The following is a 115,343-nucleotide window of genomic DNA, read 5'->3' as shown; positions in this document are numbered from 1 at the left end:
CCGTACCTTCTGGCAATGGAATTATCTCTCGAGCATTGTCGGCTCGACAGGTCCGGACCCGGAATGGAACATCACGGCGAGCGAGGTACGGCAGGTGCTCGAGGAAGAGAAGCTCCAGGGAGCCCCCACCGGAAATGGCAACGGGCTGGCCAAGGAAACCGGCAACGGGCTTTCCAGGAAGCGTGCGACCCAGGTGCGTACCGCCCTGGGCGAACTCCATCTCGCCATGAACGAGCCAGGGAAGGCCAGCCTCGAGCTCGAGCAAGCGGCCCTACTCGTGGACGACAGACCCTGCTTCAAGGCCATCTATTGGGATTGGGAGATAGCCCTCCAGGCCGAACAGCAAGCCCAACAGACACCGGAGGCCACGCACGGTTCGCAAAGGAAGCCGCTCCAACGGGCATTGACAGCGTGCCCGGAGCTCCAGGAAGGCTCCTGGAAGAAAGCGAGCGAATGCCGCACAGGGACTCAAGTCGCGCAGCGTCGTCCCACACCGGACGCTCAGGCTCCCTAGGCCGCTGTTGGCGCCTATCGGCTGTTCAGCTTGCGCACGAGCGCTTCGCCATCCCCCGGCGAAAGCTCGAGTAGCTCGAGTGCGTGACTATACTGGCTCCCGCCCACGTGGGTCTGGCCTGTGATCAGGAAGTAGCGAGAGTCATTTCCACTGAAGGCCAGGCGGGTATTGATTGCGACCCCCCCAGCCAGAAAGGATGCCCATTCCAATCGAATGGCGCGTCCACCGGAGGGAACGCTAAAACTGGAATGCTCGGTCCCCCACCCTGCTGTACATCCGGTCGAAGCTCGGTGACAGCGTGACCGGCGCATCTTCCGCCAGATCCAGGGTGCGCCACAAGGGGCAGGGTCCTGATGACCTGGAACAAACGCTCGACGGAGTGGCCGACGACGTGCGGAAACACCACTTCCTCAATCTGGCGTAGCCTCTCCTCCCATGCCTCTCGCGTCCAGTGAGCCCGCGCTGCTCAATGCCTCTGAGATCGCCCGTCTGCTCGCCATTGCCCGGGAAGGGGAATACGACCTTCGCATCCGGGCGCTCAGACTTATCGTGCGCCTTCCTATCGCGCAGGACGCCTGGCGCGAGCTGTCCCTCCTGCTGATGGACCGCGTCTCCCGACTCGCACTCGCGGAGCGTTCCTACCTCCTGCCTTCCATCGAGTTCCAGGAAGCCCTCAAGGTGCTGACCATTGCGCCCCTTCCCGAGACAAAGCAGTTCCTTCGGGAGTTGAAGGAGCAGGGCTCCGATCCCCAGCGAGAGGTGGTACGCAACGCGGAGGAAGTGACTCACCACGCGGAATCGACGCGGCTGGCCTCGCCGTCCGAGCAGCCGCGGCCCGTGGTCAACGAGGAACACCGCGCTCGCGCCGATGCGCTCGCCGAGCCGTGGCTGAATCCAGACTTTGTGCCACCCTTCCCGGACGCGGCCACATTCGGCTTGCTCCGAGCCGTCTCCCCTCCAGTAGCCCGCCGGCTCGCCAGCTCCCTGTTCGTCGCGTTGAGCCCTGGTGGCACCTCCCGGGGAGGTTGGGAGAGCAACGCACTCGTCGTGTGGATCTCGGAGCTCCAGTCCGAGTTCTCTCCGGATGTTGCGCAGCTGTTCGAAGCCTACTGCTCTCAGCAAAATCCCGACATCCGTCAGCAGCTTGTCTGGGCCATCTCGCGCGCTCCTCTCCGCGACATCCTGCTCCGACCCGGAGGGCAGGAAGGCGGGGTGCTGATCCCCTTCCTGGAGCAGGTCCTTTCTCTCACAGCCAAGGCCTCACCGCCCCTTGCGTCCCTGCCCACGCTGAACCCGCCAGGTGTGTTCCGTCTCTTTCATTCGCAGCGCGTGGGAGGTACCGACGCGGGGGATGCAGCGGTCAGGGTCGTGATTCCAGAGGCCGACGCCGCGCGGCCGATGCTGGTGGGTCTGGCAGGGCCATCACGCGTTGCTCGGGGGAGCAAGTTCACGGTGCGCTTCGTGGCCTTGGTGGAGGGACTGAAGGCAGAGCTTCGGAAGATCCTGGCGGGGAGCAGCCCGCGCGCACGCCCCCCGCTGAATCCCCAGGCAGGTGCGTGGCAACCCGGAACAACCGTGCAGCTTCACCTCTCGGGACCGTACCTCAAGGTCAGCCCCGCGCGACCCTGGAAGGACGCGTTCATCTGGAATGGGTCCTACGAAATCCTCGACTTCGAGGTCGAGGTCGACAAGACCGCCCCCATGGAGGCAATCACGGACCTCCAGTGTGACGTCTCCGTGATGGGGGTACGTGTCGCGGTGGTTCGCATGGGCATCCTGCTCTCTGGCGAAGCGGCGCCCTCACCGCGGCCCTGGGCCCTCTTCTCCGCGCCGTTCAGCAAGTCCTTTGCCTCCTATGCCCCAGAGAACAAGAACGACGTCTCATTGATTGCCTCCAGGCTCAAGGACCAGACGGGGATGGAGCTGTTCATGGACTGCGTGGACCTGCACGCGGGCTCGCGATGGAGGGACCAGCGCCTCGCGGCCATTCGGGCCTGCCCGCAGTTCGTACTCTTCTGGTCCTCCCATGCGTGCCAATCACCGTGGGTGACTTGGGAGTGGCGCACCGCGCTCGAGGTGAAACGGGATGTCATCCTCGGCGCACAGCTCTTGGAGCCCGTGCACTTCGCGCCCCTTCCTGATGAGCTTGTGCACCTGCGCTTCGATGACTCGCTCCTGCACCGCGATGACTTCCTCTTGAAGCTTCGCCATTGAAGCAGGCGGGGCGCGTAGGCGCTGTTGAGGGTGTGCATTCCAGCCCCTCCCCCTCAACAGCGCCCTTAGCTGATGCGTCGTTATGTATGCGGGAAGCCCATGGTCTTCGCTTACAGTGAACACACTCCTGGGTTGAATAGGAATCACATCAAGAAAGGCATTTTGCGAAAGCCGCTGAGCTCCTTTGAGACCCGGGGACTCCCCACCCAACCCCGACCGAGGGCCGGCCCCTCCAACGGCTCGGTGGAGGAGTCCCCTACACTCACAGTGCGTGTCCATGCCGTCTGAGGGCTTGCGCGGCCACCGGGGCTGTCGTCATTCTCACGCCTTCATGTCCGCCGCTCCCACCACCCTGCTCCGACTCACGAGGCTCTGCGCGTCCCTCGCGCTGCTGGGCCTCGCCCTCGGTCCGGCTGCACCTGCCAGTGCGTCGCCCAAGTCCCCCGAAGCCTCCCCGTCCTCCTTCGATGTCCGTCCGCCCGCCCGCTGGGTGCGGACGATCTCCATCGAGGCGCGGGACGAGCGCCCCACGGAGGGGGCTCAGGGCGGAGTGCGCTACCCGCTCGTGGATCTCCAGACGCGCGTGAGCACCCGGACGCAGGAGCGCTACAGCCATTACACGCGGCAGGTCCTCAACGAGGGTGGAATCAGCGAGGCCGCGGAGATCTCCGTGAGCTTCGATCCCTCCTTCGAGCGGCTGACCTTCCATGGGGTGTGGCTGCACCGCGGGGGTGAGCGCCTCGACGTGTTCGAGCCCGCGGCGGTCAAGGTCATCCAGCAGGAGCACGAGCTGGAGCAGCGGCTCTACAATGGCACGCTCTCCGCCCTCCTCTTCGTGCGGGACGTGCGCGTGGGCGACACGCTCGAGTACGCCTTTACGGTCGAGGGACGCAATCCCGTGTTCGGGGACCACTTCATCGGCGGGTTCTACACGCGCCGCGGCGTGCCGGTGGGGCACATGTACCAGCGGCTGCTGTGGCCCAAGGGGCGCACGCTGTATGTGAAGAATCACGGCACGGACCTCCAGCCCACCGTGAAGGACTCGGGAGAGGAGCGCGAGTACGTCTGGGAGCAGCGCGACGTGCCGGCGATCGACTTCGATGACGCCCTGCCGTCCTGGTACGACCCCTGGCCGTCCATCCAGCTCAGCGAGTACGCGAGCTGGCGGGACGTGGCGCGCTGGGCGGTTCCCCTCTACCAGACGCCCTCGCCCCTGCCGCCGGCGCTGGCGAAGGAAGTGGACCGGCTGCGCTCCGAGCACGCCACCCCGTCCGCGCGCCTGCTGGCCGCGCTGCGCTTCGTCCAGGACCACGTGCGCTACCTGGGCCTCGAGTTGGGGCCCAACTCGCACCGCCCCCATGCGCCCGAGGAGGTGCTCGCGCAGCGCTTTGGCGACTGCAAGGACAAGTCCCTGCTGCTCGTCACGCTGCTGCGAGGCCTGGGCATCGAGGCGCACCCCGCCCTGGTGAACACGGAGCTACAGCGCACGTTGGACACGCGGCTGCCCTCGCCTGGTGCGTTCGATCACGTCATCGTCCAGGTGCGGCTGGACGGCGAGGAATACTGGATGGACCCCACCGCCACGCTGGAGCGGGGCCCCCTCTCCGAGCAGCGCGCCCAGCCCTATGGCCGGGCCCTGATCATCGACGAGTCCACGGAAGCGTTGACATCCATTCCCGCCCCCGAGGCGCCTGAGCCCACGATGGAGCAGGAGGAGCACTACGTCGAAGGCTCGGGCGAGAGCGGAATGGGGACGGCCCTCACCGTGCGGACGACCTGGAGGGGACAGCAGGCCAACAGCATGCGCCGCATGCTCGCCACCACAGGCCTGAAGGACCTCGAGCGCGAGTCGCTCAACTACTACGCCCGTGAGGATCCGGAGATTCGCACCACGGCGCCACTGCAGGTGATGGATGACCCGGAGCACAACGTGCTGACCCTGGTGGAGAGCTACGCCATCAACGACTTCTGGAAGGGGGGAACGCGGAACTTCTCCGGCTCGAGCCTGGCGACGTACCTGAAACGGCCGCGCATTGCCCGGCGCACCATGCCACTGGCCGTCACGCATCCCGTCCACGTGTTCCACCGGGTGCGCTTCGAGATGAACAGGTCGATCTCCCTCCATGACGCCACCCAGGGAGAGGTGGACGGCCCCGCGGGCCACTTCGAGTACGAGTACCAACTCCAGGAAGGGGGCCGGCTGTTGCTGCTGGACTACCGCTACCGGAGCCTGGCGGACGCGGTGGAGCCAGCCCAGCTCACCGAGCACCTCAACACGCTCGACAAGATAGACGCGGACCTCGGCTTCTATGTAACGCGCGCGGGCGGTGACCGGGACATGGGAGCGATGGCGGCGTTTCTCTGGCCCTGGCTCGTGGGTGGACTGGGCGTGGGCGCGCTCTTCATCTTCCTGGGCAGCAACCCCCGCGGCAAGCTGGCGGAGCTGCAAGCGTGGAGGCGCAAACGGGCGTTCTCGCGCAAGTTCGCGTCGGGGGCTGGGGAGAGTCCCTCGCAGGCCATCGTGCTCGCCTCCGAGGCGGAGGTGCCCTCAGAGGCCGCACGGCTGCGCTGTGAGTGCGGTGCCAGTGGCGCGGCCGAGCCCCACCCGCCTCGCACCGAGGAGCTCATCCTGGGCGAGCAGCCCCTCGTGGTGGCGAAGTGGACGTGCGTCCGGTGTGGCCGGGCACGCCATGCCTACTTCGCGAAAGCAGGCTCGCGCGCGGCCTGACTGCATCACGTCGGCGCGGAAACCCGCACGACAAAGGGAATCGGCTTCACCCATTTGAGCGGCTCGATGGAAGGGTGCAGCACCGTCCCGTTAGCGACGCGAGCTGGAATGTTGAGCCAGAATGACACCAGCTCGTGCTCACAACCTGTGCCAGCGCACAGCTCGCAGCCGGCACCAAGAGTGCGCAAGCCGATGGAATGCATTGCGGACCTCTTCTTCGGTTCAGTCAATAGAGTTCCAACGCAGTGGCCCCGAACCCGCGAATGGAGCAAGCGATGACGGAAATGAACATTGATCAGGTAGTCGCTCAGCTTCGGACACTGGGCGTACGCCCCGGCGGTGTGCTGCTCGTCCACACGTCGTTCAGGGCGGTGCGGCCCATCGAAGGCGGCCCGCTGGGGCTGATTGAGGCACTGAGGTCCGCGCTCGGGGAGCAGGGCACACTGGTCATGCCGACGATGACCGACGGCGAGACGGTCTTCGACCCCGCGTCGACACCGACGTGCGACATGGGCATCACCGCCGAGCTGTTCTGGAGACAGCCGGGTGTACGGCGCAGCACGCATCCGGGTGGCTCATTCGCGGCGGTGGGTCCGATGGCCGAGCGCATCTGCGCACCCCAGCCCCTGTCGCCCCCGCACGGCCCGGACAGCCCGGTGGGCCGCGTACACGACCTCGGCGGACAGGTGTTGCTCCTCGGCGTGGGTCACAGCGAGAACACGACGTTGCACCTGGCGGAGGCCATCGCGGGCGTCCCCTACTCCGTCGAACATCCCTGCGTCGTCGAGGTGGACGGTGCCGTACGAACCGTGATGATCCCCGAGACCGACCATTGCTGCCGCGGCTTCAACCTGCTCGACGCGCCGCTGCGCGCGCGCGCGTTGCAGCGCGAGGGCCTCGTGGGCCACGCCCAGGCGCGGCTGTGCGATTCGCGGGAGATCGTCGCCACGGCGGTCGAGTTGCTCGCGTCAGCGCCGCTCGTGTTCCTGTGTGCGCCGGAGAAGCACTGCGAGGAGTGTGACACAGCGCGCGCCAGCGTCGGCTCGCGCTAACCCCAGGCGCACAGGCTACTTCCTTGATTGTGTAATCAAGACGCCTGTGCCTTCTTGATGACGAGCAGCGCCGCATGAGCCGCTGAACCCATCAGTGAGTCCCTGAGTTCCAACAGGGGCGGGAATGATACACGGCGCACTGACATGAACATGAGAAGGTGTATGAGAGGATGAGAGGGAGGAGGTCAAAGGACCTCAGTTTTACTCTCTCTCGCTTTCCAGGAAAGCAATCCCGGTCGCGAGCAGCGGAGCAGTACCCCAGACACGCCGCACCGCGCAAAAAGACATACATCAGCCCATCTGTTTATATTCATTGACGAGCCGCAGCAATTGCGAGAAATTCATACTCGTCGTGGCAGGCGGTTCTGTCGGAGCTCATCACGTCGGGCGAGCGTCCGCACGAACAGGCCAGTGCAGAGATTCCTTCTCCACTTCCTGTTTTCCCCCTCGTACCAAAAGCGTGTCATTCACTGCCGCGCCTGCCACAGGAGAAACAAACACCGATGTCTCAAACACCGATGTCTAGAAAAATCCTTGTCACGGGGGCGAGCGGCCTGCTGGGGAGCCATGTGTTGGCGGTGCTCAGCGCAAAGAATGATGTGGTCGGCTGGACCCACAGCTCGGACCGTGCCCCTCTGCATCGGCTCGATGCGACCAATGCCCGGCAGGTCGATCAGTTCTTCCGTACCCACAAGCCAGAGATCTGCGTGCACTGCATCGCGAGCCCCGACGTGCTGGCGTGCGAACGAGACCCGGACATGGCGGACCGGTTGAATGCGCAGACCACGGAACATGTCGCGAGGGCCTGCACAGAGTCTGGAGCGAAGCTCGTCTACATCTCCACGGAGTACGTGTTCGACGGCACCGCGGTGGATGGGTACACCGAAGACAGCCAGCCCCGGCCGCTGCAAACCTATGGAAGAACCAAGCTGCGTGGGGAGGAGCACGCCGCCCAGGTGCCCCACCACCTGACGGTCCGCCTTCCCGTCCTCTATGGAGGGCCGGTCCAGGACCGCAAGCCGACATGGATCGAGTCACTGCTCCGCTCGCTGGAGCAAGGCGTGCCCGTGGAGCTCGACGACCACTTCGAGCGACAGCCGACCTGGTCATACGACGTAGCCACGGTGCTGGCCCGCGCCATCGATCAGGACCTCGAGGGCATTCTCCACGTGGCCACCCAGGAAGGCCTCACGAAATTCGCCTGGGGGGTGAAGCTGGCGGAGGCGGCGGGCTTGCCGTCCTCGCTGGTGCGTCCCTCCACCGCACCGCCCGAGAGCTCGGGACCGCGGAAGCCCGCTCGCCCCTGGTTGCATACACACCGCTTGCAGCAGCTGGGAATCCCCCCACCCCCCGGCGTCTCGGAACGTGTCGCCGCTTATCTCCGATCGCTCGGGAGAGAAAGGAAGGTGCAGACATCCTGAACATTTCGGACACGAACTAACGCTGGTCCCCCGGGGCCACCCGTGCCCCACTGTTTTGCATTGGCGAAGGGAGATTTACTTGGAAGTCATCGTGCGCAACACCATGTGCCCGCGACACCCGGACACCCACATCTGCGTGGTGGATCGCATGCGCGAGGCAGTCCTGAATGGCGCCATCAACCGAATCACAATCCTCTCAGAAGAGAAAGAGGCAGGAGCCTGCGAATGCGCTTCGTGGCCGGGGATGGTGAAACAGACAGCACCCGAGAACGAAGAAGAGCGCTCTCGAACACTTGCCGAGGCGCTGCGCTGTGGCGTCGGCAATGTCCTGATCTTCGACTGCGCCTGCAGCATTCGGCCGGAGGTCCTGCAGACCTTCGCCAACCTCACCACCGCCACCGTGCTGGTGGCTGACCCGGTGGAGGGCGGTAGGTCGGCGAAGGCCGCGGCCGGCCAGGAAGACCGCCCCACCCTGCTGTTGGACGGCCTCGGAACCAACCTCGCCGGTGGTTACCTCGGGGCGCTCCTCCTGACGAGCGAGGAGCGGCCGGATCTGTGCGCCGCCCTCGAGGAGAGCGACTTCCTGATCTCCTGGCATGGAGCGCTCGCCCGCTTGTCACGCCGCATCCGACTGCGAAGCGCCGTATTCTCCCGCGACATCCACGGGAATGAAACCGTCATCGAGAGCAGGCTGGCTGGCGGCTCCTATGCCCGCACGTACCTGAGGCTGCACACCGCGTCCGGACGCCGTACCGTTCGCAAGGAGGCGATGGGCGCCGGCCGCGGCAAGCTGACCGAGGAAATCCGCTGGCTGTCCGGCCTGGAAGGCCCAGCGAGCCAACACTTTCCGGAAGTGGTCGACTCCCGCATCGAGCCGTACGGCGTCTCGATGGACCTCGCGTACCACCATCTCCCCACGCTGCGCCGGCTCATCCTCTCCGGAGAGATCGACGAGGCAGAAGCGGCGAGGTGGGCGTGCCGGGTACTCGCCGCGCTCAAGCGCGACATCCACCCCAGCGGCCAGCGGCCCGCGCCCGTGGATTACGTGTGGCGCACCCATCTGCGCCGCATCGAGGAGAGACTCGCGGAGACCGCGAACGCACTTCCGGAGCGGCAGGCGCTGTGGACCGCCGACAAGGTGCGAGTGAACGGGGTGTGGCTGAGAAACGTCCACGAGCTCGTCTCTGCCCTGGCGCGCGACCAGCGGGCGCTCCGCATCCTGACGCCCAAATGGCTGGTGCGTACCCATGGAGACCCGCACTTCGACAACATCCTGATCGACAGGAACAACTACCGCTTCTTCCTGATCGACCCCCGCGGGAATGACGGCTACGACGTGGCGTATGATCTGGGAAAGATCTGGCACTCCGTCAACTCCATGTACGACCTGATTCACGATGGACACGTGCGGGTCGAGGCGCAGGGAGACGAGATCAACTACACCTTCACCGCACCGCGGATGGTGTCGTTCTATCGCAGGGTGAGGGAGCGCGTACGCACCTGGCTCTCCGCCACCGGGTGGAGCCAGGGCGATCCCTACTGGATGCTCAAGGTGCGGCTGGCGGAGGCCGCCCACATGTGCAGCGTCATGCCCTTTCACATTGCCCGGGATTCCCAAGACACGGTCGCGATCGCCTGCTACGCACGCGGGCTTGAGCTGATCAACAGCCTCTACGCGGATCTGATGTCAGCCCCTGATCCGGTGGACCCGTGGACCGAAAGAAAGGATGCAGCCGAATGCGTGTAGTGCATTGTGCGGACGTGGTGCCCGGTCACCGCCCGGATGGGCGGGTGGTTCTGCCCCTGCTCGACCTACCGGTGAACGTTCCGGTGAACCAGACGGCCATTCTGTTCGTCGAGCACCCCGCGCACTTCACCGAAGGAAGACATCACCACCAGTCGCTCCACGAGATCTTCTACTTCCTCGATGCGGCCGACTATTGGGTCAATGGCCAGCTGATCCACCTTCAGCCCGGTGACCTGCTCGTGCTGGAACCCAATGACGTGCACGGCGCGATGCCGGTGCCCCACAAGGTGCGACTGATTGTCTTTCACGTACCGAAGGTGCCCGGCGACAAGGTCGATGCACCCGTCGGAGCGCGTGTGGCCAGCTGACCGGCCAGCGCCCTGGACTCGACCGGGGCGCTGGCGTAGCGTTCGTGACGAGCCTTCGCGATACTCTGAAAGAACGTCATGGCCCCACATCGCGAGTCGCTCGGTGACACCATGAGCCACGCGCGCATCAGCCTCTGCCACGTCTTTGTACTCGTCGAGTCCGGCGCTCCAGAGGCCGCCAAGCTGGAACAAGCGGGCCTGCGTGAGAGCTTCCGGCGCGTCCATCCGGGCCAGGGCACTACCAACGTCTGCTATTGCTTCGACAACGCGTACCTGGAGTTGCTGTGGGCTGTGGACGGGACGGACCTGGCGAGTCCCGCCGTCGCCCCGACTCGACTGGCCGAGCGTGCGGCCTGGCGAAGTACCGGTGCCAACCCCTTCGGCATCGCCTTGCGCACCGAGCCGCCCGAAGCCCCATTGCCCTTCGCCACCTGGGACTACCAGGCCCCCTTTCTCCCTTCGGGACGGACGATCCCCGTTGCTCATGCCAGCAAGGATCCGCGCCAGCCCTTCCTGTTCCGCTCCCCCGGCAGTGCCCGGCCCGATCAGTGGACGGATGGCCGGGCGGGCGAGCGGCAGCGAGGTGCTGGATTGTCTGAGATTGTCGCCTTGCACCTCATGCTCCCACCCGGTCTGGAGCCGGCAGCGGAGCTGCGACAGCTGGAGCAGGCGGGGCTTCTCACCTTGGGGACTGGAGAAGAGGGGCCCCGCATGCTCCTGACGCTCTCAGGCCTCACGGGCGGCCCGCCGAAGCGCTTGTCCCTGCCAGACTTCGGCTGGTCTGTCCCCTCATGTCCATGAGGTTGCTGATGCTTCGGTGCAGAGACAGTAGGCACCCGGCAGTGGAGCTCAGGCGCTGCCCTCGTAGAAGCGCCGCATGAGAAGGGAGTGTTCCGTTGGTAGGCGCACGCGGGCCCCTCGCCCTGCATTCTTCCTATTGGTAGTAGATCTCGTCACCCGTCGGGTACTCCCTCGGGGCAGGGGTCTCTCCCGGGTGTGGAGCGCCTTGCTCCACCGGCAGCTCCAGCTTCTTCCACGCGGTCATCCCGCCGAGCAGGTTGGACACGTTCTGGAATCCGTGACGCAGCAGGATACTGGTGGCCAGTCCCGCCCTGTATCCGACGCCGCACGTCACCGCCACCGGTACCTCCGGGCGCAGTCCCAGCCCGGGCAGGAGCTCCTCCAGCTGACCCACGTAGGCGTGGTGCGCGCCCGGGATGTGGCCTGACTCGAACTCGGAGATGTCGCGCACGTCCAGCAGTTGGTAGCGCGCGGCGTGCTCGTGGAGCTCGTTGGGCGTCAGGGTGGCATTGCGCTCGATAGGCAACCCCGTATTGCGCCAGGCGCCGAAGCCACCAGCGAGAATTCCCTCCACCCGATCGATGCCGATGCGGGCCAGCGAGAGCACCGCCTGCTCGGGCTCCACTCCCTCGGGCATCACCAGGAAGATCGGGGTGCCAAGGTCGGCCACCCAGCCACCAAAGGTGGGCAGCCCCTTCATCCAGATGTTCAGCGAGCCGGGGATGTGGCCCCCGGCGAAGGCCTCGGGCTCGCGTGCGTCGATGATGAGCCCGTCCCGCGAGGCCTCCTGGAAGGCCCGGGGGAGCAGCGGGGGCACGGTGCGTGGATCCCGGTCGAGCGGGAAGCCGCCTCGCAGGTTGAGCTCCTCCATGCGCGAGAAGTAGGGCGGCCGGGGGAGGCGCTCGCGCAGCTTGTGCGCGATGAAGTCGTCGCGGCCCAGGACGAAGACGGGGTTGCGGTGGCGCTCGATGCCGAGCGTGGTCAGCGCCCGGTCGTCGATGTGGCTGCCGCACATCGAGCCCGCTCCATGTGCCGGGAAGACGAGCGCCTGGTCTCCCAACGGCAGGATTTCTCGGTGCAGCGAGTCATACAGGAGCGCGGCGTTCTCGTAGGTGCGCTCGGGGTCCGACAGGTCGGTGCGCCCGGTCTCTCCGGCGAAGAGCGCGTCGCCGGTGAAGACACCCCAGGCGTGCTTGGGGTGACTGTCGAGGAAGACAGCCCAGCTGAAGCTCTCGGGGGTGTGGCCCGGGGTGTGGAGGGCGAGCAGGGAGAGGTGGCCGAGCTGGAGCCGCTCGCGCTCGCCCATCTGGAGGTCGACGTAGCCGGTGATGGGGTGCTTGCCCGCAACGATCCGGGCACCGGAGAGGTTGGCGAGCGAGGTCGTCCCCAGGACGAAGTCCTCCTGCCGGTGCGTCATGAGCACGTAGCGCAGGCGCAGGCCCTGGGAGTGGAGAACCTCGAGGTAGACGTCGAGGTCGCGCCGTGGATCCACCACGAGTGCCTCGCCGCCGTCGCCGAGCACGTAGGAGACGTGGGCGAGCCCGGGTGTCTGGATGGCCTGGAAGAACATGGACGTGGACCTCCTCGTTTCAGGGTGAGGTCCACGTCCATGGAAGAGGAGAGGTTCCGGGCCGAGGCCCGCTCCGCTCGCCAGCCCCTCGGGGACACGGTTCAGGGCGTGCTCGTCGCTCGCGGCGCTACGGTCGCCAGGAGGAGACGGCGTCCCTGTTGAGGCAGGAGGTTCAGGAGCAGGTGCCACAGTCCGCCGCGCAGCTGTCACGCGTCGTCCCACTGCCGCACTGCTCGGTCCACTGGCACACCCCGTCCCCGCACCGGTACACCTCCTCGGGCCGCAGCCGCGTGGTGATGGGCAGGTACTGGCGTCCGTTCAGCGTGCAGCTCGTGTAGTACGGCTGGGTGCCCTGTCGCGTACACAGGCTCTCGCACGAGCCGACGTACGCCACCGGCGCGCACGCGGATTCGGTGGTGCTGGACATCAGGGCGCAGGCGCGCGGCGAGCTCTCCGTGTCATCCAGGCTGCGGCTGTCCGCGCCCACGAAGAGGCCCTCACCCGTGAAGAGATTGCCGAAGAAGCACCCCTCGAGCCGTGAGTACGTCTCCAGCTCCTCCTGGCTGTAGTCGATCTCCACCCCCGCCGAGTTCTTCCCCAACACGGACAGCGGAACGCTCACCCCGTACTTGTTCACGTGCGCCAACAGGCACGCCGTCATCACCTGCTGCTCCGCCTCCGTCGCCGCCGTGCCCCCCGCCCACCCCGGCGTGAGGCCCAGCAGCCCCTCCCAGGTGTAGATATGCGCCGTGGTCGGGTCCGTGTAGGTGATGCTCTGGCCCTTCTGCACGCCACAGCGCACCACGTACTGCATCAGCGTGTCGTTCTGCGCTGGGTCACCCTGGAACCATGTCGTGAAAGCGGCCGTGTTCACCCCGTTCGTGGAGAGCCCGTTCGTCGAGAGCCCGTTCGTCGAAAGCCCATTCGTCGAGAGCCCATTCGTCGAGAGCCCGTTGTTCGTGGAGATGCCGTCGATCTCCTGGATCTGGCTGGCGAGGGCCGGCGGCTCGTGGAACTCCTGCGCGGGCCCGCAGCCCACCGCCAGCACCTGCGCCGCCAGCAGCAACTCCAGGGTTCCCTTCCATTGAATCTTCTTCATGAGTTTGTACCCCCCTGCCTTCGTGAATACGTGTTGAGGTTACTCCACCGGCCTGGGCGCACGCGTTCTCCCTCAGGAGGCGTGACGGCGCCGTGACCGGACTGGCGACCGCGCGTGCGCCGGAGGCAAGGGATGGTTCTCGTGCCAGGGGTAGGTGGCCGTATCGTTGGCGAACTTCCAGCGGTTCTCAACCGTCAGGCGAGCTCATCGAGCCGTACCCAGCGGCGCTCGCGCATCGAGCGCTGGATCGCCTCCTGCTGGCGCTCGACCGCCCAAGCCTGGGCGAAGTTGGGCCGCGCCTTGACCTTGCCCTCGATAGCCCGCGCCATGGCGTTCATCGATAGCGACATGGGGTGCGCGGGCTGGATTTCCGCCTCGGAATCGAGGCCGACCTCGGGCGTGCGCAGCAGCCGCTCGGGAATCTCGACACGGCGGAGGCCCGTCTCTCCGAGCCGGCCGGAGTGGAGGGTCGTGTCGCGGCTGGTGGGGAAGGAAGGCGCCTGCGCGACCAGCCGGCCCTTCGAGCCGAACACGTCGAGCAGCCAGCCAGAACCGAGCGTCGCATTCCACGAGATCTGGCACTGGATGACGAGCCCGCTCTTGAAGCGCAGCAGCATCGAGGCGAAGTCGTTGGTCTCGACCTTGAGAACGGTCTCGCCATCGGCCGAGCGCCATTCGGGCAGCAGCTGGCCGTCGTGGGCGACCAGCTCCTCCACCTCGCCGAACATGTAAGCCAGCATGTGCAGCGCATGGCTGCCAAGGTTGCGCACCGCCGAGACGCCGTGCCCCTTCTCCGCGAACCAGTTGTACGGGAACTGCGGGTTGAGGATGTTGTAGAGGGACATGTTGAAGAGGCAGGTGCCGCCGAAGGGCTGACCCAGCGCGCCGTCGTCAAGCATCTCCTTCATCAACTGGTGGGCGGGCACCCACTCGGAGAAGGCGTCGCCCACGCCCACCAGCCCACTCCCAGCCCAGGCCTCGTTGATCGCGCGCGCCCCCCCGAAGCTGGCCGCGTGGGGAATGGCGTTGTAGACGTGCTTGCCATTCTTCAGGCAGGAGAGGACCATCGCCTCGCGGATGCTCGGGCGCGTGCCGCAATCGATGATGTCAATGTCTGGGTCGGCCGCCATTGCCTGCGCGTCCCAGAAGGCGCGAGGGATGTTGCAGCGTTTGGCGGCCTCCTCGGCCGTCTCCTTGCGCGAGGTGCAGACCGCGACGACCTCGATGCCCGGCACCGCGCGACGGGCGGCTCCGTCCCCGCTCGGGGCCAGAGGCACACCCCCGTTTTCCCTCTGAAAATGAGGCGCCCATCTGTCCGGGCGAGTCCAGGCGCATCCGTTCCGCTTGGTCCTTTTTTGGTCCCCTTCGACCTCTGCGGGGCCAGAGCAGTGAGGCATTCTGATTATGAATTGATTCAATAAAATCAAAACTCCATATTGCTATGAGGCACCGCTGGAACGAGCACAGGCCCAAGGAGGCCTCAGCTTCGCTCGCTTAACCCGCGCCCCGCGTCCTGGCGCCATAAGCTCCTGAGCTTCGGATGCCGACCTTGGGCAAGGACGGCCACAGCATCCACAGTGGATCTTTCTCCGGGACGAGGTTACTAATCCCACGAGGTTACTTCCGAAGTGACCTCGTAGTATTAATGCTGTCCCAACTCCCTGTCCCAGGCAGCCAACTGTACGGCCACCGCGTATTTGTCGGCGCTGGAGAAATCCTCGAACTTCTCCAGGGGAAGCGCGGAGAGGCGCTCGTGCAGGAAGTCCGGGTCGCTGAGCACCTCGTGGTGCTTCAAGTCGTTGTCCCCCTCCACCAGGACGGGAATCACCCGGAGCACGGCCTCCTCGCAATCCTCGCGGGTAGCGCGAGACATGCGCTCCACCGTCAGGGCCAGGTGCTCGCGGACCGAGGCCGGGCCTCCGGGGCACCAGGCCTCCAGGGTCTTGCCGTAGATATCCTCCATGAGTTCTTCCAGCGTGTACTTCCTACCGGGCCAGAACGCGTAGCGGGGGCCCTGGAGCACATCCCAGAAGCGGAGCACCGAAGCGAGCCGGTTCGCCACACGCTCCGCGCTCCGCGGCGGGGACGGAGACACGGTATATTCCAGGGCGCCCCACGGGGTGCCCAGGCAGAAGGACTCGAAGGCGTCCCTCATGCGTTGACGCTCCTCCTTCGGGACGCCTCCATTCAAGTCCATGAAGACGTCGCCGAACATGTGCATCCACCAACGCGTGCGGCCCAAGTCGAATTCGGCCGCTGAGTGCATCACCAGCACCTCGCCGGGCGGCACCTGGCGCATCTGCCGGGGATGGGTAAAGGCACCGGTCTTGAGGTACTCCCGGGCCCACCAGCGTCCCTCGGCTCTCGCCTTGCGGCGGATGGCGGCGGTGGTGCCGTAGAGCCACGCTGGAAACTCAAGCACAGAGGGTTGTCCCGGGGTCATGGCTTTTCGCCCTACCACAGCGGTCAGACGCTCCTCAAGCGCCGGGCACTTCGCGCGCTCCGAGGGCGGCAGGCGCCTCGCGCCCGCTCAGCGGTAGTCCACTGGCAGGTAGACCTGGCCCTGGAAGCCCTTGGGGCGTTCGCCCCCTTCATAGGCGGCCCAGATCGCCTGCTCGGCCAACTCACCGCGCTGTTCTATTTCTTCCCTGGGCAACTCCTCTGCCTTCTGGGCCGCCCGCTCCTTCCAGGAAGCATTGGGCTTCTTGCGCCGGTAGCTCCAGCGGTACAGCGTCACTCCGGGCTCTGGCGTTCGCCAGGACAACGGCCAGAGTGCTCCCCCGTTCTCGAATTCGAGGAAGAGCGACCCCTCGAAGCCGGTGCCTCCCACGAGCTTCTTGTCAGGCTCGGCAACCTCATTGAGTGCCGCCAGGTAGCGCCCCGCCTCTTTTCTCCCTATCTCGCGTGACTTCTCATTGTCCGGCTTGAGCTCGAACAGCACGAGGAGGCGGGTATCAGTGATGTCCGGGCGCAAGCGCCTCACGAACCCAGGAAGACGCTCGGGGTCCCCCAACTCCCCCTTCTCCACAATTCTGTAGAGGTCGACGGTGTTGAGAAAGACGACGCTGGTGGGATGCTGCACGCTGTATGCTCTGCCAATGGCCTCATGTGCGACCTTGCCAAGAAAAGCGCTCCAGGGCTCACTGGAGTCCGGCTTACGGCCAGGGATCGTGGAGGAGGGCGGCTCCGCCTGGGCTGCGAGGGCCGTCACGAGCACCAGGATAAGACCCGCCAGCCTCCAGGTGCTCCTCGTCCTGGTTCCACCTTTGTTCATGTCCAACATGCTCCTCCCAGTGCAGGGCAAGGTTGGAGAAGGGACCATGAAGGGCTGACATGCCGATGACGACCGTATGCTTCGTCATGGGAGGCGGCGGGAATCGAACCCGCGCCGGGCGGTGCGAAGCATCTAGCAGAATCGCGCCCTTACTTCGCAACCGCCCGGAATAATTCGGAGTCGTTATCCCGCCGCGTCCCGTGTCGTCCTGTCCTGACCCATTCCGTTCCGCAGGCTCCTGCGACATACGTGCAACATGGCGGCTCCCTTCGCCTCGGGTCTTGGAGGAAGCCAGGACCCTGCGGGCTTCAAAGCTGGTTCGCTCCCAATCCACTAGGAGCAGCTCCCGGAGAGCCCGCCCCCGCATCGCCACGTTCGCGCCGATGGTGGCCAAGTTCACCAAGTGCTCAAGTGTCAGGACGGCCTTGTTCTCAAGCAGGCTCAGAATCACCGTATCTGTTCGCCGTCCCACGTCCCACCCGAACTACGAGCCGATAGGCTGCCGTTTCAGGTTAAGCCACCTTGGGGCTAATGACGCTTACAGCGATCAAGGACATCGCCGACATCATTGCCGACATCATCACGGCACTTGCGGCCATTGTGGCCGGCGCGTTCGCGTACTACCGCTTTGTCAAAGGCCGGGTGTTTCATCCTCGGCTCACGCTCAGCGCGCAGGCGCGCCAATTTCGCATTGGCGCAGCCGATTATCTGTTGACGACGATTGAAGCCTCGAACGTTGGCCAATCGAGAATCGACCTCAGTGATGCAACACTTAGAGTGTGCTCGCTGGAGGGGCACGCTGGCATAGGCACGGTGAGCGAGCCGCAACGCGGGCCGGTATACACGTCCCGGGTGCTCCTCGCAGAATCTTGGATAGAGTCGGGAAAACCGCTGAGAGAACAAAGCCTCCTGACGTTGCCGTCGGGTCATGACGCTCCCGTTCTGATCAATCTTCGAGTGGTGGCTCAGGGGGTGTCATTTACGGCGACGGCCATAGCTGAACCGGTGCAGAGCAAGGGAGGACAACGTGCATAGCACCGCTTACGAGTTGCAAGGGTTGACGATTGCTTCGCGGTTGTGTCCGCCGTCTTCACGATCGCGATCGATGCGGCTGGAACCTGAGTCGGTGGAGGAGAGCCAAATCCTCGATCTCGAACGCCAGATCGGGGAGGCGCGCCGCACCGGCACGCCGGTGGACGCGCTCATCGAACAACGGAACCGCATCTACAAGTCGTGGATCGAGCGACTCAAGAGAGAGAAAGACCAGGCGCCAACACAGACGGACCGAGTGCTACTCGAGAGGCAACTTGAGCGCGCGATCCGAGATTACGGAAGCAGCCGCTTCGCCGCGCGCTCACCGTGCGGGCATCAGTCGCGAGGAGGGGCGGCTCGGGTGGCACGACCTACGCACACCTACGCCAGCCACCTTGTGATGCAGGGCGTTCCGCTCAAGGTCATTCAAAAGTTGATGGGACACGTCACCATCGAGATGACGGAGCGCTACGCCCACTTGAGCCCGGATACGCGCAGAGAGGCGGTCGGGGTGCTCGACCTGCCTCTTGCGCCCGCATGCGACGTATATGCAACACGGATGGAGGAATCCGCTAACCACCCGTGATCACGGCGTAAAAAAGTGGAGGCGGCGGGAATCGAACCCGCCGCCGGAAGCATCCGGCTAGAGACAGCGGTGAGGATAGAACCAACGAAGGAGCGCACGCCGCGAGTAGACGGGGCCGGGCTGCTGCGCTTCCCCAGGCTCTGGCGACGCGCGAAAACGCCCACGCCGAAGGCTCGGCGTGGGCGCTGGCCTGCCTGCTCCTACTGCGCGAGCCCGATCTGCTTCATGTACGACTGGTTGTCCCAGAACAGGTACTCCTCGACCATGACGCCGTCCTTCCAGCGGCCCACCGTATTCATGGTCAGTTTGAACGGCTTGCCCGTCGGGGCGATGCTCGAACCATCGGGGAGCGGCATGGGCTGGGTGAAGGTGCCTTCCATTTCTCCGATGACGCTCGTCCACTCGCCGGTGCCGAACTTGATGGGGTGCACCAGGATGCGCGTGTCCGGGGCGTACACGAACATCGCTTTCAAATCCTGGATGTGGACGTCGATGCCCTGCGTCTGATGCCCGTCAGGCCAGTGGACGATGACATCCTTCGAGTGGCTGTGGTGGAGCTGGTCCCACTTCTGGTGGGTGAACACGTCGAAGTCGAGCGCATCGAACGTGGCGATGTGCTCACTCACCTGTCGCTCGTTCTCCTGATACCGCTCCAGCTCCTGTTCCGGGCTCGTGCAAGCCATGGCACCCATCAGCGCCAGGGTGGCCAACGCGGTGCAGATAGACATGCGGGACTTCCCCTGCGTTTCGTTCGTCTTCATGGTCTTTCCTCTTCGGTGGGAGCACGACCTCGGGCGCTGTCCCTCCGTCGCGCTGTTCGAAGAGCAAGATGCCGTTGTTGCTTCGGTGCAACTAGGCGTCTTGGAAGCACAGCACTGTTGCTCAATTGGAACAGCGAAAAAGCGAGGGGACGGACATGGGACCGTTGGTCAGAGGACTCACTCACTCATCCATGGGCTGGCGAGAGGGGGCGAAGAAGCGAGCGAGTCTCTCGCCGACCCAGGCCGGATTGTCCTCGGCGAAGGTATGGCCGCTCTGGGGGACGAGCTCCGCTTCGACATTCTCCGCGACCTGGAGCACGCAGCCGAGTGTCTGGGCCTGCGGGATGCCCTGGTCGCCGTTCAGCACCAGCACGGGCATCTTCAGCTTGGAGCAGAAGGCCGCGCGGTTCTCCCTGCCATCCTCGACCATCGTCTCGTAGTGCTTGAAGCCGGCGCGCATGCCACCCGGCGCGAGGTAGTACGGAAGGAAGAGATTCACCGCCACGTCCGCCGCGTCCTTCGACGTGGACGCCCATTTCATCCAGGGTAGCAGGTAGGCCACTTCCTTCCCGGCTGTCAGCATCTCGGCAACATCGACCTGGGCGTGGAAGCCGAAGTGCCAATAGCCGCCCGTTGCCGGATTCATCAGCTCATCGAGGCCGAAGCCGGGGATCAGAGACTCGGCGAGGATCAGCCGGCGGACCTCGTCAGGATGGCGGGACGCGTAGGCATAGGCGACCATCGTGCCGATGTCGGTGCCAACCAGGTTGATGGTGTCGAAGCCGAGCGACTGGACGATCTGCCGCACGTCCTCGGCGACGTTGACCTTCGAGTAACCGGTCTCGGTCTTGTCGGAATCGCCGAGGCCACGAAGGTCGGGGGCGATCACGGTGAAGCCAGCCACGGCGAGCAGGGGCATCAGCTTGCGCCACGAGGCCCAGGTGTACGGGTACCCATGCACGAGCACGAGGGCCGGGCCCTTGCCGCCCATCACATAGTGGATCCGGGTGCCGTTCACGTCGGCGTAGCGATGCGTGAACCCGTTGAGGCCTTTCACCGGGCTATCTGCCTGTGGAGCGGCCGGCTCCATTCCGTTTGTCGTTGGATGGGTGTTCATGCTGCCTCCATGGGGGGGTAATCCGTCAGGCCGGTTTCGCCCGGCGCGTAGAAGGTCTGTGGGTTGGGCTTGTTCAGCGGGGCGCGTCTGGCGAAGCGCTTCGGCAGGTCCGGATTGGCGAGGAACAGCCGGCCATAGGCGACCGCGTCCAAGGTGCCCTGGGCGATCGCCTCTTCGCCCTTCTCGCGGTCGAACTCACCCGCCCCGATCAGCCGGCCCGCGTAGTGCGACCGGATCCACTCCAGCGGGATTCCCGGTCCAGACCCATGGGCGAGATCCTGCGCGGTGACACGGGTCACATCGACCCAGGCGAGACCGAGTGGACGGAGCCGCTCGAGAAGATAGGCGAAGGTCTCCTCAACCCGCGGATCCGGGCTCCCCGCGACGGTGGCGCTGGGCGAGAACCTGATTCCAACGCGCTCGGCACCGTAGACGTCCGAGACCGCCGCGAGGATTTCCAGCGTCAAGCGTGTGCGGTTCTCGAGGCTCCCCCCGTAGCTGTCCTCACGACCGTTGGTTCCAGCCCGGAGGAAGCGATCGAGGAGGAAGCCATTTCCGTTGTGGATCTCGATGGCATCGAAGCCCGCTTCCCGGGAGGCCCGTGCGCCGTTGACGTACCCCTTCACGATGCCGGCGATTTCGGATGTCGTGAGCTCAGCCGGTGTGATCGCTTCCATCATGGCCCAGCCGGGTGGCCGTCCCTTGGCTTCGTCTTCCTTGCGTTCGCGCCCGGTGTGCCAGAGCTGGGCGGCGATCAGGCCGCCCGCGTCGTGCACGGCCTCGACCACCTTGCGCCAGCCATTGACCTGTCTGGCGGTGAAGAGACCGGGCAGTGGTGGGAAGCCAGCGCCGTAGGGAGCGACGGCGGTGGACTCCGTGATGATCAGCCCCGCGCTGGCCCTCTGGGCGTAATACCTCGCGACGAAGTCCGGGGGAGCCAGGTCCGCGTCCGCTCGCACGCGGGACATGGGGGACATGATCACCCGGTTGCTCAAGGTCAGAGCGCCAAGGGTGACTGGAGTCAGGAGTCTGTCTTGATGATGGATCGGGACCATTCCGGGTTCCTGTTGCTGGGTTCGTGTTGCAATCATTTCTATGTAGAGCCCCGGGGCGTTCCAACTGGAAGCGCGGTTGCCAGGCGTGGACATGGTGTTCCAGTTCTGGAACGCTCGAGGCCATGTTCGACCTGGACCTGACCGATCTGCGTGCATTCGCGCGCATCGCCGACTTGAAGAGTGTCTCGGCTGCCGCGCGAGCGTTGAATATGCCTAAGTCGTCTGTCAGCCGTTCACTCGCCCGGCTGGAGGCCGTCGTGGGCACCGCGCTGGTGGAACGCTCCAACCGCCATTTGCGGCTCACGGAAGCGGGCGCGCTGCTGTATCCACATGCATTGCGGATCATGAACGACGTTGACGAGGCCGAGACCGCGCTGGGGGGCTTCGTCGGCGTACCGCGTGGCACTCTGCGGGTGAGCGCGCCGCTTGCGTACGCCCATACCTTTATCGCGCCGATGCTGCCGGCGTTTCTCGCGAGCTACCCCGAGCTCCGGGTGGTGCTCGACCTCAACCATCGCAACGTCGATATGGTCGCCCAGGAAATCGATGTGGTGGTCCGTATGGGTCCACTCGTCGATTCCGGACTTGTCGCGCGCCGTCTACCGCCGCTGGAGATATGGCTTTGCGCCAGCCCCTCCTATCTCGAGGCGCGAGGGACGCCCACCTCGGTCGCGGACCTGGCGGCTCACGACTTCATCGACAGGATCGACGGGACGACGGAGTGGACGTTCGATACGCCCGGCCGTGGAAAAGAGCATGTTTCCATCTACCCGCGTGTGGTTTCCCCGGAGCCCACGGTAGGGTTGGTGATGCTGATGGGCGGAGCGGGCATTGGCAGGCTACCGCGCTTCATGGCCGAGAAGGCGATTGCCGCGGGTGAGCTGGTGCGCGTGCTCCCCGCGACGAGACCGGGCACGACCGAGGTCAACGCCCTGTATCCGAGCCACCGAAGCCTCTCGGCCAAGGTGCGCGTCTTCATCGACGCGCTCGCGGCCCACCTCGGGGGCAAGAAGCCTCGAGGATGAGGTGTCAGTCGTGGCTTCTGGGGCTCCGCACCGTGACGTCTGGATACACGGGGGTGAACACGGGCACGGATACCCTCACCCCGTCCCTCTCCCAGAGGGCGAGGGGAGATTGCTCCCACATGTCCTCCACGGATTTGTTCACCACTTGCCAGCGGCGGGGGCTCCCAGCACACTGACTCCCGTCAGTGGGGGCGCCAGGGCCGGGCGCACACTCGCCTGGAGGCCGTCGTGAGGCGCTGGAATGGTTGGGGACTCGCTGCCGTCAGCTACCCGCTGCCGGATGCCACCGCGGCTGTCCTCGCGGAACGTATCGGGCCCGGGACTCCGCCCCGAGATGCCTCGCTCGCCGAGGTGCTCTCCTCCGTCCCTCCCTCTCGCCTCCCCCCCCACCCGCTCGTCTCCACCGAGCCCGAGGTCCGTCTCCGCCACGCTCGCGGTCAGAGCTTCCCCGACCTCATCGTCCTGCGCAGCGGCCGCGTCCCCGCCTTCCCCGATGGGGTCGCCTTTCCTCGCGATGCTGAAGAAGTACGCGCGCTGTTCTCCTACGCTCGCGACGCAGGCGCCCGCCTCATCCCCTACGGCGGTGGCACCAGCGTCGTCGGCCACGTCAACGTCGCTCCCGGTGACGCCCCCATCCTCACCGTCTCCCTCGAGCGCCTCCAGCAGCTCCACTCGCTCTCCGCGGAGGACCGGCTCGCCACCTTCGGCGCCGGCGTGAGCGGCCCCCGGCTCGAGGACGCCCTGCGAGCCCGCGGCTACACGCTCGGGCACTTCCCCCAGTCCTTCGAGCTGTCCACGCTCGGTGGATGGATCGTCACCCGCTCGCGCGGGCAGCAGTCTCTCGGCTACGGGCGCATCGAGAACCTCTTCGTCGGAGGACGACTCGAGTCCCCCGCCGGCACCGTGGTGCTCCCCTCCTTCCCCGCCAGCGCCACCGGGCCGGACCTGCGTGAGTTCGTCCTCGGCTCCGAGGGACGCATGGGCATCCTCACCGAGGCCACGGTGCGCATCTCCCCGTTGCCCGAGCGCGAGGAGTTCCACGCCCTCTTCTTCCCCGACTGGGAGTGCGCCCGCACCGCCGTGCGCGAGCTGGTGCAGAGCGGCACGCCCCTGTCCATGCTGCGCCTGAGCACGCCCCAGGAGACGGCCATCAACCTGGCCCTGTCCGGCCACCCGCGCATGGTGCGGGTGCTGTCCGGTTCCCTCTCCCTGCTTGGCGTTGGCTCGGACGGCTGCATGCTCGTGCTCGGCGTGTCCGGGAGCCGGCGCACCGTGGAGTCCGCGCAGCACACCGCCATGGGCCTCGCGGGCCGGCACGGCGGGGTGCGCGTACCCCTGCTGGGACAGAAGTGGCTGAAAGGCCGCTTCCGCGCCCCCTACCTGCGCAACGCCGCCTGGGAGCGCGGCTGGGGCGTGGACACCGTGGAGACGGCCACCTCCTGGAGCAACGTGCCCCGCCTGCTCGCCGCCGTCGAGGACGCCCTGCGCGGAGCCCTCGTGGACCAGGGCGAGCGGGTACTTGTCTTCACCCACCTGTCACACGTGTACGCGACCGGCTCCAACCTCTACACCACGTTCATCTTCCGCTTGGGGAAGGATGCCGAAGAGACCCATGCACGCTGGCTCGCGCTCAAAACAGCCGCCAGCCGCGCCATGGCCGCCCACGGCGGAACCATCAGCCATCAACACGGCGTGGGCACGGACCACCGGCCCTGGTTGGAAGCGGAGAAGGGCGCACTCGGCCTCTCCGCCATCCGGCAGATGTTGGGAACATTCGATCCATCGGGCCTGCTCAATCCGGGCAAGCTCGTCTGAGACTGGCAGTCGGGGGGAGTCGTCACACCATGTCCGCATTCACTGAACGAGAGACGCTCTGGGGAGCGCTGGCAGCGCCCTGGGATTTGATCATCATCGGAGGCGGCATCACCGGCGCCTCCGTGCTGCGCGAGGCCACCCGCGCCGGCTTGAAGGCCCTGCTCGTCGAGCAGCGCGACTTCGCCTGGGGCACCTCGAGCCGCTCCAGCAAGCTCGTCCACGGAGGCCTGCGCTACCTCGCCAACGGCGATGTGCCCCTGGTCCGCCAGTCCATCCGCGAGCGCCAGCGGCTCCTGGCCGAGGGCAACGGACTGGTGCAGCCCCTCGACTTCATGCTCGCCAGTCACCCCCGCGAGGGCGGCAAGCACTGGCAGGGCCGCGCCGGTATCTTCGTGTACGAGCTGCTCACCGGCCGCTGGCCTCGCGGCAACCACGCTACCGCCCAGCTGCGCGAGCTGGAGCCCTCGCTCGTGCAGGAGGAAGGACTCATCGGTGTGCCCTATGACGAGGCCTGGGTCGATGACGCGCGGCTCGTGCTGCGCATCCTCCGCGAGGGAGTGGCCGCGGGAGGCTCCGCGCTCAACCACGTGCGCGTCACCGGCCTGCTCCGCGAAGACGGCCGCGTCACGGGCGTCGAGCTGATGGACACTGTCGGGCAGCGCTCCGCCACCGTCCGCGCCCGCGCCGTCGTCAATGCCACGGGCGTATGGGCGGACTCGGTGCGCGCGCACCTGTCCGCGGCCCCCAAGCTGCGCCCCCTGCGCGGCAGCCATCTCGTCTTCTCGTCCCAGCGCTTCCCCCTCGCCCACGGCATCAGCTTCCGGCACCCGCGCGGTGACCGCTTCGTGTGCGTCATGCCCTGGGAGGACTCCACGCTTGTCGGCACCACGGACCTGGACCACCACCCCTCGCTGGACCAGGAGCCCTCCATCTCCTCCGAGGAGGTGGCCTACCTCCTGGAGGCGGTGGAGTCCCGCTTCCCCGCGCTGAAGCTCACCCTCGACGACGTGGTGTCGTGCTACGCCGGGGTGCGGCCCGTCATCTCCTCCGGCGCGAGCGACCCGTCCAAGGAGTCCCGCGAGCACCTCGTCCTCAAGGAGGAGGGGCTCGTCACCGTCACCGGCGGCAAGCTCACCACCTGCCGCGCCATCGCGCACGATGCCCTGCGCGCCCTCCGCCGCCAGATTCCCGAGCTGGCCTCGTTGGAGCCGGAAGGGCCCTTCCTCGGCACGCCTCCCTCGCTGGAGGACGCACCCCTCTCCCCAAAGGCCCGCATGCGCCTGCAAGGGCGCTACGGAGCGGACGCGCCCGCGCTGGTGGCCATGGCCCGTCCCGGCGAGCTCGAATCCGTCCCCGGCACCTCCACGCTCTGGGCGGAGCTGCGCTGGGCGGCGCGCAACGAGAACGTCGTCCACCTGGATGACCTGCTGCTGCGGCGCGTGCGGCTGGGGCTGCTGCTGCCCCGGGGCGGCGAGGCGCACCTGTCCGCCATCCGCACCCTCTGCCAGCAGGAGCTGGGCTGGGACGACGCGCGCTGGGAGTCCGAGGCCCGCGCCTACCTGACCCTCTGGCGCACCCACTACGCGCTGCCCGAGCAACCCCGCCTGCCCGCGGGCGGCGAGCTCCTGCCCGCGCAGCTTGAGAAGGCCCCCGAGAGGCCGCGTCTCCGGCTCGCCACGTCCCAGTCGAGTCTGGTGCGGCTGCAGACGGTGAACCTCCAGGGCGGCCCCGTCCACTACGCCGACTACGGCGGGAGCGGGCCCACGCTGGTGATGCTGCACGGCCTGGGCGGCTGTTACCTCAACTGGCTGCCCGCCGCGCCACTGCTGACGAAGCACGCGCGGGTGCTCGCGCTGGACCTCATCGGCTTCGGGCGAACGCCCATGGCCGGGCGCTCCGTCGGCGTGGCGAGCCAGCAGCAAATGCTCCAGCACTTCCTCACGGAGGTGGTGGGCGGGCCCGCGGTGCTGGTGGGCAACTCCTGGGGTGGACTGGTAGCGCTCGCCCACGCGGCGCAGGCACCGGAGACGACGGCGGGGCTCGTGCTCGTCAGCCCCGCGCAGCCACCCCCGCGCGGCACGCGGTTGGATCCGGTGCAGGCCGCTCGGCTCGTGCTGCACACGATGCCGGGCGTGGGCGAGTACATCGTGTGGCGCGATGGAAAGCGGAGCGGTGCGCGCGGCCTCTTCATGGACCTGCTCACCCTGGGGTGCGCGGACGTGCGGCGCGTCCCCCAGGAGGTGGTGGAGGAGAACACGGCCCTCCTCGCCGAGCGCATGGAGCGCATGCCCCTGGGCCACTCCGCCAGCTACCTGCGGGCCACGCGCTCGATGATCCTCACGCTCCTGGGCCGCAACCGCTTCGAGTCCTGGGTGCGCGGTGTGCGTGCCCCCACACTGCTGGTGCATGGTCGGCAGGACCGACTGGTGCCCGTGGCCTCCTCGGAGGCTCTGGCCGCCCTGCGCCCGGACTGGAGCTTCGAGCCCATGGACGACATCGGCCACGTGCCCCAGATGGAGGACGCGTCCCGCTTCGTCGAGCGGATGACGCGCTGGATGGACAAGTCCCTGTACGGGCGCCGCCCTGCCCTCTCCACTGGAGAGGAGTCCCCGCAGCTCATCGCCGGACTCGCCACACGTTAGGCGCCAGACGGCCCCCCCAGGCGGCTCACCCGTCACGGAGCCGTCACACCCCCTTTGAGAAAAGATGCGCCGGGCGTGGCCGGAAGCTCTCTGCCCACGTCCAAGCAAGAGGGGGAGTCGTCCACATGCCGTCCGCCGTACCGTCCGAGCCGCTCCGCCGTCCTCGCATCAACAAGGCCATCGTCGCCTACATGGTGGTGGTGCACGGGCTCGCTGCTTCCGCCTTCTGGCTGCCCTGGCCCCCCTATGCCCTGCCTATGGCGCTCACGCTGTACGTGAGCATCGGGCTCGGCACCACGGTGGGGCTGCACCGGCTGCTCAGCCACCGTGCCTTCCGCTGCCCCCGCTGGGTCGAGTACGCGCTCGTCACCGTGGCCATGCTCACCGGCCAGGGCAGCCCCCTCCTTTGGGCCGCCACCCACCGCATCCACCACGTCCACACCGACCTGCCCCAGGACGTCCACTCCCCCGTGCGCGGCTTCTGGTACTCGCACATGGGGTGGATCCTCGATGACGACTCGACGGACTCCCAGGCGTGGCGCACGTACTGCCGAGACCTCGCCCACGACCGCTACTACTACTGGCTGCTGCGCTACCGGATGGTGCCCCAGGTGCTCGCGGTGGTGCTCGTCGGCGTGACGCTCGGCTGGAGCGTGGTGCCTGCCTGCTTCTTCCTCCCCGTGGTGTGCTGGATGCAGAGCACCTACTGCGTGAACTCGGTGTGCCACGTGAAGACCTTCGGCTTCCGCGCCCACGACACGCGCGACCTCAGCCGTAACGTGTGGTGGGTCTCCGTGCTCGCGCTCGGCGAGGGCTGGCACAACAACCACCATGCATTCCCGGGCTCGGCGCGGCACGGCCAGGCCTGGTGGCAGTTGGATCCAGGCTGGGCCTTCATCCGGCTGCTGAGCTGGCTCGGCCTCGCCTGGGACGTGCGGCTCCCCGGCCAGCGAGCCCCCGACTCCCAGCAACAAGCCCCGACGGTCTGAGAGCCTTCCTTCCAGAGAGAGACAACCCCATGCGGATCGCCGTCATCTCCACCTATACGCATCCGACCCGGCAACGGATCAAGGAGCCGTCCATCATGCAGTCCTCGGTGCCCGAGCTCATCGCCGGGCTCTGCCCCGAGGACGCCGACATCGAGCTCTACAACGAGAAGGAGCTCGACATCCCGCTCGACCGGGACTGGGATCTCGTCTTCTTCTCGTACCTGCACTCCTACTACGAGCACACCAAGGTGCTCTCCACGCTCTTCCGCCAGCGCGGCATTGTGACGGTGGCGGGCGGGCGGCACGCGAGCCACTTCCCCGACGACTGCGAGCAGTACTTCGACGCCGTCATCACCGGCGAGCCCGAGCCCAACGTCCCCACGCTCGTGGCGGACTTCCAGAAGGGGCAGCTCAAGAAGCGCTACGGCCTGAGCGCCAAGGGCGTCACGGACATCCGGCCGTACCGGTACGAGCTCATCGACTTCTCGCACAACAAGGTGCGCCTGCCGGGCATCGAGGCCTCGCGGGGCTGCCCCTTCAGCTGCAACTTCTGCGTGCTCACCGGGCACGAGCGCTACCGCTACCGCCCCATCCCCCAGGTCATCGACGAAATCCAGACGCGCATGCGCTGGAACAAGAACTTCTTCGGGCTGATGGATGACGCGTTCGTCTTCCTGGACAACAACCTGGGGGGCTCGCCCAAGTACCTGCGCGAGCTGTGCGAGGCGCTCATTCCCCTCAAGAAAACGTGGGGCTGCGCGCTCACCTTCAACGTGCTCAAGGACGAGTCGCTGGTGAAGCTGATGGGCCGCGCCGGCTGCCGCTACATCTACACCGGCCTGGAGTCACTCAACCCCGAATCCATCGAGGCCATGAACAAGGGCCAGAACAAGCTGTCCGAGGTGAACGCCGTCATCCAGCGCGCGTTCTCCAGCGGCATCCTGCTCTCGTTCGGGCTCATCGTCGGCTCGGACGGGGACACCAACGAGTACCTGGAGAAGGTGCCCCAGTACCTCGCGGACCTGCGCTACTTCTCCATCACCTTCCTGGGCATCGTCAGCCCCTACCCGGAGACGCCCTTCTTCCGCGAGGTGGCCTCCGAGGGTCGCCTGCTGCCCGGCACCATCAGCCGCGACTACGACGGCTACACGCTGTGCCACCGTCCGAAGAACCTGCACCCCTCGGAGGTGGTGGAGCACTTCCAGCGGCTGTGCCACACGCTCGGCAGTCTCCCCAACATCGCCCGGCACTACTGGTCCAAGCTCGCGATGAGCGACATGCCCCGCTACCGCAGCACCATCCTCTTCTCGGGGCCGGAGATCCTCAGCATCCGCAACCCGGTGAAGAACTCCTCGCGGCGCTACATCGCCGGCATGGATCCGCTCGAGGCGTGGGACGCGCAGCAGATGGTGCGGCTGGGACTCGAGCCCCAGCGCATCGGCCCACCGGGCTCCGGGCGTTTTCATCCAAACAGACTCCCAAGCTGACTCGGTCATGATTCACCCGGTGTGACGCCTTTCACCGAGACGAAGTGAGGTTTCTCACAGCACCAGAGCCAGGACTCCCCTATCAATTGTGCAACGTCCGCCACACCGGGCGGACGGGGAGGCGAACGATAAAGAGTGGCTCCATATTCGGTCTGATGATTGCTATCGAGTCCTTTGACACCTTCCCAGGAGGAGTCCTGCGGGTGTGTCGATGTCTTGGCCTCCATCGGGCAGAATTTGTACACGGTGTTCTCACTTACGATAGGGGTTGCATTATGTCTAGCAATGCAAACACTTGCTTACATCGTGCACAACTGTCGAGCCGAAAGGACGTGTGCGGATGAGTGCGACGAAGAAGGGTGAACTCTCTTTCTCTCCAGAGGCACTGAGAGCGAAGTACCGGAGCGAGCGTGAGAAGCGACTGCGCCCCAACGGCAACACCCAGTACATCCCCCTGAAAGGCATCTACGCGGACTTCGACAAGGATCCCTACGTCGAGCCCGGCTTCACCCGTCCGGCGCTGACGGAGAAGCTCGACGTGCTCATCGTCGGCGGAGGCTTTGGCGGCATGCTGGCGGCGGTGCGGCTGCGCCAGGCCGGCGTCCACTCCTTCCGCATCGTCGAGAAGGGCGGCGACTTCGGCGGCACCTGGTACTGGAACCGCTATCCGGGCGCCGCCTGTGACGTGGAGTCCTATATCTACCTGCCGCTGCTGGAGGAGACCGGCTACATCCCCAAGGAGAAGTACGCCAAGGCGCCGGAGATCTTCGCCCACTGCCAGCGCATTGGCCGGCAGTTCGACCTCTACAAGGCGGCGCTGTTCCAGACCCTGGTCGAGCAGATGGATTGGGACGAGGACGCCCGGCGCTGGAACGTCACGACCAACCGGGGCGACCGGCTCGCTGCGCGGTTTGTCATCATCGCGGGCGGCATCCTCCACAAGGCGAAGCTGCCCGGCATCCCGGGCATCGAGACCTTCAAGGGCCACAGCTTCCACACGAGCCGGTGGGACTATGCCTATACCGGCGGCGGTCCCACGAGCCGCATGGCCCGGCTGGCCGACAAGCGCGTGGGCATCATCGGAACGGGCGCGACCGCGGTCCAGGCGATTCCCCACCTCGGTGCTTCGGCCAAACAGTTGTACGTCTTCCAGCGCACACCCTCGGGCATCGGCGTGCGCAACAACCAGCCGACCGACCCGGAATGGGTGAAGACGCTCAAGCCTGGCTGGCAGCAGGAGCGCATCCGCAACTTCACCGCGCGCGTCTCCGGTCGCCAGACGGACGTTGACCTGGTGCGGGACGGTTGGACCTACATCTTCGATGATTCCGAGTTCCGCCGCGCGAAGACTCCTGAGGAGGCGGCCGAGCTGCGCCAGCTGGCTGACTTCCGCAAGATGGAGGAGATCCGCGCTCGGGTGGCCGCCATCGTCAAGGATCCGGTGACGGCCGAGGCGCTCAAGCCCTACTACTACCAGCTGTGCAAGCGGCCCTGCTTCCACGACGAATACCTGGATACGTTCAACCGCCCCAACGTCCAGCTCGTGGATACCGATGGCAAGGGCGTGGAGCGGATCACCCCCACCGGCGTGGTGGTCAAGGGCAAGGAATACCCGGTCGATTGTCTGGTCTACGCCTCGGGCTTCGAGGTCTCGAGTGATTACACCGGGATGCTGGGCTTCGACATCCGCGGGCGCGGCGGCAGGTCCCTGCGAGACAGCTGGGCCAACGGTCCGGCGACGTTGCATGGCATGCACAGTCGCGGCCATCCGAACCTGATGATGTTCAGCACCATCCAGAGCGGTTGGGCGATCAACTTCGTTCACATCCTCGACGAGCAGTCGCAACACGCCGCCTACATCATCGAGCGTTGCCTGAAGCGTGGCATCGAAGCGATTGAGCCCTCGGAGCAGGCGCAGCAACAGTGGTGGGAGGTGATCCTCGGCCGTCTCAAGATGGGTTCCGCCTTAGGGGGTCCCGAGTGCACGCCCGGCTACTACAACAACGAGGGGGCCAAGCCGGGCCCGAACGAGATGCGCTACGCCTCCTTCGGGGGAGACACGCTCGCGTTCATCGACGTCCTGCGCACGTGGCGCCAGGGCGAGGAACTCGCGGGCCTGGAGCTCACCAGGTCCCTGGGCTGAAATGCCTGATACCTCAGCGATGAACGTGCTCTTGAGGGGAACTCGCTAGCGAACCGCGGGCCCGGGCCTTACACAGTGCCCACCCATGAGCCCCCGCGAGTTCCCCGTATGAAGCAAGCCTCGCTGTCCCTCCTCGTGCTCTGCCTCACCTTCGCCCTGTCCGGCTGCGCGCTTCCCGCGCCCACCTCGGGCAAGTTGCTGCGCACCGGGCCCACTCCCGTCTCCGAGGCCCTCTTCCAGGTGCGCGCCCGTCACACGGACCTCGTGTCCGTGCGCGTCCTCTTCCCCTCGGACGCCGAGGGCCACCCCGCCCGGCCCGCCGATGGTGCGCCTCTGCCCGCGCTCGTCCTCGTCCACGGCGGCCTCGTGCCTCCCGAGGACTACCTCTGGCTCGCCGAGTCCCTCGCCGCACGCGGCTACGTCGTCGCGCTGCCCTCGCACCCGCTCGACCTGCCGCTGTCCGCCATCGACAACGGCCACTTCGCCCGGGAGCTCCTCACCTCTCCCCCCGAGGGCTCGCTCCTCGAGGGCCTCGTCCACCCCTCCCGCATCGCCGTCGCCGGCCACTCCCTCGGCGGCGTCGTGTCCGCCAAGCTCGCCCTCGACGGAGGCTTCACCGCCCTCGCCCTGCTCGCCAGCTACCCTGACCCGGCCGACTCCGAGCGCATCCCCTCGCTCGCCATGCCCTCGCTCTCGCTGGCCGGCGAGCTGGACTGCCTCTCGACGCTGCCCCGCGTCCGTGACGACGCCTCCCGGCTCCCCGCGCCCTCGGTGCTCGCCGTCCTTCAGGGCGTCACCCACTTCCAGTTCACCTCCAGCGACCAGCGCGACGTGGAGGACGGCTGCGCGCCCACCGTGCCGCTCGACACCGCGCACGAGCGCATCGCCGAGGTCCTCTCGCGCTTCCTCCGCGCCGCGCTCGCCGGACAGGGCACCGGCGCCGATGACATCCGCCAGGTGCCCGGTACGGAGGTGACCGCGCGATGAAGGCCCTCGTCTTCTCCAGTGCGCTGCTGCTCGCCTCGGTGGCCACCGCCGAGGCCCCCGTCCTCACCACCCGTGGCCGCGTGGACGCCTCGCACCTGACTCTGCTCGCGGGCCCCCAGGGCGTGGGCCTGGGCTTCCTCCTCGCCGCTCCACTCGAGCCCGAGTCCAGGCCCACCGCCTTCGGCGGCGAGCTCTTCGTCCTCCCCTCCACCGGTGTGCTGGAATTGCGCGGCGCCGGCCAATGGCAGCTCACCTCGGACGAGGGTGTCTTCCAGGCCTCGGCACAGCTCGGGCTCACCACCTACGGTGTCCTGCGTGGCCCCGCGGACCTGGGCCTCGGGCCGCACGCGGGCCTCACCGCGAGCCTCGGTGGCCCCCGCCTCGAAGGCTTCCTCGGCGCCCAGGCCGGAGTCGAGGCCTTCCTGCGCACCGGCGGCCCCCGGGTTCCCCTGCGCGCACTGCTCGGCGCGCGCGGACGGCTGGGACCCTGGGGCCTCGCCCTCACCGCTCGCGCCGGGATGGACCTCGAGCGCGGCCTCTCCGCCACCTGGCGCGGCGATGTGCTGCTCGCCCTGAGCTGGTACGGCCGCTTCGTCGAAGTGCCTCCGGAAGCCTCGGCGCCGACCCTGGACGTGAAGTAGGCGCGCCCGTAAGCGCCACCGTCTTCAGTGGAACGTCCGGTCTTACCGCTGGGCGCCCACAGTACTCCCCAGCGCTTTCAGGCGTTCAACCGCGTTGCCGTTTTTCGGGTTCAGTTCCAGGGAGCGCCGATAGTTGCGGATCGCCTGGTCACGGTCCCCCGTCTTTTCCTGCGCTTCGGCCAGACTGTCGAACAGATTTGCGTTGTCTGGATAGACGTGGACGCCGAGCTTGAAGATCTCCACCGCATCCTTGCCTCGACCGCCGCGCAGCAGCTGGTAGCCCCATGAGTTGATCTGCGAGTCCTCGAGCCGGAAGGTTGCGGACTTCGCATGCAGCGCGTCGTAGGTGGGGATGGCCCGCGCGAAGCCTTCCTTGCCCAGCGTACGCACGAACGTTTCCAGTGTGGGTGGCGTGTCGTCGCCGCGGCGCACGTCGAGCGTCAGCATGTGGCGGGGTACCTTGTTCGCGGCGGCGGAATTGTTCATGAAGGTGCGCGCGGCCGTATCGTTCTTCAGGTAGGCATCGAGGAACTGGTGGACGTAGCGCGCCGTCCAGCTGTGCGCGAGCGCCGCCTCATCGCGCGAATACTCCTCGAACGCGCGCTCCGGCGCGAAGCGCAGGTGAATCGAGGAGAAGTCCGGGTGTGTCATCGGATGCATCGTCACGATATACACATCCGAATACTTCATCTGGTTCATCAGGTTGAAGCTGGTGTCGATCTGGCGCTGGTTGATGCTTTCGAGCGTGTCGGGGCGCCGCGCGACGTACAGCAGCGGCACCGCCAGACGCGCTGGCGTTACGTATTTCGCGGCGTCCTTGCCGCCGTTGACGAATTCGGGGAAGCCGCGCAGCGAGCCGTCCAGGCTGACCAGTGCGCCGATGCGGTCGTCCCTGGCTGCCGCCAGTACGTTCGCAAGTCCGCCCCAGCTGAAGCCGACGACGGCAATGCGGTTCATGTCCGCCTGCGGCATGGCCTGGGCGGTCGCGATCAGGAAGGCGATATCGGCCGCCTGCGTTTCCAGGCCCTCCAGGTCGACCGTCATCCAGCGCGTGCGCGCTCCCAGCGAGGCGCTGGACAGCACGACGTAGCCCTGGCTCGCGAGGTATTCGCACAGGTCTACGTTCTCTGCGGCGCTGGCGCTGAAGCTCGGCGCGTAGATCACGACCGGATATTTGCCTGGCAGTGCCGGGGCATCGCGCACCGCCCACATCGGCTTCGCGAGTGCGCCATGCGACGGGTCGGCGCCCTGGCTCGCGAGCCAGATGTCGGTTGCGCTGCGCACCGCCTGCGCGTCGGCCGTGAAGTTCACCTCGGTCGCGATCGTCTCCATATACTGGCGGTAGGTCACGGGTTTGCCCTGGCGCCGCGTGGGATACCAGCTCAGCACCTGCATCGGACGCGCACGCTCACCCTGGGTGGCCGCACCCGTGATCGGGTCCACGCGCAGCTTGTACACGCGCGAGTAATCGTACCTCTGGCTGACCGTCAGGCCGACGCCGTGCGGGCCCTGCTGGTTCGAAAACGTAAAATCGGCTGCGGCGCTGGTGGCGCTCGCCATCATGAGGAGCAGTACTGGGAGTAGTCGGGACATGTTCGAAGGGCAGTATAAACTTGCCAAAAACCAAATCCATAAGTGCTGCATCAGGCGCAAAAAATTTCGCGGACCGCGCCCACATGGCCTCACGGCCTGCGGCTCTCGGAGCTGCCCCGCGACCGTGGCTTCGGAGGATTTGAATTTCCCATGACACTCCTCGTCCGACGCGGCCAATCCAGAAACCGCGAGCGCGCGTGACCGGCTGCTTCGGGACAGGGACTCATGACCTCCGTGCTGAGACGAGTGCTGACAGGGCTGTTGATGACGTGCGTGGTACTGGAAGGGTGCGGCGACCCGGCCCCGGAGTTCGCCCAGGCCACGCGTCCCCTTCAGGGAAATCCGCGGCTGGCCGCGACGCTGGTGAAGGACCTCTGGGCGGGCGCTCCCGGCTCCAATCCTACTGTTCTGGGCGAAGCCAATGGGGTGGTGTTCTTCACCCCCACCGCCCCTACTCCGGGAGGGCTGTGGAGGAGCGATGGGACCGAGGCGGGCACCTTCCCACTCAAGGCCCTGACCCCCGCGGCCACCGACCGGTGGACCCCGTTCCGCGCGGCGAGCATGAACGGCACGCTCTACTTCGCCGCCAGTGACTCCGCGAACAGCGGCTTGTGGAAGAGCGATGGAACCGAGGCGGGCACCATGCTCGTCAAGGCAATGGCGGAGAGTGGGCCCTTCAGCTTCTCTCGCGTGAACGACACGCTCTTCTTCATCCTGGACAAGGGATCTCCCAAGGAGCTGTGGAAGACCGATGGCACGACCGGCGGCACGGTGTTCATCACGAGCGTGTCTTCGCACGCGAGCGACTCGGGAAACTCCCTGCTGACGAACGAGAACGGGACGAGCTACTTCGCCCACAAGTCGAGGACCACCGGCAACGAGCTGTGGAAGAGCGACGGAACACCCGAGGGCACCGTGCTCGTCAAGGACATCCGGCCGGGAGACGTGGGCTCCGCGCCCGAGCATTTCACGCTCGTGGGCGACACGCTCTACTTCACGGCCGACGACGGTGTCTCGGGGCGGGAGATCTGGAAGAGCGACGGCACCGAGGCGGGCACTGTGCGCGTGACGGACATGATCCGGGGCCCTGGCTCGGCCTCGCCCAGGGAGCTGACGGCCGTGGGCGACAGCCTCTACTTCACGGCGGATGACGCGGCTCACGGACGCGAGTTGTGGCGCCTGGCGATCGTCGATGACACGACGCCACCCGTGGTGACGTGTCCCGCGAACGTGACCGCCGAGGCCACGAGCGCCCAGGGCACGACCGTGAGCTACCCGCGTCCCACGGCCTCCGATGACCAGACCGCCACGCCCACGCTTTCGGCGATTCCTCCCAGCGGGAGCAACTTCCCGCTCGGCACCTCCCAGGTGAACGTCAACGTATTCGACGAGGCGGGCAACCACGCCACGTGCACCTTCACCGTCACCGTGCGCGACACCACCGCCCCCACCGTCACCTGTCCGGGCAACGTGGTGACCGAGGCAACAGGTGCCCAGGGCGCCACCGTGAACTACCCGCCTCCCGTGGCCACGGACCTCATCACCACCGCCTACTTCTCGGTGAACCATCCCAGCGGGAGCACCTTCCCTCTCGGCGCCACCCGGGTGACCGTCACCGCCCGCGACCAGGCGAAGAACAGCGCCACGTGCACCTTCACCGTCACCGTGCGTGACACCACCGCCCCTACCCTCACCTGCCCAGGCAACGTGGTGGCCGAGGCCACAGGTGCCCAAGGCGCCACCGTGAACTACTCGCCTCCCACGGCCACGGACCTCGTCTCCTCCGCCAGCCTCTCGGTGAACCACCCCAGCGGAAGCACCTTCCCGCTCGGTACCACCCCGGTGACCGTCACCGCCACGGACGCGGCCAACAACACCACGACCTGCGCCTTCACCGTCACCGTGCAGGACACCACCGCTCCCACCCTGTCTTGTCCGGCGGATGTCTCGGTGACGAACGCTCCCGCCGAGGGCCAGTCCGTCGACTTCCCGTCCGCGACCGCCTTGGACTCGGCGTCCACCGCCACGGTGAGTTACAGCCACGCCTCCGGCTCGCTCTTCGCGCCTGGTACCACCCAGGTGACGGTCCAGGCCACCGACGCCGCGGGCAACAGCGCCACGTGCTCCTTCCAGGTCCACGTGGAGGCCGCCAGTCCCGTCATCGAGCCCATGCCGCCCCCTGCCTCGGGCTGCGCGGTGGGCGGTGGCGCACCCCTGGGCCTGGGCTGGCTCGCGCTGCTCCTGCTCTCCAGGGGAGTGAACCGCCGCTTCACCATCAACCGCCGTTGATCGCGAGCCCAGGCGCTCTTCAGCCGCTTGAGCGTCGCTCGGTCGAGCCTGAACCACCTTGGGCTCGACCTTGATGGGTTCAGTTCTGCAGCAGGTACCCGAGCCGCCACTCCATCTGACCCAGTCCCTCGCAATCCGCTTGGTTCGAGGCGAAGTGGTGCATCTCCGTAGCGTTGTAGCACCGATACAGCGGAATCGTGTTCGGCTGCTGAGTCGTGTACACCCAGCCCGCCGTGCGAAGCCTTGTATACCCATTCGAGGAGCACTCGCCGTCACCCGTGAGCAGATGGTCAGGGTGCCCCGGCCACTGGCTCACACATTCCTCGAGCTTTGTCGTGTTCTGGGTGGAGGCAGGCCTGGTCATGAGAAAGCCAAGCGAACGCTCCCACGCATAGCTTGAGAAGTTTCCCGGAACCGGACCGGTCGTGGTCCAGCGGTCCTTGTTGCTCGCGCTGTACCAGCGACCGAGCTCGAGACCCACCTGCGGGTTCACCGGCTGTGGGGTCATGGTGACGAGCACTTCGCGCAGCACGAGGTAGCGCTTGTCGAATGCTTCGCCTGGCTGAAGGTAGACGTATGCCAACTGAAAGGCGTCGTCGAGCTGATTGCTCCCATCGTCAAAGTTCGTCGTTGACAGATAGGCCACCAGTTCGGTCGGGGCCGGCCGGGACCAGTTCACGTCATCGAGCGGAATGAGCGGCTCGGGCACGGTGGAGAAGGCCGTCTTGTCCGCCGAGAGTTGGAGTTTGACGCCACCGAACCAGCGGTCGGCGCTGAAGGCGGCCACCAGATTCTGCGACCGCCACCGGGCGACACTTTCCGATGCATCCAGGCCCGTTGCGTCTCCGCCCAAGCCGGGGGACGTCCAGACACCATTGAGAAACTTGTACCAGTTGCCGGGGGTGGGGTTGGCGAGCCTTGCTCTCGCGACAATCGTCTTCCAGTCCCGCAGCCGGAGGCAGTAGGCATAAAGCCAACCGTCCTGCCCGTTCACGATTCCGCAATCCCCCTCGCCGGTCGACATTCCGGCCGTGGGAGCATCCGTTCCGGTAAGGAACTGCCCGAGGGGGGTCCACGACATGCCGAAGTCAGCGGAGGTCGCCATGCCCATCGACTTATGGGTTTGGTTGAGGGCGTAGTTGCACGAGCGCTCCGCGTGGATGAACCCGTAGACCACCCCGCCGGACAGCTCGGTTCCGTTGAGCCACTGTCCACATTCGTTGTAGGTGCCCGCGGCTCCGGGAGCGAGAACGGGGGTTCGGGGGCCGCCCATCGACCAGGGATCCCGGCCATCGACGGCGTAGGTGTGGCCATTCGCCGTGAAGCCCCGGTAGCTTCCATCCGGAAGCCTGATCTCATTGAATTTGGTGTCGAGTTCGTCGGCCGCGGGACCTCGAGCAATCCCAGGGCGGCGAACACGGATCTTGATGCACTCGGTACAGATGCTTTGTGCACTTGCAACAGTGCTCGCGAGTAGACCTGCTATGGCAAGGACGGCTCTCGATCCCATGAAGGCTCCGTTGAAGAGAAACGAGCAGCTCAGTGGCACAGGCATCCGGATGAGTCAACGCAAGAGAGACAGCGGACAGTTGTCGACATTGCTCTGAAGGAGCCGTGATTGGCGACAATGGCCCTCACAGTGCAGGAGTAAAAGCAGACATGGTCGGTTTCGGCTCGGCGAACAACCCGATTCACGGTGGGCTTCTGGAGCTCCGCACCGTAACGGCTTGGGGCTCAACACCACGGCAGCCCGTGGGCAGGACACGGGAGAGACGCGCCGACATCCGACACGGCACGTCCCCCCGCGCCCTGCCCCTCACGGATACCTGATGAGAAGAGCGATCCTCACTGGCCTTGGGCTAGCCTTCTAGAAGCCACCCGCCTCCTGCAACCCAGCGTGACGAGCGCCATGAGCGTGCAATAGGCAACCAGCGGCCATGCCGTATCGCCAGGCAATAGAACCACCAGTGTCGTCCCCACCGCACCGACAATGAGGCTTTCGATGCAGTAATAGAGGGCGGTCGCCGTGCCGGCGACATGGCCAAAATCCTGGAGTGCGCCATTCGCCGTCACCGAACAGGTGAAGACAATACCTATCGCGATGAGCCACATCGGTGGGATGAAGACCCAGAAGGACGGAGTGGAGGTCAGCTCCCCCATCGCCAGGAGTGCCGCACCCAGGAGCAACAGTCCCATCCCTCGGACGAGGCTGCCTGCGTTTCCCCACCGCGCCACGAACAACTTGGCAAACCGCGTCGTCGCGATCATCACGAGCGCCACCGTGGCAAACACAAGGCTAAAGCCGAGCTGCGAAAAGCCGACCCGATCGATGAGGACGCGGGGTGCCGTCGAGAAGAAGACGAAGAACGCACCCATCGCCGCGCTGAACCCGAGCGTGTAGCTCCAGAAAGGGAGGTCGGTGAGAATCGGCCCGAACGCCACGTGCGCCCTGCTTCCGTGCAGGGGTCTCGTCTCGTGCCACTTTGGCAACGCATTTAGCGCAGCGATTCCAACGAGGACACCCAGCAGGAGGAAGTTGGCACGCCAGCCGAAATGATCGGCAATCAGCGCGCCGAGGACCGGTCCCAATGCCGGCACGAACGCCAGCATCGAACTGAACAGGCTGTAGATGACCGCTCCTTCTGGGCGATTCGCATAGACATCGCGCACCGTCGCAAAGGTGGCAACAAGTGCCGCTGCCGCCCCCAGCGCCTGGAGGACACGAAGGCCCACGAAGGTCGCCGCGGACGAGGTGCCGGCAAGCAGGAAAGAGGCAAGACCAAACAGAATCGCCCCCCCGAAGAGGACGGGTCGGCGCCCCATGCTGTCGGAGAGCGGCCCGAACACGAGTTGCCCCGCGCCCAGGACGACCATGTAGAGGCTCAGCGTCAACTGAACCACCGCGGGCGAGGTGGCGAGAATGGCCGGCATTGCCGGCACCACTGGCAGATAGAGGTCCATGGCCATCGACGCCAGCAGGTCGAATGGGGCCATCAGCAGCAGTGCTACAGGAAGCGAATGAGTCCAGACTGAATGGTTTTTTTGAGGCATGACGATACACCTGCGCAAATGAGGAACATTTGGCGGCGATCTGCCTCTCCAGGACGTGACTCGTGGATGTCTAGAGCAGATGGCCGCAACAACGACTTTCGTGGTTGTTGCGGCTCAACGGTCTGCAGAAGCGGTGTCCATGTCTGATACCCCAGGGATGAGCGCATCGTCCCCTATCTCCCAAGGCCGCGCAACGCCGCTCCTCCGCCGGGGAGCGCACAAACTCCTGCCCGGGCTCGCGCAGCGGATGCAGTATCGTTCTGGCCGTGAAAGAACTTTGTACCGCCAGACTCGTGCTGCGCCTTCCACAACCCGCGGACGCTGCCCCCCTTCTCCGGCACCTGCAGCACCCGGATGTCGCACGCTGGTGGCATGGGTACGACGCTCAGCGGGTCTGGGAGGAGCTCATCGCCGGTGAGGACGAGGAAACAACCAGGCTCGTCATCGAGCGCACCGCGGACGCGCAGGTGGCCGGCCTGGTGCAGTTCACCGAACACTCCGATCCCGACTACCGCCACGCAGGCATCGACCTGTTCCTCGGTCCTGAGTTCCAGCGGCAAGGACTGGGACAGGAGGCGATTCGCGCGGTGGTGGAGTACCTCATCGACGAGCGCCACCACCATCGCCTCGTCATCGACCCGGCCGTCACCAACGAGAGAGCAAGGGCCACCTATGCCAGGGTTGGCTTCCGGCTGGTCGGCGTGATGCGCGAGTACGAACGAGGAGCGGACGGCACCTGGCACGACGGCGCATTGATGGAGCTGCTTGCCCGCGACTACGTGCGCTGACAGCCCCGCCAGCATCCGACGAGTTGTCTGACACCGACAGCGGCGCTCACGGCCTCGCGCACGAGGGCTCCTTGTCTTCCAGGACGTAGTACTCGAATTCGCCCTCCTGCCTCACCACCTTGCCCAGGTCCAGGATGTCCCCGCCAGAGGTGGGCTCGTCGTAGGACTTGTATCGGGCGTAGTGCTCCATATTGTCGTTGAACCCGGAGAGCGGCTCGCCCACGCCTCGCTGCCCCGTCTTCCGGGTGTACTGGATGTGGAGGACCTCGCCCTCGAGCGTCCAGGTCCCATGCTGCTCCTGGTCGTAGTCGTACTCGTCGAACGTCGCGCGGCCGTCCGCGCAGAATGGGGCAACCGAGAAGGTGTCAAAGGACTCGAATTTCGACCTTACCCATTTTTTTGAAGGCCCGAGGGCGCAGGCTCGGGTCGTAGACGAGAAGGTGGATCGTCCACGGCGAGAGCACCTCAAAACGCTCTAAGTGTGCGTAGGGACTTGGTTTTGCCAGCATTCACACCGCTATAGGTTCGACGATGTGATGCCTACCAATTGAGGTGGAGATACCCCTCCGTAGGTCTGACGAAGTGATGCCTACCCATGGGTGTGGAGACGCCCTGCGAGTATCCCCGCAGGGCGGTTGGAGTTAGATTTTATTGGCGAGACGCTGAGAGTTCTTCCCGGTGGGGCTCACCAACGCGGGCGCTTCTGCATCCCAGCCAGAACACCATCCACAACTCCCACGAGGAAATGCATCAGCTTTTCTTGGGTGACGTACCTGGCCTTGGCGAAGCCGCTGCTGCCTGAACCAGCCTCCATCGCAGCGAGTCGGCGGAACGCTTCTGCCCGGTTGCGCAACACTCGCGTGACCGCGGCTCCGTGAATCATCGCCACGCCCACGGTCAGGTCCACGAAGCCCTCGATAGAGCCGGCGGGCTCCGTCGGCATGGCACTGTGGATAGCGCGCCACGCCCATGCGACGCAGGTCTTACCGAGCGCGCAGCCCAGTAGCTCGAACAAGGCGCTACTGCCGGACTGTTTGAGGCGCGCTTGGCGAAGGGTCCGCGCGACAGCCTCGAGTGCGAGGAGGGAGGTGAGAATCGTGGGGGCATGGGCCAACAACTCGGCCATGCCGGACTGCTCGCCGGGCGCCGGGCTGAGGGATGCGAAGCCCAGAAGCAGAGGCGGGAAGAGACGAATGTGCGCAACTGCGGCATCAATGAGAATCTTGACTTCTCTTTTGATTATTGTCATATTAAAAGGTTTAGCGTGTCGATCGCCACATAGGACAAGCCCTGCCCAGGCGTCATCCCGGCGCTTGAGCGGGACGGCGCTGCGGACGAACGGAGGCTGGCGAGCCTCTTCCTATCAACTATGGGTGGTAACTCGCGATCAGGTCTGACGCGGTGCGCCGAGTGCTCGGCAAGCACTTGCAAGCGAGACCGTGGAGCCCGCCGCTGATGTGGGTGCCGTGGGTATGGATGGGCTCCTGCACAGGCGTCATCGCGGCGCGTGGATGAGGTGGCGCTGCGAACGAACGGAGGCAGGGACCGCCTCAGTCAGGTGTAGGGGTGATTACCGTGCGACCTGGGACGGCACGGCCGTGATTTGGTGCGGCGCGTCATTCGTTCGGCGGCAACATACGCGCCCACGAGTGAAGCGGAAACCTCGGTAGGTCCGGGCGCAACTGGCCTGGAGCAGCGATTCTGTGAGCGGGTTCGACGTTCCCATCGAGCGCGCGCGTCGACTGTCGGCGCCAACAGTGCGACTGGTCATGCTGGGTGCGACATCTGCTAGGGTGGACCGGAGAGGTCATCCACCCTGGCACTACCACCGCCCCTTCCGCTCCTCGTCCTTCTTCCCCTGGCCCTCGGGACGCCCTCCGTAGCCCAACCTCCGGCCCGCGAGCGCCAGGAGCGGCAAGTCGTCGTCCCCAACAGCCCGGAGGAGCCGGTGCCCGAGGTGCGGGTGGCAGCCAACGTCGCCACCTACCTGCGCTTCGACGCCCCCATCGACAGGGCCTCGGTGGAGGTAGAGGGCCGGGCGACGCGCTTCCGGGTGGTGGACTCGGGTGAGCGGACCCTCACCCTCGAGCCCACCATGGAGCCGGGCCCAGGGGAGAAGCTGGGCGTGCGGATGCGCTACAGGGATGGCTCCTCCCCAGCGGTTGTCTCCTTCGCGCTCGTCTCCCACCCCTCGCTGGTGGACAAGGAGGTGGAGGTGGTGCGCCGTCCGCGCACCGTTGAGGCGTTGGAGGCGGCGTTGGCCCAGAAGGAGGCGGAGCTCGCTGCGCTCCGGGGCGCAAGTGGGCCTGCGGGTTTCTTTTTCTCAGGCCGGCTCAACCTGGATGGCGTGCTGGCCCGACGCATCGAGGCGTCCACCAGTGCTCGGGATGGGCTGAAGGTGGCGGACGGAGAGGGGTACCGAGCAGGGCCCTGGGCTCTCGTTGTTGTCCACGTGCGCAACCTTCCGGGGCAGAAGCCCTGGGAGCCAGGGGAAGCGCGGCTCACCCGGGCGGACGGCACCCCCGTGAAGGTGCGCTCCGTGGACATGAACAAGGCGCAGCTCGCACCCGGTGAGGAGGGCTTCGTCGCGGTGGAGACGGAGGCGCCCTTCTGGAAGGCCGGTGAAGTCCTTCGCCTGGAACTCCTAGACAGGGGCGGCAGCCGGCGTATGTCCATCCTCAACGTGGTGCTTTAGGAGGGCCAGGCCATGGCGACGGAATCCCTGCACCCGGATCACCTCCAACCTGGCCACACGGTGGGGCCTTGGCACATCGTCCAGGTGCTGGGCCAGGGAGGCTCCTCCCGCGTTTTCAAAGTGGAGCGGGACGGCCACCCCTACTCCATGAAGATGGGGTTGCGCCCCCTCTCCGACTCCCAGGAAGCGCTCGCGGAGGAGGTGTACGTGGAGGAGAGGAGCGCCTACCGACGGCTCGCCCGCGAGGCGGCGGCCCTCTTCACCTACTCCTCCCATCCCAACCTGCTGCGCGTCTATGCGGTGGACTTCTGGCCCAACCCCAGTCAGGGCTACCCCTTCCTCATTACCGACTTCATCGACGGGGACAACTGGCACCAGTGGCGCTGGCGCAAGCCACCACACGCGGCCCGGCTGGTGGAGACCTTCAGCGACGTGGTGCGTACCGTGGACGCATTGCACCGGCGCGGCGTGTACCACCGGGACTTGAAGGCGGAGAACCTCCTCATCCGCCGGGAGGACGGCAGGCCCTTCCTCATCGACTTCGGCACCGCGCGCCTGCCGGGGGCCCTCACCAAGACGATAGGCCTCCCCGAGGGCGTCCTGCACCTAGTGCCCCCCGAGCTCCTGGCCTACACGCGTACCGAGGCGTGGAAGTGGGGCGAGCCCTTCCAGGGTGGAGTGGCCGCGGACCTGTACGCCCTGGGGGTGCTGCTCTACCAGGGCCTCACCGACCTCCACCCCTTCAACCCGGAGTTGCCGGACAAGGAACTGCTGGCCGCCATCGCCACCATTTCCCCCAAAGCGCCTCATCTCCTCAACCCCTTGGCGCCGCGTTCCCTCAGCGACATCGCCCTGAAGCTGTTGGAGAAGAATCCCGAGGAGCGCTACCCCAGCACCGAAGCGCTACTGCAAGCGCTGGAGGCGGCCGCCGAGCGAGAGCGGGGGACCCCAGCCTGGAAGGTGCCGCTCTTCCCCTCCGAGGGCAGCCCGGAGAAGCCACCTCCCCAGGAGTCGGCACCGCCAGCCCAGCTGTCGGAAAGGGTGCGCGAGGCCGCAGAGGTTGCTCCTGGCCGCCCGCGCCGCGCGAGGAAGCCCCTGCTTCTCCTCGCGAGCGTGGCCGTGCTCGCCCTTGTCTTGTGGCTGGCTCGCTCCACACTCGCGCCCCCGCCCGAGGCGCTGCTGCCCGGGTCTGGCCGTTCCGAGAAAGGAAGCCCGCCTGTGTCCACCTCTGCCCGTTCCACCCCCTCGAGTCTCCTCACCACCTGGCTGTGCGCCATCGCCGGGCTGGGCTGTCCTGGTGCCCAGGTGCGGCCTCCGGAGCCCGCGGATTGCCCCAAGGAAGCGACCGAGGCCATGTTCCAGGAGTTGAAGGTTCGGACGGCCAGCCCGCTACGAGCCGTGGTGGACATCAACCAGCCCGGAGACATGAGCGAGACGGGGGTCTACCAGGAGGGCCCCGTCATCGGCCGCCTCACGGTGGGAGATGGCAACTTGCCGGAGGGGACGGTGCTACACGGTCGCCTCTGGATGGGCCCCGGCATCTTCGACATCGCGGGGAGCGTGGAGCGCCCGGCCGTCATGGGGCGCTACACCCAGGCCGTGCTGCCCAACGGACGGAAGTACCCCGTGTGCATCGTGCTGGGCGACAGGGATGGGCGGGTGCCCAAGGAGGAAGGCTCCACGCCCGGAGCCGCCGTGCTGGCGCGAGAGCTGCCAGTAAGCGCCGTCTGGCGCTGGCCTTAAGGGCGCAGCAGCAGCAGTACGGGACCCGGGGTCCAAGTCTGGCTCAGAGGCGTCGTGGCTTACCCGATGGGGCTGGGCAAGCCACCCGATCGAAGCCGGATGCGGTCGTGCTGCTGCGCGAGGATCCAGCTAAGCCCCCGCCGGGGTTCTTGTTCACCTTCGCGAGAGTGCTGGGCACCAAAGCCCGGCGATTCCCCTCAGCAGGGCCGCTCCAACCGCCGGAAGCCCTGCGAAAAAAGTGAACAACATCTATGGCGGACCGCTTAGCGCCGTCTACTGCTGACCATGAGTTACCACCAACCGGTACAGTAAGGGCTAGTGATGCGGCTGGAGGGGACACCGTGAAGCGCCGAAAAAAGCCAGTGCCTAGCGCGAATGCACAAACACCTATGGTGCAGCAACTCCCAGCGTTAGAGCTACTTCACGAACGGCACAAAGGAGTAACGCCGGCAATCTGCGCAAGTAACGCAGAGGCCGCTTCAGTAATGCTGTCCAATCATCACACCAGTCCGTGTGATTTCCACATTGCCACTGGCCACAGCGAGAATACTCGCCAAGTCGATTGGAAACCTGCGGATGCTCGCACGAGAGGGGCGTGGGCCAACCTACGATATTGAGGCGCCGCATCATGTCCATGCCCAAATGGTTTCGCTTTTCCGTTATACCAGCCCCTCTGGATGAGGTCTTCGAGAGCACTGCAGCACTGCGTGAAGCGCATGTGTTCAAAGCTCGTGACATGGCACGTCTGTCCTGGGGCGAAGATTCGGGGCAGCTCGAGTTCCAGACCGATTCAATCCAGACCATCCGAAAAGATAGTGAGGCATTGGAGGTCGCATGTGACTGGGATGGATTCGCCGTGGCGTACAACATCTTGTCGATCCGTGCGACCATCTACATGCATTTTTGGAAGCAGGAATCCAGCACTTGCGTTGCATTGGAAATCGACGGTCAGGTTCCTTACATCAAGGTCACGGGAATGGCCGAAGGGGAATGGCTGGAGCGGTTCGCCATTGAATACACGGAGGCATGTGGTGCTTCTTCCTGTGCTTATGGCCGGGATTGGCCGATTGAGTTCGTTGCGTTGGAGCCGGAGCAGCTCGTCGGAGAATTGCGAAGCGGCAAACTGCTGAAGCGCCCACTTCCTGGGTTCTACATGCTTTCCCAGGCACTCCTGGGAAAAGAAGAACTGGCCACACTGCTGCTCGGGCAGGAACGCGATTCACGACTGCGTTACTTCCGCACGCCTGCCGGCTACCACGCTCTTTCCTCTCTATGTCAGCGTTCCTGGTGGTGAGCACGCTAATGGGACTCCCGCGGGAGCTTTCTCACTCCAACAATGCCCCCGGGCCACAACTCCTCGCATCCACTGCGCCGCCACCTCTCGAAATATCGCGACGAACGCCCGGTCCAGACGTGGCCACGCGGGATGACGCGGCCAACGCCCGGTAGGAGCGACAGGAGTTATTCCTCGTTGTTGCGCAACGTCGCGAGGACGTTGAGGTCCTCGAGCGTGGTGACGTCGCCCGTGGTCTGCTTGCCACCAGCGACATCGCGCAGCAGCCGGCGCATGATCTTCCCCGAGCGCGTCTTGGGCAGCCCCTCCGCGAAGCGGATTTCATCCGGCCGCGCGATGGCGCCGATTTCCTTCGTCACGTGCGCGCCCAGCTCCTTCTTGAGCTCCGGCGAGGGCGCGACGCCCTGCTTCAGGGTGACGAAGGCCACCAGCGCGGTGCCCTTGAGCTCGTCCGGGCGGCCCACCACGGCGGCCTCGGAGACGGACTTGTGGGCCACCAGCGCGCTCTCCACCTCGGCGGTGCCCAGGCGGTGGCCCGCCACGTTCACCACGTCGTCCACGCGGCCCATCAGCCAGAAGTAGCCGTCGTTGTCCCGGCGCGCGCCGTCACCGGTGAAGTACTTGCCGGGCAGCTCGCTGAAGTACGTGCGCACGTATCGGTCCGGGTCCCCGTACACGGTGCGCAGCATGGAGGGCCACGGTCTCGTGACGAAGAGCAGGCCTCCCTGGTTCGCCGGCACCGAGTTGCCTTGTCTGTCCAACACCTCGGTGTGGATGCCGGGCAGCGGCAGCGTGGCGCTCCCAGGCTTGGTGGGCGTGGCCCCCGGCAGCGGCGAGAGCATGATGCTGCCTGTCTCCGTCTGCCACCAGGTGTCCACCACGGGGCAGCGTCCGCCGCCGATGACGTCGCGGTACCACATCCACGCCTCGGGGTTGATGGGCTCGCCCACCGAGCCGAGCACCCGCAGTGAGGACAGGTCGTGCCGCTTCGGGTGCTCGTCACCCAGACGCATGAAGGCGCGGATGGCCGTGGGCGCCGTGTAGAGGATGGTGATCTTCTCTCGGGCGATCAGATCCCAGAAGCGATCCGGCCCCGGGTGGTTGGGCGCTCCCTCGTAAATGACAGTCGTGGCGCCGTTCATCAGCGGGCCGTAGACGACGTAGCTGTGTCCCGTCACCCACCCCACATCGGCGGTGCACCAGTAGACGTCCTCGTCCTTCAGGTCGAACACCCAGCGCGTGGTGAGCGAGGCATTCACCGCGTAGCCGCCCGTGGTGTGCAGCACGCCCTTGGGTTTGCCCGTGCTGCCCGAGGTGTAGAGGATGAACAGCGGGTGCTCGCTCTCCACCCACTCGGGCTCGCAGGTGTCGGACTGCTTCGACACCAGCTCGCTCCACGCCAGTTCCTTGCCGCTCAGTTGCAGCGTGCCCTGCGTGGTGCGCTGGAACACCACCACGCGCTCCAGGCTGTTCATCTGCGGCAAGGCCTTGCGCACGTTCTCCAGCAGCGGCACCACCACGCCCTTGCGCCAGCCGCCGTCCGCCGTGAGGAGCACCCGGGCGCCCGCGTCGTTCATTCGCTCCAGCAGGGCCTCGGCCGAGAAGCCGCCGAACACCACCGAGTGCACCGCGCCGATGCGGGCACATGCCAGCATCGCCACCGCGGCCTCGGGGATCATCGGCAGGTAGATGCCCACCCGGTCTCCCTTGCGCACGCCCAGCGAGCGCAGGCCGTTGGCGAGCCGGTTCACGTCACGCGTCAGCTCCCCATACGTCACCTTGCGCCGGTCACCGGGCTCGCCCTCGAAGAGGATGGCTGTCTTGTCCCGGCGCTTGTCCAGGTGTCGATCCAGGCAGTTGTAGGCCAGGTTGGTGCGGCCCTCGACGAACCAACGCGCATGCGGAGGCTTCCAGTCGAGCACCGTCTGGAAGGGCTCCTTCCAGTACAGCTCCTCGCGCGCACGGGCACCCCAGTAAGCGTCGGGGTCCCGCTCGGCCTCGTCCCACAGCCGGCGGTAGTCCTCCATGCTGCGGATGTGGGCGCGGCTCGCGAACTCCGGCGAGGGTGGGAAGACGCGGTTCTCGGCGAGGACGGAGTGAAACTCCTGCGACGGCGGACGAGGCGCTTCAGCCATGGGCTCCTCCAGAGCAACGACGTCAGGAGCCTCGTTCTAGAAGCCTCGCGTGCCCTCCCTCAAGAAGAGGAGCCGCAAGGGGACTTGTCCTGCTGGATGGCCTGATAACGAACCCACAATTGGCAGGCACACCCGGGCTGTTGGATCCGCTGCTCGTAGCGCACGCTCAACACGCCGACGAACTCCGTGGCGCACCGTGTCGTGCCCTCCATGTGCAACGTCAGCTGGTCCACGAAGCACTGGGCCTCCGCCTCCTTGCCGGGGAGCGAGACATTGGCCACGCTGCCATCCATCGCGAAGACGTCGCTGTCCGCCGCGCTCCCATCCAGGAAGCGGCCCACGAGCAGCGCGTCCTCCAGCCCGTACTCCAGGCGAACGACCTCGCCGGAGATGTGGAGCTTTCCATCCCAGAGGTCCTCGGGCGCGGCGGAGGCGAGCAGGCCGCAGTCATCGCGTATCACGTCCCGGGTCGTGAACTCGTAGACGACGTTCTCGTTCTGGATGTAGGCACGGGTGCAGCCCATGCCGAAGGAGGTCAGGGCCAGGGCGGACATCAGGAGCGGAGGGATCAGTCGGGGAGTGGCCACGGCGTGCAGGCTAGCGCATCCCCGTGCACGAGCGAGGTGCATCAGCGGGGTCAGCGGCTAGACTGGTTCCCCTATGGCCCAGTTCAAGAATCCCGTGCCCACCGTGGACTGCATCATCGAGCTGCCCGGTGACCGCATCGTGCTCATCCACCGCAAGAACCCGCCCCTGGGCTGGGCGCTGCCGGGTGGGTTCGTGGACGAGGGCGAGCGCCTGGATGTGGCCGCGGTGCGCGAGGTGAAGGAGGAGACGGGGCTGGACGTGGAGTTGGTGGAGCAGTTCTTCACCTACTCGGACCCCAGCCGCGACCCGCGCAAGCACACCCTCTCCACCGTCTACATCGGCCGTGCCAAGGGTGAGCCGGTGGGCTCGGATGACGCCGCCGAGGCAAAGGCCTTCCCCGTGGATGCCCTCCCCCGGGAGCTGTGTTTCGACCACGGCACCATCCTCGCCGACTACCTGGCCTACAAGCGGACAGGCCAGCGGCGGAAGCTCTGAGGCGAACACTCCCGGATGCACTACCTCCCGCTCCTTCTCGCTCTTGGCCTGCTCGTGGCACTGCACGAGCTGGGACACCTCGTGGCTGCCCGGCTGTTCGGCATCCGGGTGACTCGGTACACGCTCGGCTTCGGGCCGGCCGTCTTCACCTGGCGGCTCCGGGGAACGGACTATGTGCTCGGCGCCGTCCCGCTCGGGGGCTCGGCCCGAATCCATGGGATGAATCCCCATGAGCTGGGGCTGGATCCCTCGGACCCGACGAGCTTCTCGGCGCAGCGCCCCTGGAAGCGGATGCTGGTGCTGCTGGCGGGGCCGCTGGCCAACTGGCTGTTCGCGCTGGGCATCCTCTTCGCGCTCTACACCTCGGGTACCCACGTGGTGGTGCCGCTCACCGTGGGCACCATCACCCCCGGCTCCGAGGCGGCGCGAGCCCAGATCCTCCCTGGGGACCGGATCGTCGCCGTGGACGGCAAGCCGCTGGAGAGCTGGGCCGAGTTCGTGGAGCTCATCGCCCAGAGCCCCGGCCGCGAGCTGAAGCTCGGCGTTGAGCGCGGAAGTGAGCCGCGCGAGGTGACGGTGCGCCCGCGTCCGGACGAGCGGGGCGAAGGCCGCATCGGGGTGAGCCAGCAGTACGTGTACCGCGTCCACGGCCCGGGCCAGGCGCTGCTGCAGGCGCTGGCGCACTCGGGGAACCTGGTGACCGAGGGCACGAAGATGCTCGGCCGCATGCTCCAGGGCCGGCAGGGCCTCGTCCCAACCAACCCCGTCGGGGTGGTGAAGCAGTCCTCGGACGCGGCGGGCAGTGGCCTGGGTGCCTTCCTGCGCGTGGTGGTGAGCCTCTCGGTGGCGCTGGCCTTCTTCCACCTGCTGCCGCTGCCCTCGCTGGATGGAGGGCGGATGCTCTTCGTTCTTGTCGAGACGGTGAGCCGCCGCAAGGTGCCAGCGCGAGTGGAGACGTTCGTGCACGCGGTGGGCTTTCTCGCGCTGCTGGCGGTGGTGCTGACCGTGGCCTTCGCGGACCTGCGTCAGCACCTGAGGCGCGCCGACACCCCAGGCCAGGACGCGAATGCCAACGTCTCCCCTGCCCCGCCCATGCAAGATGGCGGCGTACCCCTCCACTCCACCACCCCCCACCCCACGGCCACCGCGCCCGATGCGGGCACCCCGAAACAACCCACAGCCGCTACACCGGTCCCGAACACACCCGACGGCGGCCAGGCGCTGATGGCGGACGAGCTCGGCCCCTAAGCGTCCAAACCCGACCAGAAGCCAGCCACCCGAGCAGCCGCACAGTGCCCTCGAACCCGGAAGACCCTATGCTCCCCCGCGCCATGAGGACCGAAGTAAAGAACGACGGCCTGTTCTGCGAGCTCTACTGGGGCACCACCCTCAACGAGGCTCGGAGCTTCGGCCCCGAGCTGACGCGCGTGCTCGCCGCACCGGACGAGACGGTGCCCCTGCCCCTCTATGGCTTTACCCTGCCGGAGGAGCCCTTCCTGCTCGCCGAGCGCACCGAGACGGGCTACCGCGTCTTCGTCCCTCCGGCGGCGCGCCTCGAGCGCAGTCGGAACGGCGATGCCTTCGGCCCGGTACCCGACGCGGAGCTGCGGCGGACAGGGGAGCGGGCCTGGCTCGAGCTCACGCCGGAGGATCGGCTGCGCATCCTCGAGGGAGAGCTCTCCCTGGTGCTGGCGCCCTCCGTGGCGGGCAAGCGCGAGGCGGCCCTGAAGCCGAAAGATCTCATCTGGCTGGCCATGGGTGCGGCCCTCTTCCTCAGTCTGCCGGTGGGCTTCCTCTTCGCGGGGCCCTCTCCCGAGAAAATGGCCGAGTCCAACGCCCGTGCCATCGCCGCCGCGCGTGAGCGTGAGCAGGCTGAGCGCAAGCGGCTCGGCGTGGACACGCCCGCGCGCCCCATCACCCAAGAGGAGCAACCCGACGCGGGCACAAAGGTGCTGCCCGCCAACCTGGGCGTGTACTGAGGCGTGGGAGCGGGGCTCAGGGCCCCAGGCCCACCCACACCTCGCCGTCCTCGTAGAACTCCTTCTTCCAGATGGGGACGTCCTGCTTGAGCCGCTCGATGGCGTGCTCGCACCCGAGGAACGCCTCCTTGCGGTGCGGCGCGGCGGCGGCGATGACCACGGCCAGCTCGCCCGGCTGCAACGTCCCCACCCGGTGCACGATGGCCAGCCGCGTCCCGCTGAAGCGCTCGGCCACCTCGGCGCCGATCTCCGCCAGCTTCTTCTCCGCCATGGGCGGATAGGCCTCGTACTCCAGCCTCATCACGCGCCGGCCCCGCGTCTGGTTGCGCACCGAGCCGGAGAAGGTCACGAGGCCCCCGTAGGCCTCACCGGCCACCGCCTCCACCACCTCTTCCAACCGCAGCGGGCGATCCACCACGCGGAACAGCCCGCCACTGCCGCCGGCCACGGGAGGAATCAGGGCCAGCTCGGCGCCAGGGGGCACCTCGGCGTCGGCCGTGCAGAACTCCTGGTTGACCGCCACCCGGAGGTGCGGCAGCAGGGGCGCGAGCGCGGGGTGACGCGTGGCCAGCACGCGCAACACATCCGCCACGCGGGCGCCCGGAGCCAACTCCAGCGACTCGCGCGACAGCCCCGTGCGCTCGCGCGCCGCGGCGAAGTACAGAACGGTGAGGGTATCGGACACAGTCCTCTCCTACCGCGATCGGAGCTGGGTGCGCGCCCGGAAACGACCGCCGCCTTGCTCGGGAGCGAAGTCGAGGAAGACAAGCTCGATGGGCGGGAGCTGATCCAACAGAGTTCCCACCAGCGAGCGGGCCACGGGGAGCTGCTGTGACGGCACGCCGGGCACCTCTTGGGGAGCGTCCAGCTCGGCACGCAGCCGGCCTACGTCCACCATGGCGGAGAGGTGGCCGGGCGTGAACGCCTGGGCGTCAAAGCGCTCGCGCAGCGCCGCGCCCACATCCCCCGGAGCCCGGCCCGCCAGCGACTCGCCGCCGTGCATCGTCAGCCGGTCCGCGGAGACGGTGAGCTCCACTGGCTGCTCCATCACCCGCGTACGCAGGCGCGTGGCGTCCGCGCCCTTGATGACCTCGAAGGGCTGCTTGCGCGCCTGGAGTCGCTTCGTAAGCCAATCCAGCACCGGCTCGGAGCGGACAAGGCCCGCCTGGAAGAGCAGCGTGCCGCGGGGCTCTGGCCGCCGGCTCCCCCGGATGAAGTTGCGGTAGAAGGCCGCCGCGTCGAAGTAGGCCAGCAGCGTCAGATCGCCGCGCAGCGCCCCCAGCAGGCTGTCCACCTCGGCCGCGTCGAAGCCCTCGCCCAGCAGGCGCTGCTGCGTACGTGCGCGGCGCTCCGAGCCAGGCGCGCCGAAGACAAGCTTCGCCAGCTCCTCCGGCGGAATGGACACCATCAACGCGGCGAAGGGCCCCGCAGGCGCCTTCCCGAGCAGCTCCGAGCCGGGCGCGCTCTTGCCCTCGAAGAGGGACTGCTCCGAGGCCACCCAGCCCTCCAGGTCCGCCCGGCTCCCGTCGACCTTGAGCGCCGCCCAGAGGCCTCGGATGCCAGAGGAGGCCTCCTCGCCCTCGGCACGCGCGAAGAGGTGGACGTTGCCCGCCCCTACCTTCGAGCGCAGCTCGGTGAGCAGCGGCACCTCGGACATCCCCGAGCCGCTCATGCCCGTGATGCGCGCGCGAATCGACTCCATCGTCGCCGCGTCAGCGGGCGCCCCACCCGTCTGGGCCTGGGTCTTCACCACCTGGGCACGCACCGTCTCCGTGCCGCCCGGCTCCGCCGTGTCCGGCACCACCAGGTAGAGGTAACCCCGGTCCGGGAACAGCAGCAGCGGCGCGCCGCCCTCTCGCTGGAGGTGGACGGAACCCTCGGGCTCACGCCGCGACACCCTCGCCCCACCCGACTCCAGCTCTTTCACCACCGCGTCCAGGGCCGCCGGGGTATCCGTCACGCCCAGCAGCGCCACGGTGCCCTCGAAGCCGGGCAGAGAGAAGAAGCCCACGCCCTCCTCCGGGTCCACCACCCGGGGCTGCCCGCGCAGGTCGCTCAACACCAACGACAGCAGCGGGGCCTCCTCCAACGAGCGACGCGTCTGCGCCTCACCCAAGAGCCGCGAGACGAAGTCCACCAGGGGCTCCACGTTGCCGCGAAGCTGGGGGAAGAAGAGGGCCACCTCCGCGTCGGGGGGGATGGCGCGCAGCACCGGCCGGGGCACCACCGTCACCGTGGCGCTGGCCAGCACCTCGTCCTTGTTCTCCTTCAGCGCGCGCACCGTAAACGTGCCCGCACGCGGGAAGGCATGGGACACCCGCGCGCCTGGCTGAGGCGGCGTGCCGTCTCCGAAGTCCCACCGCACCTCCGGCGCGCCCTGGGCCTCGGAACCGAAGCCCTCCGGCACGCCGGCCTCCACCGTGCGATCTCCCCCTGCCTCTGGCTTCACCGCTCGCCGGCAACCGGGACCCACCAGGGCCACGGCCACCAGGAAGAAGGCTGTCAGGGCTCGAAGGGAGGCACGCACATGGGGTTTCATGTACGGCCTAGTAATCCAGCGCTAGACCGAACATCCAGTACGAGTCCGAGAGATTGAATCCCTGGCCGCCGAAGTTGTTCACTTTCGCGTAGGTGTACTCGGCGAAGAGATAGCTGTGATTCACGCCGAGGTCCGTGTCGAAGTCGCGCGCCAGCCGCGGCTCCAGCACGTCCAGTAGGAAGGACACACCCGCCGCCACCTCCCAGCCGAGCTTGCCACCGCGCGCCTTACCGTCAGGGAGCTGCTCGATGTTTCCACCCTTGGTGCTCCACCACGGAATGTAGACGAGGCCGGGCTTCACGTAAGGCACCAGCGGAAAGCCCCAGCGGAACGCGGGGTAATCGAACCGGTAGACGCCCCGCAGGTGGATGGGCAGCACGTGAAAGCCGGTGCGCTCAGCGGAGGGGCCCCCTTCGGGCTTCAGGGCGGCGGCATACTTCTCCGCGTAGCCAGCGGACAGGCTCACGCCCGCCGTGCCGATGCCCTGGTAGAAGAAGCGCTGCAGCTCCACTTCGAAGAGCAGCATGTTCGCGTTGCCGAACACCGCCGCGAATGGATTCTCACCATTGAGCGAGCCCTCCGCTTCCATCTGCGGCCGGTAGCCGCCGAGCCGGAACTCCACGGAGCCGCTGCGGGGCGATTGGGTGGGTACATCGGAAGGCTCCTGCGCCTCGCCGGGGAGTGCGGTGAGGGCCACCGCGAGGCCGAGGGCTACTGCTCGAGTCATGAACGATTTCTCCTTGAGGACAGCCAGATACCCAGGGCGGCCAGCACCGCACCGCCCGTTAGACCTCCGCCCGTGGCACCACACCCGCCCGTCTCGGTCCCTCCCATTTCCCGGTACTTCTCATAGAAGCCCAGGCTCCGCGCCGGGGTTCCCTCTCCGGTGGCGAACTGCTCGCTCTCGTTGTCCGCCTCGTCGATGGCGTAGGCATGGACCTGGTACGTCACCTCGTTCTCGAGGTTCTCCACCCGGATGGAGCCCACATCCACCCCCGCCGTCTGCGAGGTGAGCTGGGCGCCATCGCGCAGGACGACCACCCGCACCCGGTTGGCATCCTCGGGCGCGCTGACGTTGATCCGAAGGGCCTTATCCAACCCGGCAACCCCGGTGATGGTGGGCGCCGCCGGAGGCTTCGTGTCATAGGTGATCCGCAACGGCGTCTGCGCCCTCACCACGGAGGTAGAGCAGTTCGACGGGAAGTAGGGGTCGGCCTGCGGCGCCGCCGCGCACAGCCGCATCGTCTTGGAGATTCCCCGGGCACCACAGCCCACGCCACCACCGTCCGAGTCCGCCTCGGTGAAGATGGGCAGGTCCGACACGGGGAAGGAGGACTGCCCCTGACCGCCCTGGTTGGTGATGGTGGTGTACGAGATGGATTCCAGCTCGAGCGTCTCTCCCGTCTGCTCATCCGCGCTTTCCTTGCAGGAGGAGTCGACGGTGATCCACATGTCGAGAGAACCCGTGACACAGGGGGTGAAGCCGATCGTCCAATTGAAGGGGACGGTGGACCCACACTGGTTCGGACCGACACTCAGGGTGTCTGCCCCGTTGAGGGTCTGGATCTGGATTTGGCCGAACGCCGCGGACGACATGAGCAGCGAGGCAGTGAGGAGAAGGGTGCGCATGGGCGGGCTGGAGGGTAGCAAGCCCGGGGCCAGGACACACCCAGCCCTGCCTCCCCTCATCTCCGAGGGAGAAACGGAGCCCGCCCGGTCAAATGGGCAAGGGGCGGCCCGGCGGGCTTGCCAAATTGTCAGGCGGTGCGCTCGGCGAGCCGCAATCCGGCCTCCACCAGGTTGAGGGCGGCGCCCCGGCCGGCGTTGTCCACGGTGGCGAAGAGGGTGAGCCACTCGGGGGACTGGGGGAAGGAGCGCAGGCGGCCCACGTGGACGGTGGGGTCCGCGGTGACGAGGCTGGGCATGGGGTAGATCTTCTCCCCGGGTGAATCCAACACCTTGAGCGCGGGCGAGCCCTTGAGGGCGGCGCGCGCCTGGTCCACGGAGGCGGGCTTCTTCAGCCGCACGTGGAGGCTCAGCCCGTGGCCATAGAAGGTGGGTACCTGCACGGCGGTGCCGGCCACCACGGGCACCTCGCCTTTGGTGGCGAAGAGGCGCGCGGACTCGAGCGTCCAGCCGGCCTCCTCCTCCGTCCAGGGCGAGTTGGCCATGAAGGGCCCCACCTGGGGCACCACGTTGAAGCCCACGCGCTGCGGGAAGACGTGGGCCTCGGGCTCGCGGCCGGAGAGGAGCGCCGCCGTCTGCTGCTCCAGCTCGCGCAGGCCCGGGTTGCCCGAGGAGGAGACGCCCATCAGGGCCGTCACCTGCACCTGGGCCACGCCGAAGCCCTGGCGCAGCGGCTCGAGGAGCGTGGCGAGCGCTGTCGTCACCGCCGAGGGCAGGGCCACGATCCGGCCCTTGAAGGAGGCATTCAACAGCTCGGAGTTGAAGCCGGGGAGCACCAGCGGAACGTTGCCATCCGCGCGGAAGGCGGAGCTCACGTCCACCACCCAGGCGCCCGCGGCCTGAGCCATCGGCGCCAGCGTGCGCGACGCGTCCGCCGGCGTGGCCAGCAGCACCAGGCCGACTCCCCGGAAGGCCTCGGGGGTGACCGGCTCCACCTCCAGCGTCTCCTCGCCGTACTCCAGCTCCTCACCCTCGGAGCGCTCCGAGCCCAGCACGGTGAGCTGCTCGGCGGGGAAGTCCCGGTCCAGGAGGGTGGAGATGACCTCGGTGCCCACCACGCCCGTGGCACCCACCACGGCGATTCGCAGGTTCTCGTTCATGGCGGTCCCTTTACCCCAGCCCCGGCTCCCGTGGGCTTCACTTGTCGTCGACGTTGAGCCATGTAGGACAACACGCGACACCACTTCTGCCCCTCAGGCAACCGGCTCGTCCGTCCGCATGAAGGGCGAGCAGGAGGGGTAAGCCAGGAACGGGCCCACCGCCGAGGATCCGGTAGACTGGGAGGATATGTGGACGGTCGTGTCGTTATTGCTGCTCGCGAATCTGCCGCCGGATGGCGCGGCACAGCTCGAGAAGGTGGACAGGTTGATGCCCGAGCTGCGCCGGATGGCCTCGGATCCAGCGGTGGTCCGCGAGGTGAAGAAGCAGAACGCGCAGCGCGTGCCGATGGACACCCTCAAGAAGCTGGACGAAGAGTGGCGCGCGACCCCTGCCCTCACCCCCTTCAAGCGCAAGGTGCTGGACAGCGCGTGCGCGCGCTCGCTCGAGCGCTACCGGGAGCGGATGGGCCGGATCATGGCTGAGTCCTTCGTCATGGACAACCAGGGCGCGCTGGTGGGCGCCACACGGCGCACCTCCGATTACTGGCAGGGGGACGAGTCGAAGTGGCGCCGGTCCTTCAATGGTGGCCGGGGCGGAGAGGTGCGCGAGAAGCCCTTCTTCGACGAGTCCTCCCAGTCCTACGTCGTCCAGATTTCCCTTCCAGTGAAGGACGGTGCGCGCGTCGTCGGTGCCCTGACCGTGTCCGTCTCCCTGCTCGAGCTCTGAAAACATGAACATCCCCTTCCTGGGTGACCTCAAGCTGAGGGGTCGCATCACCCTGTACGTGGCGCTGCTGTCGGCCCTCTCCATCCTGTCCGTCACGAGCCTGGGCCTGATCTTCACGCGGCGCACGCTGTCCAAGCAGATCCACGCCACGCTCGCGGTGGAGGCCGAGGGCCTCAAGAACCTGGTGGAGCGCACCCTGGCCGAGCGCGAGGCGAGCGTGCGCAGCTGGGCCGAGGACTCCATCCTCCGCGGCGCGCTGCTCTTCGACACCTACGACAAGAGCGATGCGGTGCTCGCGGGGCTGGCCAAGCGCCACCCCGCCATCAGCGGCTTCGTCCTCTTCGACGAGCAGGGCCGCGTCGTCTCCGCCAGCTCGGAGCAGGTGCGCAAGGCCTTCCAGGGCAAGGAGCGCGAGGTGCGTGAGATGGCCTGGTACCGGGCGGCGCGCGAGGGGCGCTTCTCCGCCAACTCGCTCTCCACGGAGAAGGATCCCATCTTCGGTCAGCGGGTGCTGCCCCTGGCCGCGCCGGTGCTCAGCCCGATCAGTAATGCCCGCCTCGGCGTGCTGCTCGCCGCGTACAACTGGGACCAGGTGGGTGAAGTGGTGCGCTCCGCGGTCCAGCGGGCCCAGGAGCGCGGGCAGGACAGCTTCGGCCTGGAGGTGAAGACCGCGGATGGCACGCTCCTCTTCGACTCGCGCCCCGCCGACGCCGCGCCCATGCAGCGTCCCGTGTCCGAGGTGGCCATCAACGGCTCAGACGTCCAGGACGTGGGAGACGGCTGGCACTTCGTGGCCAAGGTGGACGCACGGGAGGCCTATGCCCCTATGACTCGGGCAGCCCTGGCGGCGGTCGCGCTGCTGGGCCTCTTCGTGACCCTGGCCATCGCGAGCGCGTGGTGGCTGGCGCGCGGCATCACCCGGCCCATCACCGCGCTGAACGAGGTGGTCACGCACGTTGTCCAGGAGGGGGACCTGTCGCGCAACGTGGAGGTGAGCTCCCGGGACGAGGTGGGCGAGCTGGCCCAGGCCTTCGCACGGATGATGGAGAACCTGCGCGACATGACCCTGAGCCTCCAGCAGGGCACGAGCGCGCTCTCCGGAGCCGTGACCGAGCTGAGCGAGGCCGCCGAGGTGCAGGAGCGCAACCTCGCGCGCCAGGCGTCCGCCATCCAGGAGACGCAGGTCACCGCGCAGGAGATCCGCCAGACGTCGCAGATGGCGGCGGATCGCTCGCAGGCCGTGCTGGAAGTGGCCGCCCGGGCCGAGCAGGTGGGCAACGCGGGCGAGTCGACCCTGTCCGCCAGCATCACCGGCCTGCACGAGCTGCACGAGAAGGTGGGCCGGCTGGCCACCACCATCATCTCGCTCGGCGAGCGCACCCAGCAGATCGGCAGCATTGCCCAGACGGTGAAGGATCTGGCGGACCAGTCCAACATGCTGGCACTCAACGCCGCCATCGAGGCCGTGCGCTCGGGCGAGCACGGCAAGGGCTTCGGCGTGGTGGCGCGTGAAATCCGCGCCCTGGCCGACCAGTCCATCGACTCCACGGACCGTGTGCGCGAGCTGCTGGATGACATCGGGCAGTCCATCCAGAGCACGGTGGTGATGACGCAGAAGGGTCAGCAGCAGATGCAGGAGGGGCTCGCTCAAATCCGAGCCAGCGGTGAGAGCCTCCGGGAGCTCACCTCCATCGTGCGAGACAACGCCGGGGCTGCTCGGCAGATCGTCGTCGCGGTGAACCAGCAGAACGCGGGCATCTCGCAGATTTTCACCGCGGTGACGGACCTGTCCTCGCTGATGGACGAGACGATGCAGAGCCTGCAGTCCACCACGCGGGCCACGCGCACACTGCGCGAGGCGTCCGAGGGCATGGCGACGGTGGCACGCACGTACCGCGTGTAGCGCAATCTCTCACCACCAGCGAAAGCCGGGCCGCGAATCAAAAGCCCGGTTAAGAATCCATTCCCCTATAGTTGCTCAGTTGGGAATTCCACACTCCGAACGAGGATGAGCTCGTGCTCGGAGGGAGGTTGTAATGGCGCAGACGTTGAAGGTGAACGGCAAGGAAGTAACGGTCGACGTGGACCCGGGGACTCCCCTCCTCTGGGTGCTGCGGGAGAAGCTAGGACTGCTGGGGACCAAGTTTGGATGTGGGCAGGGCCTGTGCGGCGCCTGCACGGTGCACGTCAACGGCACCGCGACGCGGAGCTGTCTGCTGCCCGTGGCCGCGGTGAGCGGTGAGGTCACGACGATCGAGGGCCTGAGCTCCGACAACAGCCACCCCGCCCAGCGCGCGTGGATCGAGGCCGACGCGCCTCAGTGCGGCTACTGCCAGTCGGGTCAGGTCATGGCTTGCGCCGCGCTGCTCAAGGCCAAGCCCAACCCCACGGAGGCCGACATCTCGGCCGCCATGACGAACCTGTGCCGCTGCGGCACCTACGGCAAGATCCGCAAGGCCGTGCAGATCGCCGTCAAGATCAACGCCAAGGGAGAGGTCTGACCATGAAGACCGACCAGGAGAAGAACAACCCGGTGGTCCTCTCCCGCCGCTCGTTCGTCCAGTCGACCGCCGCGACGGTCGCGGGGCTCGTGCTCGGCTTCCACCTTCCCGCCAACCCGATGCGCCGCTCCGAGGCGTTCGCCGCGGAGGCCGAGGGCAAGGTGTCCTCGGAGGCCAAGGAGGCCAAGCTCAACACGTGGCTGCGGATCGCGCCGGATGGCGTCATCACCATCTACGTCGCCCGGAGCGAGATGGGTCAGGGCGTCTTCACCTCCATGTCCATGATCATCGCCGAGGAGCTCGAGGCGGACTGGAGCAAGATTCGCGTCGAGCCCGCGCCCTCGGGTCCGGAGTTCAACTACACCGGCCAGCCCTTTGAGATCACCGGTGGCAGCATGAGCATCCGCACCACCTGGGACATCCTCCAGCGGATCGGCGCCATCGCGCGCCACATGCTCGTCGCCGCCGCCGCCCAGAAGTGGGGCGTCACCCCGGAGAGCTGCCACGCCGAGCAGGGTTTCGTCGTCCACAAGGCAAGCGGTCGCAAGGCTGGCTTCGGTGAGCTCACCGCCGCCGCCGCAGCGCTGCCCGTGGATACGATTCCGAAGGAGCCGAAGCTCAAGACGCGCGCCGAGTACAAGCTCATCGGCAAGCCGATGAAGCGGCTCGACACGCCCGCCAAGGTGTCCGGCAAGCCCCTCTTCGGCATCGACGTCGTCGTCCCGGACATGGTCTACGCGGCGGTACGCCACTCGCCCGTCTTCGGCGGTGAGTGCTCGAACTTCGCGGAGCTGGCCAAGGCGATGCCCGCGGGCACCACGCTGGTGAAGACCACGGGGGCCATCATCGCCGTGGCGGACAGCTGGTGGACGGCGAAGACGGTCATCGGCGGCCTCGAGCCCAAGTGGACGAAGGGCGCCACGACCGGGCAGTCCTCGGAGACCATCGAGAAGAAGCTCCGCACCGCCGCGAGTGGAAAGAAGAACCCCGTCGCGACGAAGAAGGGCGAGCCCGACAAGGCGCTGGCCACGGCGAAGACGAAGCTCGAGGCCGAGTACTCGACGCCCTTCCTCGCCCACACGCCGATGGAGCCCCTCAACTGCACGGCCCACGTCAAGCCGGATGGAATCGAGATCTGGGTGGGAACGCAGTCCCATACCCTCACCAAGCTCCTCGTCTCGAACGCCACGAAGGTGCCGCAGGACAAGATCGTCGTCCACACCACCTACCTCGGCGGAGGCTTCGGCCGGCGGGCGGGGAGCGACGAGGTGATGCAAGCCATCGTGGCCTCGAAGGCCGTGGGCAAGCCCGTCAAGCTCATCTGGTCGCGCGAGGAGGACGTGCAGCACGACTTCTACCGGCCTGCCACCCTCGTGAAGATGAAGGCCGGGCTCGGTGAGGACGGCCTGCCCGTGGCCATCACGGCGAGCATCGCCGGCCCCTCCATCATGAAGCGGTGGACGGTGTTCGGTGGCGTCGGCAAGGACGGCATCGACATGACGACCATCGAGGGCCTGGCCGACCTGAAGTACGAGTGCCCCAACCAGCACATCCAGGCCGCCATCGTCGACACGGGCGTGCCGGTGGGCTTCTGGCGCTCCGTTGGTAGCTCCCACAACGCCTTCTACGTGGAGAGCTTCATGGACGAGCTAGCGCACGCGGCCAAGCAGGATCCGTACAAGTTCCGCCGCGCCCTGCTCGAGAAGTCGCACCCGCGCTTCGTCAAGGTGCTCGACACGGTGGCCCGGATGTCGAAGTGGGAGACGCCGCCGGCCGAGGGCCGCTTCCGCGGCATCGCCATCGCCGAGAGCTTCGGGAGCATCGTCGGCGAGGTGGCCGAGATCTCCGTCACGGCGGACGGCCGGCTGACCGTGCACAAGGTCTGGGTGGCGGTCGATTGTGGCCGGTACGTCAACCCGGACACCATCGTTGCCCAGATGGAGGGTGGTGTTGTCTACGGACTCTCCGCCGCGCTGCGCGGGCAGATCACCCTTCGCAATGGCCGCGTCGAGCAGAGCAACTTCCACGACGCCTCGATGCTGGCTCCCTACGAGATGCCGGAGGTTGCCGTGGAGATCGTCGACAGTGGTGAGGCTCCCGGTGGTGTGGGAGAGCCCGGCGTGCCGCCCATCGCCCCGGCGGTGACGAACGCCATCTTCGCCGCGACCGGCAAGCGCCTGCGCACCCTGCCGATCAGCAACCACAAGCTCACGGGAGGTAAGCCCACGTGAGTGTGAGCGAGCTCCTCGCCATCATGGAGGGAGCCGCCGCGGCCCGCGAGCCGCTCGTGCTGGGGACTTTGGTCCGCACGAGCGGTTCGACGTATCGCCGGGCTGGGGCGCGCCTCCTCATCACGAAGGAGGGAGTGCCCGTCGGGCTGATCAGCGGCGGCTGTCTCGAGCCGCAGATCGCGAAGACGGCACGCGAGGTGCTCGCCACGGGTGCCTCGCGGCGCCTTCGCTTCGACATGACGGGCGAGAATGACGGTCTCATAGGTTTCGGCCTTGGGTGCCGCGGTGCGCTCGACGTGCTGCTCGAGAAGATCGAACCCTGGCGGCTCAATGCCGAGACCCGGCGGCTGCTGTGCGGAATGAACTCCGCTGAGGCACCCCGGGCGCTCGTCACCGCCTTCGAGGCCCCTCCCGCGCTCCAGGGTCTTCTCGGCACTGTCCTGGAGAAGGAGGGGGATGCGGATGCCCCCTCCTCCGCCATGGCCCTGCGCGAGGCGGCGCATGGGCTCGCCCGGGAAGCGCTCGCGACGGATCGTCCCCTGGTACGGGCGCTCCAACTGCCGGAAGGCGGCATCGAGTGCTTCGTGGACCTCGTACCGCCCGCCGTCCACCTCACCATCTACGGCGCGGGTCCAGACGCGGTCCCCCTGGTCTCCATCGCCCGTCAGCTCGACTGGCGGGTGACGGTGGTGGACCACCGGCCGGCGATGTGCGATCCGGCGCGCTTCCCGGGAGCCGAGCGCGTGGTGCACGCGCATCCCGAGAACGTCGTCCCGCACGTGCCCACCGGGCGCCACTCGGCCGTGGTGGTCATGAGCCACAACTACTTCGCCGACCTGCGCCTGCTTCCCATTCTCCTGAAGCTCGACGTGGCCTACGTCGGATTGCTCGGCCCCCGACGCCGGGGTGAGCAGCTCTTGCGCGAGATGGCCGATGAGTTCGTTCCGACCCCGGAGCAGCTCGCACGCCTCTACAGCCCGGTGGGACTCAAGCTCGGTGGTGACACACCTGCGGCCATCGCCCTGTCGATCGCCGCGGAGATCCAAGCCGTGCTGTCCCAGAGCGAAGGCGCCCACCTCCGGCAGCATGACGGGCCCATCCACCTGTCCCAGCCCGAGGAGACGCACAGGAAGAGCGCATGAGCTCCGCGGGCGCCCTCCCCTTCTCCGCCATCGTGCTCGCGGCTGGCGCCTCGTCGCGGCTCGGTATGCCGAAGCAGCTCGTGCGCCTGGAAGGGGAGCCGCTCGTGAGCCGGGCCGCGCGCGTGGCGAATGAGAGTGGGGCCCGGAGCGTCATCGTCGTCACCGGAGCCTCCCATGAAGCCGTGGCGGAGGCGCTCGGCGGTGCACGCGTCCGGCTCGCACACAACACCGGGTGGGCCGAGGGGCCAGGTACCTCGATTCGCGCCGGCATCGAGGCCCTGCTCGCCGACGCCTCTCGCCCCCGAGAAGAGCAGGCCGTGCTCATGTTGTGCGATCAGCCCTTCGTCACGCCGGAGCACCTTCGCGCGCTTGTGGAGCAGGTGACGCGAGGCCACCCGGCAGCCGCCAGTGACTATGGCGGGGAGGGCGGTTTCGGGGTGCCCGCGGCATTCGCGGCGGAGCACCTACCCGAGCTCCTCGCGCTGAGCGGACACCAGGGCGCCAAACCCGTGCTGATGTGCCACCGAGCGCGACTGGCCCTCGTGCCCTTCGCCGAGGGACTCCTCGACGTCGACACCCCGGCGGACCTCGAGCGCCTCGGCCTCAGTCGTCCTTGAGACGCGCGGTGGGCGGAGGCCCGGGCAGCGGGGGGAACTTGGGGTTGCGCTCGGGCTCGGAGGCCCGGACGTAGTGCGGCTCCAGGGCGAAGATCGCCTGCACCGTCTGCTCCTCGGGGAAACGCACCAGGTACGACAGCGCCACCGCAGAGGGGAAGGAAGGCTCGCTCAACAGCCGCGAGGGCGCCACGCCATGGCGCTCCAGCGCCGCGCGGTACTCGGGCAGGGCGGGTCCCAGGGCGAGCGCCTCCGGCTCGGCGGCCATGCGCGCGGCCACCTCCTCCGGGTGCATCGCCTCCTCGGGGCCGAGCGCCTCCACACGCTGCCCCACCCGCCGGTAGGGCCCCAGGTAGAGGTCGTCCTTGCGCGCGACGGCGAGGGCGAAGAGGGGCGGACCCTCGGGGCCCTCCAGGGCCACGGCCGCGAGCGACGAGGCTCCAGCCACCTTGAGTCCCGCCGCGTACGCCAGCCCCTTCACGCAGGACAGGCCGATGCGCAGGCCGGTGAAGGAGCCCGGGCCCAGACCGATGGCGAGACCCTCCAGGGACTTGAGCGCCACCCCATGCCGCGCGAGCAGCTCGCCGACGATGCCGGGCAGCACCTCGCTCTGCTTCTTCGGCGGCCCCACCACCACGTGCTCGAGGACGCGCACGCCCTCCCCTTCCCGCTCCACGAGAGCCAGGGACAGTGTGAGGGTGGACGTATCGAGCGCGAGGAACATGGGGAGGCTTCTACCCCGCCAGCGGCCCGAAGGGGATGAAGAGCAACGAGACTCGGTCCGCGCAGCGGTAGAGGCGCACCCGGGCCAGGCCCTTGTCCAGCATGCCGAGCTTCTTCGCCGCGGCGGTCGACACATCCACCACGCGTCCCTTGACGAAGGGGCCGCGGTCGTTGACGCGCACCTCCACCGAGCGCCCGTTCTCCATGTTCACCACCCGGAGACACGAGCCGAAGGGCAGCTTCTTGTGGGCAGCGGTGAGGTGCTGGGGATTGAACTTCTCACCGCTGGCAGTGGGCCGGCCGGCGAAGCCCGGGCCGTAATACGAGGCGAGCCCCTCCTCCAGCCACGCTCGGGGCTTGGGCGGCTTCTCTGGCCGCACCACCTCGGGTTCCTCTTCGGGCGTGGGCCGGGTGGCTCGCGGCGCACAACCCGCGAACACGCCCAGCCCCAGGATCAACCCCACGAACAGTCGCCGCATCTCACCTCTTCAGCGAGTCACGTCGTTGTAGAAAGCCATCACCATCAACGCCACGAGCAGCACCAGGCCGACGACGTTGGCCATCTCGCGCACGCGCACCGAGATGGGACGGCGACGGATGCCCTCCCACAAGGCGGACAGCAGCCCGAAGCCATCGAGGATGGGGATGGGCAGCAGGTTCATCACGCCCAGGTTGATGGAGATGACAGCCATCAGGTGGAGGTAGCTCTCCCAGCCCTGCTCCGCGCTCTTGGAGGCGAGCTGGTACATCATCACGGGCCCGCCCAGCGTCTTCGTGGACATCTGCCCGCTCACGATGCGGCCGATGACCGTCACCATCTGCCCGACAATCTTGGGCACGATGACGACGGACTGGCGCAGCGCCTCGGGGATGCTGACCTGCACCGTCACCGTGTCCAGAGGGAGCAGCTCCGCCCCGGAGGGCAGCCAGGGCCGCACGCCCAGCTCGAGCCGGGAGGACTCCTGCCCGAGCTCGTCCTTGCTGGTCCGCAGCGCCTGGGAGAGCGTCTGCGTGTGCTCCTGCCCATCCGCCGCCGAGCGCCAGGCGAGCTGGAAGGACTGGTCCTTCAGGGTGCTGAGCTCCGCCGCCAGCACGTTGAAGGAGTTCAGCGGCTGACCATTGAAGGAGACGATCCGATCCCCCGCGCGCAGGCCGGCCTTCTCCGCCACGCTGCCGGGGCTGACGGCGACCACGTACAGGTCCGAGGACTCCACGCCCAGGGCCGCGAACCCCTCGCCCTGCTGCCGCGGCACCGTCAGCTTCACGACGGAAGGGACCTGCCCTATCGAAGCACCGACCTCCACGGACTGAGAGCGCTGGACGGTGAGCTCCAGCGGCCCCTGCGCCTTGGCGATCTGCTCGAGGAAGGCGGCCTCGTCCGGGATGCTCACGCCATTGATGGACAGGATGCGGTCAAAAGTCTTCAGCCCCGCCTGCGCGGCCGGCGAGCCCGGCGGCACGCCCACCACCGCGGGCTTGCGAGCGGGCTGGATGCCGATCTGCCCTCGCTCCACCGACTCGACAGGGTTGGACTCGATGACCTTGCGCGGCGTCACGTTGGCGATGAACTGCGTGCCATCGCGCTCGACAGTAATCGGCAGGGAGCGATCGAAGCGGCCCACGAAGGCGCTCCGCAGATCATCAAAGGTCTGAACCTTCTCCCCATCCACGGCGATGATGCGGTCTCCTGGCCGGATTCCAGCGGCCGCCGCGGGCATGGCCGGATCCACAAAGCCCACCCGGGTGGAGATGGCCTCATGCGCCCCGACGAAGACGAAGAAGTAGATGATGACGGGGAAGGCCAGGCTGAAGAAGGGACCGGCCGCCACGATGAGGGCGCGCTTCCAGGGCGAGGCGTTGAGGAAACCGCGCTGCGCGTCCTCGGGGCTCATCTCCTCATAGGGTGAGTCTCCGGCCATCTTCACGTAGCCACCCAGGGGCAGGATGGCCACCTGGTACTCCGTGTCCCCCTTGGTGAAGCCGAAGAGCTTCGGCCCAAAGCCGATGGAGAACCGGACGACCTTCACCCCGCAGGCCTTGGCCACGAGGAAGTGGCCCAGCTCATGGACGGTGATGAGCACGCCGAGCAGCAGGATGAACAGACCGGGACCTTGAAGCATGGTCCCAACACTAACCGTGGGACCCTGGCCCGACAATGCGCTTCGGAGGTCGCGGTACAGCCAACCGGACAATCGGCGGGCGCTACGGAAGCAGGTCGCGCACGAACGTGATGTAGACGAACACCAGGGGTGCATTGAACAGCAGCGCGTCAATGCGATCCAAGATGCCGCCGTGCCCCGGAATGATGCGGCCGGAATCCTTCACCCCGTAGGCCCGCTTGAGCATGGACTCGCACAGGTCCCCGATGGGGCCGAGGATGCCGCCGAAAATTCCCAGCAGCAGACAGTCCGTCACGGTGAGTACGGGGAAGAAGAAGCCTCGGGCAATGAACATGCCCCCTACCGAGCCCACCAGGCCGCCCGCGAAGCCCTCCCAGGTCTTGTTGGGGCTCACCGCCGGGTAGAGCTTGTGACGGCCCAGGAAGCGGCCGGCGAAGTAGGCGGCGGTATCGTTGGCCCAGGTGATGACGAGCGCGGCGATGACCCACGCCAACCCGTCCGGCATCAGCCGCAGGGCGGACACGGCGGTGAGCCCCACCGAGCCATACAGAAAGCCCGTCACCAGGTGCGCCACCCGCGTGGGCGCCTCCTGCAACGGGCCTCGGATGAGGTGGTAGGTGAAGGCGAAGAAGAGGAAGAAGGCCGTCACCCAGAAGGCCCCCTCGCCGGTGCGTGCTGGATCCCTCAGCGGCAGGAAGGGCAGCAGTCCCGCGCACACCATGCCCACCCAGGCTGCCGGGGACAGTGTCTTCTGGGTGATGGTGTAGTACTCGCTGGCGCAGATGGCCGCGGCTACGCCCAACAGGCCCGCGCTGTACAGGCCACCCATGAACAGCAGGAAGAGGACGACCGGCAGCAGAATCACCGCCGAGACGATCCGGATGACGAGGTTCTTGTTCTTCTCGTTCACGCCTTGGCCCGCTGGGAGTCCTCCCGCTTGAGTTGCGCGGAGGTGAGTCCGAAGCGCCGTTCGCGTTGCTGGTACTGCGCCAGACAGCGCAGGAAGGCTTCGGTCCGGAAGTCCGGCCACAGGACGTCGCTGAAACACAGCTCCGCGTACGCCAGCTGCCAGAGGAGGAAGTTGGAGATGCGCTGCTCGCCACTGGTACGCACCACCAGGTCCACCGGTGGCAGGTCGTGCGTCCAGAGGAACGACTCGAAAGTCTTGGGGTCCAGGTGCGAGGGCGTCAGCTCGCCCTTGCTGGCGGCCTCGGCCACCCGGCGCGCCGCCTGCACCAGCTCCTCGCGCCCGCCGTAGGAGAGCGCCAGCGTCAGCACCATCCCCGTGTTGTGCGCCGAGTCCGCCCGAAGCCGATCCAACGGCTCCTTCACGAAGCGCGGCAGCTTGTCCACCTCGCCAATGGCGTTGAGGCGGATGCCGTTCTCGAGGATCTCCTCACGCTCGCTCTCGAGGTACTCGCGCAGCAGATCCATCAGCGCGGCCACCTCCTCGGCGGGACGGGCCCAGTTCTGCGAGGAGAAGGCATAGAGGGTGAGCGCCTCGACACCCACGCGCCGGGCACAGCGCGTCACCTCGCGCACACTGTTGGAGCCCTCACGATGGCCCTCTTCCCGGGGCAGGCCGCGCATCTCCGCCCACCGTCCGTTGCCGTCCATGATGATCCCCACGTGGCGCGGCAGGGGTCGTTCCTGGACGAGTCGCTCGAGGGCAGTCAGAGAGGGAGGTGACACAGGGCGTTCCATGAGGCTGCGCAAGATAGAGGCACCACCGGGCTACGTCCACGGGCGTGTGCAGGAGTGGTCGCTCCGCCGACCCGAGCGGTCGCTGGGGCGGCGGGAACGGCCCCCCTGTCATGATCCGACTTTCCGGCAATCCCAGTGAGTCCCAGACCTACCCCATTCTTGCTACCTGGGCCCATGAGGAGCTGGAATGCGTGGTGACCACCCGCCAACACCCTGGACATACTGGGGGGCCGTTTGACCCCGACCCAACAGGGTATCTAGGATCTCCAACTCGATGCGTCCCAACCTCATCGGTCCCTATCGCGTTCTCGAGACGCTCGGAAGTGGAGGCATTGGGACCGTTTACCGAGCCCTGGATGCCAGGAGCAACGAGGCGGTGGCGCTGAAGCTGCTGTCGGGCGGCCCGGCGATGGACTCGCGGGCAGCGAAGCGGCTGGTGCGCGAGTTCGAGACCCTGGCGGACCTCTCCCACCCCAACGTGGTGAAGGTCTACGACACCGGGGTGTTCCAGAGCTCCCCGTACCTGGTGATGGAGCTCATCGAGGGGCTGACGCTGCGCGAGTACCTGTCGCTGCGGGGCGAGGAGCTGTTGTCCCAGGCGAGCTCGGGCTCGAACTCGAAATCGGCCTCGGGGTCGTTCCTGCGTACCCAAGCGGCGGCTTCGGCTTCGGTTTCGGTGGAGGGCTCGGTGAGCCGGGAGTCGGCGTCGGGCGAGGCGGGCGGCGGACTGTTCGACCTGTCGGCCTTCGCCGAGGAGGCACCGAGCGAGGACATGGCGGCCATGCGCTTCGGCAGCTCGGGCTCCGCGGCGCGGCTGCCCGTGCAGATGGAGCCGTGGCTGGGCTCGGACTCGGACGAGCTGGATCCCCTGGACTTCGAGCTGCCCTACGACGTGGCGGGGCCGGGGGCGGAGCCGGTGAAGCGGGAGACGGCGGCGCGGCTGGAGGAGCTGAACCGGCCGGAGCGGGTGGGCCGGCTGAAGGACGCGCTGCTGCAGATTTGCGAGGCGCTGGCGTACATCCACGCGCACGGGCTGGTGCACCGGGACCTGAAGCCGTCCAACATCATGGTGGACGAGGATCGTCAGGTGCGGCTGATGGACTTCGGACTGGCGAAGTTCCTGGCGGACGACGCGGGGATGACGCTGGACGGGCGCATGGTGGGGACGTTCCGCTACATGTCCCCGGAGCAAATCCTCGGCGAGCCCCTGGACGGGAGATCGGACCTCTACAGCCTGGGCGTCATCCTCTACGAGCTGATGACGGGCCGACCGCCTTTTGACGCGAAGTCGCCGGTCGACTTGTGGCACAAGGTGCTGGAAACCGAGCCCCCGCCAGTGTTGGCCATCAACCAGAACGGAGATCCACAGCTGGCCCGGGTGGCCCATCGCCTCATCCGGAAGGAGCCGGACGACCGGTTCCAGACGGCGGAGGAAGTGTACGAGGCACTCTCCGAGTGAACGAGAACGTAACCGGGACGACGCACACGCTGGTGGTGGAGGCGGGGAAGGCGGGACAGCGGGTGGACCTCTTCATTGGAGAGGCGCTGGGGCTGTCACGAGCGAAGCTGAAGCGGCTGTTCGATTCGGGCGCGGTGAAGGTGGACGGCCGTGCGGCGAAGAAGGGGCTGCTGGTGGCCGTGGGCCAGCGCATCACCGTGGTGGTGCCGGAGGAGCGGCGCGAGGTAATGCCCGAGCCGGAGGCCCCACTGTCGGTACTGCACACGGACGAGGTGCTGGTCTTCGTGGACAAGCCCGCGGGCAAGCCGTCACACCCCCTGCAGCCGGGAGAGACGGGCACGGTGGCCAACGCGCTGGTAGCGCGCTACCCCGAGTGCGCGGAGGCCTCGGAGGACGAGCGCGAGGGCGGGCTGTGCCACCGGCTGGATATTGAGACGTCCGGGGTCATGGTGGCGGCGCGGACGCGCGAGGCGTGGACGGCGGTGCGCGAGGCGTTCGGCGGACGCGAGGTGGACAAGCGCTACTGGGCCCTGGTGACGGGGCCGCTGGCGGATGACGGGGAGATCGACCTGCCGCTGCGGCACCACCCGAGACACCCGGACCGGGTGGAGCCGGCGCTGGACGGAGGCGAGGGCGCGAGGGATGCGCACTCGGAGTTCCGAGTGCTGGAGCGCGCGGGGGAGTACAGCCTGGTGGAGGTGCGCATCTCCACAGGAGTGCTGCACCAGGTCCGCGCGCACCTGGCGGCGGTGGGAGCGCCCATCGTGGGAGACACGCTGTACGGAGGACGCGAGGAGCCAGGACTGGGCCGCTTCTTCCTGCACGCGAAGGCGCTGGGAATCACCCACCCGGTGACGAAGAAGCAAGTACGGGTGGAGAGTCCCCTGCCCCCCGAGCTGCTCGCCGTGCTCGAGCGCCACGCGCTCCCTATTCGCCCATCACCTTGACGACCATGCGCTTGCGGCGCTGCCCGTCGAACTCGGCGTAGAACACCTGCTGCCAGGTGCCGAGGTCCAGCTTCCCCGCGGTGACGGGGAGGATCACCTGGTGGTGGATGAGCAGGGACTTGAGGTGGGCATCGCCGTTGTCCTCGCCGGTGCGATGGTGGCGGTAGTCGGGCCCCTGGGGCGCGAGCTGCTGCAACCAGTCCCAGATGTCCTGGTGGAGGAAAGGCTCGTCGTCATTGACGAAGACACCGGCGGTAATGTGCATGGCGGAAACGAGCACCATGCCTTCCTGAATGCCACTCTTGCGAACAAGCTCGGCAACGGTATCGGTGATACGTACGAGCTCGCGGCGTTCCCGGGTCTGGAAGGTGAGGTATTCGGTCAGAGTCTTCATGCGGAGTGAACGTCAGAGGGGTCCACTACAGTGAATCCGATGCGGGCCATCATCCACGTAGACATGGACGCCTTCTATGCGTCGGTGGAGCAGCGGGACAACCCGGAGCTGCGCGGCAAGCCCCTGATTGTTGGCGGGGACGCACGGCGCGGCGTGGTTGTGGCCGCCTCGTACGAGGTGCGCAAGTACGGCGTGCGCAGCGCGATGCCCATGGCGCGGGCGATGAAGCAGGCGCCGCACGCCGTAGTGGTGAAGCCCCGTTTCAGCGCGTACAGCGAGGCGAGCGAGCAGGTGTTCTCCATCTTCGAGCGCTACACGCCGCTGGTGGAGCCCCTGTCGCTGGACGAGGCCTTCCTGGACGTCACGGCGTCGGTGGGTCTCTTCGGAACGCCGGCGGACATGGCCAGGCGGATCCGCAAGGAGATCGCCGCGGAGACGGGCCTGCCGTCCTCGGCGGGGATCGCCGCGGTGAAGTTCGTGGCGAAGATCGCCTCGGACGTGGCGAAGCCGAACGGGCAACGGGAGGTGCGGGCGGAGGAGACGGTGGCGTTCCTCGCGGGGCTACCGGTGGGGCGGCTGTGGGGGGTGGGGCCGAAGACGGAGGAGGCGCTGAAGCGCGCGGGGCTGGAGACCATCGGCGACGTGGCTCGGCGGGACGTGGCGTGGATGGAGGCGAGGTGGGGCTCGAGCGGGCGTCACCTGTGGGAGCTGGCGCAGGGCATCGACCCTCGGGAGGTAGTACCGGACCGAGAGGCCAAGAGCGTGGGGGCCGAGGACACGTTTGACGAGGACCTGACGGGGATGGACGCCCTGAGCCCGCACGTGCACTCGCAAGCGCTGCGAGTGGCCCGCCGACTGAGGCGCGCGGGAGTGAAGGGACGGGTGGTGCAGCTCAAGCTGAAGTTCGCGGACTTCACGCTCATCACCCGGAGGACCACCCTGCCCTCTGCAACGGATGACGGACAGACGCTCTACCGGGTGGCGAAAGAGCTCCTGGAGAAGGCCCACGAGGACAAGCCGGTCCGACTGACCGGGGTCTCGATGCAGGAGCTGGACTCGGAGGGCGGCGAGCCGCGACAGCTCGGGCTGTTCACGGAGCCGGAGAAACCGAAGCGGAGCGACAAGCTGAACGCGGCGTTGGATCGGATCGCGGAGCGCTTCGGGTCGAAGGCAGTAACGACGGCGGACATCGCGGGGAGTCCCGAGTCGGATCCCGACCCGGAACGTCCCAAGAAGCCAAAGCGTCCCAACTAATCCCCTTCCGCAAAGACAACTGTCCCGCGGCCATTTCCCCTCTCCCGCTGGGAGAGGGACGGGGTGAGGGTATTGGGAGAACCCGGGTTGAACCCCCTGTCCACACCGCGGGCCACGGGTTGAAGAACGGGCTCGGCTACCCTCACCCTAACCCTCTCCCAAAGGGAGAGGGAACGAGGCGGATCAGCCCTCGTCGGACTCGGAGTCGCTGTCGGAATCCGCGCTGGACTCGGAGCCGGACTCGAAGTCATCGCCCGTCTCACCCGCGTCCCCAGCGTCGTCCGACTCACCCGAGTCCGCGGCCTCACCCCCCGCGGCCTCCGCACCACCCGCAGCCGAGGCCGAGGCGGCAGACGCACCTTCCCCTGCTCCAGTCTTGTTGCGCCCACTCCGACGCCGACGCCGACGCCGCTTGCGCGGAGCCTCGCCGCCCTCGCTCGTTCCACCCTCGGGCTTGAGGGACGGCACCTCGCCACGCTTCCACGCCTCGAGGGCCTCGCGGTGCTGGCCAGTGGCCTCGACGGAGATTTCGAAGACGACGAGTGCGTCGTTGAAGAGCGGGTGTCGGCGGAACGCCCCGGTACGGCGGCGGCGCTCACCGGAGAGGGTCCGCTGGGCGATGAGCAGCAGCCGGCAGCGCTCGGCGATGCGGCGGGGCAGCCGGGCGGTCTGGACGAACTCGGCGAGCAGATCCTCGATGCCCTGGGCCACGGAGGGGCGGACCGCGGGGTCCTGGCTCTCCACGACGGGGCCGGCCTGTGCGATGGGGACGAGCAGCGCGGCGAGCAGGATGGCGTCATCCAGCGGCTCACCGGAGGAGACGCGCCGGTCGAGCGCCTCAACGTAGGCGTAGAAGGTCTCGCGACCGCGGCGGCCGTTCTCCTTGAAATACGCGGCCACGGGAGGAAGCAGAATCTTGAGCGCATCCAGCGCGGCGAGCAGCCGCAAGCTGGGAGCGGCCACACCACCGCGGATGAGGCGGAAGGTCTCCTCCAGCAGACGCGCGGGGGCGCAGCGGGGCAGGTCCTCGACGGCGCCCTCCATGGCGGCGTAGGTGCGCGACTCGATGTCCAGGCCCAGCTTGGAGGCGAAGCGCACGGCGCGGAGGATGCGGACGGGGTCCTCGCGCATGCGGATTTCCGGGTCGCCGATGGTCCGGATGTAGCGCTCGTCGATGTCGCGCCGGCCGCGCACGTAATCAATCACCCGGCCCTCGGCGACGTCGTAGAACAGGCCGTTCATGGTGAAGTCACGGCGACGGGCGTCCTGCTCGGCGGTGCCGAAGACGTTGTCGTGCGTGATGAGGAGATCCTGGGACTCCTCGGCCTCGCTCCCCTCCTCGCCGTTCTCGGCGCCCGTGTCGGCAGCGGCCTCGGCGCCGTTGCTGGCGTCGAGCTCCGTGGGGTTGGCGCGGAAGGTGGAGACCTCGATGATCTTCCCGCCCTTGAAGTAGATGTGGGCGAGCCGGAAGCGCCGGCCGATGAGGCGGCAGTTGCGGAAGATGGCGCGCACCTCGCCCGGGTGGGCGCTGGTGGCGATGTCGAAGTCCTTGGGGGTGCGGCCCAGCATCAGGTCCCGCACACAGCCACCCACGAGGTAGGCCTCGTGGCCGTGAGCGTGGAGGCGGTGGATGACCTTGAGGGCATCCGGGTCGAGCTTGTCGGGGTCGATCTCCGCGGGCTCGCCGGAGGGGGTGGTGTCGGAGAGGTACTCGGTCTCGGAGAGGGTCTCCTCGGGGAGGGTCTCCATGAAGGCGGACATGGGTGTGGGGTTCTCCTCCGCGGGTTCGGGAACCGGCAGCGCCTCGAGGGGGTCCAGGGACCCGGCCTCGGGGATCTCAGCCTCGCGCGCGTCATCGGGCGCAGGCTGGAGCGTCGGTTCACCGGCTGGCGGTGTTTCAGTGGAGTCTCGCGTCATCTCGCGGTTGACGCCCCGTGGGGGGCGCCTCTAAGGGCACGACCTATAGCGCATCCTCCCCGGAAGGGAGTAGCAGATGAAGACATTGTTGACGGGGGCAACAGGACTGGTGGGGGCCAACCTCGCCCACCTGCTGTGCCAGCAAGGGGAGCGACCCCGGCTGCTCGTCCGGGAGCGGAGCGACCGCCGGGGGCTGCGCGGGCTGGGCTACCACGAGGTACTCGGCGACGTCCTGGACGCCGGGTCGCTTCGAGGGGCGATGAAAGGGGTGGAGCGGGTCTACCACGTGGCGGGCACCGTCCGGTTCGCTCCCTCGACTCGGGAGGACATCTCCCGCATCAACGCCCAGGCGACTCAAAACGTTCTAGAGGCGGCACGCGGGGCCGGTGTGCGGCGGGTCGTGGTGGTGTCGAGCATAGCGGCGGTTGGTCACGGGACGATGACCGAGCCGGCGACCGAGGACGACGTCTACACCGAGGCGGGGGATAACCCCCACCCCGACACCAGGCGAGAGGCCGAGCGCCTGGCGCTGGAGGCCTCGGGCTCGACCCTGGAGGTCTTGGCGGGTAATCCAGGCTTCGTGCTGGGCCCCTACGACGTGCGGCCGTCCACGGGGCAGCTGCTGCGCCTCGTGGCGAAGGGCCTCGTGGTGGTGTACCCGAGCGGTGGCACCAACGTGGTGAACGCGCAGGACGTGGCGCGGGGGCTGCAACTCATCATGGAGAAGGGCCGCCCGGGGGAGCGCTACATCCTCGGGGGAGAGAACCTCACCTTCCGCGAGCTCCTGACGATCTGCGCGGAGGAGGCGGGAGTGCCGCCTCCGCGGATTCCGCTACCGGACGGGGTGGTGAAGGCAGTGGGGAGGTTTGGAGACGCGGTGGGGAGACTGGCACCGGACCTCTTCGAGCACGTGAACACGGCGTTCCTGCAGGCACTGCCATTGCCGGCCTACCACTCGTCGGCGAAGGCCATGAGGGAGCTGGGCTATCGCCCGAGACCGGTGCGCCTGGGTATCCGCGAGGCACTGCGCTGGTTCCAGGAGGAAGGAATGCTCCCGAGGGACCGCCCCCTTAAACCCCGGGGCGTCGTCGGTTGACGGCCTCCCGTCCCCATCCCCGTCTTCCATCACCTGGAGCACACCATGTCCTTTGTGATCGCCGTCGGCTCGACAAACCCGGCCAAGACAACGGCCGTGAAAGCCATCTGCGAACGCGCCTACCCAGGCTGTACGGTGGTTCCCATCGACGTGCCCAGCGGAGTGCCCGAGCAGCCCATTGGGCCCAACCAGACCTCGACGGGAGCGAGAAACCGGGCGCGGGCGGCCCTGGCGGCTGTCGAGGGCGCGCGGATGGGAATGGGGCTCGAAGGAGGCGTGGACCCGGACGGGAGCCTCATCAACTGCGTGGCAGTGGTGGAGGCCGGGGGCAGGGAGAACCTCACCTGGGGAGTTCGCTTCCCCCTGCCGCCAACGGTGGTCGCTCGGGTGCTGGCGGGCGAAGAGTTGGGTCCCGTCATGGACCACATCACCGGCCGCACCGAGAGCAAGAAGAAGCTGGGGGCGGTGGGCATCCTGACCAACGGCCTCTTCACCCGCGCCGAGATGTGGCAGGGCCCGCTGGCCTGTGCGCTGATGCCCTTCCTGCACCCGGACCTCTACCCGGCGCCAGCGGCCCCTCCCCTGCCCTCCGCTACTTGAAGAGGGCCATCCCCATCAGGTGCACGTCCCCGTTCACGCGGACGAGGTCCACGTTCAGCGCACCATCGCTGACCGCCACGGGATAGGGGCCGTACTTCTTCCAACCGCCGAGCGGCAGGTTGCCCGCGGCGCTCTCAACCTCGGTACCCTCCAGGCGGATTTTGAAAGAGCGGAAGTTGGACTGATAGTTCTCCATGACCCAGAGGTACACGCTGTAATTGCCATTCGCGATCGACTGGCTCACCAGGAGATCCGCACCCATCTTCCAGATGGCGGAGTTCAGCATGGCGCTCGTGCCGCTGTCCGTCGCGGGGCTCGGCGTCACCGTGGTGGTCGTCAGGCTGGGTGAGTTCACGCTGAGGCCATTGGCGAGGGCGGTGGAGTAGGACTGCCACGCGTTCCCATCGATGGTGACAGCGCTCCCGTTGAAGTTGATGCCACTGACGAAGCTGCTACCGCCGCCACTGCCACCATAGACCTCGATACCGGAGAGTCACGGCCTCGGAGCGGTTCAGCCGATGGAAGAGCTCCCATGCCGTATCTCCCAAATAGAAGAACGGTGAGCCGTCCTCTTTGACGAGGTAGCGGGAATTGCTGCTCACACGAAGCTTGGGCAGAGGCGTGGCGAGCGCCGCCTCGCGTGGGGTGACTTCGTCCACCGTCTCCTGTTCGCCGGCACAGGCCGACAGGAGAGACAACGACAAGAGAAGAAGGGGGGTCTTTCGCATCGAGCGTTTCCTCGAAAGGCGTGAGGACCCGCTCTTAATGCCCGCTTAACGAGAACTCCAGGATTTCCTGAATTAATTGAGACACAGTCCGAGGGCCCGTGGATGTCCCCTCTCCCAGAGGGAGAGGGAGCATGCGCACCACTACCGCCTGAAGAACGACGCCTGCTGGAATCGCAGGCCGGCCAGAATCTGCTCCACCCGCGCGTCGGACAGCGACCCGATGCGTTCTCCCAGGCGGGCCTTCTCCACCGAAGAGATCTGCGACACGACCACAACGCTCTGCTTGGGAAGGTTCCCCTCGCCCACCTCGAGCAGGACGTTCCCCGGCTCGCTCGCCCGGTGCAAGTTCGACGTCAATGCGCACACGACCACAGTCGTGATGCGCGAGTGGTTGAAGACGTCGTCCTGAACCACCACGTGGGGATGGGAGTAGCTCGGGGCAGGCCCTCGCGAGTCATCTGGCGCGATCCAGAACACGTCACCGCGGTTGATCCGCTCTGGACGTGGACCCGTGGATTCTCCTGTGTTCGTCTCCATGTTACGCTCACACGTTACGTGGCCCGCCCTACCCCGACAATCCGCCGCGTCAGCAGCTTCTGCAGCAACACGAACCCGAGCAGGAGCGCGCCAATGGCGACACGCGTCAGGCCCGAGCTCAGCATGCCCTCATACGTTGTGATCGACGTGAGAATGAGGCCGAGCATGAGGACCCCAATGAGCGTGCCGAACACCGAGCCCACCCCACCGGCGAGCAGGGTCCCGCCAATCACCACGGTCGCGATCGCATCGAGCTCCATCCCAACGCCTTCCAGGTGGCTGCCGCTGGAAAGATAGAAGGTGAGCACGGCGCCGGCGAAGGAGGCGCAGAAGCCACTCACCGCGTAGACGGCAACCTTCGTACGCTTGACGGGCAAGCCCATCAGGAGCGCAGCCTCTTCGCCGCCCCCGAGTGCATAGATGTTCCGACCGAAAGGCGTGAACACCGCGACGTACCAACCGACGGCGACGAACGCCAAGAACAAGACCGCGGTCAGGGGCAGCGAGCCGATCCGCGTGGTCGCGATAGCCGTATGGCGCGGATCCACGATGGCAATGGATTCGAGGTGGATGATGAACGCGAGCCCGCGCACGAAGAACATCCCGGCGAGCGTGACGATGAAGGGCTTGATACCCGTCGTGTGGATGAGCGTGCCGAGCAAGGCCCCCAGGGCGGTTCCGCACGCGAGCGACATCCCAATCGCGGCGAGGACATGCCAGTGGTGGTCCATCACAAGGACACCAATGAGCACGCTGGAGAAGGACATGACGGCTCCGACGGAGAGATCAATGCCGCCGGAGAGAATGACGAACGTCATGCCAACCGCGACGATGCCGAGCACCGCGTTGTTGGAGAGGAAGTTGATGAAGATCGGAAGGGAGAAGAAGCCGTCGTACCGCACCGACGCGGCGAGGTAGAGCACCACGTAGGCGAAGACCCCCGCCAGGACCGTGACGTGTTTACGCAGGAAGTTCACGCACCCTCCACCGGGCGGAGTCGCCGGACCAGACGCTCGAACGCCGCCGTCTGCATGAAGCAGACCCCCAACGCCACGATCGCCTTGATGATGAGCGTATGCTCCGTGATGACCCCTCTCATCTGGAGCATGATGGTGAGTGTCTGAATGAAGGTGGCACCGATGATCGAGCCGACAAGGTTGGCACGCCCACCGGTCAAGCTGGTCCCGCCCAGAACCACCGCCAGGATGGCGTCCAGTTCGAGGTAGAGCCCACTGTTGGCGACGTCAGCCTCCTTGATGTCGGCCGCGGCAATGAGCCCCGCGAGGCCCGCGCACAGGCCGCTGGCCATGTAAGCCGTCATCTGAATGGTGTGGACTCGGAGGCCGCAGAGCCGGGCAGCCTGCGGGTTGCCACCTGTGGCCTCGATGTAAAGGCCCGTCGCGGTCTTCCGGAGCAGCAGGGCAACGAGAACGAACACAACCGCGACGATAAGGACCGGGACCGGAAGTCCCACCACGGTGCCGTTGCCGATGAACTCGAAGGAAGGATTCTCGAAGCGGACCTTCTGGTCCTGGGTCAGCGCCTGCGCCACCCCCCGGCCCATCACCAGCGTCACCAGCGTCACAATGATGGGTTGGACGCTCCCGTAGGTGACGAGCGCTCCGTTGAGGGCTCCGACGACCAGGGCCGTGCCCAGTGCAGCCGCGACCGACACAGGCACGGACAGCCCCTGCTCCGTCATCAGGAGCGCCGCGACTGCTCCCGCGAGCGCCATCACCGAGCCGACCGACAGATCAATTCCCCCCAGCGCGATCACCAATGTCATGCCCACCGCGAGGAGCATGACGGGTGCACCGTTCTGGAAGATGTCGACGAGGGCACCGAAGAGTCGTCCGTCTCGGAACTCAAGTCGGGCAAAGCCCGTGGTGAAGATGAGGTTGAAGACCAGCAGCGCCACCAGCGCCACCAGGGGCCAGAAATTCCTAGGACTCATGGTGCTCCTCGCCGGCGATCAGCTTCATGACATCCGGAAGCCCCGCACTGGTGAGCTCGCCCACCTTCTTCCGGTCACGGAAGACGGCGATGCGATGGGACAGCCGCAGCACTTCCTCCAGCGCCGCCGAGATGAAGAGGACTGAGAGCCCTCGCTGCGACAGCTCGTGGATGAGGCGCTCGATCTCACCCTTCGCGCCGATATCGATACCGCGGGTCGGCTCATCGAGGATGAGGACGCGCGGATCGTAGGCAAGCCACCGGGCGAGGATGACCTTCTGCTGATTCCCTCCGCTGAGCAGCCGGACGGGTTGCTCGACCGAGGGCGTCTTGATGCCGAGCTTCGTCACGAACTCCTGGGCGATCCGCTCCTGCTGGGCCCGGGAGAGGGTGAAGCCCAGCTTGCGCTGGACAACGAGCGCGATGTTCTCGCGGACCGACAGGTCAGGGATGATGCCCTCCGCCTTCCGATCCTCGGGGCAGAATGCCAAGCCTTGTTCGATTGCATGTCGGGGACTCTTCGGAGCCGCGCCATTGACCGTGCCGCTGCGCGCGCGATCCGCACCGAAGAGCAGACGGGCGGCCTCCGTGCGTCCGGAGCCGAGGAGCCCCGCGAACCCCACCACCTCGCCCTCGTGCAGCGTCAGATCGAACGGAGCGATTCCCTTGCGCGTCAGGCCCTGGGCGGTGACGACCGCGGGCCTCGTGTTCTCTGTCCGCTCGTGGAGCGCGGGCTCCTCGGGAACCTTGCCCAGCATGTGAGAGACGAGCTCGAGGCGAGGAAGCTGCGAGGCCTCGTACGTCCCGACAAATGTGCCGTTGCGCAGGACCGTGATGCGGTCGCTGACCTGGTAGACCTGATCCAGGAAGTGGGTGACGAAGAGGATGCCGATGCCTCGCGCCTTCAGCCGCCCGATGATGCCGAGCAGCAGCTCCGTCTCATGGCTGTCCAGACTCGAGGTCGGCTCATCCATGATGATGACCCGTGCGTCCGTCTGGACGGCGCGGGCGATCGCGACGAGCTGCTGGACCGCGGTCGACATGGTGCCGAGCTGCTGATCGACGTTGATCCGCAGATCAAAGGTGGCGAGCAGCTCCTCTGCCTTGCGACGCATGGCGCGCCAGTCGACACCAAACCAACGCCGGGGCGCACGACCCAGGAACAGGTTCTCCGCGACCGTCAGGGTCGGGATGAGGTTCACTTCCTGGTAGATGGTGCTGATGCCCTTGCGCTGGGCATCTCCCGGTGAGGTGGGACGAAAATCACGCCCCTCGAAGGACAGCGTTCCACCGTCGCGCGGGTAGACCCCGGTCAGGATCTTGATGAGCGTCGACTTACCTGCGCCGTTCTGCCCCATCAGCGCATGCACTTCACCCGCCCGCACCTCGAGGTCCACGCCACGCAGCGCGTGGACCCCGGGGAAACGCTTCTCGACTCCTCGTGCGACGAGGATCGGCTCAGTACTCACGGGTGCTGATCACCTGGGCCGCGGTGGACTGCTCGAAGAGCTGGTCCTTGCTCTGGATGAACTTCGGAACCTTCTCACCCGCCCGGATCTTCGCGATGGTGTCGAACACGGTGGGACCCATCAGCGGGTTGCACTCGACGGTGGCGTTGAGCTTGCCCGCGACCATCGCCTCGAAGGCGCCCTTCACCCCGTCCACCGAGATGAGGATGACGTCCTTGCCCGGGTTCATGCCGGCCTCCTCGAGCGCCTGGATGGCGCCGAGCGCCATGTCATCGTTGTGGGCATAGACGGCCTGGATCTTCTCGCGGTCCGACTTGATGAACGCCTCCATGACCTCCTTGCCCTTGGCGCGGGTGAAGTCGGCGCTCTGGCTCTTGACGATGGTCATGCCGGGGTTCTTCGCGAGCACCTCCTCAAAGCCCTTCTTGCGATCAATGGCCGGGGCGGCGCCGGTGGTGCCCTGCAGCTCGTAGATGTTGGCCTTGCCGTTCATCTTCTTCGCGAGCCACTCGGCCGCCATCCTCCCCTCCTCCACGAAGTCGCTGGCGATCAGCGTGGTGTAGAGGCTCTCGTCGCTCACCTTGATGCCGCGGTCCACGAGGATGACCGGGATGTTGGCCTCCTTGGCCTGCATCAGGACGTTCTCCCACCCGGTCTCGACAACCGGGGCGAGCACGATGGCATCCACCTTCTGCGCAATGAAGGAGCTGAGCGCGTTGATCTGGTTGGCCTGCTTGCCCTGCGCATCCGCGAACTTCAGGTCAATGCCACGCTTCTCGGCCTCACCCCGGATGGACTTGGTCTCCGCGGTACGCCAGGCGCTCTCGGCACCCACCTGAGAGAAACCGATGACGAGCTTCTTGGCCGCAGCAGGTGCGCCGGCCGTCTCACCAGCCTGCTGCGGCTTCTCCGAGGACTGCTGCTTACAGCCGATGAAAGCGAGCAGCACGAATGGGATCATCCACCTCATGGGTCTCTCCAAGCGAGCGGCGGCCCTCACGAGACGCCGGATTCAGTAACGGTAAGCCCTGCATGACTGCGAACAGAGAACTGCCCAGACCAGACAGCGACCTACTGCTTCAACTCATGCACACGGACGTAGTCGAAGTGTGCGGTGAACCCTGCGCCACTCATGGACACCAGCCCGATCCGGGCCTCCGGACCCAGCGAGTGCGTCCACGTCCCCGCCCGGGTCCAGGTCGAACCATCCCGGCTCGAGTACGCCGTGTAGAGCTCCTCCGTGCCACGCTGGCGCTTGGCGATCCGCAACCAGACGGTCTCGTCGGCGGGGCCTCCGGCGGTCTCGCCGTAACGCGGCTTGTTCTCCGGCCCTACCTCCTTGGCGAACGCAATCTGACGTGTCTCCCAATACGAGAAGTGGACCAGCTTGACGTAGTGATTGTCATCGCCGTGGATGACGAGCCCCGCCTGGACGTAGTTGTGGCAGCAGCTCACCGGAGGGAGGTTCAGTCTGAGCCGGGTCTCAACGACATAGTCTCCGGCGGGTGCCGGCTGGGTGAGGACGGACGCCGAGTTGTTGTCCTCGTGGAGATCGGCCGCCTGGGTGTCGATGCGCAGGAAGCCATCCTCCAGTCCGAAACCGCTCTCGGCCGGCGGACGGATCCACGTCCACTGCGAGCCCAGCGAGGTCCCCTCGAAATCGTCTGAGTTCATGACGGCGCCAGGCTCCTCCTCCTTCACGGGAGAGACCTGATAGCGGCTCTTCTCACCGGGCCGGGCCGCTGGCGCCGGCTGCTCGGTGTCCGATGCCCACGCGCCACCGCGCACGGTCGGCCATCCGTCGATCCAATCCAACGCATCCATCAGCACCTGGCGCTTGGCGAGAGGCGCCTCCCCTACCTTCGGCGGCGCGAAGGAGGGATTGTTCCTGTCAATGGCGTGATAGACGATCCAGTCCTGGCCACCGAAGTCAGTCAGCACCGCATTGTGGCCTGGCCCCACCCAGCGGTTCCCATTCAGCCCGAGGACGGGCGTGCCACCTACGCGATTGTACGTGAGGCGGACGCCTTCACGATCCACGAAGGGGCCCCAAGGCGACCTCGAGCGCCCCGCGAAGATGCTGTAGCCCGTGAGCGCACCGACGCAGCAGTCCGTGGACGAGCCCAGCAGATAATAGAAATCGCCGTGCTTGATGATGCTGGCGGCTTCGTAGCGATTGGCGACCGTGACCTCGACCTGGCTGAAGGGATCGGAGGTCAAACCATCCTCAGAGAGCGTCCGCACGGAGATGCCCCCGAAATAGCTGCCGTAGTAGATGTATTTGCTGCCATCCTCCTCGACGAGCACCTCGGGGTCGTATACCCACCGGTCCTGATTGGCACAGCAGGGCGGATCCTGCGGCTCCACCACCGGCTTCGAAGCATGCGTCCAGGGGCCGGTCGGGCTGTCGCTGGTGGCAACACCAATGGCGCTGCCGCCCTCCTTCGTATTCACGACGGTGTAGTACAGGTGGTACTTGTTCCCGAAGTATTCGATCTCTGGCGCCCAGACATCGGACGTGGGCTCCGCCCACTCCGGCCGCTCGGTGAAGGCATCCCCGACATAGGTCCAATCAACGAGGTCGGCCGACTTCAAGGTGGGGATCAGGTGCTTCCTGTACCGCCCCGTGGAATCCCTGTCATTGTCGTTCAGGGGATCCATGGTGCAGTACATGTACCAGGCCTCATCACCCGGCTGTTGGCCACGGATGATCGTCGGGTCAGGACAGTTCTCCACCTGCCCTCCCCCTGGGATGGAGACCTTCAGAGGATTGGTATAGCTCTTGTTATTGGGGGTGGGCTCGGGAGGCGTTTCCGGAGGAGGGGGAGGCGCGTCCTTGCACGCCGCAGCGGCCACCAGTAGCAACACGCCCATCCACTGCCGGAACGAGAACGAACCTCTCCGCATGCAAACTTCCTCCGCTGTCGGGCTGGTTGAAACAGCCGGTGCTCCGGTCTGTCTCCGCTCCTGATGCGTCACAAAAAAGTCGCGCATCTCATACAGACAGGCGGAATGTGTCAAGGATGACATTCCCCTCGTACTTCAGGGAGAGAACGCAGCGCGTCAAACCTTGCGTACGCGGGCGGTAACTGTCGAAAGGCAGACAAAAGGACGGTGCGAAGCCGATCCCTCATCGACCACTCCACTTGGATTTCCCTAGCGTGCCGCCCCCCCCCCAAGTCGAGGAGTCCTCCCCCCATGCGTTTACGCGGTGTTCTCCTGCCCGCAGCCGTGTTGTCGCTGACCATGCTGGCAGCACTCCCCCTGCCGAGCTGCATCCCTCAGTCGACACCTCCTCAGCCACCGCCCCCTGCGCAGCCGCCACCACCGCTCGAGGTGACAAACCCGATCCTGTCCGGTGACTTCGCCGACCCGTCGGTGCTCCGCGTGGGAGAGGACTACTGGGCTGCGGCGACCTCGTCTGAATGGGCGCCGCACTTCCCGCTGCTGCACTCGAAGGATCTGCTCCACTGGGAGGTGGTGGGCCCCATCTTCCAGACCGCCCCGACCTGGTCGGAGGGCAACTACTGGGCACCGGAGCTCGCGCAAGACAAGGGCCGTTACTTCGTCTTCTACACAGCGCGTCAAAAGGGCGGTCCGCTGTGCGTCGCCGTGGCCACGGCAGCGCAGCCCTCGGGGCCCTATACCGACCACGGTCCGCTGGTCTGCCAGGAGCTCGGCTCCATCGACGGCGCGTTGATCCGCGACGAGAACGACACGCTCTACCTGGTCTGGAAAGAGGACGGGAACAGCCGGAGCCTGCCGACCCCCATCTGGGCGCAGCCTCTGTCGGAGGACGGCACGCGGCTCATCGGTGCGCCAACGCAGATCCTGATGAACGACTCGCCGTGGGAGGGACAGCTCGTCGAGGGCCCGCACCTCATCAAGCGCAACGGCTGGTTCTACATGTTCTACGCCGGGTCCGCGTGCTGCGGGCGTGACTGCAACTATGCCGTGGGCGTGGCGCGCTCGCGCAAGCTGCTCGGGGGATGGGAGAAGAACCCGCTCAACCCCATCATGAAGTCCAACGAGTCCTGGAAGTGCCCGGGGCACGGGAGCGTGGTGACGGACACCCAGGGCCGCGACTACTTCCTGTACCACGCCTACCGCGCCACGGATTTCGTCTATGTCGGTCGGCAGGGGCTGCTGGACGAGATCCAGTGGGCGGAGGATGGCTGGCCCACCATCAACGGGCGCCGGGGACCGGGTGGCAAGGTGTTGGCGAAGCCCGCTGCCTTCTCCGAGGATTTCACGTCCTCGTCCCTGGCCACTGGCTGGGTGTGGCCGAACGGACGTCAGCCCACCACGAGCGTCGAGGCGGGGCTGTTGAGCCTCTCTCCCCCGGCGGACCGGGCGGCGGATCCCATCGGCGCGGTCTTCGCGCGCTCCACCAACGCGGGCAACTACACCGCCGAGACCGTCCTGGACGTCAGCGGGCTGCCCGCCGGGATGGCCGCGGGGCTGTCGGCCTTCGGAGATCCGGAGAACGCGCTCGGCGTGTACGTCAGGTCGGGCAAGGTGGAGGTGTGGCACCGGGAGCGCAACACCCATGAAGTGCTCACAAGCCTCGATGCGCCCACGAGCGCAGACGGTAAGCTGCGCCTGCGCATGACGGCAAAGGACGGCCAGACGTACAGGTTCGCGGTAAGCCCCGAGGACACCACCTGGACGGAGGTGGGTCCAGAGCTGTCGGGCGCGTATCTTCCGCCTTGGGATCGCGGCGTGCGCGTGGCGCTCACCGCTGGCGGTGTCGCGGGTGCCTCCGCCCGGTTCGACTCGCTGCGGATCACCCCCAACTGATGCTCGTGGAGCTCTCGACGATGGATGCAGGTGCTGCTGCTACTTTCGAAAAGCTGTTCGGACACCCCGCCCGTGTCGTGGCACGCGCGCCGGGCCGGGTGAACCTCATCGGTGAGCACACCGACTACAACGGCGGCTTCGTACTGCCGATGGCCATCCCTCAGTACACGCAGGTGGAGCTGCGGCCGCGTGGGGATCGCACCGTCCGAGCCTTCAGCACCAACGTGGGGGAGCAAGCGGGAGTGCAGGAGTTCGTCCTGGGCCAGGAGACACCGGGGCGCGGCTGGCTCGACTACGTGCAGGGCGTCACCCTCGTCCTGCGGCGCGAGGGCTTCACGTTCGAGGGCTTCGACGTGCGCATCACCTCGCAGGTTCCCGTGGGCAGCGGGCTGTCCTCGAGCGCGGCGTTGGACGTGTGCCTCCTGCGAGGCCTGCGCGAGGCCTTCTCGCTGCCGCTGGAAGACGTCCGGCTGGCGGTGCTGGGCCAGAAGGTGGAGAACGACTTCGTCGGCGCGCCAGTCGGGGTGATGGACCCGATGGCCTGTCACCTGGCGGACGGAGGGGCCGCGCTCTTCCTCGATACGCGCAGCTTGAGCTACGAGCGGGTGCCGCTGCCGGCAGGAGTGGAGCCCGTGGTCATCAACTCGGGGGTGGCACACAACCACGCGGCGGGCGACTACCGCACCCGCCGGGCCGAGTGCGAGCGCGCGGCGGAGCTGCTGGGCGTGCCGCAGCTGCGCGACCTGACGGAGGCGGACCTGCCACGATTGAACGCACTGCCCGACCCGCTGGGCCGGCGCGCGCGTCACGTCCTGACGGAGGATGCTCGGGTGCTGGCCACGGTCGAGGCCCTGCGGACCGGTGACCTGGCGGCCCTCGGGCCCCTGATGTACGCGTCACATGCCTCGCAGCGTGACGACTACCAGGTCTCCGTGCCGGAGATCGACATGCTGGTGGAGCTGGCACTCAACGAGAAGGATGTGCTCGGTGCGCGCCTCACGGGCGGAGGCTTCGGTGGCTCCATCGTGGCGCTGGCGCGCACGGGCACCGGGGCCAGCGTGGCACAGCGCATCGCTCAGGCCTACTCGAAACGCTCGGGCCGTACTGCCACAGTGCTGGTGCCCTGACGACCCGCAGCGCTCAGAACGTCACAGACGCACCGTGCCAAGGCGGTGCGTCGCTCCAGCGCAATTGCACAGTGCGCGCGGATCGCGGAACCTTGGCGCCATGCCAGACCAACTAGCGGACAAGGAACTCGACAGCCCCGTCTTCGCACGTGACGGCTTCGATGCCGCGAGCTTCCGGGAGCTGCTCGCCCGGTACCAGCGCGGTGAACTGGTTGAAGCTCCGCCTCTCGCGGGCTCCCTCCAACCCCTCCAGGAGGGTGACATCCGAACGCTCCCTGCCGAGGGCGCTCCCGAGTACGAGCAGTACCGGGCACGTGGCGAGGAGGCGTTCCGCCAAGGCCAGGTGGCCGCCCTCGTGGTGGCCGGTGGCGCCGGCACGCGCTTTGGTGGCGCGGTGAAGGCGCTCGTGCCCGTCATCGGAGAGCGGACCTTCCTCGACTTCAAGCTCGAGGAGGCGCGCCGGCTGGGGGCACGTTTTGGGCGTCCGGTGCCCGTGGCGCTGATGACGTCCTTCCTCACCCATGAGGGGATCGCCGCGCACCTGAAGCAGCGAGGCGAGGAAGAGAACGTGTTCCTCTTCCGCCAGCGGATGCTCCCGCGGCTCACGCCGAAGGGGGAGCTGTTCCGGGAAGCGGACGGGCAGCTCTCGTTCGCTCCCTCGGGGCACGGGGACGTCTTCCGCGCCTTGCGCGAGAGCGGCGTCGGGGCGGAGCTGCGCAAGCGCGGCGTGCGCTGCGTGTACTTCTCCAACGTGGACAACCTGGCGGCGACGCTCGATCCGGTGGTCATCGGCATGCACCTGACGTTGGGCAAGGCCATGACGGTGGAGGTGACGCCGCGGAAGAACCCCAGCGGGGCGCTCGACGCGGGCGCGGCGCCGGTGCGGCTGAAGGGTCAGCTCCAGCTCGTCGAGAAGGTGGACCCGACCCAGCATGCGTTCATCTCGACCAACAACATCACCTTCGACCTGGCGGCCATCCTCGACAAGGAGATTCCCATCCCCTACCGGGTGGTCTCCAAGAAGGTGGAGGACCAGCCCGTGCTCCAGCTCGAGCAGGTGACGGCGGAGGCCAGCAGCCTCATGCGCCCGGATGGTCAGCCGCTCGTCCCCGTCGCCTTCATCGAGGTGAGCCGGACGGATCCGATGACCAGCCGGTTCGAGCCGGTGAAGGCTCCCGATGACCTTCCGCGCGTGGCGGAGCGTCTCCGGAAGCGCTTCACCTCCTGAGTCCCTGCGGGTCAGCGGCTGGCCAACAGCGCACGCTTGTTTGGCTTGCCGCTCGGCCCAACGGGAACCTCGGCGATCAAGGTGACGGTGCGCGGTACGCAGGCCTGCCCCAGCCGGCTCAGCACCCACTCGCGCAGTTCGTCGGCGTCAGGCTTCGCGCCCTGCTTTGGCACCACGAAGGCGTGCACCGCCTCTCCGGTCTGCTCGTCGGCGGCGCCGACGACGTAGGCCTGGTCAATGCCAGGATGCTCGGCGAGCACCCGCTCGATGGCACCGGCGTAGTAGACGTTCGCGTTGACGATGATCACGTCGCGAGCACGACCCACGAGGTGCACGTAACCCTCGCTGTCGACGTAGCCCAGGTCGCGGGTGCGAATCCAGCCATCGACGAACACCTCGGCGGCCTCCTGCGGATCCGACCAGTAACCGGACGCCTGGTACGGCGTGCGAACGAACAGCTCGCCGACCTCTCCGGGAGGCATCAGGGAGCCGTCGGGGCCGCGTACCTCCAGCTTCGTCGTGGGCTCGATGCGGCCCACGGAGGTCAAGGCCTCCTTCGACGCCAGCGCCTCCCGCGGAGTCAACATCGAGAGCAGACCGGCCTCCGTCTGGCCGTAGCCCTGGAAGACCACCGGGCCGAGCCGCTGCAGGGCATCGGCGTATCGCTGCGGACTCAGCGGCGAGCCGGAGACCATGAGGGCTCGCAGGCTGCTGACATCGACCGGATCCGTCCGCAGGCTGTCGAGCATCTGGTAGAGCCTCGGCACGCTCAGGATGCTGCTGGTGATGCGGTAACGGGCGATGACGGCCGGGAAGAACGGCCGGAGGTTCATATCCTCAGGGATGACGAGGGTGCCCCCGCTGAACAGCGTCACCAACGTATAGTCGAACGCGACCTGGCTGTTCAGCGAACCGAACAGCACGTGACGGCGCATCCCCGCGGCGAGCTCGCGGATGGAGGGGCTCCAGCGCTCGGGATACGCGGGCCAGTCCTCACTGATGGCCGCGTATGTCTGGACGCCTCCCTTCGGATTGCCGGTGCTGCCACTGGTGTAGATGATCCGGGCGATGTCGTCCGGCCGTCCCGCGGCCCGCAGTGCGGCACCGTCATCCTCGGAAGCGAGCACGTCCCGCAGGCCTGACACCGCGCCGAGGCACAGCAGCGGCAGGTTCCCGGCCGCCTCACGTACCTCGGGGGTGTGGGTTGCCGGATCGAGGAGCAGGAAGTCGACGCGGTCGCCGAGCAGATGTGCCAACTGCCCGGACGTCAGGCCCGGACGGATGCCGGCAATGCGAGCTCCCAGCGCCCACGCGGCGATCATCGCCGCGAAGGTCTCCGGCGTGACGCTGGTGAACACGGCCAGGCCGGTGCCGTGCCCCACACCGGCGGCCCGCAGGCCCGCGGCCACGCGCCGAGTCATGCGCAGGATGTCCGCCGCGGTGACCGTTCGGTTCCCGTGCTCGAACCAGATCCGGTCTCCGTCTCTACTCATCAGGTCAAGCACTGTCTGGGGAAACATGTTGTCGGCCATGCGGGCCACTATGGGACAGCGATCCAGACAGTTCAACGCTCAACCCATGACGCGTCCTTTGTCACCGTCACCCGCAGCGCCGCAGAACTCGTCCGCCACCCTCTCTCGCTTTTCCTTGCATCCTGAGAAGGATGTTCTCACATGGAGAGGCGTGTCGGATGCGCATCGTGACATTCCTGCCATGTATGTCTGGGACTAGTACAAGTCCAATGGCTGCCTCTTCGGCGCGAACAGCAGCATCATGATGAGTTCTACGAGTAGCGCTCAAGTCGCTGGCACGGGTCTCCGGTTCAGCATGTACTGCCGCTCGGTGTTTCGGAATCCCACCGAGCGATAGATGCGCCCCGCCGGCCCGTGCTCATCCGCGACGATGACGAGCACGCTCGCGCCCATGTTCGCGAGTGCATGGCGCGACACTTCGTGGACCATCGTCCCGCAGACGCCCCGGTTCCGAAACTCCGGATGGGTCTCCACTTCCTGGAAGCGAGCTACGCCCTCCCTGCAGAAGATGCCCAGGTCACCCACCAGCCGGCCCTCCAGGAACGCGCCGAACCAGGTGCCCAACCCGGCGCGCGTCAGCTCACGGTACCGGCCCACGTGGCGGTGGACGAAGGGGACGTAGACATCGAGCGGCGCAGGCGGCTCGTCATCCGTGAGGTGCAACTCCACGACGGCGGCCCACTCCGCATCGCTCTCGAGTGGACGGACCTCGAGCCCCGCGAGGGGACGCGGTGGCGGGTGGACGGTGTTCGCCGTGAGGACGTCGTTCTCGCCGAGCGTGAAACCCGCGGCGAGGAACGGCTCCACACCCCCCTTGCTGCCGTGCGGGTCATCCCAACCGAGCATCACGTGGCGTACGCGTGGCGCGTGCGCGAACTCCTCATGGAATCGCCGCACCCAACGAACCGCATCCCCCGGGCCCGGCCGTGAAGGAAACAGCAGCATGTTGCCGCTGTAGAAATCCGGGTCCGAGGGGGTCTCCAAGCGCACGCAATCCTCGCGCTCCGTCACGGTGCCATGAAACGCGTGGATCATGAAGTCAGTGCGGTAGGCCAAAGAACGGGCACGGAACATGGGAGCACTCATAGCGCATCAACCCGCGAACACGGGCAACCGGCTCACCCCACTCGGTCGTCGTACTTTCGAAGGTCTGAATCATGGGTGGCAGGCTTGTTACCATGGCTCCAGTCATTTCAGGAGCAAGCGCCATGTCAGACATCACGCACCGCACCCTCAAGACGAACGGCATCCACCTCCACATCGCCGAGGCCGGTAAAGGACCCCTCGTACTGCTCCTCCACGGCTTTCCGGAGTCCTGGTACTCCTGGCGCCACCAGCTCCAGGCGCTCGCGGACGCCGGCTACCACGCGGTCGCGCCCGATGTTCGCGGCTACGGCCGCAGCGACAAGCCGCAGGCAATCGAGGCGTACAGCATGAAGACCCTGCTCGCCGATTACATCGGCCTGCTCGATGCCCTCGGGGAGGAGACCGCTGTCGTCGTCGGCCACGACTGGGGTGCGCCCATGGCGTGGAACAGCGCCGCGCTCTACCCTGACCGCTACCGTGCCGTTGTTGGCATGAGCGTCCCGTACCTCGGCCGCTCGCCCATGCCGCCGACCCAGGTCTTCAAATCCACGTTTGGGGAGACGTGGTTCTACGTCCTCTACTTCCAGGAACCTGGCGTCGCAGAGGCGGAGTTCGAAGCGGACATCCCAAGGACGATGCGCACAATGCTTACCGGCATCCCCGGGTTCGATCCGACGACCAATGCCGTGCAGACCAAGAAGAAGGGCGACAAGTTCCTCACGGGCCTCGACACCCCCAGTACGCTCCCCGCCTGGCTCACGGAGGACGACCTTGCGTACTTCGTGAAGGAGTTCGAGAGCAGCGGCTTCCGTGGAGGGCTCAACCGCTATCGCAACATGGACCGAGACTGGAAGGAGTTGCCCGAGCTCGCGACAGTCAAAATCGAGCAGCCCGCGCTCTTCATTACCGGAGAAAAGGACCCGGTACGCGCTTTTGGCCCGACTGACGCCATGAAGGCACTGGTGCCCAACCTCAAAGACATGCTCGTCATCCCTGACGCTGGCCATTGGATCCAGCAAGAGCGCCCAGCCGAGGTCAATGCAGCGCTGCTGGCCTTCCTGAAGGAGCTGCCCGCTACGCCATAGGCGAAAGAGCCGCGCGGTACGCGTCGATGAGCACGTCGACCCAGGCTTCCAGGTAGTGCTCCGCGCGCTTCGGATCCGACGGACGGGGATCGCCGACGGTGCCGTTTGGGGCGTTCTCACGGAGACTCGGATAGAAGAGCGCGCTGAGCCGCTCGGTCGGCTCCACGAAGCCAGGTTCCAGCCGGTCCAGGCGCACGGCGTCTGGATGCAGGCCGCGAATGATGGACGTCTCGAATTCGCCGGCATGCGCTCCCGAGCACTCCCGCTCCACGCCATGCGCCTTGCTCGCCTCCAGGAGGACACGCGTCAGCTGACGGCTCTCCGTGAAGACAATGAGCTTCATGGGAGCGCTCGCGGCTCGCAGCGCGTCCATGCACTCCGCAAGGGGGCCATAGTTCCCTCCATGGGCCGAGAACAGAAACACCCGCTCGAACCCATGTTGCCTGCAGGAGGCGAGCAGGTCCGAGAGGACCGCGCTCAATGTGGCGGTGCTCAAGCTGAGCGTGCCCGGGAACGCCATATGTTCCGTCGAGCATCCGAACGCAACAGCCGGACAGGCGATCGCCTCCTCGACGCGTGCGCAGAAACGCTCGGCGAGCGCGTCGGCGATCCATGTATCGGTCGCGAACGGCAGATGGGAGCCATGCTGCTCGATGGCGCCAAGAGGAAGGACGGCCGTACGGACGCCGCTCGCGAGGAGCCGCTCGAGCTCGGGCCAGGTGAGCCGCTCCAGGCGCCGTTCGACGGGTTTCGAGGCACGTGCGCTCGGGGTCTCCGAGCCGACATCGTAGAGCGGCCCGTCGAGCCCGCGGCCCGGCCATCGTACCTGATTGATGCGCCGCGCCTCGATGACCCGCAGCATGAGGTGATTCATCATGGCCTCGTGCTCGAAGATCGCCAGCGGCCCCGGAAGACGCGCCTCACAGCGCACGAGTGCGTGCCGCTCCGGGACGAGCATCGTCTCGAACCGGGAGAGCAGCTCCGCCTCCCATGGCTCGCCCGCGTGGGTCAAAGCGAAGAACATCACACGTTGGGTGTGGCTTTGTTGAAACGGTCCATGCTCGAAGTGGAGCAAGTCCCAGACAGCGGGAAGTGGCGCTAGCATTCCCTCCAACACCTTGTACTGAAGGTTGGCCACGAGCCCTCCGTACTCTCCGCTCGTCAAGAACGCGATCTCTCCTGGGAGGATATCCGGCTCCCGGCCCGCGAACGCCTTCTCCACCGCCTCCCCGGCATCCTCGATACGCGCGCAGATGGCCTCAATGTCGATGGCGATGGAGGCGACCCCAATACACTCACCGATGGCTTGGGCAAGCCGAAGAGCACAGAGATAGCCCGCCATCGGTCCGAGCACGCGAACGAACGTCGTGTATTCGTCTTCTGGGAGGAACCGCACCACCTGGCCGCCCGCCTCCACCAGACGTTCGAGCAGTTCCCGTTTCGCCTCTTGCCCGGGCCGAGCGACACCCGCATCGGTCACCGCAGTCGCGAGCACCACATGTTTCCACGCCCTGGGTGTTACCAGCGGGAGTTGCGCGTTCGGTGAGAGCCCTTGAGAGAAGACGATGAGCGCATCACGCTCGGACATGTGGTGCGGAGCTGACGAAAGCGCCGAGAGCGGAACGAAGCGCGAAGGAAGCCCCATCTCCCCGGCGAGGAGGTATGCGAGGTAACGCGCGTGTGCTTCCGAGCTTCCCACGCCACTCGTGATGAAGCAGCGTACGGAGCGAGGATCGAAACGCACCGGCTCTATCGGGCTCTTCGCGTAGGCCCGCAGCATCGCGGGAAGGTGCCGCACCCGCTCTCGAAGCACCTCGTACCCGGCGCGCCATGTCTGGTCGGACATCGGTCACTCTTTCAGGACGCAATCTTGAAGAGGATGGGAGCGGAGAGCCAGAACCCGTGTCGCTCGAATGCGTCGACCAGGTACCGCCGCGTCGTGTCCTCGTCAAAACTGGTGAAGGCGGGGATGAGCTCCTTCCCCGGGATGTGATGCGCGAGGAGCACGAAGATCGCCTCGTCCGCGAGCCGGGAAGCCGCCAACGGATCGACCTGGAAACGTGGACCGAGGAGCGAGGCCGTCAGCAGCGCATCATCGCCATCCGCGGACGGGAACACGGCGACGCCATGCCCATGCTGGACCATCTCGGCGACAATCCTCTTCCACTGTGGCTTGTTGACGCCGTTGCGGAGCGGAAAGCGTTCGAACAGCGATTCACTCTGGATGCGAACGAGTGGTACCTGCTGAGAGCCCTCCGCGGACTGGCCGTACGTGAGCACGACGCGCTCGCAGCCCGCCAGGAGATCGACGTAGACGTGGGCCCGGAACCACGCGAGCTGGCCCTCGGGGCTGACGCGGATGGGGAGGAGATAGGACGCCATCCGAATGAGGTGCGGGGCCCCCTCGAGCGGCGTGGGCTCGAAGGCGAGGACCGGCTCCGGGAGCTCGGCCTCCTTCTTGACGAGCATGCTTCTGGCGAGCGAATGGCCCACGCGTCGCTTCGACGAGAGATAATGGACGTTGAAGGGACTCGCCTCGCGCTGAACCCGCTCTGCGGCCTCGACGGGAATTCCGAGCTCCTTGAGTGCGCGGGTCTTCTCCGGGTTGTTCGTGAGCAGCCGGATGGGCGCGTGCACGCCCAGAAGCTGGAGCGCCAGCATCACCTCGTGGTAGCGGCGATGGTCAGGGTCGAGGCCGAGCGTCTTGTAGGCCTCGAAGGTCGTGACCGTATGGCGGCTCGCCTGGACGAGCATGCGATCGCGCGCCTTCGCGGCATATCCCGCGCCTCGGCCCTCCTGCATCAAGTAGAAGATGACGCCACGCCCCACCTCGGCGATGCGCCCGAGCGCCAACTCAAGCTGCTCGGCGCAGTCGCAGTCGCAGCTCCCAAAGGCCTCGCTCGTGATGCAGGCCGAGTGGATGCGCGCGAGCAGCGGCTCCGGTGTCTGGATGTCACCGAGGCATACCGCGAGCGCGTAGGTGCGCGTGTAGAGGTTCTGGAAGACATGCACCTGGAAGTCACCGTAGCGTGTTTCCAGGAGCTGCTCGCCGATATGGAGCAGCAGGCCGTAGGTGGAGTGCTTACCCTGCAGCATGTTGTTTGTCGAGAGGGCCACGGGCATGGCGCGGACAATTTGCATCCGTGGTGCCAGCAGCCCCATCGCGCAACATGCAGGGCGGGTCCCCACCAGGGTTTTTCCTGCTGGAGCCCGGCTCGACACGTCAATGGACGTGTTCTGGCGCGTCAACACGGGGCTGACGCGTCACTGCGCCTCGACTACTCCTTCTTGGAGATGACGCCGCAAGCCACGCGGCCCCCCGAGTTGCCCGCGGGATCCGTCACGAGGTCGTCCTCACCCGCGTGGACGATGATGGCCTTGCCCACGACGTCATTGGCGGAGCCATCGCCGATCTTCCACTCCGCCTTGGAGAGCTTTAGCGTGCCCTTGCCGTCCTGGCCGATCTCGATGTTGCCGAGGTCGCCCAGGTGGTGGTTGGGGTCGGCCGGACCATGGGAATGGGACGTGGGGTTCCAATGGCCGCCCGCGCTGGAGGCATCGAGAGCGCTGCAATCACCCGTCTGGTGGATGTGGGCGCCGTGCTTGCCCGGGGTGGCGCCGGAGACCTCCAGCGTCAGCGTCACCTGGTCACCGTCTTCCTTGAAGGTCGCGGTGCCGGTGGTGGTGCTACCGCTGCGGCTCTCCAGGGAGGAGGTAGCCTGAGCCCCACCGCCACAGGCGGCGAGCACGAGCGCCGCCGAGAGAACTGTTGTACGAAGGCTCACGTTGACCCACTTCTTCATCGTGTCTCCTGTGTGGCTCCACTCGGACAGCAGAGCCGGAAAAGCCACCCCCGTGATGCATACGAAGGCGTGGCGGTTCGCGGGCTGGAGCCATACTGCCAACCGACCTCGAATCAAACCGCTACTTCCGATGGCACCATCAGCTGTCATCCCCACGTCAATCCGAGGAATACGCTCATCGGTTAACGTCCATCATCAGGAGGTGAAATGTGAGCAACAGTTCACAGGCGGGAAGTACCTATGACGGTTTCGCGGAAGCCTATGTGGCCCGAGCGGAAACGAACGCATTCAACGCACTGTACGAGCGCCCGGCCATCCGCGCCTTGCTTCCATCCGTTGTGGGGCAGCACGTCCTGGACGCGGGCTGCGCGGGTGGAGCGCATTCAGCCTGGCTGTTGGAACAAGAGGCCAAGGTCACCGCCCTGGACGTCAGCGCCCACATGGTCGCGCTCACGCGCAAACGTCTCGGAACGCGGGCACAGGTCCATCAGGCGGATCTCCGCGAGCCGCTGAGCTTCCTGGAGGAAGGGAGCGTGGACATCGTCCTCAGCTCCCTCACGCTCCACTATCTGGAGCACTGGGAGCCCACGTTGAAGGAGTTCCATCGAGTCCTCGTGCCTGGAGGCCGCCTTGTCTTCTCCACCCATCACCCGCTGGCGGATTGCCGTTGGGTGAGCGGTGGCGATTATTTACAGACAGAGCGCATCGAGCAGCACTGGGAGGGATTCACCGAGACACCGGTGCGCGTGAGCTTCTACCGGCGCCCACTCGGGGCCATCTTCGCGGCCCTGGCGGAGTCGGGTTTTGTCGTCGAGCAATTGGTGGAGCCACGACCCCTCCAGGAAATGCGTGAGCAGGAGCCAGAGATCCACGCACGACTCATGAAAGAGCCCTGGTTCCTGCTCATTCGCGCCTCGCGATCTCAACTTCCAAGAGCCTAGCGTTGCAAAGGCCGAAGACATCGCGAATGATCGCCATCGAAGCAGCCCGTCTCCGAGAGCGGTGCCAGCACCTCCTCGACGCGTTCTCGTCACGGCAGGAGTTCTCCTATGTGAGTTCTCTGGCCGTGAGCATCGACGGGCACGTCCTCGTCGAGGAGCGCCTGCACGGACAGGGAATCGCGGACACGTTCTCCGTAACCAAGACGGTGCTGGCCACCCTGCTGGGGGCCGCCGTCGGTGACGGGTTGATCGAGGACCTCGACGACCCTGTCGGAGGGCTGCTCGGCCTCCCGGCCACGCATCCCGCGGCCGAGCACACCTGGCGCCACCTGCTCACGCAAACACGAGGGTGCGCGACCAACGGAGCCTGGGACATCGACGAGGTCATGGCCCTTCCGCGAGGGTGGGTGGACCACCTCCTGGCCGCGCCGCAGCTCTGCACACCGGGAACGACCTTCCGCTACGACAGCGGTGGCGCCCATGTCCTCGGGGCCGCGTTGAGCACCGTGGTGGGTCGCCCGCTGTCGGCGTACGCGGAGGAGCGGCTCTTCGCACCCCTCGGCATCGACGAGTGGGTCTGGCCGCGCGACCCGGACGGCCGGGACTACGGATTCGGCCACCTGCGCTTGAGCCCGGAGGCGCTCAGGCGATTCGGCGAGCTCTGGCTCGGTTTGGGGACATGGCGCGGGCAGAGCCTCGTACCAGAGGCGTACGTGCGGGAGATGGTACGGGCGCACTCGGCCGGCGGCCCGCCGGAGGGCACCGCCCACGGCTTCCTCACGTGGGTGGACCGAGGCTACTTCTTCGCCGGTGGGTGGGCCGGGCAACACGTGGTCGTGGTGCCGTCGGCGCGTGCGGTCGTGGTGACGACGGGAGACCCAGGCTTCGACCCCGGCCCGCCGCCCACCGATCGGATGCCACCGAACTGGCGGCCGGGGCTGGACCTGGTCCGGACCCACCTGCTGCCGCTCCTCCTCCCCTGAGGTCGAGCCCAATGAAGACAGGCCCTTGCTCATCGTGAGCACCCGCACATGGCTTCTACACGGAGAGTGCGACATGGTTCACACTACGCGAATCAGGCGCAGGTCTGACGTCTCCCCCCACCAGGAGAAGAACCGTGAAGCGCACACGATGGCAATGGACAGCAGGGCAAGCGGGAAGGCTCCTCGTCGTAGGACTCGGGCTGATGGCGACGGAGGCGCTCTCGCAGGTGTGCGACTATTCGAGCATCCAAGCGCGCATCCAGGTCTCGTCCACGGGAGGGTGGTCCTCCTCGGCCAGCATCATCGAGGGGCAGCGCTTTCGGGTAGGCGTCCTGGTGAACGGCACGAGCCAGCTCGCCGCACGAGAACTGGTCAGCCTGAGGGTCACCGGCCCCAACGGCTACGAAGTGAGACCTCCCGTCAACGGGGTCTTCGTCGATGCGCCTTGGAACGGGACCTATGTCCTGGAGGCCACGTGTAAAAACATCACCTCCACGGCCACAGTGACGGCGACAACCAGGACTCCTGGCACTCCCACCCAGCGCCCCAACCTCCACATGATCGGTATCCGCCCGGGTATCGAGCTCTACAAGGGGAACCAGGCGCAGATCGACGCCTGGGACCAGGCCAGCATGCAGAAGGTGGCCGAGGCGGGCGCGGTGGCCACGCACATCGGGTTCAGCTGGGCGGATATCGAACCCACGCGAGGGGTGTTCGACTGGACCGGCGCGGAGGCCCAGTACGCAGCGGCCAAGGCACGAGGATTGACGGTGTTTGCCTTCAGTGGGACGACCCCGATATGGGCCCTCCCCGCCGGCTTCACCGAATCCCACCGCTCCCCTCCCGACCCACAGTACACGGCGGACTTCCAGCATTTCTTCCGCGAGTTGTCCGCACGCTTCTGTCACCGCGTGCGCTACTACGAGTTCTGGAACGAGCCCAATGGTTGTTCCTGGGTGAATCCCGAGTGCTCCAATGGCCAGAAGCAGCAGGCCGAGCTCTACGCGGACTGGTTGAAGCTCTGGTATGTGGCCATGAAGGAGGGCTGCCCTGACGTCGTGCTCGCCACGGGCGGGCTGGACTGCAGCAGCTACACGGGAGCCGATTCCTGCAGCCAATATATCAATTGGATCTATGACCGCATCGGTGGTGACTATTTCGACGCCGTGTCCATCCACCCCTATGGACTCAAGACGCCGACGTCCGATACGGATGCCTATCTCAACATCCCAGCCATCGAAAGCGTCCGCGGGGTGCTCGTCACCCGTGCCCAACCGTGGAAGAAGATCTGGGCGGACGAATGGGGTTACAACACCCGGGACGAGGCGCTCAAGGGCCGCATGATCGAGCGGGCCCTGAGCTGGTTCGAGGACCCGGCCCACGACTACGTCTTCCAGGCGCGCTATCTGACCGTTCAGGATACGGGCGAGGAGCCGGTGGACCACAACTACGGCTTGTTCGACATCGACACCACGGTCAGCCATCCCGTACTGACCTCGCGGGCAAGCTATCCCAGCTACCGCGACCATGTATTGGGGACGGGGGGCGCGCGCCTTCCCCTGCTGAACGCCCAGATGGAGAACAACACCACCAGCCAGTACGGCGCAATCGCGAACTGGGGACCCAATGGAGGCTGGGCGAACCACGCGGAATATCCTCGCCCCGCCAATCAGGACCTTGGCCAGAAGTTCGGCTTCTATTCCGCGGGCACGCCCGAAACCGTTGGTCAGATCCTCACGGGACATCGGTTCGTGCAGGGCAAGACGTATGTCTTCAAGAGCTGGGCTCACGGGGGCGGCGACAACACCGGCGTCGTGCCCTACCAGATTGGCTATGCATCGACGGATTGCAACCTGCCTCCGCAGAGTTGCAACCTGTCTTCTTCCTGGGAGCACCTCCAGACACGCATCTTCGCCGTGGGCAACACCTGGTACGAAACCGAGGGCGTGAGCTTCACGGTTCCGGCGGGGAGCCCCGCCATCGGGAAGCAGATCATCGTTCGCTTCGGCAGAAAAGCCGATGGAGGCATGGGAGATATCTGGTTCGACAACCTGAGCCTGACGGTGCGTTAGACTGCAGCGGCCGTCCCCGCGAAGCTCCCGGCAACCTCGGCCACCTGAGTCCCGGGCTCGCCAGGAGACCTGGGGGGCATGCAGTGCAGGCACCAGACCGCGCACACTCTCTTTGGACAGGTGCCTGCCTCTCTGTCACCCTCCTGGACCATGCCCCACACCTCCCCCACCCCTCGCGCTGTCCCCTGGTGGGTCGAGCGCGCCGAGACCCTCCTGGCGTCGAAGGATGTACGGACGCTGGACCTGGGCGCGCTGTGGGAGCTCTTCGAGCGGTGCTCCTTCGTGCAGGAGAACGTCGAGCCAGACCTGCTCCTCATCGATGTGCGGGAACGTCCGGAGCTCCAGGCCCTCTGGAAGTCCTTCGAGGCGCGTGCACACTCGGTGACCGAGGCGCTGGATGAGGCCGGAGAAGATGTCGCCCAGCAGCTTCGCACGGGAGACCTCGCACCGGCTCTCTTCCGGGAGCGATGGGAGAGACTCGGCTTCACCGAGGCCGCTGGCCGTGCGAGCACGGCAGCGGATGACTGGCTCGAGGGCCTGCTGCGCATCTCCCGCGTCACCACCGGGCAGAACCGGCCCCCATTCGGTCAGGTGAACATGGCCTCGCGGGCCCAGCGCATCTCCGACTTCCTCTCCATCACGAGTCCCGGGCAGCACGACACCATCTATGACCTCGGCTGTGGCAACGGGAAGTTCGCCATCACCGTGGCCGCGAGCTGCAGTGCCCAGGTCAAGGGCGTGGAGTACGGTCAGACGTACGTGGAGTCCGCGCGCCGCAATGGCGAGCGTTTCGCGCTGCGGAACCTGGAGTTCATCCACTCGGATGTCCGCGATGTAGACCTGTCGGACGGCACCGCGTTCTATCTCTTCTTCCCCTTCTGGGGAGAGGTGGCGCACGCGGTGGCCCGGACGCTTGGGGACATCGCGCGGGCCCGGGACATCACCGTGTACGCCTCGGGTCCCCGCCACGACTACGGCGAGCACTTCCTCGAGCAGGTGTCGCAGGGAGCGCTGTGTCTCGCGCCGCAGCGTCAGGACTTCGCGGACGTGATGGTCCTGCGCAGCGCCGCCTTCTCGTGAGGGGATGGAGAAAGGGCCCGGCTCCGAGGTGGGAACCGGGCCCTTCAGCTCAAGGCAGGGTCACCGCCTGCTCGAGTGCCTGTTGGATCTGCGGCAGCGCGTAGGGCTTGGGCAGCACCACCACGCCCTCCAACGGTTGCTCTCCCCTGGGGAGCGCCACGTTCCCATGGCCCGAGGCGAGGATGATCTTCATCCCGTTCTTCTTGCCCGCCACCTCTCGCGCCAGATCCACGCCTGACACGCCCGGCAGCGTCACGTCCGTGAACAACACATCGAAGTTGCTGGCCGCCATGGCGCCCTTGGCCTCTTCGGCGCTCGTGACCGCCAGCACCTCGTGCCCCAGCAAGTCCATCAGCTCGCAGGCCGAGGAGCGCACGTCCTCGTCATCCTCGACCAACAGCACGCGCAGCCGGCGCGACGCGGGCTCGGGGGCTCGCTCAGACGGGGTGGACGTTGCCTCCGGACGGTGAGGTCCGCGGACCGCCAGCCGCTGCTGCCGGTTGTCGAGCAACTGCCGCAGCTTGCGGGCCAGCTCTTCCCGGCTGTAGGGCTTGCTCAGCAGTTGCACCCCTGGGTCAAGCCGTCCGCCATGCACAATGGCGTTCTCCGTGTAGCCCGAGGTGAAGAGCACCTCGATGTCCGGGATGAGCGTCTTGGCCTGTTTGGCGAGCTCGGGGCTGCGCACGGGACCGGGCATCACCACGTCGGTGAACAACATGTCGATGGGAACGCCACTCTGGAGCACCACCAGTGCGCTCTGCGCGTCCACGGCCTTGAGCACGCGGTAGCCCAGCTCGCTCACCATCTCCACCACCGTGGTACGCACCTCGGCGTCGTCCTCCACCACCAGGATGGTCTCCGTGCCTCCCTCGATGGGGCCGGTGATGACCTGGGCGTCCGCCGTCTCCGCCTCCATCGCGCGGGGCAGGTAGAGCTTGATGGTCGTGCCGTGCCCCACCTCACTGTAGAGCTTGATGTGACCGCCGCTCTGCTTGACGAAGCCGTACACCATGCTCAGACCCAGACCCGTTCCGCGGCCTTCGGGCTTGGTGGTGAAGAACGGCTCGAAGGCGCGCTCCATCACCTCCGGCGTCATGCCGCTGCCGGTGTCCGAGACGGCCAGCAGCACGTACTGGCCGGGCAGGACCTCGGGGTGCAGCCGGCAGTAGTGGTCATCCAGCACGGCATTGCTGACCTCGATCGTCAGCCTGCCATTGTTCTCCATCGCGTCCCGGGCGTTGATGGCCAGGTTGAGGATGACGTTCTCAAGCTGGTTGGGATCAATGGCCGTGTTCCACAGCCCTCCAGAGGTGGAGGTCTCCAACTGCACGTCCTCGCCCAGCGTGCGGCGCAGCAGCTCGTCCATGCCCCGCACCAGCCGGCTCAGGTTGACGACGAGCGGTTGGAGCGGCTGGCGGCGCGCGAAGGAGAGCAGCTGGGAGGCGAGCTTGGCGCCTCGGTCCACGGCGCGGGCAGCGGTCTGGAGGCGAGCCATAGCGCGCTCGTTGCCGTCCCCCAGGTCGCGCTGGAGGAGCTGGAGGTTGCCGGCGATGACCTGGAGCAGGTTGTTGAAGTCATGCGCCACGCCGCCGGTGAGCTTGCCCACGGCCTCCATCTTCTGGGACTGCCGGAGCTGAGCCTCGGTCCGGCGCCGCTCGGCCTCGCTCTCCTCGAGCGCGCGGGTGCGCTCGCGGACCAGCTCCTCCAGGTGCTCCTGGTAGTGAAGCACCTTCGCCTCGGCGAGCGCCTTCTCGGTGACGTCCTGGCCGTAGACCAGGATGGCCTGCACGGGCCCTCCCGGCACGCGGACGGGCCGGTAGTCGAAGTTGATGAACAGGTCCTCGATCGGACCGTCCACCTTCGTGCGGAGCGCGACCTTGAAGTTGCGCATGCTGACCGACTCGCCCTGGTAGAACACCCGCGCGAGCATGTCCTCGATGGCCTTGTTGCCCACGAGCTCCGGACGCGCCTTGAACAGCGGCATGCCGACGACGTCCCGGAAGCCGAGGAACGGCAGGTAGTTCTCGTTGACCATCTCGAAGATGTAGTCGGGACCCCGGAGGACCCCCACGACGCCGGGGAACACCTCGAGCAGCTGGCGGAGGTAACGGCGCTCGTCATCCAGCGACTTGTTGGTCTCTTGCAACTTCCCCATCCGGGCAAGCAGCGGGGCGAGCAGGTCCGGGGAGAGGCCCTCCCGCGGCTCCGCTTGCACCCACTTCGCGGCGTCCGCGGAGCGCAGGTCCGTCACGTCCACGGCGTGCTGGAGGATGAAGGCCACGTTGCCCGAGGAATCGAGGAGGGGCTTGTGGGAGCAGGTCCAGAAGCGCTCCTCGAGCACCGGCCCCTTCTCGGTGGTGCGCGAGATGGGCTGGGCCAACATGGGAATCATGTCCGGCATGCGCTGGGTGAGCACCCGCTCCAGGGACTCCCGAAGCCGGCGCGAGCTATCATCGCCCGGAGCGTGCACCTGCTGAGGGAGTACCTCGAAGACGCTGCGGCCGATGACCTCGTCGAGCCGCAGCGAGGTCGCCTCCAAGTAGGCCTGGTTGGCCGTGACGTACTTCAGCTCCCGGTCCAGCACCATCAGGGGAGAGGGAGCGGCGTCAAACAGCTTCTGGGTATCGAGGGTGTCGGACATAGCGAACGGATGGGGGGAATCCCCCGGCACCCTTACCTGGTGACGAACCTGAGTGCCGGGAACGCTCAGAATCCGTCATCAGGCGAACGAAAGGCCAGAGAAGAAATCCACTCGGGGCCTCCCCAGACGCCCTACTGGCAACTTGTCGACCTTCGCCCCGAGAGGGATGGAAAACGCGGCGAAAAGAGTGCAGGCGCTCGCTCCCGTGCCCGTGGGGCTCACACGCTATAGTCCTCCGCGCATGCAGCAGGGCCCGAGCCTCGATGCCTTCGTCCTCCTCAAGCGCCTCGCCATGGGCGCCATGTCCGAAGTGTTCCTCGCGGAGGTGAAGGGCGAGGTGGGACCAGACCGGCTGGTGGCACTCAAGCGGATGCGTCCGGAGGTCGCGGGAGAGGAGGACTGGGTGCGGCAGTTCCTGGATGAGGCCCACCTCTCCACCCTGCTCCACCATCCGTTCCTGGCGCGGCTGCGCACCTTCGGCCAGCAGGACGGCCTGCTGTTCCTCGTGTTCGAGTACGTGCACGGCCTCACCCTGGCGCAGCTCCTGGAGGCACGCCGAGCCGCGGGGCTGGGGCCGCTGCCCTGGGCCCACGCGGTGCGTATCGCCACGTGCGTGTCCGAGTGCCTGAGCTACCTGCACACCCTCCGAGGTCGGGAGGGGCAGCCACTGGGACTCGTCCACCGCGACATCCATCCCGGCAACATCATGATCGCCGACACCGGAGCGGTGAAGCTGCTCGACTTCGGCATCGCACGCAGGGCCGGACGGCTGACGGAGACGCAGCCTGGCCGGGTCAAGGCCCGGCTGGAGTACGCCACGCCCGAGCAGCTTCGCGAGGCGCCGCTGAATGGCCAGACGGATGTTCATGGCCTGGCGCTGACGCTCTACGAGCTGCTCTCGGGCGTGCAGCCCCTGCGGCGGGCCACTCCCGTGCAGACGATGGAAGCCGTGATGAAGGAGGTTCCCCGCGGACTGGGCGCGGTACGTCCTGCCGTGCCCGACGCGATTCAGCGGAGTGTGACGGCGGCCCTCGCCAAGGAGCCCGCGCAGCGCCCTTCTCTGATGGAGCTCCGCACGTCGTTCGACCAGGCCCTGCGCGGCGCCCCTCTAGTGGGCCTGCCCGAACTGGCCGAGCTGGTGGCACCCTGGCTCCCTGGCTCCGGGCGTCTACCTTGGAGCCAGGACCGCACGCGGGAGGGCGTCACCGCCACCCACACCGCCGACGTGTCCCGCTCATCTCCGAAGACGAAGAGCTGACGCTCAGTCGCCCGCCTTCAGCCCGTAGCGGTTGAGCAGTCCGTGAACGTGGCTGCGCGCCAGCCCCGCGGTCCGCGCCACCTCTGAGATGTTGTTGCCACACCGCGCGAGCAGCGCCGTCAGGTACTCGCGGGTGAAGGCCTCCACCATGCGCTCCTTGGCCTCCTTGAAGGTCAGGGCGCTCAAGTCCTCGGTCGAGGTGACCGCACTCACCGGCTGCAGGTCCGGCAGCTCCACGTCCCCCGCGGCGAGGACGCGGTGCACGAAGTTGCGCAGCTCCCGCACGTTGCCCGGCCAGTCATAGCCCACCAGCCGCTGCACCAGCGCGTCCGTGAGCGGGAAGTCCGGCTGGCCGGCCTGCTGAAAGAGGTGGCGCGCCAGCAGGGGAATGTCTTCCGCACGCTCGCGCAGCGCAGGGACTCGCACCGGCACCACCGCCAACCGGTAGTAGAGGTCCGCCCGGAAGCGCCCCGCGGCCACCTCCGCCTTCAAGTCGCGGTGCGTGGCCGCCACCACGCGCACGTCCACGTCTCGCGCGGCATTGTCACCCACCCGGCGCACCGTGCCCGACTCCAACACCCGGAGCAGCTTCGGCTGGAGCTCCAGGGGAAGCTCACCCACCTCGTCGAGGAAGACAGTGCCGCCATGCGCTTGCACCAGGTGCCCCTGGCGCTCGGCATGCGCGCCCGTGAAGGCGCCCTTGGCGTGCCCGAACAGCTCGCTCTCGATGAGCGAGGGAACCACCGCCCCGCAGTCCACGATGACAAAGGGCTTGGAGCTCCGAGGCGAGGCCAGGTGAACGGCCTCGGCCAGCAGCTCCTTGCCGGTGCCCGTCTCCCCCAGCAGCAACACGGAGAAGGAGGAGCGCGCGGTCCGCTCCAGCACGCCGAAGAGACGCTGCATCGCGGCGCTCTGCCCCAGCGCACGCCCGAAGGAGGTGCGCGGTGCAGGCTCAGCACCCTCCTCGGACGGCTCGGGCATCACGAGCAGCGTCGTCTTACCTAGGGTGAAGCGGGATTCACTGGCGACGGTGACCTCGTGAATTCTCACTCCCAGAGACCAGGTGCCGTTGCGCGAGCCCACGTCGCGAACTCGCACGCCCTCCGGCCGAGCCTGAATCTCCAGGTGGATCCGCGACACCGTCGGATCGCTCAGCCGCAGGCCACCCTCCACCTGGGTGCCCACCAACAACGTCCCTTCAAGGGGGAGCTCCTGGCGCGCATCCGGCCCGGTCTCCACGACCACTCGAAAACGTGGGCCACGCGGCGCGGGTCGCCCCTCCGCCAAGGCACCGGGGGAGAGCGGTTCGGTGGAGGAAATACCCATGCGGTATGGCAACATAGGACCCTCGCATGGCTCCCCACAAGCACCCCTCCTCGTGCGCCACCTGCGGGCTGCCCATCCCTTCTGAAGAGGCCTCCTGCACGGAGTGCACCGCCATCACTCAGCACGTCGGAGAGGAAGGGTGGCGCCTGCGCACGCCGGCGCGGCGGCCCCTGACCCCAGGTGACGTGCTGGAGGGCAAGTGGCGGTTGGAGGAGCTGCTGGGCGCCGGAGGCATGGGCCAGGTGTTCCGGGCCCGAGACCTCGCGCTCGAGCGCCCCGTGGCCATCAAGCTGCTTCACGAGGCGCTGTGCGAGGACCCGGAGAGCGTGGCGCGTTTCGAACGGGAAGCGCGAGCGATGGCGCGGCTGGAGCACCCGCACATCACCCCCATCTACGCCGTCGGCCAGGAGGGCGGACGTCCGTTCATCGTGATGAAGCACCTGGAGGGGATGACCCTGGCGCGCTACCTGCGCTCGGTGCCCGGTCCCCTGCCCGTGCCGGAAGTGCTCGCTCTCGCGCGGCAGCTCTGCGCCGGGCTGGACTTCATCCACCAGCGCGGCTGCGTCCACCGCGACATCAAGCCGGGGAACATCTTCCTCTCCACGGGTGGGCACGCCACGCTGCTCGACTTCGGCATCCTCTGGGAGCACCGCGGCGAGGAGGCCACCCGGAGCGGCTTGCGGCTCGGCACGCCCAGCTACATGGCACCGGAGCAGGCCCGCGGTGAGCCTGTCGACGGCCGCGCGGACCTGTTCTCCCTCGGGCTGGTGTTGCTGGAGGTGTTGACGGGCCTGCCTCCGTCGAGCACCTGTCGGCTCCTCGGAGACGGGCCACAGGCGGCGGCCCAGGCGCTCCGGGAGCAGGCACCGTGGCTCCCGCGCCCTCTCGCGGAAGTGCTCGTCCGGGCCACCGCGATGAACCCGGAGCAGCGCCACGCGGGTGCACTCGCGCTGCTCACCGCGCTGGAGGGGGCAGAGCTCGAGCCCCCCCAACCTCCCCCCACCCCGGCGCCGGTTCCAGAGGTGCGCAAGAACCGCGTGCGGCCCATGGCCCTGGCAGTGCTGGGCGTTGCGAGCGTTGGAGCCCTCCTTGTCGGGATGCTCACGCCTTGGAGCAAGGGAGAGACTCCGGCTGCGCCCGCCCCCGCCCCCGCTGCTCCGAGCTCCGTGTCGGCAGCCATCACCGCACCGCCAGCCTCCGCCACGCCGAAGCCAGTGCAGGAGGCCACCACCGCACGAGACTCCGCCGCGCCCCCTCCCGCTCCGGACACCACGCCCGCAGTCGCCCTGGCGCCCGTCCCCGTGGCGCCGGCCTCCTCCGCCACAAAATCCCCCCGAGTCAGAGCACAGGCCGCGCGCGCCTCCTCCGTGGGTGGTGACTCCCGGCCGAGAGCCAAGCAGGGACAAGGAGAGCTGCGCGTGGTGACCTTGCACAAGGGACGAGCCGTCTGGGCCAACCTCAGCGTGGACGGCAAGCACCACGGCGCCACACCGGTGTCACTGGACCTGCCCGGAGGGCGGCACTCCGTGCGCGTGGAACGTAACGGCTTTGTAACGCAGGAGCGCCAGGTCGAGGTTTCCCCGGGAACGAAAGCAGTGGTACGCATCGAACTCCACGAATGAGCGCTCCCCAATTGGTGATGTCGCTGCTCCTCGCCGCCGGTGCGCCCGTCGAGCAGCACCGCGAGCTGGATGCGGCGCTCGAGGCCCTGTCCGAAGGGGACTTCGAGTCCGCGCTCTCCCGTGTAGAAGAGGGGCTCCGGAAGACCCGTGACGAGACCCGCATCGCGCGGCTGCACCTGGTCCGGGGCGAGGCGTACGCGGCACTCCGTCAATACGCCCAGATGGAAGCCGCCTTCGCCCAGGCGCTCGAGTCGGACCCAGACGTCCGCCTGGACCCAGAGCGTGTGCAGCCCACTGTGGTAACGCTCTTCGAGAAACTGCGCGAGCGGCTCCGGGGAGAGCTGTCCATCGAAGTCGAGCCCTCCGGAGCGAAGCTTCGTCTCGATGGACAGCCGCTCGGTCAGGCGCCCTGGCGGGGCCCGGTTCCCATCGGAACGCACACGCTGGAAGTGGGCTCGGGGATGACCACGCTCCAGGTCAAAGTACGACCCGGCCGGACGGAGCAGGTGCATGTCGTCCTCTCGCCGACCGCCACCGCTTCGGAAGGGACGCCCTCCTCCGGACCCGCCTTCAGCGCCCAGGCGCGAGCCGTGCTGGGACTGTCCCCTCTGTCAGGGGTGGGAATGGAAGCGGGTGTGAGGCTGGCGGGCACGTATGTCTATGGCGAGCTCAACGCCACCGCGGGACGCCGGTTCGGCGCCTCCGCGCGCCTGGGAGCCCAGGCGCCGGAGCTCGTGGGTCCGCTGACCTTCTTCCTCTCCCTCGACGCCTACGCCATGGGAGGGCCGATCCTATTCGGCGGCGGGCTGACCGCCGGAGCCAGCCTTCCCCTCTCCACGCGCTTCGACCTCTTCGCGGAGCTGAGTGGACGATGGCTCCCAGCGAGCGCCTCGTACAGCAACATGCACGTCCTGGGCAGCACCGGACTGCGCTTTACGCCAGGCAGGTAGTCACACCTGCCTGGCGCGGCAACCCACTCAGAAGAGCTGCTGGTAACGCGCGGCCGAGTTGGGCATGCGGGTGTACGGGTAGAGGATCCAGCGGCGGTTGTCCCTGTCCACGTTGAAGAGGATCTCGTAGAGGACCTTGCCAGCGCCGGTACCACCGTTGACCTTGAAGAAGTTGTGCATCTGCTCGATCCACACGGTGGAGTCACCGTTGTCCGCGTTGCCGGACCACTCGGAGATGGCCAACGGCAGGCCCACGCTCCGGGCGAACTCGAGGTGCTTCGCCAGACCCTTGGGCGCACCGTAACCGTCAGTCTGCTGGATGGAGTTGTTCCAGTCCGTCACGGTCGCGACGTAGGGGTACTGGTTGTAGTAGTCGACGCTCATCACATCCACGTAGGCGGCGCCGGGGAAGGTCTTCCGCCAATCGATGCCCGAGCTCACGGACTCACGGTTGACGCTGAATACCAGCTTGGCGGCCGGGAAGATCTCCTTCTGCAGCGCACGGTAGCGCTTCCACGCGGTGATGAAGGACGTCGCGTCGCTCGCGGTGACCTTCCAGGGGTACCAGTTGCCGTTCATCTCATGGGCGAAGCGGATGTAGACCGTGCCCGGGCGGCTGCCCCACTTGGTCTTCAGCGTGTTGAGCGACTGGCGCCAACGCGCATCGTAGGCACCGCTCGCCGCCGCGGCCCAGGACTCGCCCGAGTCGAAGGCACCCACCGCGATGTCGATGCTCTGCTGCCAGCTGCCATACTCGCCGCTGGGATCCAGCTGCCAGAAGTTCGCGGCATTCAGGTTGTTGTCAGACCAGCTCCCGGCAATCTTCACCGCGCTGCCGCGCCAGGTGGCGAAGGCGCCCGAGGGCACGCCCTGGCCAGAGGCTCCGGACATCCAGGGGCCCGAGGTTCCAGGGTCGGAACCACCGCCAGCCACGGCCACCGTGAAGGCGATGCCCGTTCCATCACGCCAGACGCTCGAGGTGTCTTCCCAGGTCGGGTAGAGCTCCCAGGTGCCCAGCGGATCAGTCGAGGCGATGACGCGGGTCGCCGTGAGGGTCACGCTCTCGCCCGGCTGCAGGGTGCGGTTGGAGAGGCGCGGCGTCAGGTCATAGAAGGGGCCGCCCGCGTGCGTGCCGCCGGGAGCGCGCGAGGTGAGCACGATGTTCTTCGCGGTGACCGCGGTGGTGCCGTTGTTCTTGTAGGTCACCTTCGCGCTCAGGGTCTGACCGCGCTCCAGCGAGACATCCGTGGCCGTGACCGCCTGGGTGATGGTCAAGGCGCCAGAGGTCTCGACAGCTCCGACGGATTCGCCGTAGGTCTCGTTGCTCCCCGCGTCCTCCATAGGACCACCGCAGGCCGTGGAGAGGGCGAGCATCACAGAAGTGACGAGCGCGGTGAGATAACCACGTGAGAAGAAGCGAGGGTTTGTTGCTGCTCGAGTCATGAGAAGCCTCTTGGAAGAGGTGGGGGGGTACGGCCGCACATAGAGCAACGGCCGTGCCGGGCACCTCCACTCGGCTCCACAAGGGTCCCTTCCCTCTAGACGAGCACTGAAGGACCTTCCCGGAAAGCAGGTCCCGTTCACTCGACAGGACAAGACCTGTTCACTCGACAGGACAGGTCCCTGAGTCACCGGGCCGCGGACGAGGGCTCCGACTGCTTGGGAGCAAGCACCCGGAACAGCGGGTTCTTCAGCGCGGGAGGTTCGCTGAAGCCGCAGCCCACCTCATTGAAGGCAACGATATAGAGTGGCACTCCCTGCTGCTTCGCCGAGCCGCCCAACACCCAGCCGAGGTGGTCGATGCGGCTCATCAGCACCTTGTCTCTGTCCGTCTGGATGAAGTCCTGGAAGCGGCACTGCATCGAGAGCCCAATGGGCTGCCCCAAGCGCTCATGCTCGCTTTCCATGAAGCGCACCAGCTGCTTGAGCTCGATGTCGATCGCGGGCAGATGCGTGCGCATCTTGTGGAGCTCTTCGGACTTGCGATTGACAAAGGAGTCCGCCGATTCGACGGACGAAGAGGCCAGGTTCAGCACCAGAAAGCCCACCGCAAAGGCAAACAGGGCCGGGCGAGTGAACCGCCAGAAGCGGCTCTCCCAAGCAAGCGTGATTCCGAGGCCCAGGGGCAGCAGCACGACCGCGCTCAGGGTCATCACCAGCTTCCCATAAGCGTAGGTCTCGCCCTTCACGGCCAGATAGGCCAGGTAGGCGCCAAACCCAACGAACGTCACCAGGAGGAAGAGCAGGTCCTTTCGCGAGCGCCGGACGCAAGCGAGGATCCCCGCCCCACTCAAGAGCCCCGCGAATGGCGTCAGCACATACCCAGAAGTCCAGTACGCCTGCTTGATGCTCTCGAGCCTGGCTGTCCAGCCCTCATCCACTCCGAGGATTTCACGCGCCCAGACGGAGAGCGTGTTGGAGTAGAGCACGAAGTCGCGCAGCCCATAGGCGATGACGAGGAAGTCAGGAGACTTGTAGAACGGGAAGACGATGTACTTGCCAATGTTGTTGAGCATCTCGAAGTTCCCATAGAAGCGTCGCACCGCTGGGAACATGAGGATGACCGAGGCATTGACGTTCAGGAAAACCAGCGCCACCAGACCCACGAAGACCAGCTCGCGGATGCGCTCGCGCCGAACCTCGGCGGACCGAGCCATCACCGCCACCACCGCCCAGGCCACCGGCAACAGGAACTGGAAGGGGTAGATGCTGACGTTGAAGGCATACACGATGCCGGTGACGATCCAAAGAGACCACCGCTCGGCCTTCGCCAGCGAGGCGGAGTCACTCAAGCAGGCCATCGTCAGCAGAACGCCCCAGAACAACGAGAAGGCGAAGATGTAGTGGGCCAGGTAGCACTGCGAGAAGAGGAAGAAGATGCCGGCCGAGAAGCTGGTGAGCACCACGCCCACTCGAGCCGCCGTCAAACCCGAGCTGGAGACCGGGGCCACCATCCGGCGCAGCAGCACCCAGCTCATCCCGGGAAGCAGGAGCCAGAACACCACGCCCTGCACCGCGTACACGGAGCGCGCGTCCGACCTCAAGAGCACAGCGCTGACCGCGAGCGAGACAATCTCCGAGTAGCGAGACATCTCCTCGTGGGGCGCCACCTTCAGCATCGGCGTCCACAGGAACTTCTCGGCGAAGTTCGTGTAGTAGAAGACGTCTGTGTAGGCGTGCCCCAGATACCAGTCGCCCTCGATCAGGGCGGGGAAGAACAGAATGGCCGAGCTGAGCAGGCCCGTCGCGAGCAGGAAGGCGTTGTCGGACCGGTCCGCGGTGACGCTCTCCCTGAGGGCCCGCAGGGCAGGCAGCAGCCAGGCGCGCTGAGCCCAGAGGGCCAGGAGAATCACACCCGCGGCGATGGGCAAGCCCACCCGAAGGGGCGCAAGATAGGACAGCGAGGTCGTGAGCAGCGCGAGCAGCGAAAAGCCCACCCCTGGTGTCACCACCCACCGCTCGTGGGGAGCCAACCGCGGGAGGAGTCTCGCGCAGGCCGCAAGCCCACACAGCAAATACACCAGCAACAACAGCGCGCAGCTCGCATAGAGCCACACCGTGTGGCCCACGAACTGGCCGAGCGCGCTCAGCTGCTCCCCCGCGGAGAGCTTGACGGTGAGCGCGCCCTGGTCCGGCGCGGCTTCTCTCTCGAGCAGGACTTCATTCCCAAAGACGAGAGCCACATGGAGCGGGGAGCCCCACTGCTCGCCCTGAAAGGACAGTTGGCGCGTCCACAACGGCAACTGCGCCAGGAAGAGCCTTCGGGACGCAGGGAGCGTCAGCAACGCAGGTGTAGCCGCGGCCGGGTCGAGCGGCACGAGCTGCTCCGTCCCGTTCCACTCCACCTTCAAGGTGCCCGTGCCCTGCACGCGCAGCTGCAGCCCCGAGGTGACGCCCTGCCACTGAAGCCGGCTGCCAGGCTGCCGCGAGACGAACGCGCCAACCTGGTCAGACCAGGCAAAATCACCGTCGCCGCGGACATCTGTGTGGGGAATGACTCCCCCATGCACTGTCGGCCCTACCCACAGGCGGACTTCGGCGCTTGCGCCTGAGGCGGGGGGCAGATGCGTGAGGACCAGCCGGTTCTCCCCCACGCCCGAGGCCCGCTGCAGCGGAACAGGGACCTTGCCCTCTCCGACCGCGAGCGAGAGCGTCGGCTCCGCTCCTCCCACGGCCTCGACGGTGGCCCGAACCTGCAGCCGCAGGGCGAACCAGGCCAGGAAGACCAGATACACCGCGGCGAGCCCGAGGAGCGCACGCGGAGCCCAACCATAAGGTGGCTTCTTCTCAGGGACGTCAGACATGTGGAACCGTCGAGTCAGGCGTGGCGCGCCGTCAGGCCCGCTTGCGAACGGCGGCGAAGAGCGAAGTCCCCAAGGGCGCCAACGGGGAGAGTGCCAGGCTCACGCGCCCCAGGGCATACAGGGCATCATTCGCCACCTTCGGCAGGTCAGGGAACTCATAGCTGGCGTCCTTCTCTTGCTGGCCACCGTCCTTCCACCTGCGCACCAGCCCCATGGGGAGCATCTCTGGAAAGAGGTAGTTGAGCGCCAGCACGTCCACCGGCTGCTGCCGGATGACGGCCGCGAGCGTCGAGCGCGTGTACCTGCGGAAGTGGCCCAGCGCGGTGTCCCAAGAAGACCAGAGCAGCGGCAGCGCCGGCACCGTGATGAACAAGGTGGCGCCCACATCCATCTTCGAGACGAGCTCACGAAGGAAGGCGTGGTCGTCCTCCTGGTGCTCGAGCACGTCGAGGAGCGTCAGGTACCGCATGCCTGAATACGAGGGCCACTTCGCCCCATTGGCGCGCGCCCCATAGCGCTCGCTCAGGTGCTTCGTCAGCGACTCGAGGGGCTCGATGAAGTGGTAGCTCGCACGGGGAAACTCCGCGCTCAGGTAGTCTGCCAGAAGCCCCGCGCCCGCACCGACGTCCAGGAGCGAGAACGCCTCATTCTTGGGCAGCTGCCGGGCGATGGCGCGCCAGCGAAGCCGGTGCCAGAAAAAATCACGCGATTTCTCGATCTGGTTTTGCAGGTGCTCTTCGAGGGTCTGCTGCATGATTTCTCCTGAGATCCACGTCCAGCCTGCTCATCGACAGGCTTTGAGATTGCACGAACAAGCTGAAGAGCAGCACCACACTCCCCAGCGCCATCCCCGAGAGGATGATGCTCAACAGGAGCGTGTACGTCGCCCATCCGGGAATGGCGAGGTCCGGCCGCAGCAGCCGCGTCATCACGACGGCGAGGCCAAGCAGGATGCCCACGATGAGCACGCCCGAAAAGCCAATCATCCCTCGAATGGCGATGCGATCGGCGAAAGGCATCAGCATGCGGATGCCATGCATGACGAGCTTCAGGTACGTCATCTTCGACATGCCTGCGTACCGCGTGCCGCGCTCACAGGGCACCCGCTCGAGCTGGAGGTTCAGGCTCAGCAGGCTCGACGAGTAGCAGAGGTCAAAGTGCGGGTGGAAGATGACGTTCCGGGCCATCCACCCACGAAAGGCGGCGTAGTTGCCCGAGCGGATGAGGGTCCCCGTCAAGAGGACGAACAGGTTCTTGAAGAAGAAGTACAGAACCTTGAACGGCGGAGACTCGCGGCGCTTCGTCCGGGCCGCCAGCACGACCTTCCGACGAGAGCCCAGTTCCTGTATCAGCGGCTTCAGCAGACGCGGCAGATCCTGCGGCTGATCCTCCCCGTCCGAGTCCATCGTCACGATGAAGTCGTCGTCGTGAATCTCACTCGCCAACGTGCGAAGCCCGTACACCAGCGCGCGCTGGTGACCCAGGTTGAAAGGCACGGTGATGACACGGGTGCCGTCCAGCCGCTCGAACTCCTGCATCTGTGGGTCGACACCGCCCGTGTCGTCCACCGCCACCAGCCGCACCTCGAGCAGGTCCAGCAGCCCCTCTCGCTCGATGATGTCCAGGATGTCGCCGCGAAGCCGCCGGAGGGACTCGACGTCGAAATACACCGGGCAAATGACCCAGAGGCGTGCTCCCCCCAGGGAGGTGTGCTGCAGCAGCTCCCGCATCGTCATGGGCCGCCATCTACTACGGTTCCGTAGAGGAACCAACACAGAGTTCCCCTCGTGCGGCACGCGAAGAAACTCCGCTGGAACCGTCCCCTCTTCTGCCTCCTTCCCCGCTTGGGGAGCACCCGAGGAGCTCACTCACCGCCCGTGAACCGGACCGTGCGCGCTCTCGATTTCTGATACCCGCCGATACAGCGATGTTGCCACAACGGACTTCCAGGGGCTGCGGCATCCTGCTTGGCTCGAGAGCTACCCACAGGAGCACGCATGGAAACGAGCAATCACGCCGCCTATATCGGGTCCATCCCCGAGCACTACCACCGCGGCGCCGGACCCTTCTTCTTCGAACCGTATGCCCAGGAGCTCTCCACGCGCATCAAGGCCTTCGCACCCCAGCAAGTGCTCGAAACCGCGTGTGGCACGGGCATCCTCACTCGGCGGCTGCGTGAGGCCCTGGCAGCCGAGGCCCGGCACGTCGCTACCGACCTCAACGAGCCCATGCTCGCGCTCGCCAGACAGACGGTTGGACCAGACGCCAACGTGGAGTGGGCGCAACAGGACATGACCCGGCTCCGCTTCACTGACGGCGAGTTCGATGCCGTGGTGTGTCAGTTCG

The 115,343-nt window shown here is 66.8% G+C and carries 95 protein-coding genes and 1 pseudogene (2 of these 96 only partly in view); 49 read left to right on the top strand and 47 right to left on the bottom strand.

The features are described from left to right. The 3 genes from F0U60_RS18250 to F0U60_RS18240 form a co-directional block, all read left to right on the top strand. On the top strand, positions 1-514 hold the end of the coding sequence (locus F0U60_RS18250; RefSeq protein WP_395821546.1) for a hypothetical protein. It extends 3,488 nt beyond the left edge of the window; the window shows 514 of its 4,002 coding nt (coding positions 3,489-4,002); the start codon falls outside the window, past its left edge; the stop codon is at positions 512-514. Positions 515-949: 435 nt separating this feature from the next. Further along, on the top strand, positions 950-2,728 hold the full coding sequence (locus F0U60_RS18245; RefSeq protein WP_395821543.1) for a toll/interleukin-1 receptor domain-containing protein: 1,779 nt from the start codon (positions 950-952) through the stop codon (positions 2,726-2,728). 331 nt (positions 2,729-3,059) lie between these two features. Further along, complete coding sequence (locus tag F0U60_RS18240) at positions 3,060-5,456, top strand: DUF3857 domain-containing transglutaminase family protein (protein ID WP_395821540.1); 2,397 nt, start codon at positions 3,060-3,062, stop codon at positions 5,454-5,456. Between the two features lie 5 nt (positions 5,457-5,461). Here F0U60_RS18240 and F0U60_RS18235 read toward each other — a convergent pair whose 3' ends face one another. Beyond that, on the bottom strand, positions 5,462-5,659 hold the full coding sequence (locus F0U60_RS18235) for a hypothetical protein (protein WP_395821538.1): 198 nt from the start codon (positions 5,657-5,659) through the stop codon (positions 5,462-5,464). 72 nt (positions 5,660-5,731) lie between these two features. Between F0U60_RS18235 and F0U60_RS18230 the strand changes: the two genes are divergently transcribed. The 5 genes from F0U60_RS18230 (at position 5,732) to F0U60_RS18210 (ending at position 10,845) form a co-directional block, all read left to right on the top strand. Further along, positions 5,732-6,508, top strand: a complete 777-nt coding sequence (locus F0U60_RS18230; protein WP_395821535.1) for an AAC(3) family N-acetyltransferase — start codon at positions 5,732-5,734, stop codon at positions 6,506-6,508. Between the two features lie 518 nt (positions 6,509-7,026). Further along, positions 7,027-7,929 carry an SDR family oxidoreductase gene (locus F0U60_RS18225; protein WP_395821532.1) on the top strand — a complete coding sequence of 301 codons (903 nt, stop codon included), beginning with the start codon at positions 7,027-7,029 and terminating at the stop codon, positions 7,927-7,929. A 79-nt stretch (positions 7,930-8,008) separates the two neighbouring features. Next, a complete protein-coding gene (locus F0U60_RS18220) occupies positions 8,009-9,676 on the top strand; it encodes a phosphotransferase (protein ID WP_395821529.1) in 1,668 nt (555 codons plus the stop codon). Then, entirely contained in the window at positions 9,667-10,044 is a 378-nt protein-coding gene (locus F0U60_RS18215) for an AraC family ligand binding domain-containing protein (RefSeq protein WP_395821526.1), read from the top strand. Before F0U60_RS18220 ends, F0U60_RS18215 begins: the two co-directional genes overlap by 10 nt. 78 nt (positions 10,045-10,122) lie before the next feature. Further along, positions 10,123-10,845 (top strand): VOC family protein, encoded by a 723-nt coding sequence (locus F0U60_RS18210; RefSeq protein WP_395821524.1) that lies wholly within the window; start codon positions 10,123-10,125, stop codon positions 10,843-10,845. Between the two features lie 133 nt (positions 10,846-10,978). Here the strand turns inward: F0U60_RS18210 and F0U60_RS18205 are convergent, their stop codons facing one another. From F0U60_RS18205 to F0U60_RS18185, 5 genes are all read right to left on the bottom strand, one after another. Beyond that, positions 10,979-12,415: a rhodanese-like domain-containing protein gene (locus F0U60_RS18205; protein ID WP_395821521.1), complete on the bottom strand. Its 1,437-nt coding sequence runs from the start codon at positions 12,413-12,415 to the stop codon at positions 10,979-10,981. Between the two features lie 172 nt (positions 12,416-12,587). Then, a complete protein-coding gene (locus F0U60_RS18200; protein ID WP_395821518.1) occupies positions 12,588-13,514 on the bottom strand; it encodes a hypothetical protein in 927 nt (308 codons plus the stop codon). A 194-nt stretch (positions 13,515-13,708) separates the two neighbouring features. Beyond that, positions 13,709-14,791 (bottom strand): Gfo/Idh/MocA family protein, encoded by a 1,083-nt coding sequence (locus F0U60_RS18195; RefSeq protein ID WP_395821515.1) that lies wholly within the window; start codon positions 14,789-14,791, stop codon positions 13,709-13,711. A gap of 365 nt (positions 14,792-15,156) precedes the next feature. Beyond that, positions 15,157-15,957 (bottom strand): hypothetical protein, encoded by an 801-nt coding sequence (locus F0U60_RS18190; protein WP_395821512.1) that lies wholly within the window; start codon positions 15,955-15,957, stop codon positions 15,157-15,159. Positions 15,958-16,044: 87 nt separating this feature from the next. Continuing rightward, entirely contained in the window at positions 16,045-16,788 is a 744-nt protein-coding gene (locus tag F0U60_RS18185; RefSeq protein ID WP_395821509.1) for a hypothetical protein, read from the bottom strand. Between the two features lie 531 nt (positions 16,789-17,319). On the opposite strand from F0U60_RS18185, the gene F0U60_RS18180 reads away from it, so the two are divergent. Together F0U60_RS18180 and F0U60_RS18175 are read left to right on the top strand one after the other, a co-directional pair. Further along, positions 17,320-17,823 (top strand): hypothetical protein, encoded by a 504-nt coding sequence (locus F0U60_RS18180; RefSeq protein WP_395821506.1) that lies wholly within the window; start codon positions 17,320-17,322, stop codon positions 17,821-17,823. Between the two features lie 300 nt (positions 17,824-18,123). Beyond that, positions 18,124-18,406: pseudogene (locus F0U60_RS18175) on the top strand (tyrosine-type recombinase/integrase); the annotation flags it as partial. Positions 18,407-18,606: 200 nt separating this feature from the next. Here F0U60_RS18175 and F0U60_RS18170 read toward each other — a convergent pair. The 3 genes from F0U60_RS18170 to F0U60_RS18160 form a co-directional block, all read right to left on the bottom strand. Next, a complete protein-coding gene (locus F0U60_RS18170; RefSeq protein ID WP_395821503.1) occupies positions 18,607-19,167 on the bottom strand; it encodes an ester cyclase in 561 nt (186 codons plus the stop codon). Positions 19,168-19,348: 181 nt separating this feature from the next. Continuing rightward, positions 19,349-20,284: an alpha/beta fold hydrolase gene (locus F0U60_RS18165; protein WP_395821500.1), complete on the bottom strand. Its 936-nt coding sequence runs from the start codon at positions 20,282-20,284 to the stop codon at positions 19,349-19,351. Next, positions 20,281-21,339, bottom strand: a complete 1,059-nt coding sequence (locus tag F0U60_RS18160; RefSeq protein WP_395821497.1) for an alkene reductase — start codon at positions 21,337-21,339, stop codon at positions 20,281-20,283. The genes F0U60_RS18165 and F0U60_RS18160 overlap by 4 nt, the downstream gene beginning before the upstream one ends. A gap of 122 nt (positions 21,340-21,461) precedes the next feature. On the opposite strand from F0U60_RS18160, the gene F0U60_RS18155 reads away from it, so the two are divergent. The 8 genes from F0U60_RS18155 (at position 21,462) to F0U60_RS18120 (ending at position 33,068) form a co-directional block, all read left to right on the top strand. After that, the gene (locus F0U60_RS18155; protein WP_395821494.1) at positions 21,462-22,364 is read left to right on the top strand and encodes a LysR family transcriptional regulator; all 903 of its coding nucleotides are present in this window, start codon (positions 21,462-21,464) and stop codon (positions 22,362-22,364) included. 228 nt (positions 22,365-22,592) lie between these two features. Further along, positions 22,593-24,179, top strand: coding sequence for an FAD-binding oxidoreductase (locus tag F0U60_RS18150; RefSeq protein WP_395821491.1), 1,587 nt, complete (start codon positions 22,593-22,595; stop codon positions 24,177-24,179). Positions 24,180-24,208: 29 nt separating this feature from the next. After that, positions 24,209-26,821 carry an FAD-dependent oxidoreductase gene (locus tag F0U60_RS18145; protein WP_395821488.1) on the top strand — a complete coding sequence of 871 codons (2,613 nt, stop codon included), beginning with the start codon at positions 24,209-24,211 and terminating at the stop codon, positions 26,819-26,821. 125 nt (positions 26,822-26,946) lie between these two features. Then, complete coding sequence (locus tag F0U60_RS18140) at positions 26,947-27,810, top strand: acyl-CoA desaturase (protein WP_395821485.1); 864 nt, start codon at positions 26,947-26,949, stop codon at positions 27,808-27,810. Between the two features lie 29 nt (positions 27,811-27,839). Then, positions 27,840-29,297 carry a B12-binding domain-containing radical SAM protein gene (locus F0U60_RS18135; protein WP_395821482.1) on the top strand — a complete coding sequence of 486 codons (1,458 nt, stop codon included), beginning with the start codon at positions 27,840-27,842 and terminating at the stop codon, positions 29,295-29,297. 340 nt (positions 29,298-29,637) lie between these two features. After that, positions 29,638-31,440: a flavin-containing monooxygenase gene (locus F0U60_RS18130; protein WP_395821479.1), complete on the top strand. Its 1,803-nt coding sequence runs from the start codon at positions 29,638-29,640 to the stop codon at positions 31,438-31,440. Positions 31,441-31,548: 108 nt separating this feature from the next. After that, positions 31,549-32,427 (top strand): alpha/beta hydrolase family protein, encoded by an 879-nt coding sequence (locus F0U60_RS18125; protein ID WP_395821476.1) that lies wholly within the window; start codon positions 31,549-31,551, stop codon positions 32,425-32,427. After that, positions 32,424-33,068, top strand: a complete 645-nt coding sequence (locus tag F0U60_RS18120) for a hypothetical protein (protein ID WP_395821473.1) — start codon at positions 32,424-32,426, stop codon at positions 33,066-33,068. The genes F0U60_RS18125 and F0U60_RS18120 overlap by 4 nt, the downstream gene beginning before the upstream one ends. A 42-nt stretch (positions 33,069-33,110) precedes the next feature. Here F0U60_RS18120 and F0U60_RS18115 read toward each other — a convergent pair whose 3' ends face one another. Then, on the bottom strand, positions 33,111-34,631 hold the full coding sequence (locus F0U60_RS18115; protein WP_395821470.1) for a dienelactone hydrolase family protein: 1,521 nt from the start codon (positions 34,629-34,631) through the stop codon (positions 33,111-33,113). A gap of 255 nt (positions 34,632-34,886) precedes the next feature. Between F0U60_RS18115 and F0U60_RS18110 the strand changes: the two genes are divergently transcribed. Beyond that, a complete protein-coding gene (locus F0U60_RS18110; RefSeq protein ID WP_395821467.1) occupies positions 34,887-36,950 on the top strand; it encodes an ELWxxDGT repeat protein in 2,064 nt (687 codons plus the stop codon). Positions 36,951-37,029: 79 nt separating this feature from the next. Here F0U60_RS18110 and F0U60_RS18105 read toward each other — a convergent pair whose 3' ends face one another. Next, positions 37,030-38,460, bottom strand: a complete 1,431-nt coding sequence (locus F0U60_RS18105; RefSeq protein ID WP_395821464.1) for a hypothetical protein — start codon at positions 38,458-38,460, stop codon at positions 37,030-37,032. 335 nt (positions 38,461-38,795) lie between these two features. Beyond that, positions 38,796-40,001, bottom strand: a complete 1,206-nt coding sequence (cml, locus tag F0U60_RS18100) for a CmlA/FloR family chloramphenicol efflux MFS transporter (RefSeq protein WP_395821460.1) — start codon at positions 39,999-40,001, stop codon at positions 38,796-38,798. A 266-nt stretch (positions 40,002-40,267) separates the two neighbouring features. Between cml and F0U60_RS18095 the strand changes: the two genes are divergently transcribed. Next, a complete protein-coding gene (locus tag F0U60_RS18095) occupies positions 40,268-40,789 on the top strand; it encodes a GNAT family N-acetyltransferase (RefSeq protein ID WP_395821457.1) in 522 nt (173 codons plus the stop codon). Between the two features lie 46 nt (positions 40,790-40,835). Here F0U60_RS18095 and F0U60_RS18090 read toward each other — a convergent pair whose 3' ends face one another. Beyond that, positions 40,836-41,258 carry a hypothetical protein gene (locus tag F0U60_RS18090; RefSeq protein ID WP_395821454.1) on the bottom strand — a complete coding sequence of 141 codons (423 nt, stop codon included), beginning with the start codon at positions 41,256-41,258 and terminating at the stop codon, positions 40,836-40,838. Positions 41,259-41,474: 216 nt separating this feature from the next. Further along, positions 41,475-41,915 (bottom strand): hypothetical protein, encoded by a 441-nt coding sequence (locus tag F0U60_RS18085; protein WP_395821451.1) that lies wholly within the window; start codon positions 41,913-41,915, stop codon positions 41,475-41,477. Between the two features lie 690 nt (positions 41,916-42,605). Here F0U60_RS18085 and F0U60_RS18080 point away from each other — a divergent pair. From F0U60_RS18080 to F0U60_RS18070, 3 genes are all read left to right on the top strand, one after another. Continuing rightward, positions 42,606-43,484 (top strand): DUF2381 family protein, encoded by an 879-nt coding sequence (locus F0U60_RS18080; RefSeq protein ID WP_395825295.1) that lies wholly within the window; start codon positions 42,606-42,608, stop codon positions 43,482-43,484. A 12-nt stretch (positions 43,485-43,496) separates the two neighbouring features. Then, the gene (locus F0U60_RS18075) at positions 43,497-45,227 is read left to right on the top strand and encodes a serine/threonine protein kinase (protein ID WP_395821448.1); all 1,731 of its coding nucleotides are present in this window, start codon (positions 43,497-43,499) and stop codon (positions 45,225-45,227) included. Between the two features lie 628 nt (positions 45,228-45,855). Beyond that, positions 45,856-46,521: a hypothetical protein gene (locus F0U60_RS18070; RefSeq protein ID WP_395821445.1), complete on the top strand. Its 666-nt coding sequence runs from the start codon at positions 45,856-45,858 to the stop codon at positions 46,519-46,521. Positions 46,522-46,688: 167 nt separating this feature from the next. Here the strand turns inward: F0U60_RS18070 and acs are convergent, their stop codons facing one another. Together acs and F0U60_RS18060 are read right to left on the bottom strand one after the other, a co-directional pair. Continuing rightward, on the bottom strand, positions 46,689-48,656 hold the full coding sequence (gene acs, locus F0U60_RS18065; RefSeq protein ID WP_395821443.1) for an acetate--CoA ligase: 1,968 nt from the start codon (positions 48,654-48,656) through the stop codon (positions 46,689-46,691). A 59-nt stretch (positions 48,657-48,715) separates the two neighbouring features. Continuing rightward, positions 48,716-49,210, bottom strand: a complete 495-nt coding sequence (locus F0U60_RS18060; RefSeq protein WP_395821440.1) for a hypothetical protein — start codon at positions 49,208-49,210, stop codon at positions 48,716-48,718. A 106-nt stretch (positions 49,211-49,316) separates the two neighbouring features. Between F0U60_RS18060 and F0U60_RS18055 the strand changes: the two genes are divergently transcribed. The 3 genes from F0U60_RS18055 (at position 49,317) to F0U60_RS18045 (ending at position 51,718) form a co-directional block, all read left to right on the top strand. Continuing rightward, a complete protein-coding gene (locus F0U60_RS18055) occupies positions 49,317-49,739 on the top strand; it encodes an NUDIX domain-containing protein (RefSeq protein ID WP_395821437.1) in 423 nt (140 codons plus the stop codon). Between the two features lie 15 nt (positions 49,740-49,754). After that, positions 49,755-50,987, top strand: a complete 1,233-nt coding sequence (locus F0U60_RS18050; protein WP_395821434.1) for a M50 family metallopeptidase — start codon at positions 49,755-49,757, stop codon at positions 50,985-50,987. A gap of 83 nt (positions 50,988-51,070) precedes the next feature. After that, positions 51,071-51,718: a hypothetical protein gene (locus F0U60_RS18045; RefSeq protein ID WP_395821432.1), complete on the top strand. Its 648-nt coding sequence runs from the start codon at positions 51,071-51,073 to the stop codon at positions 51,716-51,718. A 16-nt stretch (positions 51,719-51,734) separates the two neighbouring features. Here the strand turns inward: F0U60_RS18045 and F0U60_RS18040 are convergent, their stop codons facing one another. The 5 genes from F0U60_RS18040 to F0U60_RS18020 all read right to left on the bottom strand — a co-directional run bounded on the left by F0U60_RS18040 (position 51,735) and on the right by F0U60_RS18020 (position 57,043). Further along, positions 51,735-52,403: a molybdenum cofactor biosynthesis protein MoaE gene (locus tag F0U60_RS18040; protein ID WP_395821429.1), complete on the bottom strand. Its 669-nt coding sequence runs from the start codon at positions 52,401-52,403 to the stop codon at positions 51,735-51,737. Positions 52,404-52,412: 9 nt separating this feature from the next. Beyond that, entirely contained in the window at positions 52,413-54,257 is a 1,845-nt protein-coding gene (locus F0U60_RS18035) for a PKD domain-containing protein (RefSeq protein WP_395821426.1), read from the bottom strand. Positions 54,258-54,264: 7 nt separating this feature from the next. Then, positions 54,265-54,984: an MXAN_2562 family outer membrane beta-barrel protein gene (locus tag F0U60_RS18030; protein WP_395821423.1), complete on the bottom strand. Its 720-nt coding sequence runs from the start codon at positions 54,982-54,984 to the stop codon at positions 54,265-54,267. After that, complete coding sequence (locus F0U60_RS18025; protein ID WP_395821420.1) at positions 54,981-55,886, bottom strand: MXAN_2561 family MXYO-CTERM-anchored protein; 906 nt, start codon at positions 55,884-55,886, stop codon at positions 54,981-54,983. The genes F0U60_RS18030 and F0U60_RS18025 overlap by 4 nt, the downstream gene beginning before the upstream one ends. A 128-nt stretch (positions 55,887-56,014) precedes the next feature. After that, complete coding sequence (locus F0U60_RS18020) at positions 56,015-57,043, bottom strand: aspartate-semialdehyde dehydrogenase (protein WP_395821417.1); 1,029 nt, start codon at positions 57,041-57,043, stop codon at positions 56,015-56,017. Between the two features lie 187 nt (positions 57,044-57,230). Here F0U60_RS18020 and F0U60_RS18015 point away from each other — a divergent pair, with 187 nt between their 5' ends. The 6 genes from F0U60_RS18015 to F0U60_RS17990 all read left to right on the top strand — a co-directional run bounded on the left by F0U60_RS18015 (position 57,231) and on the right by F0U60_RS17990 (position 64,261). Continuing rightward, positions 57,231-57,770: a PDC sensor domain-containing protein gene (locus F0U60_RS18015; RefSeq protein WP_395821414.1), complete on the top strand. Its 540-nt coding sequence runs from the start codon at positions 57,231-57,233 to the stop codon at positions 57,768-57,770. Positions 57,771-57,774: 4 nt separating this feature from the next. Further along, complete coding sequence (locus F0U60_RS18010) at positions 57,775-59,673, top strand: methyl-accepting chemotaxis protein (protein WP_395821411.1); 1,899 nt, start codon at positions 57,775-57,777, stop codon at positions 59,671-59,673. 133 nt (positions 59,674-59,806) lie between these two features. Further along, positions 59,807-60,271 (top strand): (2Fe-2S)-binding protein, encoded by a 465-nt coding sequence (locus F0U60_RS18005; protein WP_395821407.1) that lies wholly within the window; start codon positions 59,807-59,809, stop codon positions 60,269-60,271. A 2-nt stretch (positions 60,272-60,273) separates the two neighbouring features. After that, entirely contained in the window at positions 60,274-62,502 is a 2,229-nt protein-coding gene (locus F0U60_RS18000) for a molybdopterin cofactor-binding domain-containing protein (protein WP_395821405.1), read from the top strand. Next, on the top strand, positions 62,499-63,644 hold the full coding sequence (locus F0U60_RS17995; RefSeq protein ID WP_395821402.1) for an XdhC family protein: 1,146 nt from the start codon (positions 62,499-62,501) through the stop codon (positions 63,642-63,644). The genes F0U60_RS18000 and F0U60_RS17995 overlap by 4 nt, the downstream gene beginning before the upstream one ends. Continuing rightward, positions 63,641-64,261 (top strand): NTP transferase domain-containing protein, encoded by a 621-nt coding sequence (locus F0U60_RS17990; protein WP_395821399.1) that lies wholly within the window; start codon positions 63,641-63,643, stop codon positions 64,259-64,261. The genes F0U60_RS17995 and F0U60_RS17990 overlap by 4 nt, the downstream gene beginning before the upstream one ends. Here F0U60_RS17990 and tsaB read toward each other — a convergent pair. The 5 genes from tsaB to F0U60_RS17965 form a co-directional block, all read right to left on the bottom strand. After that, positions 64,248-64,982 carry a tRNA (adenosine(37)-N6)-threonylcarbamoyltransferase complex dimerization subunit type 1 TsaB gene (gene tsaB / locus F0U60_RS17985; protein WP_395821396.1) on the bottom strand — a complete coding sequence of 245 codons (735 nt, stop codon included), beginning with the start codon at positions 64,980-64,982 and terminating at the stop codon, positions 64,248-64,250. The two genes, F0U60_RS17990 and tsaB, sit on opposite strands and share 14 nt — an antisense overlap. 10 nt (positions 64,983-64,992) lie before the next feature. After that, complete coding sequence (locus F0U60_RS17980) at positions 64,993-65,460, bottom strand: septal ring lytic transglycosylase RlpA family protein (protein ID WP_395821393.1); 468 nt, start codon at positions 65,458-65,460, stop codon at positions 64,993-64,995. A 9-nt stretch (positions 65,461-65,469) separates the two neighbouring features. Further along, positions 65,470-67,101: an RIP metalloprotease RseP gene (gene rseP / locus F0U60_RS17975; protein WP_395821389.1), complete on the bottom strand. Its 1,632-nt coding sequence runs from the start codon at positions 67,099-67,101 to the stop codon at positions 65,470-65,472. 82 nt (positions 67,102-67,183) lie between these two features. After that, a complete protein-coding gene (locus F0U60_RS17970; protein WP_395821386.1) occupies positions 67,184-68,011 on the bottom strand; it encodes a phosphatidate cytidylyltransferase in 828 nt (275 codons plus the stop codon). Next, positions 68,008-68,805 carry an isoprenyl transferase gene (locus F0U60_RS17965; protein ID WP_395821383.1) on the bottom strand — a complete coding sequence of 266 codons (798 nt, stop codon included), beginning with the start codon at positions 68,803-68,805 and terminating at the stop codon, positions 68,008-68,010. The genes F0U60_RS17970 and F0U60_RS17965 overlap by 4 nt, the downstream gene beginning before the upstream one ends. A gap of 274 nt (positions 68,806-69,079) precedes the next feature. On the opposite strand from F0U60_RS17965, the gene F0U60_RS17960 reads away from it, so the two are divergent. Next, positions 69,080-70,264 (top strand): serine/threonine-protein kinase, encoded by a 1,185-nt coding sequence (locus F0U60_RS17960; RefSeq protein WP_395821380.1) that lies wholly within the window; start codon positions 69,080-69,082, stop codon positions 70,262-70,264. Continuing rightward, complete coding sequence (locus F0U60_RS17955; protein ID WP_395821378.1) at positions 70,261-71,211, top strand: RluA family pseudouridine synthase; 951 nt, start codon at positions 70,261-70,263, stop codon at positions 71,209-71,211. The genes F0U60_RS17960 and F0U60_RS17955 overlap by 4 nt, the downstream gene beginning before the upstream one ends. Here F0U60_RS17955 and F0U60_RS17950 read toward each other — a convergent pair. After that, on the bottom strand, positions 71,192-71,605 hold the full coding sequence (locus F0U60_RS17950) for a secondary thiamine-phosphate synthase enzyme YjbQ (RefSeq protein ID WP_395821376.1): 414 nt from the start codon (positions 71,603-71,605) through the stop codon (positions 71,192-71,194). The genes F0U60_RS17955 and F0U60_RS17950 overlap by 20 nt on opposite strands. A 39-nt stretch (positions 71,606-71,644) precedes the next feature. Between F0U60_RS17950 and F0U60_RS17945 the strand changes: the two genes are divergently transcribed. Continuing rightward, complete coding sequence (locus F0U60_RS17945) at positions 71,645-72,859, top strand: DNA polymerase IV (protein ID WP_395825291.1); 1,215 nt, start codon at positions 71,645-71,647, stop codon at positions 72,857-72,859. A 183-nt stretch (positions 72,860-73,042) separates the two neighbouring features. Here F0U60_RS17945 and pcnB read toward each other — a convergent pair whose 3' ends face one another. Then, entirely contained in the window at positions 73,043-74,776 is a 1,734-nt protein-coding gene (gene pcnB, locus F0U60_RS17940; RefSeq protein WP_395821373.1) for a polynucleotide adenylyltransferase PcnB, read from the bottom strand. Positions 74,777-74,852: 76 nt separating this feature from the next. Here pcnB and F0U60_RS17935 point away from each other — a divergent pair, with 76 nt between their 5' ends. Next, positions 74,853-75,872 (top strand): NAD-dependent epimerase/dehydratase family protein, encoded by a 1,020-nt coding sequence (locus F0U60_RS17935; RefSeq protein ID WP_395821371.1) that lies wholly within the window; start codon positions 74,853-74,855, stop codon positions 75,870-75,872. Positions 75,873-75,917: 45 nt separating this feature from the next. Beyond that, positions 75,918-76,472: an inosine/xanthosine triphosphatase gene (gene yjjX / locus F0U60_RS17930; protein WP_395821368.1), complete on the top strand. Its 555-nt coding sequence runs from the start codon at positions 75,918-75,920 to the stop codon at positions 76,470-76,472. On the opposite strand, the gene F0U60_RS17925 is transcribed toward yjjX, so the two are convergent. The 8 genes from F0U60_RS17925 to F0U60_RS17890 form a co-directional block, all read right to left on the bottom strand. Next, a complete protein-coding gene (locus F0U60_RS17925; protein ID WP_395821364.1) occupies positions 76,465-76,758 on the bottom strand; it encodes a hypothetical protein in 294 nt (97 codons plus the stop codon). The genes yjjX and F0U60_RS17925 overlap by 8 nt on opposite strands. A gap of 166 nt (positions 76,759-76,924) precedes the next feature. Then, complete coding sequence (locus F0U60_RS17920; RefSeq protein ID WP_395821362.1) at positions 76,925-77,200, bottom strand: DUF4038 domain-containing protein; 276 nt, start codon at positions 77,198-77,200, stop codon at positions 76,925-76,927. A 141-nt stretch (positions 77,201-77,341) separates the two neighbouring features. Further along, on the bottom strand, positions 77,342-77,737 hold the full coding sequence (locus F0U60_RS17915) for a type II toxin-antitoxin system PemK/MazF family toxin (protein WP_395821359.1): 396 nt from the start codon (positions 77,735-77,737) through the stop codon (positions 77,342-77,344). Between the two features lie 14 nt (positions 77,738-77,751). After that, on the bottom strand, positions 77,752-78,714 hold the full coding sequence (locus F0U60_RS17910) for a sugar ABC transporter permease YjfF (protein ID WP_395821356.1): 963 nt from the start codon (positions 78,712-78,714) through the stop codon (positions 77,752-77,754). Beyond that, on the bottom strand, positions 78,711-79,691 hold the full coding sequence (locus F0U60_RS17905; RefSeq protein ID WP_395821353.1) for an ABC transporter permease: 981 nt from the start codon (positions 79,689-79,691) through the stop codon (positions 78,711-78,713). Before F0U60_RS17905 ends, F0U60_RS17910 begins: the two co-directional genes overlap by 4 nt. Beyond that, entirely contained in the window at positions 79,681-81,159 is a 1,479-nt protein-coding gene (locus tag F0U60_RS17900; protein ID WP_395821351.1) for a sugar ABC transporter ATP-binding protein, read from the bottom strand. The genes F0U60_RS17905 and F0U60_RS17900 overlap by 11 nt, the downstream gene beginning before the upstream one ends. Further along, entirely contained in the window at positions 81,149-82,129 is a 981-nt protein-coding gene (locus F0U60_RS17895) for an ABC transporter substrate-binding protein (protein WP_395821348.1), read from the bottom strand. Before F0U60_RS17895 ends, F0U60_RS17900 begins: the two co-directional genes overlap by 11 nt. Before the next feature lie 101 nt (positions 82,130-82,230). Then, on the bottom strand, positions 82,231-84,066 hold the full coding sequence (locus F0U60_RS17890; RefSeq protein ID WP_395821345.1) for a family 43 glycosylhydrolase: 1,836 nt from the start codon (positions 84,064-84,066) through the stop codon (positions 82,231-82,233). A gap of 291 nt (positions 84,067-84,357) precedes the next feature. Between F0U60_RS17890 and F0U60_RS17885 the strand changes: the two genes are divergently transcribed. The 3 genes from F0U60_RS17885 (at position 84,358) to F0U60_RS17875 (ending at position 88,314) form a co-directional block, all read left to right on the top strand. Then, positions 84,358-85,959: a family 43 glycosylhydrolase gene (locus F0U60_RS17885; RefSeq protein ID WP_395821342.1), complete on the top strand. Its 1,602-nt coding sequence runs from the start codon at positions 84,358-84,360 to the stop codon at positions 85,957-85,959. A gap of 20 nt (positions 85,960-85,979) precedes the next feature. Then, complete coding sequence (galK, locus tag F0U60_RS17880) at positions 85,980-87,086, top strand: galactokinase (protein ID WP_395821339.1); 1,107 nt, start codon at positions 85,980-85,982, stop codon at positions 87,084-87,086. A gap of 100 nt (positions 87,087-87,186) precedes the next feature. Beyond that, positions 87,187-88,314 carry a UTP--glucose-1-phosphate uridylyltransferase gene (locus F0U60_RS17875; RefSeq protein WP_395821336.1) on the top strand — a complete coding sequence of 376 codons (1,128 nt, stop codon included), beginning with the start codon at positions 87,187-87,189 and terminating at the stop codon, positions 88,312-88,314. An 11-nt stretch (positions 88,315-88,325) separates the two neighbouring features. Here the strand turns inward: F0U60_RS17875 and F0U60_RS17870 are convergent, their stop codons facing one another. Continuing rightward, positions 88,326-89,846, bottom strand: a complete 1,521-nt coding sequence (locus F0U60_RS17870; protein WP_395821334.1) for a class I adenylate-forming enzyme family protein — start codon at positions 89,844-89,846, stop codon at positions 88,326-88,328. Between the two features lie 264 nt (positions 89,847-90,110). Further along, positions 90,111-90,920 (bottom strand): GNAT family N-acetyltransferase, encoded by an 810-nt coding sequence (locus F0U60_RS17865; protein ID WP_395821331.1) that lies wholly within the window; start codon positions 90,918-90,920, stop codon positions 90,111-90,113. 134 nt (positions 90,921-91,054) lie between these two features. Between F0U60_RS17865 and F0U60_RS17860 the strand changes: the two genes are divergently transcribed. Continuing rightward, positions 91,055-92,017 (top strand): alpha/beta fold hydrolase, encoded by a 963-nt coding sequence (locus F0U60_RS17860; RefSeq protein WP_395821329.1) that lies wholly within the window; start codon positions 91,055-91,057, stop codon positions 92,015-92,017. Here the strand turns inward: F0U60_RS17860 and F0U60_RS17855 are convergent. The 3 genes from F0U60_RS17855 to F0U60_RS17845 form a co-directional block, all read right to left on the bottom strand. After that, positions 92,007-93,863: a creatininase family protein gene (locus F0U60_RS17855; RefSeq protein WP_395821326.1), complete on the bottom strand. Its 1,857-nt coding sequence runs from the start codon at positions 93,861-93,863 to the stop codon at positions 92,007-92,009. The two genes, F0U60_RS17860 and F0U60_RS17855, sit on opposite strands and share 11 nt — an antisense overlap. Before the next feature lie 11 nt (positions 93,864-93,874). Then, on the bottom strand, positions 93,875-95,158 hold the full coding sequence (locus tag F0U60_RS17850; RefSeq protein WP_395821323.1) for a GTP cyclohydrolase II: 1,284 nt from the start codon (positions 95,156-95,158) through the stop codon (positions 93,875-93,877). Between the two features lie 137 nt (positions 95,159-95,295). Then, a complete protein-coding gene (locus F0U60_RS17845) occupies positions 95,296-95,820 on the bottom strand; it encodes a superoxide dismutase family protein (RefSeq protein WP_395821319.1) in 525 nt (174 codons plus the stop codon). 209 nt (positions 95,821-96,029) lie between these two features. On the opposite strand from F0U60_RS17845, the gene F0U60_RS17840 reads away from it, so the two are divergent. From F0U60_RS17840 to F0U60_RS17825, 4 genes are all read left to right on the top strand, one after another. Then, positions 96,030-96,761, top strand: a complete 732-nt coding sequence (locus F0U60_RS17840; protein WP_395821317.1) for a class I SAM-dependent methyltransferase — start codon at positions 96,030-96,032, stop codon at positions 96,759-96,761. A gap of 26 nt (positions 96,762-96,787) precedes the next feature. Beyond that, positions 96,788-97,744: a serine hydrolase domain-containing protein gene (locus F0U60_RS17835; RefSeq protein ID WP_395821314.1), complete on the top strand. Its 957-nt coding sequence runs from the start codon at positions 96,788-96,790 to the stop codon at positions 97,742-97,744. Between the two features lie 134 nt (positions 97,745-97,878). Further along, positions 97,879-99,816 (top strand): hypothetical protein, encoded by a 1,938-nt coding sequence (locus tag F0U60_RS17830; RefSeq protein ID WP_395821312.1) that lies wholly within the window; start codon positions 97,879-97,881, stop codon positions 99,814-99,816. 150 nt (positions 99,817-99,966) lie between these two features. Continuing rightward, a complete protein-coding gene (locus F0U60_RS17825) occupies positions 99,967-100,896 on the top strand; it encodes a class I SAM-dependent methyltransferase (protein WP_395821310.1) in 930 nt (309 codons plus the stop codon). A 49-nt stretch (positions 100,897-100,945) separates the two neighbouring features. Here the strand turns inward: F0U60_RS17825 and F0U60_RS17820 are convergent, their stop codons facing one another. Next, positions 100,946-103,537 (bottom strand): response regulator, encoded by a 2,592-nt coding sequence (locus tag F0U60_RS17820; protein ID WP_395821307.1) that lies wholly within the window; start codon positions 103,535-103,537, stop codon positions 100,946-100,948. A 166-nt stretch (positions 103,538-103,703) separates the two neighbouring features. On the opposite strand from F0U60_RS17820, the gene F0U60_RS17815 reads away from it, so the two are divergent. Next, positions 103,704-104,795: a serine/threonine-protein kinase gene (locus F0U60_RS17815; protein ID WP_395821304.1), complete on the top strand. Its 1,092-nt coding sequence runs from the start codon at positions 103,704-103,706 to the stop codon at positions 104,793-104,795. A gap of 3 nt (positions 104,796-104,798) precedes the next feature. On the opposite strand, the gene F0U60_RS17810 is transcribed toward F0U60_RS17815, so the two are convergent. Continuing rightward, complete coding sequence (locus tag F0U60_RS17810; protein ID WP_395821302.1) at positions 104,799-106,034, bottom strand: sigma 54-interacting transcriptional regulator; 1,236 nt, start codon at positions 106,032-106,034, stop codon at positions 104,799-104,801. 113 nt (positions 106,035-106,147) lie between these two features. On the opposite strand from F0U60_RS17810, the gene F0U60_RS17805 reads away from it, so the two are divergent. Further along, positions 106,148-107,743, top strand: coding sequence for a protein kinase (locus F0U60_RS17805; protein WP_395821299.1), 1,596 nt, complete (start codon positions 106,148-106,150; stop codon positions 107,741-107,743). Beyond that, positions 107,740-108,693: a PEGA domain-containing protein gene (locus tag F0U60_RS17800; protein WP_395821297.1), complete on the top strand. Its 954-nt coding sequence runs from the start codon at positions 107,740-107,742 to the stop codon at positions 108,691-108,693. Before F0U60_RS17805 ends, F0U60_RS17800 begins: the two co-directional genes overlap by 4 nt. 27 nt (positions 108,694-108,720) lie before the next feature. Here the strand turns inward: F0U60_RS17800 and F0U60_RS17795 are convergent, their stop codons facing one another. From F0U60_RS17795 to F0U60_RS17780, 4 genes are all read right to left on the bottom strand, one after another. Beyond that, positions 108,721-110,136 (bottom strand): glycosyl hydrolase, encoded by a 1,416-nt coding sequence (locus F0U60_RS17795; RefSeq protein ID WP_395821294.1) that lies wholly within the window; start codon positions 110,134-110,136, stop codon positions 108,721-108,723. A gap of 185 nt (positions 110,137-110,321) precedes the next feature. Next, entirely contained in the window at positions 110,322-112,997 is a 2,676-nt protein-coding gene (locus F0U60_RS17790; RefSeq protein ID WP_395821292.1) for a hypothetical protein, read from the bottom strand. A gap of 31 nt (positions 112,998-113,028) precedes the next feature. After that, positions 113,029-113,751, bottom strand: a complete 723-nt coding sequence (locus tag F0U60_RS17785) for a methyltransferase domain-containing protein (RefSeq protein ID WP_395821289.1) — start codon at positions 113,749-113,751, stop codon at positions 113,029-113,031. After that, positions 113,699-114,733, bottom strand: a complete 1,035-nt coding sequence (locus F0U60_RS17780; protein ID WP_395821286.1) for a glycosyltransferase — start codon at positions 114,731-114,733, stop codon at positions 113,699-113,701. Before F0U60_RS17780 ends, F0U60_RS17785 begins: the two co-directional genes overlap by 53 nt. A gap of 261 nt (positions 114,734-114,994) precedes the next feature. Here F0U60_RS17780 and F0U60_RS17775 point away from each other — a divergent pair, with 261 nt between their 5' ends. Beyond that, a protein-coding gene (locus F0U60_RS17775; RefSeq protein WP_395821283.1) for a class I SAM-dependent methyltransferase crosses the window boundary here: on the top strand, positions 114,995-115,343 show its beginning. 473 nt of this gene lie beyond the right edge of the window; the window shows 349 of its 822 coding nt (coding positions 1-349); the start codon lies at positions 114,995-114,997; its stop codon lies beyond the right edge, outside the window.

The organism is Archangium minus (genome assembly GCF_044360475.1).
GTDB lineage: Bacteria > Myxococcota > Myxococcia > Myxococcales > Myxococcaceae > Archangium > Archangium minus.
The sequence above is the reverse complement of the archived record's forward strand: the minus strand, read 5'-3'. Positions and strand labels throughout refer to the sequence as shown.

Bases quoted from the DNA above. Each gene is read 5' to 3' on its own strand.
- F0U60_RS18245 (WP_395821543.1), top strand. From the start codon at position 950: ATGCCTCTCGCGTCCAGTGAGCCCGCGCTGCTCAATGCCTCTGAGATC.
- F0U60_RS18005 (WP_395821407.1), top strand. From the start codon at position 59,807: ATGGCGCAGACGTTGAAGGTGAACGGCAAGGAAGTAACGGTCGACGTG.
- F0U60_RS18030 (WP_395821423.1), bottom strand. From the start codon at position 54,984: ATGACTCGAGCAGTAGCCCTCGGCCTCGCGGTGGCCCTCACCGCACTC.
- F0U60_RS18120 (WP_395821473.1), top strand. From the start codon at position 32,424: ATGAAGGCCCTCGTCTTCTCCAGTGCGCTGCTGCTCGCCTCGGTGGCC.
- F0U60_RS17945 (WP_395825291.1), top strand. From the start codon at position 71,645: ATGCGGGCCATCATCCACGTAGACATGGACGCCTTCTATGCGTCGGTG.
- F0U60_RS18070 (WP_395821445.1), top strand. From the start codon at position 45,856: ATGTCCATGCCCAAATGGTTTCGCTTTTCCGTTATACCAGCCCCTCTG.
- F0U60_RS18230 (WP_395821535.1), top strand. From the start codon at position 5,732: ATGACGGAAATGAACATTGATCAGGTAGTCGCTCAGCTTCGGACACTG.
- F0U60_RS18000 (WP_395821405.1), top strand. From the start codon at position 60,274: ATGAAGACCGACCAGGAGAAGAACAACCCGGTGGTCCTCTCCCGCCGC.
- F0U60_RS17795 (WP_395821294.1), bottom strand. From the start codon at position 110,136: ATGACTCGAGCAGCAACAAACCCTCGCTTCTTCTCACGTGGTTATCTC.
- F0U60_RS18055 (WP_395821437.1), top strand. From the start codon at position 49,317: ATGGCCCAGTTCAAGAATCCCGTGCCCACCGTGGACTGCATCATCGAG.
- F0U60_RS18170 (WP_395821503.1), bottom strand. From the start codon at position 19,167: ATGAAGACGAACGAAACGCAGGGGAAGTCCCGCATGTCTATCTGCACC.
- F0U60_RS17960 (WP_395821380.1), top strand. From the start codon at position 69,080: ATGCGTCCCAACCTCATCGGTCCCTATCGCGTTCTCGAGACGCTCGGA.
- F0U60_RS18115 (WP_395821470.1), bottom strand. From the start codon at position 34,631: ATGATGGCGAGCGCCACCAGCGCCGCAGCCGATTTTACGTTTTCGAAC.
- F0U60_RS17915 (WP_395821359.1), bottom strand. From the start codon at position 77,737: ATGGAGACGAACACAGGAGAATCCACGGGTCCACGTCCAGAGCGGATC.
- F0U60_RS17905 (WP_395821353.1), bottom strand. From the start codon at position 79,691: ATGAGTCCTAGGAATTTCTGGCCCCTGGTGGCGCTGGTGGCGCTGCTG.
- F0U60_RS17950 (WP_395821376.1), bottom strand. From the start codon at position 71,605: ATGAAGACTCTGACCGAATACCTCACCTTCCAGACCCGGGAACGCCGC.
- F0U60_RS18060 (WP_395821440.1), bottom strand. From the start codon at position 49,210: ATGTCCGCCCTGGCCCTGACCTCCTTCGGCATGGGCTGCACCCGTGCC.
- F0U60_RS17790 (WP_395821292.1), bottom strand. From the start codon at position 112,997: ATGTCTGACGTCCCTGAGAAGAAGCCACCTTATGGTTGGGCTCCGCGT.
- F0U60_RS17850 (WP_395821323.1), bottom strand. From the start codon at position 95,158: ATGCAAATTGTCCGCGCCATGCCCGTGGCCCTCTCGACAAACAACATG.
- F0U60_RS18225 (WP_395821532.1), top strand. From the start codon at position 7,027: ATGTCTAGAAAAATCCTTGTCACGGGGGCGAGCGGCCTGCTGGGGAGC.
- tsaB (WP_395821396.1), bottom strand. From the start codon at position 64,982: ATGTTCCTCGCGCTCGATACGTCCACCCTCACACTGTCCCTGGCTCTC.
- F0U60_RS18135 (WP_395821482.1), top strand. From the start codon at position 27,840: ATGCGGATCGCCGTCATCTCCACCTATACGCATCCGACCCGGCAACGG.
- F0U60_RS18215 (WP_395821526.1), top strand. From the start codon at position 9,667: ATGCGTGTAGTGCATTGTGCGGACGTGGTGCCCGGTCACCGCCCGGAT.
- F0U60_RS18155 (WP_395821494.1), top strand. From the start codon at position 21,462: ATGTTCGACCTGGACCTGACCGATCTGCGTGCATTCGCGCGCATCGCC.
- F0U60_RS18045 (WP_395821432.1), top strand. From the start codon at position 51,071: ATGAGGACCGAAGTAAAGAACGACGGCCTGTTCTGCGAGCTCTACTGG.
- F0U60_RS18110 (WP_395821467.1), top strand. From the start codon at position 34,887: ATGACCTCCGTGCTGAGACGAGTGCTGACAGGGCTGTTGATGACGTGC.
- F0U60_RS17855 (WP_395821326.1), bottom strand. From the start codon at position 93,863: ATGTCCGACCAGACATGGCGCGCCGGGTACGAGGTGCTTCGAGAGCGG.
- F0U60_RS18035 (WP_395821426.1), bottom strand. From the start codon at position 54,257: ATGAAACCCCATGTGCGTGCCTCCCTTCGAGCCCTGACAGCCTTCTTC.
- F0U60_RS18235 (WP_395821538.1), bottom strand. From the start codon at position 5,659: ATGCATTCCATCGGCTTGCGCACTCTTGGTGCCGGCTGCGAGCTGTGC.
- F0U60_RS17825 (WP_395821310.1), top strand. From the start codon at position 99,967: ATGCCCCACACCTCCCCCACCCCTCGCGCTGTCCCCTGGTGGGTCGAG.
- F0U60_RS18010 (WP_395821411.1), top strand. From the start codon at position 57,775: ATGAACATCCCCTTCCTGGGTGACCTCAAGCTGAGGGGTCGCATCACC.
- F0U60_RS18190 (WP_395821512.1), bottom strand. From the start codon at position 15,957: ATGACCCCGGGACAACCCTCTGTGCTTGAGTTTCCAGCGTGGCTCTAC.
- F0U60_RS18165 (WP_395821500.1), bottom strand. From the start codon at position 20,284: ATGAACACCCATCCAACGACAAACGGAATGGAGCCGGCCGCTCCACAG.
- F0U60_RS17935 (WP_395821371.1), top strand. From the start codon at position 74,853: ATGAAGACATTGTTGACGGGGGCAACAGGACTGGTGGGGGCCAACCTC.
- F0U60_RS18140 (WP_395821485.1), top strand. From the start codon at position 26,947: ATGCCGTCCGCCGTACCGTCCGAGCCGCTCCGCCGTCCTCGCATCAAC.
- F0U60_RS18075 (WP_395821448.1), top strand. From the start codon at position 43,497: ATGGCGACGGAATCCCTGCACCCGGATCACCTCCAACCTGGCCACACG.
- F0U60_RS17805 (WP_395821299.1), top strand. From the start codon at position 106,148: ATGGCTCCCCACAAGCACCCCTCCTCGTGCGCCACCTGCGGGCTGCCC.
- F0U60_RS18105 (WP_395821464.1), bottom strand. From the start codon at position 38,460: ATGGGATCGAGAGCCGTCCTTGCCATAGCAGGTCTACTCGCGAGCACT.
- F0U60_RS17875 (WP_395821336.1), top strand. From the start codon at position 87,187: ATGCCAGACCAACTAGCGGACAAGGAACTCGACAGCCCCGTCTTCGCA.
- F0U60_RS17990 (WP_395821399.1), top strand. From the start codon at position 63,641: ATGAGCTCCGCGGGCGCCCTCCCCTTCTCCGCCATCGTGCTCGCGGCT.
- yjjX (WP_395821368.1), top strand. From the start codon at position 75,918: ATGTCCTTTGTGATCGCCGTCGGCTCGACAAACCCGGCCAAGACAACG.
- F0U60_RS17845 (WP_395821319.1), bottom strand. From the start codon at position 95,820: ATGAAGAAGTGGGTCAACGTGAGCCTTCGTACAACAGTTCTCTCGGCG.
- F0U60_RS17925 (WP_395821364.1), bottom strand. From the start codon at position 76,758: ATGCTGAACTCCGCCATCTGGAAGATGGGTGCGGATCTCCTGGTGAGC.
- galK (WP_395821339.1), top strand. From the start codon at position 85,980: ATGGATGCAGGTGCTGCTGCTACTTTCGAAAAGCTGTTCGGACACCCC.
- F0U60_RS18020 (WP_395821417.1), bottom strand. From the start codon at position 57,043: ATGAACGAGAACCTGCGAATCGCCGTGGTGGGTGCCACGGGCGTGGTG.
- F0U60_RS17890 (WP_395821345.1), bottom strand. From the start codon at position 84,066: ATGCGGAGAGGTTCGTTCTCGTTCCGGCAGTGGATGGGCGTGTTGCTA.
- F0U60_RS18130 (WP_395821479.1), top strand. From the start codon at position 29,638: ATGAGTGCGACGAAGAAGGGTGAACTCTCTTTCTCTCCAGAGGCACTG.
- F0U60_RS17815 (WP_395821304.1), top strand. From the start codon at position 103,704: ATGGAAAACGCGGCGAAAAGAGTGCAGGCGCTCGCTCCCGTGCCCGTG.
- F0U60_RS18185 (WP_395821509.1), bottom strand. From the start codon at position 16,788: ATGAACAAAGGTGGAACCAGGACGAGGAGCACCTGGAGGCTGGCGGGT.
- F0U60_RS18085 (WP_395821451.1), bottom strand. From the start codon at position 41,915: ATGGCCGAGTTGTTGGCCCATGCCCCCACGATTCTCACCTCCCTCCTC.
- F0U60_RS18015 (WP_395821414.1), top strand. From the start codon at position 57,231: ATGTGGACGGTCGTGTCGTTATTGCTGCTCGCGAATCTGCCGCCGGAT.
- F0U60_RS18200 (WP_395821518.1), bottom strand. From the start codon at position 13,514: ATGAAGAAGATTCAATGGAAGGGAACCCTGGAGTTGCTGCTGGCGGCG.
- F0U60_RS18160 (WP_395821497.1), bottom strand. From the start codon at position 21,339: ATGGTCCCGATCCATCATCAAGACAGACTCCTGACTCCAGTCACCCTT.
- F0U60_RS18180 (WP_395821506.1), top strand. From the start codon at position 17,320: ATGACGCTTACAGCGATCAAGGACATCGCCGACATCATTGCCGACATC.
- pcnB (WP_395821373.1), bottom strand. From the start codon at position 74,776: ATGACGCGAGACTCCACTGAAACACCGCCAGCCGGTGAACCGACGCTC.
- acs (WP_395821443.1), bottom strand. From the start codon at position 48,656: ATGGCTGAAGCGCCTCGTCCGCCGTCGCAGGAGTTTCACTCCGTCCTC.
- F0U60_RS17820 (WP_395821307.1), bottom strand. From the start codon at position 103,537: ATGTCCGACACCCTCGATACCCAGAAGCTGTTTGACGCCGCTCCCTCT.
- F0U60_RS17920 (WP_395821362.1), bottom strand. From the start codon at position 77,200: ATGCGAAAGACCCCCCTTCTTCTCTTGTCGTTGTCTCTCCTGTCGGCC.
- rseP (WP_395821389.1), bottom strand. From the start codon at position 67,101: ATGCTTCAAGGTCCCGGTCTGTTCATCCTGCTGCTCGGCGTGCTCATC.
- F0U60_RS17860 (WP_395821329.1), top strand. From the start codon at position 91,055: ATGTCAGACATCACGCACCGCACCCTCAAGACGAACGGCATCCACCTC.
- F0U60_RS17980 (WP_395821393.1), bottom strand. From the start codon at position 65,460: ATGCGGCGACTGTTCGTGGGGTTGATCCTGGGGCTGGGCGTGTTCGCG.
- F0U60_RS17865 (WP_395821331.1), bottom strand. From the start codon at position 90,920: ATGTTCCGTGCCCGTTCTTTGGCCTACCGCACTGACTTCATGATCCAC.
- F0U60_RS18025 (WP_395821420.1), bottom strand. From the start codon at position 55,886: ATGCGCACCCTTCTCCTCACTGCCTCGCTGCTCATGTCGTCCGCGGCG.
- F0U60_RS18240 (WP_395821540.1), top strand. From the start codon at position 3,060: ATGTCCGCCGCTCCCACCACCCTGCTCCGACTCACGAGGCTCTGCGCG.
- F0U60_RS18205 (WP_395821521.1), bottom strand. From the start codon at position 12,415: ATGTTCTTCCAGGCCATCCAGACACCCGGGCTCGCCCACGTCTCCTAC.
- F0U60_RS18050 (WP_395821434.1), top strand. From the start codon at position 49,755: ATGCACTACCTCCCGCTCCTTCTCGCTCTTGGCCTGCTCGTGGCACTG.
- F0U60_RS17895 (WP_395821348.1), bottom strand. From the start codon at position 82,129: ATGAGGTGGATGATCCCATTCGTGCTGCTCGCTTTCATCGGCTGTAAG.
- cml (WP_395821460.1), bottom strand. From the start codon at position 40,001: ATGCCTCAAAAAAACCATTCAGTCTGGACTCATTCGCTTCCTGTAGCA.
- F0U60_RS17785 (WP_395821289.1), bottom strand. From the start codon at position 113,751: ATGCAGCAGACCCTCGAAGAGCACCTGCAAAACCAGATCGAGAAATCG.
- F0U60_RS17965 (WP_395821383.1), bottom strand. From the start codon at position 68,805: ATGGAACGCCCTGTGTCACCTCCCTCTCTGACTGCCCTCGAGCGACTC.
- F0U60_RS17870 (WP_395821334.1), bottom strand. From the start codon at position 89,846: ATGGCCGACAACATGTTTCCCCAGACAGTGCTTGACCTGATGAGTAGA.
- F0U60_RS18145 (WP_395821488.1), top strand. From the start codon at position 24,209: ATGTCCGCATTCACTGAACGAGAGACGCTCTGGGGAGCGCTGGCAGCG.
- F0U60_RS17780 (WP_395821286.1), bottom strand. From the start codon at position 114,733: ATGACGATGCGGGAGCTGCTGCAGCACACCTCCCTGGGGGGAGCACGC.
- F0U60_RS17885 (WP_395821342.1), top strand. From the start codon at position 84,358: ATGCGTTTACGCGGTGTTCTCCTGCCCGCAGCCGTGTTGTCGCTGACC.
- F0U60_RS17800 (WP_395821297.1), top strand. From the start codon at position 107,740: ATGAGCGCTCCCCAATTGGTGATGTCGCTGCTCCTCGCCGCCGGTGCG.
- F0U60_RS17835 (WP_395821314.1), top strand. From the start codon at position 96,788: ATGATCGCCATCGAAGCAGCCCGTCTCCGAGAGCGGTGCCAGCACCTC.
- F0U60_RS18210 (WP_395821524.1), top strand. From the start codon at position 10,123: ATGGCCCCACATCGCGAGTCGCTCGGTGACACCATGAGCCACGCGCGC.
- F0U60_RS18125 (WP_395821476.1), top strand. From the start codon at position 31,549: ATGAAGCAAGCCTCGCTGTCCCTCCTCGTGCTCTGCCTCACCTTCGCC.